Source organism: Winogradskyella sediminis, assembly GCF_003387355.1.
In the GTDB taxonomy this organism is placed as follows: domain Bacteria; phylum Bacteroidota; class Bacteroidia; order Flavobacteriales; family Flavobacteriaceae; genus Winogradskyella; species Winogradskyella sediminis.
This window is the reverse complement of record NZ_QUNH01000002.1, coordinates 560,648-675,990: the sequence shown is the minus strand read 5'-3', so window position 1 is coordinate 675,990 and position 115,343 is coordinate 560,648. Positions and strand designations below refer to the sequence as shown.

Genomic DNA, 115,343 nt, shown 5'->3' with positions numbered 1-115,343 from the left:
TTAAACGTACCAAACACCGTAATACGTATGTCTTCTCCAATTTCTATAGTGATATCTTCACTTATATTAAACGTATCGCTCGCAGAAATAGTGAGATCTTCCACTAAGGTATAGGTCGTTCCACTCACGGAAATGGTTGTTGGGCTTGCCGCTACTAAATCATCTAGTGTAAATGTACTATTGGTATCTGGCGTGGTATAACCTTGTGCAGTTACAATACCAATCATACCTATTGTTACAAAAAAATTGAGTAAAAGTTGTTTCATAAATTATATATTTTGAGTTTCTATAAAATTAAATAATAATGTGAGAATTTACTGTTAAAACGGTAATTTATGATTAAATAATACCGCAATTAATTTAAAACATCTGATCATAAACCCTTTACCACTCTTTATTTCTCATTCGATTTAAACCGCTAATTTTATTTACAATTTTATCCATAATATAGTGTACGCATCTCTATAAATGTTAACTCAAAAACCGTAGCAGTGCGTTAATTTTTTTAACTATTTGTTCTGATTTTAACAGGTAAAGTGCATCCTTTAACATCTGGTATTAAATTGAAGTTAAGCACTCTAAAAAAATCGTCAAAAGGTGCTTATTTCTTTAATTTAGTAGGGAAATAAATTATTAACAACACAAAATAAAATATCACAAATGGAAAATTTAAATAGAAAGACGGTTGCAATTTTAGCGACTAATGGTTTTGAAGAAAGTGAATTAAAAGAACCTATGAATGCTTTAAAAGAAGCTGGTGCAGATGTACATATTGTATCTGAAAAATCAGGAACAATTAAAGCTTGGAACGATGGGAGTTGGAGCAATGACTATGATGTAGATAAGACTTTAAGTGAAGTTTCTGAGTCTGATTACAATGCTTTAGTATTGCCTGGTGGAGTAATGAATCCGGATACATTAAGACAAAATAGTGATGCCATAGATTTTATTAAATCATTCTTCAAAAATCACAAACCCGTTGGTGCCATTTGTCATGCTCCATGGCTATTAGCAGAAGCTGACGTACTAAAAGATAGAAAGGTAACCTCCTATGCATCTATTAAAAAAGATATAATTAATGCTGGTGCTAATTGGGAAGATAGTGAAGTCGTGGTTGACCAAGGCTTAGTCACTAGTCGAAATCCAAACGATTTACCAGCCTTCAACTCTAAATTAGTTGAAGAAGTATATGAAGGTAAACACGAAATGCAAACAGCATAGTCGTGATTTATAGCATCAGAAAAAAAGTGGACGTACTAATGTCCACTTTTTTTTTACAAATTATTCTAAATTTTCAAACTTAGAAGCATTTTCAGAAACATAGGTTTGAGCGTTTCTGTTCTCCTTATTAATGCTTAATGTCTTTTTATAATTATAATAGGCTTGTAAACTATCTCCTCGTTGTAAATAGGCCTCTGCTAAACTATCGTAAACATTAGCACTATTAGGATGTAATTTAGAATTCATTTCTAAAATACCAATCGCTTTATCATACTCCTTTTTTCGAAGATGTTTATATCCCAAGCTATTAAAATCCCATTCCTCTATGAATACACTAGTAGAGTCTTGTTGCTTTATTTTTAAATACCCTTCTAGTGCTTTATCATATTCACCATCTTCTAAATATGTACTCGGTGTTTTATACCCTTTTGGCACCTTAATATAATCGTAAGTCAGTTTTGCAGAATCCGCTTCTGGTAGCACAGACATATACCTTTCTTTTGTTTCTGGGTGTTGCACAAATTTAAATTTCTTATACATTTCGGCGACAAAAAAGACATTTTCTTCTAAAGCTACAGGTTTAATTTTACCACCTCTCCAATTTAAAAAAAGCGTATTATCTTCATAATACACGGTAATCATATCGTCTAAATTGTACAAATAATTTCCACTGGTATTCGCTTTAAAAGTTTCTGAATAGTTAACGGAATTAGAACAACTCCATCCTAGCATTACAATACATATTAATAATAGTTTAGTTTTCATCTTAGTTGGTTTAATCTTAATAAAATAAAGAGCAAAAAAAAGTCTCACTATAAGTGAGACGATTCTTTATCAATATTGTTACTAAAAATATAGGATCTGCTTATTTTATATCCATAAGCTCAACATCAAATATTAAAGTAGCATTAGGTGGAATAACTCCTCCTGCACCAGCAGCACCATAACCCAAATCACTAGGAATGACCAGGCGCGCTTTATCTCCAACATTTAATAGACAAATACCTTCATCCCATCCTGGAATCACCTGTCCAACGCCTACTTGAAAATCTAATGGAGAATTTCGTTTGTAAGAGGAATCGAAAACCGTTCCGTCTGCCAATTGCCCTTTATAATGTACAGAAACCATGTTTCCTTTTTCTGCTTTCTTACCGTTACCTTTCTGAATAATTTGGTAACGTAATCCAGATGCGGTCTCATCAAAACCTTCTGCTAATTTGTCTAGTTCTGCTCTTGCCGCTTCGCGCTCTGCAGCAATACGTTTTTCTCTAGAACCTTCAAAAGTTCTAAAGGCTTCAATTGCATTAAAGTTTTCTGCTGCTTCTCCTTGTCTAACAATTTCTAAACTTTCAATTGTATCACCCTGTGCAATAGCATTAACAACATCTTGTCCTTCTACTACATTTCCAAAAACAGTGTGCTTACCATCTAACCAGTCTGTGGCCACATGTGTAATATAAAACTGGCTACCGTTTGTACCAGGACCAGCATTAGCCATAGCTAAAACACCAGGACCACTATGTTTTAAATCTGGATGAAACTCATCATCAAATTTATAACCAGGATTTCCTGTACCTGTGCCTTGAGGACAACCACCTTGTATCATAAAATCAGGAATTACTCTATGAAATTTTAAACCATCATAATAAGGAGTACCTTGTGGCTTCGCAGAATTTTCTAAATTACCTTCCGCTAAAGCAACAAAATTACCTACCGTTCCTGAAGCTTTTTCAAACTCTAAATTCACTAATATTTCACCTTTTGAAGTATTGAATTTTGCGTATATACCGTCTTGCATTATGTTATATTTTGTTTATAGCTGCAAAGATAAGAAAGTTAACTTGAAATCGAATCTGAAATTGAAATCGAAATAAATCAGCTTCAAATTCAATTTCGGGTTCTAATTCTTTTTTATAGTTTTGAAAAAAATATAGCTCATGGCATTTTCTTTATCTAAATTATTTGGTTCTAAATCTACCGATACGCAAACTGGCGATACTATTGAAGCTATTATTAATGATGTAGAAAATAGACCTTTTGGTATTTCTGAAAATAATGTTCTTTTTGCAGGCTTAAATGAATTAGGTGGCTATTTCTTTTTCCAAACTGTTATTGTAGGACAACTGAATGTAAAATCAAAAAACGGAGCACAATTAACGTTTATTGGTGATGATTTTAATTTAAAATTAGAAGCCGATATGCTAGAGTTTGAATCTGATAATTCGGATATAAAAGGGAGATATATCACTAAAATTGATTTTCAGATTGAAGAAAGTGATGTAAAAAGGTTAGAAAATACCACATTGAGAAGTATTCTAATAAACGTGAAAAAGCAAGACATTCTATTTAGTAAATATGTTGTGATTGAAACTACTAATGAGGAAGAATAAAAATGTTCATCAGTTCGCGTGGAATTAAAATTGAAACGTAGCGAAGGTTTTAATTTTGTATCGAGAATATTTAAAACGATATTCTCGATACAAAATCATTGTTTTAAGATACTGTATACTAAAGAGATGTCTTAATTTGCCACTTCGCTCATAAATTTTATACGATACAAGCGCAATTCTTCATCATCATAATCTCCATCAAACTCCTCTATAGCATCATCTATTTTATCACTTTCAGATTCCATAAAATATTCATGGATTTCTTCCTGTTGATCTTCGTCTAAAATCTCATCAATCCAATAATCAATATTCAATTTGGTACCAGAAAATACAATAGCCTCCATTTCCTTTATAAACTTAGGCATATCCATACCTTTAGAAGAGGCAATATCATCTAGTGGCAATTTCCTGTCTACATTCTGAATAATATATAATTTAATAGCAGAATTAGTACCCGTTGATTTTACAACCATATCTTCAGGCCGCAGAATATCATTATCGGCTACATAATCGGCTATTAACCCTACAAAATCTTTACCGTATTTTTTAGCTTTACTTTCACCTACTCCATGGACATTAGTGAGTTCTTCTATAGTAATTGGGTACTTTAAAGACATATCTTCTAATGATGGGTCTTGAAAAATCACAAAAGGAGGCACGCCCAATTTCTTGGCATTACGTTTACGTAAATCTTTAAGCATTCCCATTAATTTTTCGTCGGCAACAGCTCCTCCTCCTTTGGCATTAGTTACAATACCATCGTTAGAGTCCTCATCAAACACATGGTCTTCAGCCATCATAAACGAGGTTGGATTGGCTATAAAATCTTCTCCATCTTTACTTAATCGTAACACACCGTAAGTTTCGATATCTTTCTTTAAATAACGCGCCACCAAAACTTGGCGTACCAATGCCATCCAATATCTGGCATCTTTATGCTTACCAATACCAAAAAAGTCTTGTAAATCTGTTTTATGAGAAGAAATCAAGGCATTAGAGTTTCCTACAAGTACTTGTACTAAATCCTTTGCTTTATATTTTTCATTGGTTTTTTTAACCGTTTCTAAAAGGATTTTCACATCATCTTGAGCCTCAACTTGCTTTTTAGGGAACCTCACATTATCATCCATATCGCCACCTTCACCGGTTTCGTTGTCAAATTCTTCACCAAAATAATGGAGAATAAATTTTCGTCTCGATATAGAAGTTTCAGAAAAAGCCACGACTTCTTGTAATAAGGCATGCCCTATTTCTTGTTCGGCCACAGGTTTTCCTGCCATAAATTTTTCAAGTTTTTCTATATCCTTGTAGGCATAATATGCTAAACAATGACCTTCACCTCCATCTCGACCAGCACGCCCCGTTTCTTGGTAGTAACTTTCAATACTTTTAGGAATATCATGGTGAATAACGAAACGCACATCGGGTTTATCAATTCCCATCCCGAAAGCAATAGTAGCGACCACCACATCGGTATCTTCCATTAAGAACATATCCTGATGTTTTACTCTGGTTTTAGCATCTAAACCGGCATGATATGGCACTGCTTTTATACCATTAACCTGAAGTACTTGTGCCAAACCTTCCACACGCTTTCTACTTAAACAATATATAATACCCGATTTTCCTTCATTTTGCTTTACAAAACGAATAATATCTGCATCTACATTTTTAGTTTTAGGACGCACTTCATAATATAAGTTAGGTCTATTAAACGAGGCTTTAAATGTTACCGCATTTGGCATCCCTAAACTCTTCAAAATATCTTCTTGAACCTTTGGAGTGGCCGTTGCGGTAAGTCCAATAATTGGAATATCGTCGCCAATTCGCTTAATTATGGTCTTAAGATTTCTATATTCTGGTCTAAAATCGTGTCCCCATTCACTAATACAATGGGCTTCATCAACAGCCATAAAAGAAATTTTGACAGTTCTTAAAAAGTCTACATATTCTTCTTTTGTTAATGATTCTGGAGCGACATATAGCAATTTTGTAATGCCGTTAGTGATGTCATCTTTAACACGTTTTACTTCAGTTTTATTTAAAGACGAATTTAGAACGTGTGCCACACCTTCATGCTCAGACACGGCCCTTATGGCATCTACTTGGTTCTTCATCAACGCAATAAGTGGAGATACTACAATAGCAGTACCTTCAGCTATAAGCGCTGGTAGTTGATAACATAAAGATTTTCCACCACCAGTTGGCATAATAACAAAAGTGTTATTGCCAGCTACGACGTTCTTTATTACTTCTTCTTGAAGGCCTTTGAATTCTGAAAATCCAAAGTACTTTTTTAATGCGGAGTGTAAGTCAATTTCTGCAATACTCATTAATCCCTATTGGTATTTTATATACATTTGCAACAAGTTTAAAGATAACAAAATCTTTAAATCTAGAAAACTCAATAAAAAATAAGTTTTGAACACTAAGCAAACCATTTTAAAAACTGCAATATCCACTATAAAATTAGAGAGCAAAGCCATAGAAAATCTGTCGGAATTACTGACCGATGATTTTGCCGATGCGGTAGAATTAATATACAATTCTAAGGGTCGTGTAATCATCACCGGAATTGGCAAAAGTGCCATTATTGCTAACAAAATCGTAGCAACTTTAAATTCTACTGGCACACCAGCCGTTTTTATGCACGCTGCAGATGCCATCCATGGAGACCTTGGTTTAATACTTGAAGACGACGTTGTAATTTGTATTTCTAAAAGTGGAAATACGCCTGAAATAAAAGTTTTAGTCCCACTTATTAAGAATGCAAATAATAAAATGATTGCTATTACAGGCAATATTGAGTCGTTTTTAGGGCAACAAGCCGATTATATTTTAAATGCTTACGTCGCACAAGAAGCGTGTCCTAATAATTTAGCTCCTACAACGAGCACGACGGCACAATTAGTGATGGGAGATGCTTTGGCAGTTTGTTTATTAGAATTGAAAGGATTTTCGAGTAAAGATTTTGCTAAATACCATCCTGGTGGAGCACTAGGAAAACGCCTCTACTTAAGAGTTAACGACTTGTCCTCTCAAAACCAGAAACCACAAGTAGGATTAGAGACTTCTCTAAAGGAAGTTATTGTAGAAATTTCTGAAAAAATGTTGGGTGTCACTGCGGTTTTAGAAAATGAACAAATAGTAGGTATTATTACAGATGGAGACTTAAGACGTATGTTGAGCAAAAGTGATGATATTACAGGCCTTAAAGCTAAAGATATTATGAGTCTAAATCCGAGACGAATTTCTGAAGAGGCCATGGCTGTTGATGCCAAGGAAGTCATGGAAGCATATGGCATATCGCAATTACTCGTAGAACATGATGGTAAATACTCTGGTGTTGTTCATCTTCACGATTTAATAAAAGAAGGCATTATATAATGGCGAAAAAGAATGTAGATGAGATGTCTTTTTTAGACCATCTCGAAGAATTAAGATGGCATTTAGTTAGAGCTGTAGTAAGCATTTTTGTCGCTGCTGTTTTAGCTTTTATCTTTAAAGATTTTATAGTTGGAATTATTATGGCGCCAAAGCATATGGATTTTCCAACTTATGTAGTGCTCTGTGAAATGTCTAAATTTTTTGGCATGGACATGTCATTCTGCGCTAACGAATTACCTTTTGTAATTGAGGTAAGATCGGTTGGTGGTCAGTTCTCTGCTCATATCTGGACGTCTATTTATGCAGGTATGGTCATCGCATTCCCCTATGTTTTATATCAATTATGGAGTTTTATTAGTCCTGGATTACAAACGCACGAACGTCGAAGCTCTAGAGGATTTATTATCATTGCTTCGTTTCTGTTCTTTTTAGGTGTAGCTTTCGGATATTATGTTATTACTCCACTATCCTTAAACTTCTTAACCAACTATACCTTTGCGGATGAAGTCTCCAATGCCTTTGATTTAAGTTCTTATAATTCTATTGTAAGATCATCATCTCTAGCCGCTGGTTTTGTTTTTGAGTTACCAATACTCATTTACTTTTTAACTAAAATCGGGTTAGTAACTCCACAATTTTTAAGAAAATATAGAAAATATGCTTTAGTCATAGTACTTATTTTATCTGCTGTAATCACACCACCAGATATTGCAAGCCAGGTGATTGTAGCCATACCTATATTATTGTTATACCAAATAAGCATTTATATTTCGGCTTTAGTTATTAGAAGACAAAAGCGAAGAGCTGCAAAAGCAAATAAAAAATCAATAAGTTAAGTCCTAAATTATGTCTGATATTGTAAAGGAATTCAATGACTATCGTGCTAAAATGAATACTAAAATCTTAGCCGATAATAATAAAGTTGTAAAACGTATTTTTAATCTTGATACTAATGCCTTTAAAGAAGGAGCGTTAGATAAAAAGACTAAAGAACTTTTAGGATTAGTTGCATCTACCGTTTTGCGTTGCGACGATTGTGTAAAATACCATTTAGAAGCCTCTTATAATGAAGGTTTAACCAAAGAAGAAATTAGTGAAGCCCTTGGCATAGCTACCTTAGTTGGTGGTACTATTGTTATTCCGCATTTGCGTCGTGCACACGAGTATTGGGAAGAAATAGAAGCACACCACTCACAAGGTTAAACTTTTAATAAATGATCGCTAAAGCGAATAGAATCTATATGATTTTATTAAATTTAACGTTCTTAAAATATATATGAAGTTACGAGCAGAACATTTAATGAAGTCCTACAACGGACGAAAAGTAGTAAAAGATATCTCATTGGAAGTCAACCAAGGAGAAATCGTTGGATTATTGGGTCCTAATGGAGCCGGTAAAACAACCTCTTTTTACATGATTGTTGGTATTATAAAACCTAATGGAGGTAATATCTATTTAGATGACACCAACATTACCAAATACCCAATGTATAAACGCGCTCAAAATGGTATTGGTTACTTAGCTCAAGAAGCCTCTGTTTTTAGAAAACTAAGTATAGAAGATAATATTTTAAGTGTTTTACAACTTACAAAACTAAGTAAGAAAGAACAACATCATAAAATGGAATCGCTTATTGAAGAATTTGGTTTAGGCCATATTAGAACCAATAGAGGTGATTTACTTTCTGGTGGTGAACGACGTAGAACCGAAATTGCTAGAGCATTAGCAACCGATCCTAACTTTATATTACTAGATGAACCCTTTGCAGGAGTTGACCCTGTGGCCGTAGAAGACATTCAACGAATCATCGCTAAATTGACCAAAAAAAATATTGGAATTCTTATTACCGACCATAATGTACAAGAAACCCTTGCTATTACGGACAGAACTTATTTAATGTTTGAAGGTGGTATTCTAAAAGCTGGTAAACCTGAAGAGTTGGCTGATGATAAAATGGTTCGTAAGGTTTATTTAGGTCAGAATTTTGAGTTGCGTAAAAAGAAGCTAGAATTTTAAAACGTTTATCTTCTTATTTCTCTTTATTCTTTCTATAGCATAATAAATTGAGTAGTGAATTTTAAGTAAGGTATGCTATTATCGAGTTTCAAACATTAGACATTATATATCTTTGGATGCTTCTTTACCCATTGAAGAGAAGAGTTCCGTTTAAAACAAATAATTCTTTTATGAATTAAGTGGTCTTTCCTGTATAAATAAAAATCAACTTACATATAACTCATTTAGTGTTTACTTTTTTTCTGAGGCAATAAAAATTTCACTCCATTAACTAAAAGTAAACAAACAGCACCAGCAGCCAATCCTACTATAAAGTCTCTTAAAATAGAAGGAATTTGCTCTAAGAAATGATGCATAAACTCTATATTATGAACAAAAATTCCGCCTGCTACCAACAGCAAAGCGATAGTACCAATTACCGATAAACTTTTAATAAGCTTTGGCAATGCCCAAACTAAAAACGTCCCAATTGAAAATAAAACACCTTTATTCCCTTTGCTTTTACCAATGAGTTTTAGACCAAGATCATCCATACGTACAATCATAGCCACTATACCATAAACACCGACTGTAGCAATTAAAGCCACAATAGAAACCACTATAATTTGAGTAATCAATGGTTCTTCAACAACTGACCCCAAAGCTATAATAACAATTTCTACAGATAAAATAAAATCCGTAACAATCGCAGATTTAATCTTTGTTTTCTCTAAGTCAACTAATTCTTCATCAGAATAATCTTTTTTAAGGGCAACAGTAGCTTCTTTTTCATGAGGCACAAAAAATTCGTAAATCTTCTCAGCGCCCTCGTATGCTAAATATAAACCTCCTAATACTAATATTACAATGACTGCCCAAGGTACAAAGGCACTTAACAAAAACGCTAAAGGCAGTATAATAAGCTTATTTAGCATAGAGCCTTTGGTAATAGCCCACAACACAGGGATTTCTCTAGAAGATACAAATCCAGATGCTTTTTCTGCATTAACGGCTAAATCATCTCCTAAAATACCAGCTGTTTTCTTAGTTGTAATTTTAGTCATAGCAGCAACATCGTCCATTATGGTTGCTATATCATCGAGTAATGCAAAAAATCCTGAAGCCATTAATTGTTGTTGTTTGTATTAAATTTTAGACTGTGTTACTAAAGAAAGTAGAATATATAAAATTATAACTAATGGAATTGCTGCAAAGTGAAGCACAATTAAAAGTACCATACTAAGTAAGATAAAAATATAACGCACGGCATTATCTTTAAATCCCCAATTTTTAAATTTTAAAGCAAATAATTTAATGTTAGAATTTAACAGATAACAACTTAAAAGCGTTAACCCAATTAAAAACCATTTATTATAAATCATAGCATTTATTATGTCATTATTCTGAAATTCTATAATCAGTGGTAATGATAATATTACTAAAGTATTGGCTGGGACTGGCAAGCCTTTAAAATAACTTTGCTGATCTTCGTCTATATTAAATTTAGCTAAACGATATGCAGAGGCTAAAGTGATAAACAGCCCAATTAAAGGTAAAATTGGCAATTTAAATGCTTCCCAATGAAAAACAGAATTCCAACTATCAGAATTCATACCAAGCTTTGGAGAATTAGTCGCTTCAGAAATTAGCTGAAACATAACAATACCTGGCACAACTCCACTCGTTACCAAATCTGCAAGAGAATCTAATTGAATTCCCAAAGGACTTTGAACATTTAGTTTCCGAGCTAAAAGGCCATCAAAAAAATCAAAAAACACTCCTAAAAACACAAAAAGAGCCGCTATGATAAAATTACCATTAACAGCAAATATCACAGCAATACTGCCCGATAATAAATTGAGAAGGGTTATAATATTTGGAATGTGTCTTTTAAAACTCATGAATGTATTTTTTGTAAAAATATAAAAGTATTTGGGTCTAATCTCATAATATTTTCAAATTACACGAAAAGAAAACAATAAGAACCGACTTATAGAGTTAAATAGATAGAAAAATATTATGCATCTTTGTAAAAAAATTTTGCTATTGAAACGTTTCTTTGTAATTGTTTTAACACTTGCTACACTTACCATTTCTGCACAAACGACACGTAAGTATTCAAATGAATTTATGAATATTGGCGTTGATGCTGCGGCATTAGGTATGAGCAATGCTGTGGTATCACAAACTGCTGATGTAAACTCTGGCTATTGGAATCCTGCAGGTTTAGTGCACTTAGAAGATAATGAGCTGGCGTTAATGCATTCTAGTTATTTTGCGAATATTGCAAACTACAATTATATTGCCTACGCTATGCCTTTAGACAATACTAGTGCTATTGGTTTGTCGCTTATAAGATTTGGTGTAGATGATATTTTAGATACAACGCAGTTAATTGATGACCAAGGCAATATTAATTACGATAGAATAAGTACATTCTCTACAGCAGATTACGGTTTAACATTCTCTTACGCTAGAAAGTTACCTTTAGATGGTTTAAATTTTGGAGTGAATGCCAAAATTATACGACGAATTATAGGTGATTTTGCTTCTTCTTGGGGTTTTGGTTTCGATGCAGGAATCCAATTTGAAAGCAAAAACAATTGGAAGTTTGGAATAATGGCCAGAGATATTACAACCACATATAATGCCTGGTCAATTGATGAAGAAAAATTTGAAGACATTAGCGGAGCCGTTGATGGTGAAAATCAAGAATTACCAGAAACCACAGAAATTACAATCCCGAAATTACAAATTGGAATGTCTAAAAAGTGGATTTTCAATTATGATTATGCATTATTAGCTGCTGCAAATCTCAATATGCGTTTTGCCGAAAATAATGATATTATATCTACCTCTTTTGCGAGTATAAACCCAGCATTAGGTTTTGAGTTTGGGTATACAGACTTAGTGTTTCTGAGAGCTGGAGTTGGTAATTTTCAAAATGAAACTCAAATTGACAACTCAGAACAATTGACGTTTCAACCTAATTTTGGTGTCGGTTTTAAATATAGAGGCATTTATATTGATTATGCATTTACGGATATTGGAGACCAAAGTGCTGCCCTCTACTCCAATGTATTTTCATTAAAAATAGACTTTAGCGTCTTTAGATAGTACAACATATGAAATTAAGGTTACTTTCATTTATTTTCCTAATTACGTTTACTTCGACATTTGCTCAGCAATTTCAACTTTCTGAAAATGCAAAAATATCAGTGCTTACCATAGGACCTGGTGCATATTTAAATGATGCGTTTGGACATAATGCTTTTAGGATAAAAGACGCAAACCGAGGTATAGATGTAGTGTATGGTTACGGGGAATACGATTTTGATGCTCCTAATTTCTATTTAAAATTCGCACAAGGAAAGCTAAACTACCTTATTAGCAGACATAATTTCGATCGTTTTTATTATGCTTACACTAGCGCTAACCGCACAATACAAGAGCAGGTTCTAAATCTTTCAAATAAAGAAAAGCAAGACTTATTTAACTATTTAGAAAATAACTATAAACCAGAAAACCGACGCTATTTATACGATTTTTTCTATGATAATTGTGCAACTAGAATTAGAGATGTAACGCAATTAAATACAACGAAAAAGATAACTTTTATTCAACCAGATGTCATAGAGCCTAAAACATTTAGGGATCTTATACATGAGCATGTAGGCCTAAATACTTGGGGTAGTTTTGGTATTGACATAGCGCTTGGTGCTGTTATTGACAAACAAGCATCTTCTTCTGAATATATGTTTTTACCCAAATACATTCATGATTTTTTTGAGACGGCACAAAAAAATGCTTCGGAAAAATTAGTAACTAAATCGACTGTTTTATATCAGAAAAAGGAAAATAATTCAGATGCACTTATTTTATTTAGTCCGTTGATTATCGTTGGACTGTTAAGCATTATTATAATGTATATAACTTATAAGGATTATAAAAACAACACACGAAGTAAATGGTTAGACCTTTTTCTATTCGGTATTACAGGATTCATCGGTGTGCTCATCTTGTTTTTATGGTTTGGAACAGACCATTCGGCAACCGCTCATAATTACAACTTATTGTGGGCTTTTCCATTAAATAGTATTGTATTTATATTGCTATTAAAACCAATGTTTAAAAATAGGATAATACGTTTCCTCAAATTTTTAGTTATTATGCTCGCACTCCTAGTATTTCACTGGATTGGTGGTATTCAAGTGTTCACAATAGCATTGATACCGTTACTCATAGCACTGGTCATAAGATACCTTTTCTTAATAAAATGGTTTAATAAAGATTCAAGCCATTAAACCTCTGACTTTAGCATTAAGAGAAAAGTAGACATGTTTTCGCTAATGGATCTCATTTACAAAAACACTTTTTAAACCCAACCTAATACCTCATACCTAACACCTAACCCTACTGCCCTCTGTAATAAAGTATTGTACTCAAGGTCTTAATAAAAATGTTAAAATCTAAAAACACACTGCGGTGTTTGATATAAAACAAGTCGTACTGAAGTTTAGTTAAGCTATCATCTACAGAAGAACCGTAGCGTGTTTTAACTTGAGCCCAACCAGTTAAGCCAGGATTTATCATATGTCTAGTTTCGTAAAACGGAATAATTCGAGCTAACTCGTTTACAAAGAAAGGACGTTCAGGACGCGGTCCTATAACACTCATTTCACCTTTTAAAACATTATAAAATTGTGGAATTTCATCGAGGCGAGAACGTCTAAGAAACATACCAAAAGCAGTAATCCTTGAGTCATTTTTTTTCGCCCATTTAACACCTTCAGCTTCGGCATTAACCACCATGCTTCTTAGTTTTAAAATATTAAAAGGCACTCCATTTTTACCCACGCGCTCTTGTGTATAAAATAAAGGGCCTTTATTTCCAATTGAGTTACCAATGAGTATAAACGGCAATAATAGTATTCCGAATAATAAACCGATAATAGCAAAAATAATATCGAAGGCACGCTGTATAAATATGTACAACTTATTCTCATTACTGCGACTGAAAGGAAAATACTTATAGAAATCTTTTCCTACAAATTGAATGGGCACTTTATGTAGTAATTCTTCATAAACCTGAGTATAATCCCTTATTTTAAAACCACGCTCTAATAATGTAATTAAATCGTGATAAACTTCGGACATTATCGCTTCCGAATTAAAACTAGCCACTAAGATTTCAGAAATTTTTTCCTTTTTAATGGTCTCTAAAAAGTCGTTAGCCTCAAACTCTGGAAGCCCTTTATATTTTATGGCCTCAACTGAAGAAGCTTCACTATTAATAAAACCTACAATTTTATAATTAGGATCTGAGGTATTTAAAGCTTTTACTAAACCTTCAATATTAGATATTTCACCAACTAAGAGAACGCGTTTATAAAATCTCGGAGACTCTATTAAATTAACATAAATCAGTCTCCATAATAAAATAGACAGAATGATTGCTAAATATAGGTACAGTATCTGCATGCGCTCATTGGGCAGTACTGGTGATAAAATGGGAGTCAATAAATAAAATAGCACCACTGTGGAAGCGGTTAAAATGACATTTTTAAAGGTACTATCAAAACGACTCGCTTTTTGAAGATCATAGAGTTCAAAAATAGTTCCAAATAGCATCACGTAAATGCCTAACAGCAGTATAGCTACACTATTTTCAATACGCATTTCGATATATTCAAAATGAAAAAATAGACTTAAAATATAGACGCCTAAGAATACCATTAGTAAATCTAGAACCCTAAGAAGAATCTTACGTTCTGAAATTTCGAAATGAATGCCTTTTTTTTTCGTCATTTTAAGAGTAAATAGTGCCGTAAATATAAGAAGTTCAAACGATTTTTGTGATTTAATTATACAAAAGACATAATAAGTTATAGAGACCTAGGCTTGATGTATTAAAAATAATATTCTAGCTTACTTCCACGTCACTTAATACATTGTGCCATCGCTCTTTTAAAAGCATCCAATCAAATTGTTCTACTTTCTTACGTGCATTAACTACCATTTTTTCAGTGGCTTTCGGGTGAGAATATATTTTTTTAATAGCATCTACAAACGCTTTTGAATTATTTGGAGGTACCAAAATACCATCAACGCCATCTTCAATAAGAAATGGCATTCCTCCAACATTCGTAGACACTATAGGCAAGCCTATAGCCATGGCTTCAATGACACTAACTGGCATATTATCAAAATTTGTAGTATTTATGAAAACATTATAACTTTTGGCAAGATGAATCCATTCCGGTTTTTTTAATTTCCCGGGTATATTAACTGCAACATCTAATGATTTAGCACGTTCCATAACTTTAGCTAGTGAACCGTCACTATCAGGACCTACCATGCATAAACTAGTGTTATAACCTTGTTGTTGCAGTTCATACAGTATATCTATAGCCAAGCATGGGTTATAAATTTTATTAAAGGAACGTAGCCAAAACAAATTAATGTCTGTGATTGGTCGGATCTTAAAGTTATAATTACCTAAATTCAAGGCATTTGGTATATATATAACATCTGCATATCCATAATTACAAAAAGCCTCCTTCAAATATAATGAAGGTGAAATTAATGCCTGAGCTTGCTTAAAAGTTCTCTTACATAACTTAGGATTTTTCTGTAATCGTGAAGGTAAATTTCCACCATTAAGATTTAAAATATAAGGTATACGTAAAATTTGACATAATTGCGCTACTAGTACTGCATAGTAAAAGTTACTAGTGCTATAAGTATCAATGATAACTTTATCAACGCTTTTTCTATATTTTAAACATGTATATAACATATTTAACAATCTTAAAACTTTATAATTCTGGCTAGAGCTATACAACATGTCATACCCTTCACCCTCTAACTGTTTACCTACCACTTGAATAGACGAAGGATTAGTTTTATTATTGTGTAAGTTGTTTCCTATGTATAGTATTTTTTTTCTTAACATTTGTAATATCTAATAAGGCTAATGCATAAAACAGTGAAGGAGCAGCTATCCGCATAGCGGAATGGTTAATGGTCGCAAACCAGAAACACAAAAAGGCATAAAAAAAGTAACTTCTAGAGTTGGTTGCGCGGTACACCAGAGGTTTTATAATTAATATCAGTAATATCATAATCCCAAACATGCCATGTTCTCCTAACAAACGACCTACCTCATTATGCGTCGGCAAATGTTCACCCGTTTCTTTAACACGAATATCTTTAGTTCTACTGGCCCCAATACCAAATATAGGATCTTGTAAAAACCCATCCATTTCCTGCATAAACAGCTCCCCTCTTCCTGTGCTAACATCTCCTTTTTCTCGGCCTAAAGAATCCTCATTCGCATAACGTTTATCTAACATACCACTAGTTTGAACTGAGGCTAACATCCATGTAAAACCTATAGCTAATAAAAACACAATGGTAGAACCAATAATTTGATTTTTAACCTTATAATTAGATTTCAAAAATAAAATCCCTAAAAATGCTAAGACACAAATAATCGCGGCAAACACTCCTCCACGACTAAACGTAACAATCGCGCGAAAACTAATAGCTGCAAAAATCCCAATATTTAAAATTCTTAAAAAGAAACTTGGTGATTGCATATAAATACGCACCACCATCACTAACATGCCCATCCCTAAAGCCGTAGATACTTGGTTGGGTCCAAACCCACCTGACGTAGCTGAATTAGACGCCGTATTCGATATCGTTTCTCTTATTGAGGGGTTGTACAAAAACAAATATACCGTCATAGAGATAATCGGTAAAACTAAATATTGCAACACCTTTAAGATTTGCTGTTGAGTTAATTTTTTATCATAGCAAAATAATGCAGCTATACCCAGGGTTACAGGACCTGCAAGTACAAACGTTACATTTGTTCTAAAATTAGCATCATAAGTCAAGGTTATAGAAGCAACTATAACTGCAGGAACTAATAATATAAGGTATAAAAAATACGGATAAGCTTTACCTGAAACGCCTTTATAAAATATCCCCATGAGCATCAATAATAATACAAAGTACTTGCCTGTTTCATAAAAAAAATAGCCTTTCGTCATCCGTAAAAAGACTTCGCCTCCTGCAATGTAGGCACATCCTAACAACACATACATCGTTTTATCTTTATTGGCTCTGGTAATAATGTGCCACAAAAAATAAAATAATACTCCTAAAAAATAAACACGTGCTATAACTTCAAAGAAATAAATAGCCACACCTAATAATACATGTCCAATCAGAAGTGGTATAAAGTTATCATCATATCGTTTATGTTTTATAGCTACGCCCATGTTCTTAATTTAAAATAGCCTGTTCGATATGATCATTATAGTATGTAAACGTAAATCGCTTTACAACCTCCTGCCCATTAGATACTAACCGTAAATAATCAGGTTTAGACAGATTTACTAAATCAATAATACAGGCGCTAAGCGTATCTGTATTCATATCTAACAATTCAAAACCAGTCTCATTAGTTTTAATATATTGTCCAATAGAAGATATGTTTGAAACGATTGGGATACACCCAAAATTCATCGCCTCTGCCAATACTTTCGGAAAGCCTTCTGATGCCGTAGTTGGCATTAAAAAGCCATGACACTTTTTATAAATTTCAAAAACAGAGGGACGTGCCAAGAACCCATGAAACTTAAAGTGTACTCCACTTAATGCTGCTAGTGACTCAAAATCTTGTCGTTCAAGTCCATCCCCAACAAGATGAATAGTACCTAGCTTTGCTTTATCTTCAAGTTGTAATGCGGTTACTGCCTCGATAATACGTCTAACTCCTTTTGGGGTTTCTAATCTCCCAACATAACAGAGGTTAATTGGTTGTACTAATCGTTTTTCGGTCATAATGGCTTTGCCTAAGTCCAAATCCGCTTTAGTTAAACAAGGATTTTCAAAAGTTTCGCAATGTTGTGGTTGGTCGTCCCAAGATCCATTAATGGTAACGGTTCGCGATTGTCTCTTCAAAAACCAACGCTGAAAAGCATAGCCTAAGGGAGCTGATGATTGTTGCCAATTCCCTGCATATTTAAACCAGCCAGGTGTTTTTATAAACCAAGTTAAATAAGGTATTAAATAGACCCCAATTCCCGTTGGCGTTCGCAATTGAAAATAATCCGAAGTGTTAACAAAATGCCGAACTAATTGTATGGTTTTTGGAGCCGATGTTATTATTTTTAATTTATTCCTTAAACCAGCACCACCAACAGTCGGAATATTAACAAATCTTATCTTTGAACTCGTATAGGGTAATGCACTTGCAGGTGGTTCACCAGGGTATAGCATGCCTAAATGAACGACCTCTTCAAAAACACCTGTAAGATGATTAATTTCAGTAACCGTAGGCCCCCAACCAACTATAGTACCATCACTCTTTTGATAGTGCTCGGTGTGAGAAATGATTACTAATTTCATAAGTGTTCTTTAGTGTTTTAAATAAAAAAATATACCGTTCTACTTTTTATGATTTTAGTATTTCAAATATGTATAACGGTTGATACTATAAAATTGGCTTCAAAAATAAGAAGTTATCACTGATAACCAAGGTGTCAGATACATTTTAAAATCGCTAAATATTTAAATAACATCTTTATACAGTTTAATCTATTTAGAATTTATAATGGAGTGTTCAATTTCTATAATATATTTTTTAATTATAACATCCCATTCGTGTTGATTTGCCCATATTTTCGACATTTCGGAGTACTTAGATTTTGAGCATAATAAACGGTTTAAGGCGGCTTCAACAGCAACTTCATCCCCTAAGGTAACCAAAAATCCAGATTCACCTTCTTTTATGGCATCTTCAATACCACAACCTTTTGCTCCTATAGTCGGAATCCCCAAAGCATTCGCTTCCAACAAGGCAATGCCAAATCCTTCAACATCTCCCGTGGTGGTTACTGTACTTAACATCACAAAAACGTCACTAGCCTCTAACGCCGATTTTAAAACAGCATTATTGACGCGACCATGAAAAACAACATGATTTGCAACTCCTAACTGTTCCGCTAACAAAACACATGCTTTTTGCTCTGTTGGCAAACCGATACAGTGGTAGGCTATATCGGGATAACGCTTTACTAATTTTGGTAAAAGTTTAATCACTTCGTGTTGTCCTTTTCGTTCACTGACATGGCCTACTGTAATCAATTTTGGAGTCCCTTTTAACGCTTTGCCCATAGTCGTTTCAATGTTCCACTTATTCGGATTAAAACCATTAGGAATAACCACCGTTTTTTTCTGAATTGATGTAGGAATTAATGATTTTGTAAATTGTGAAACAGCTATAATCTTATCAAATTGTTGCAAAGACTTGTTAATACTATATTTTAATAATGAATTAGAAAAGTTAACTTCAGACCCATGTATTACTGCCAAACTTGTGCACGATGCTCCTCGACTTAAAAGAGCAACACTCCACAACGAAAATTTTCCTGAAGCAATAACCAAGTCTGCTGAAGTAATTGCCTTTCTTAAAAATCTCAGCCTCCTATTATACATCTTAAAGCGAGGAGTACTTATAGTAACACGTAACATCTTAAAAGGTAAAGACGCATCAAAATCAGCTTCTTCCTTCCCATCTAAAGAGCGTTGATCCGCAATGACAGTAACATCATAACTCTCCCTACTTAAATGAAGTGCCATATTATAAGCATGATCTCCAATACCACCAGGTTGGGGCGGAAACTCCGAAGTAACTATTAAAATCTTTTTAGTCAATCTATTTTATTTATATACTATTATACGTTTACAAAATGCTACAAACCTCCAAACCCTCATCCCTAATCCCTACTACCTACTCCTCTAACTTAGCAATCAAAGCCCCTTTTCTTAATTTCTTATTAGCCAAACGCCAAGATTTTAGCACCTGAAAGACCACCATAGGCAAAATAAATATGGAGACCATACCTCCTAAAAGCATCATCGGTTTAGAGCCCTTAAACCGGTACGGCATTATCGATAATGGCACTGTTCGCAACATAGACCAGCGCGCTGCAGAATTCCCCCAATACCGTCTAAAGTAGTACAATACACTAGGTACTGGACGTGGTTCAAATAACGAATTTGTTCTAAAAGCATCCCAACTGCCCATATCTCGTAAACCTCCACTTCCCACTTTTAAATGTAAGCGTTTGGCATAGGGATGCGAAATATTTAAGTAGCCTGCTAAATACGACCGTAAACCAAATTCACCATCACCCATGCGTTGTTTTTCAAATTGCCTATCGAAGAGACCAATTGCTTCAAAAACATCCTTTTTTAACAAAACATTTCCCGTATCTAATTGATCACTAATTTTAAAATAAGCATAATGTGCTGGTGTAGGAGCTCCTACTTCAGAAATAGAAACTCCCGAAGACAAATCTGCCTTAAAAAAATCTAAGCCTTTTAAGTGTTCACTAATCCAATTTTTATCGACACGGCTATCGTCATCAAACAATAGGATATACTCGCCTTTTGCCATTTTTACGGCCCGATTTCTAGCTAACCATAAGGCTTTTTCTTCTTGATGCACAACCTGAAGCTCTAATTGAAAATCAGTATAAAACTCAGCTCGAAATGGCAGGGATTGATCAATAATAATAACCTCAAAATGCGTGTAAGCTTGGTGCTCCAAATCATGTAATACGTCCTTTAAATACGGATAACGATTTAAAGTAGGGATAATCACACTCACTAAGGGCTTCTTTTTTATCAATTCGGATTCAAAAGTAGCATACACTTCATTTACTAGTGGCATTTTCAAATAAGTACTTCGTGAAACCTTACGAGTCTTCCACCATCCGAGAACCTCTGTTATAGGGTTATAAAAACTTAAAAGTCTAATAACTAAAACATAAAAGACCCAAAATGAACTAAAATATTTTCGAGCAAATCTATAATTATCTATTACGGGTAAATCCTCAAATTGAGTATAAGTTTCACACAGCCCAATATAACCACACTGCACCGCTTGCCATGACAAATCGTAAGACCGAGCCAATACACTAAAATAACCTGTATCTACATCCAACTGAGACACTACAGAATCCGGTAATTCATCTCCTTTTGGAAACATTGAGCGGCCATCGGTTCGAAATAACTGAAAATAATGCGTGGGCTGTAAATATTTAAGAAAGATAAATAACACGTATCGTTGTTTATTAAGGTTCTAAAAATAATAACATTATTTATCTTATAGGCTTATATAAGCTATAATGTACAAAATTATACTATCACTTATTAAGCAAGTCTAAAAATCGCTGTACAATCTCATTCATCGAGAAATTATTAGCATACAGACTTTGATAATATTTCGCTGTTTTTTTGTCTCTTAAAGCTGTTTCTAATTTGTACTTTAAATCAGTAACATCATAGGGATTAAAAACTAAAGAGGACACATCCTCTTTTATATAATGTAAAGCACCAAAACGTGAAGATACTAATGTAGTACTCCCCATTGCTAATGCTTCAATAAAAACCAAACCAAAAGCTTCATTAAAGCTAGGTAAAATAATAACGTCCATTTTATTATAAAAATCAACCATTTCTGATTTTGACAAAGTCCCTAATAACATTATTTGTCTCTCATAAGTAGCATAAAGCTCATGAGTTTCTATTATACGTTCAGTAGAAGAACCTGCAAATACCAATACTATATTTTTAGCTTTCAATACAGAAAGTAATTCTATAAGTAAGCCTTGATTTTTATCAGGATGGATGCGTCCAGGGCAACCTAAATAAAGTTTCCCTTTCTCCTTTACTAATTCTATAGACTTTACATCAACTATATTAACGGTCGTAGTAAAAGGTAAGTTATACACCTTATTTTTAGTCTGTTTATAGCTGTTGGTAACCTCATCTTTTAATTCTTTTGAATTAGTAATAATACAAGATGCCAAATCCATAAACTTAGACTTAATATAAATATTAGAAGCTTTAAAATTCATTTGACTTTTAAGCGTATGAAACCATATTATATTATGAGAAACACTTAACAACTTTGAAGCCAACACAGCAGGGTTCACATAACTAAAATTAGAAATCACAACATCTGGCTTTTCTTTTTTAAGCACTTTATAGATAGTAATATAATTAGAAAACTTGTTCCTTTTCTTAAAAATTTTAATTTCAAAACGACTATTTATAGCACGGGAAGCAGTAACACCTTTCAACGAAACAATAACAACCTCGTGCCCACTACTTGAAAGTTGTTTTCCAAACTCCACAAAGAAATCAGATAAATAACTTTTATTATAAGTATTTAAAATTATTATTTTCACAAGTTATAATCTTTTAAGGCTTCGTTTTAATGAGTTGATTTATTTTTAAATAATTAGAACGAACCCGTAAATAATGTCTTATTTTTTTTACATATGCTGTTAATAAATTATCGTCATAGGAGGTTCCAAAACCTCCACTTACACCACTTATACTTAGAGGAATTCTAAACTGTTTATACACTCCACTTTCTCCAAGATAGGCTAGACATGAATCCCATACTGCTTCTTCAAATGAATATTTTAAATCAATTGATATTCCTGCTTGTTTTAAATACAACCAAAAATCTTTAGTAAAAATAAAACAACGTGAATCCATCCGTTTCGTCTTATAAATATTACAATTAAGTAGTTTTTTTTGACGTCTATTAATTAGCAAAAAATTATTAGTCAATTTATTAATATTTAAAACTTTTAACCGACCCGTTACTTTAATAATAGCACTTGTTTTTTTTATAAATATTGAATTATCAAATGCATAATTAATAATCTCTAATTCTTTTGCCCCTTTACCTTTATCAGGTATATCTGGCAAAGCCGTAAAAGTTAAAAATTCTACTCTTTTTTTATAAGTTTCAAACTTTTTAGCCAATGAAACACCTGAATTTTCAACAAAAATAATTTTTAAATCAGTTTCTTTCAAATAATAAGAAATTGCTTCAACATATTGGTTTTTACGCTCTTCTGGTTGTTTTAAAACTAAAGTTTCAAAACTATTCGGATAAATAGTACCTGTCATCAGTATTACTATATCTTTTGCTTTACATGTCATTATTTTAAATTTCTTCTTAATATTAAATAACCATATACAAAATTCAACGGTATTATAAAGAATAGCATTTCCAATCGTTTTATTCTACAATATCCATAAACACCTTAGAAAATGCTTCACTAGCAACTTGTCTTCCTTTACCATTAACATGAATATCATCATAAAATAAATCACTATTTTTAATAAGATTACTATGATTAATAAACAAATAATCTTTAGAATAGACGTCTATAGGTTGACTTTCTGTTGGTGAAAGATAACATATCAATTTAATTTGATATGCATCACATAATAACTTTATCTTTTTTAAATAATCTGATTCAAAACTTACAACAATGGCCTCCTTTTTTTTAACTTTAGTCATTCTGTTTTTATGTGTTGGATAACTATAATTTCCGAGGTCATCAAAACGATTCCTTTTATGAGGTTTTATAGCGCTTATTAACGAAGGATAAAAAAGCTCCGTATTATAATACGAAAGGCCTAGAAATGGAAACCATTTTGAATAATAAAGCCGCTTAGCAGTGTCACTTTTAAAATGACTATAATGATCCAAAACATAGTCTCGGTTAATGTACATTAAAAACCGATAGTCATTATTACTTAGAGGCGTCTGGCTTACATTATAACTCATATTACTCGGCGCTATAATACAATATTTTAAGGTTTTGCCTTCTGCTATAAAATGCTTTAACATAAGATAATGACTTGCTAAGTTTGTATCGTCCATTGAAAGATTTACCCCTTGTAAATTCGTAATTGAATCGATTAACTTTGAATCTAAAGTCGTTAACCCTGTACTCGCACCTAAAATAACATAGTCATAATTATCACGCTTTAAGCCATTGACCAAAAAATTAGGTTTATAAAAAGTTGATTGCCTTAGAATATACAAACTAAAGAAAGAAACTAATTGAGTAACAACCAATAACAAAACCAAAAGCACACTCGTTTTTTTAATAAACTTTTTCATAGTTAAAATTGAAAGTATATAAAATCCTGAGGGTTTTTAAAAGTGCCCATAAACACTATAATTATCATAACCCCTAAAGCTGTTGTAAAAGATAACCTTACCTCTTCATGACCTTTTTTGGCATTAAGAAATTCCATGATTAATAGAATTAATATGCCTGTAAAACTGATAACACTAAACAATAAAGACTTGGAGCTGTTATAAAATAAATCCAACGAAAACACATCTAAATTATAAAACAAAGACCCCAAATATGCGTTGGCTATGTCAACCGTATCAGACCTAAAATAAATCCATGCTATAGTTACCATTATAAAAGTTAGTAGCATAAAAGGAATTTGAGCACTTGTCATCTTTGTTTTCACCAAATATTTTTTATGTGCATTAAATAATATTAATGGCAAGAATAATATGGCGTGTATACCACCCCAAATAACATAGGTCCAATTTGCCCCATGCCACAAACCACTAACTAAAAAAATAATAAAAACATTCCGTATTTGTTCACCCTTAGAACCTCTAGACCCTCCGAATGGAATATACAAATAATCCCGAAACCAATTTGATAATGAAATATGCCAACGTCGCCAAAACTCAGCTATATCTCTTGAAAAATAGGGAAACCTAAAATTAGTAAGTAATTTAAGACCAAATAATCGAGAAGTCCCTATAGCAATATCTGAATAACCAGAAAAATCACCATAAATTTGAAACCCAAATAACACTGCTCCCAAAAACAACTCTAAAGATGAAAATTGCCCTGGCGTATTAAAAATTTGGTTGACAAAAAACGCACAATTATCTGCAATAACCACTTTTTTAAACAAGCCCCAAATTACAAGATATACACCATCCATAGCTTCTGCATACTTAAACACTCTTTTTTGTCTAAACTGTGGCAACAAATTGGTAGCACGCTCTATAGGTCCTGCCACCAATTGAGGAAAAAAGCTTACAAAAGCTGCAAACTCAATAAAATTCGAGGTCGGCTCTAATTTTTTCCGATAAACATCAATGGTATAACTAAGCGTTTGAAATGTATAAAAACTGATACCTACAGGTAAAATAATATCTAATGTATTAGCTTGAATTGTCTGACCAAAAAACCTAAAAACATCAACAAAACTATCTGCAAAAAAATTATAATACTTAAAAAAGCCTAGCAAACCTAAATTTATTGAAATACTAATCCCCAATAGTAATTTCCTTTTTTTTTGAACATCAGTCCTCAATAGCAGTCGGCCTATACCAAAATCTACTATAGTACTAAATAATATCAATGCTAAAAACCGATAATCCCACCAGCCATAAAACACATAACTAGCAACGACAACCAAAACATTTTGTCTAGCAACGGTTTTATTACAAACAAACCAATATAAAAAAAAGACGATGGGTAAGAAGATTGCAAAATCTAATGAGTTAAAAATCACGCTAATCTATTATTTTGTAGAATCATTAATTCACGTTTTAATATTAATATTTAGTCTTATAGAACTCCACAAATTTAGCCCGTTGTTGTTCTAATGTAAATTGGTGTTGAACACGTGCCTTTGCTTGTTTAGAAAATTGACTTTTAACAGTAGCATCTAGCGCTATAACAGATTCTAGAGTTTTTGCTAATAATTTGGGCTGTCGCTTTGGCACCACCCAACCTGTTTCGCCATCAATAATATTTTCTGGCAAGCCTCCTCCATCTGACACAACACATAATTTCCCTAAAGCCTGAGCTTCTAATACCGCATTACAAAAGCCTTCTGAATGACTATATTGTAAATACACCTCGGCTTGCTCAATATATTTAAATACTGAATCATGTGATTGCTGTCCAAGTAACGTTACATGATTTTGCAGCCCTAATTGGTGTATCGTAAACTTTATAGCTTCTTCTTCAGGTCCTATGCCTATAATTTGATAATGGAAATTATCACTTGTAGTTTTCAAAAGGGATAACGCCTCCAAAATATCCAAGTACCCTTTCATCCAATGCAAACGACCTACAGTTATAATTTTGGTAGTCTTAGATGCATTCCTTTGTTCTGTATTAACCCACTTAACAGCGGGAGTAATAATCGTTGAAGCAACAGTCTCGGGTAGTCCATGATAATACCCTTGATTCAACGTGTATTTAGAAATCGCATGCACTTTATCTACGTTTTGCCACAATGTCGCATAACAATTAGGATGTTTCATGGGGTAAACATCAATATCAAACCCTCTTAAACTCACTGCCATTTTTGCACCTATGGCTTTAGCCACATGCTCGCGCTGTAATACCAAAGTCGCAAATCCAAAATGCAGCCAGTCCACGTTTGACTTCAATAAATTGGCATTGATATAGATATTCTTTAGAATTTGGGTGTTTTCACGTTGATGTTCCTGTTCTAAGCGCACAAACCGTATCACTCGCCTGGCATAAGGCATTAATCTTAATAACACCCAAAATAAAGCAAATAATTGAAACAATGTATTTTTATACACTTTAGGTAACTTATATACTTTACAAGTTTTAAATGTCGAGTCAGTTTTCTGAACATATAAGCTCACCCGATACCCTGAGGCTTGCAAACCTTTAATTTTTGACTTAAAAAAGGTCTCGGAATAGCCTGGTGGTTGCGATAATATAAGGCCTATATGCATACTATTTTTTATATTTTTCTAAAGCCAATTGATAAAATTCAATTTCATCTTTTAGTTTGCTTAACGCATGGTGCTTTTCTTCTTCTGAGATATGTATAGCAATCTTCCCAAAATTTCGCTCATTTTTAACTTGTAATGGTAATCCTAAACTGGCCTCCAAATCACTAATCGCATAACTAAAATTATCTTGAAAATAAACACGATCCACTTTGGAGATATTAGATAAAGCATCATTAACATCTAATGTTTTACTAAAAGTATACAATTGATTAGTAAGATATTTATCGCTGAGTACGTCTACGAAGTCTTTAAATGATTTTCCTAACAAATGGCTTTGAGCTTTTAAAACATAATATGAGGTATCTAAATTATACCCTGTTTGTTCATCAACTTGTTCTACCCAAGTGTAATATTTATATAATGACACTAATCGACTATAAGGCTCTCGTAGTACGGTAAAGGTAAAGGTATTTGGTTTTAAATTTAATTCCCATTGCGCAAAATGTGCACTAGCATATAAGTAATGTCCGGCTTCAATAAGCTCTTTATTAAAGCATACAAATGAATATTTTTTTGATAATACTAATGGCTCTCTTCCTATTTTTTTTAAAGTTAAATCACCTAAATTCCAAAAGGCGCTATTCACAGAGGTACCTGCAGATTTACGAATATGAATATGATAAACACGATCAATGCCTTCAGGTAAATACTTTGAATTATTATAATACCTGCTCGCTAAAAAATATTTAATTTTCCGATGATACTTTTTATAAGTATAGCTATTGATTATTTTAGAAATCATTTTAATATCGATTTATAAAATTGCTCTCTATCATTAATAAATTTAGACAAATTATATTTTTCATGAATTAACGCTACTAATTTGTTCTTATATATAGGGCGATTCGCCATAAAGTATTCGATCTTTTGTTTTAGGTCTTCAGTATGAGAAGGCTTAAATAAAAGCTCGGGAAAATCTTGAAGAATATCTTTTATCCCAGAAATATTGGCGCCGATTACCGGTATTCCCATGGCCATAGCCTCTAACGGAGCCACTGGCATACCTTCTCGTCTGCCTTCATCTTTAGTTGGGATAACAAAAACATCTGCTAAAGCAATATAGGGTTTAACATCTAACTGTTTACCGACAAAAACAAAACGATGACTTCCATATTTTTGCATTAATCCTTTGGCATAATCACTCTCATTATGTCCTACTATCAATACTTTGATAGAAGAGCTTGAGCTTATTTGATTTACGGCTTCAAGTAATAATTCTATGCCTTTAACTGGCACCATGTTCACCACACTGACAATAACAAAATCCAGCTCTTGAATTCCCAATTGCTTTTTTAAACTAACATCTGCTTTTAAAGGCTTATAAATTTCAGTATCAACCCCTAAAGGCAATTGAACAACCTTTGTTTTCATATTATAGAAAAACTCAGTCATCATATCTGTATTAATCGCTATGACCTTTGTACTGAGATACGTCCGTATTTTCCACGCTTTATTTCCCCATCCCATCGCTTTTTTTGTGTATACGTAAGGTATACCTGCTAGTCTCGCGGCTAAAGGCTCAGAAAAATCAGAGGTATAATGCCAAGAATGTATCAAATCAAACTGCTGTGTTTTAAAAAAGCGTGCGATCTTAAAAACTCTAAAAACAAAGGTAGTTATAGGTTTATACGTTGCTTCAAATTTGAAAACATGAATAGGAACACCTAAGGCTTCGACTTCTGAATAGAAAGCACCTCTGGTATGAAATACACAAATTTCAGGAGCAAACTTTGTCTTATCCAACCCCTTTACCAAATCATAAACAACCTTACCACTTCCAGCTCTATCAAAATTGGGTATAGTATATAAAATTTTTATTTTCTTACTCATACAATCACCTAAATCCTATAAAGTCTTTATTATTTTTGCAGGATTACCTGCTATGACACAATTTGAAGGAAAAGATTTTACAACAACCGATCCTGCTCCAATAACAACATTATCGCCTATTTCTATATCTCCTATGATAACAACTTGTGCACCTACCGTAACGTTATTACCTATAACAGGTAAGTATGAATTATCATTAGACTTATTGCCTATTGTTAGGCCATTTCTAAATTCAAAATTTCGACCAATAGATTTGGCATTAATTACCGAAGCGTACGGGTGAAAGCAAAATAAACCTCCCTTAATATTAGTGCTTTTAAATATTTTAAAGTTATAATCTTTAGAAAACATTTTTAACCACTTCGTTTTTGAAACACCTATTCTCCAAAAGAAAATAACAGCAAACTCAGGGTAATATAACATTAAGTGATTAAACTTTGTTTTTATTGAAGTGTCCTTAGCGGTGCATCCTCGTTTTAAAAAACTGGTCTCAATATCTTCATGTATTAATCTATTATGCTCTACATACTTGTTATACATATGACGCAACTGTATTTTTTTATAGAGGATGAAAAAGAATCGTTTTGAAAAAATAAGTCTCAATTTATGCATGCCTCTTGTTTAAGTGTTGATGTACGGCAAAAACTAAAAACATATTCATGGCATGAGATTTCTCGACAGTATAACCACTTTTAAAAGCGTTGTAACACTGATCTACTATAGACTTAGAAATCCAAGAATTAAATTCAGTGTTATATACATACGCTTCTAATTTCTTTTGATTATCATCTCCTAAAAATTGCAATTCCCAATTGCGTTCTATATACTTCTTTCCTAAAACTTCCTGAAAAACTCTTTCCAATTTATTAATCGTACGATAAGGCAAATTATAAGGTGTTTTATTTTTTGGATAGGTATAAAGATTAAATGGCCTTTGCTCTTGCCAAGTAATTTTTGCAAGCTTAGGAGCGCGCTTTTTTATATACCCAATTTGCAACTGACGTTTGGCCAAAAAGCTTTCAGGAACCGTACATATAAATTCGCACATACGTTTATCGTAATATGGTAAAGTTACAGGATGTTTACTAGCAAACACGGCTAAATTTACAGAGGTCCAACGTGGTGCCCAATACATACTTTTAAAAGCACGAATACGTGCATTAGCATTATTAGGAATTTTTATAGCAGAAAGTAGTGAAGTAATGCGCGTTTCAAAATAAGCGTCAAAATCTCCTGCTAAATTCCAATAACTCCAAAGTTGGTTCGCTAATGCTCTACCTCCTTTTTTAATCAGTTTTTTTTGAAGCACCTTAACCTGATCTTTCAATGGCAAATCGTCTCTAACTCCCATATCATCAAACAACACATCTCCCCAATGCCCTAATGAAAACACCTCACCCATAGTCTCAAACTCGTCAACTATGGCCATTTGTCGTGGTGCCGTAAAATCAGATTCACAACGATTCAATGTCGCTAAATCCTCTAACACATCCCATAAATAACCTTTAGGAATGGTATAGGCTGTAAAGTCGAAATCACAAACTTCAGCAATAGATTTTGCAATTTCAGTTTCTTTATAGCCTCCTTGAAAATCGTAACTATAACTAGTCACCGATGCTTTTAAATGTTGTAACGCTGCGGCTTGTGTTCTGCTATCTAAACCACCAGACAAAGGTAAAATCACTTTTTTTCCAACCGTTTGTTCTTCTATAATAGATTCGAACAGTGTTGTAAAGTCTTGTAAAGTCGCGTCGAAATCACGGGTTTTATCGGGTGTATAATGCCATTCGAACCAAGGAATACTTTCCAAGAGATAACCATCATCTGAAATGGTATGTTGACATCCAGGTCGCAACACAACCTCATCTTTCCAATAGGTATCTGTATCTAAAAAAAAACCAATCGCTGCAAAAACACAAATAGCCTCTAAATGCAATTCATGTGGTGCGTTTACCTTAGCATATGTGGGTACAATAGGAATTATTGGTGTGGTGATTGTTTTCATAGTCTAATAGCACGACGAATATAATAATTTCAAAGGAAGGGTAATTTGATTTCATCAAAAAAATAAAAAGCAGGAAGGTTTTTATTCAATTTCGAGTTCAACTTCAACTTCGAGTTCAGTTTCAACCACCAACAACCCCTTCATACATTCTCATAAATTTAGAAATGCTATCCTCAGCATTAAACTCCCGCTTTACAAACTGGTGGGCACGTTTTGTTATCGTATGCAATTCTAATTTGGAAGTTATACTTAAATCTATCACAGCGTCAGCCATCGCTTCTGCATCTCTAACGGGCACCAACCAACCCGTCTCTTTAGGAATTACCACTTCTGCCATCCCACCGCAATCTGTAGACACAACAGGTAAGCCAATCGCCATAGCTTCTAATACAACATTAGCAATACCTTCTTCTACACTTGGTAGCAACATGCCGTGAAATTGCTGTAAAAACGGAATTAATTCCGATTGGGACATCGATCCAACCAAAGTAACGTCTTCAACTAAATTGAGCTGATGGCATTGAAATAATAGCGCTTCTGTAAACTCGTCTGGTCCTATAATAGTATAGTGAATACGATAGCCTTTATGCTTTAAAATGGCTATGGTATGTAACGCGGATTCATAATTTTTCTTCCAATGAAAACGCCCAACAGAAACCAATCGTATAGTTTTGTCTTGTACCGTTATGCAGGGCTTATAATGCTCAAAAAAGAAAGACGGAATAGGAGAATGAATAATTTGAATTGCACCAGCTGAAGCACCATATCGCTTAGCCTCTTCTCCAATAGCCTTAGAAACGGCGTGGAAGGCTATTATTTTGGGGAATTCCTGTTTATAAATTGTTGCAATTTGCAAATCGACTATAGGCGTATAATTAATATGAGCACCACGCAAACTCACGACAATCGGAACTCCAAATAAATCTTGTAACACCTTGTAGAACGCGATATCTTTAGCCCACTGAACATGCAATACATCAGGCTTATATAAGACCATTGGCAACAGTTTTGTAAACCGAATCCAGCGATCATAGCGTTTATTAAATTGAGAGGTATGTCGATATAATTTCACCGCATCTTTTGGCGATTTAATAACCAATTGCATTAGTCTATAACTACTGACAACGGCATTCTTTATATGAGATTTTGGAGTGTTATAGACTGCAATACGATCAGATTCATACGCCACAGGATTAGTTTGAACCCCAAATAAGTACACCTCATGAGTTTGAGACACGCCTTTAATTAAATGCTCTATAAAGGTGGTACTCGGTATGGTTCCTGAAAAAACAGCTATTTTAAGTCGGTTACCCATAGTTTAGTAATTGGTTCAAATAACACTAACGCGGACAAAGGTAAGTTATAAACATTAGAACTCAGAAACCAATCCCCAAACACCCAACACCTAATCCCTATTACCTAATCCCCAATCCCTAATACCTATTACCTAATTCCTCATAAAGCCGCAACATCTGGGCTATACTATGCTTTTCATGATAACGATTGTTTACAAAATCGAAAGCTTGCTGTACCATAAGACGCTTATCTTCCTCGGTAACTTCCATGCAATTAATCACAGCATCAGCTAAGGCTTTAGCATCTCTAACAGGGACCAACCAACCCGTTTTATCAGGAATCACCACTTCTGCCATACCTCCACAATTTGTAGAAATTACAGGGACACCAATAGCCATGGCTTCCAGGACCACATTGGCAATACCTTCACTTAAACTTGGCAATAACAAAGCATCATACGTTTGCAAGTGCTCAAATAATGTGGTTTGAGGTAAACCGGGTTTGAAAGTTATATAATCTTGTAATCCTAATTGGTTGACCTGAAATAAGAGAGCTTCGGGTATGCTTCCTGAAGCAATAATAGTGTAATGAACGTTTATACCAGACTGAACAAGCTGCTGTACCGCTTGTATACCATAACGATACCCTTTTACCCAATGGTGCCGCCCTACAGACACCAACTGAAACGGTTGAGCATCTCGTTCTTCAAAAGGTTTATAATAAGAGAAAGCTACTTCTGGTATATTGGTCGGAATCACATGAACACGCTCAGAACGAACATTAAAATTTGTAGCCTGACTCCCTAAATGTTCAGATATAGCATGTATAGCATCTACTTTAGGAAGGCAACGTTGGTACCTGCTAAATACCTCGGGATTAATATAAGGTAAAATAGCTGCTTGAGAGCCTAACAAACTCACTATAATATGACAAGGATAAGCCGATTTTAAAAACAACCAACGATCTACACGGCTCGTCCATTGCAAATGAAAGATATCTGGCGCACACAATAATACAGGAACAAATCGTGAAAACCGAAGCCATTTGATATACGTTGTAGGATAGGTTTTCGCTTCTTTTACAGCTAATGATAACCGCTTTGGGTGCTTTATTCCTAATTTTAGAGCGCGCCAAAGTGTTAAAGGTATGTTTCTGTATAACGACGTGGGCGTATCTATAATTGTAATACGCTTAGAAGCATAACGTGTCTTTTTTTTAACCGTACCAAAAAGTAAGACGTTATGCTCTTTAGCCACTCCAGCAATGAGCGTTTCTATAAAGGTCGTATTCGGAATAAGACCTGTGTAAATGGCTATTTTATGTGGTGGTTTCAATATAATCTTAATTCTATTTAGAGTTATTTATAAAAATCCAATTAAACTTTGATTCAATTTAAGAGACAACAATAAACACTTTTATAAAAAAAAACAATTAACTCAATTAACTACACGAACCTAAACTGATGTAAGTCAGAACTTAAAAAACGTCTTCTAAGCTTATAAACTAATTGAAACACTTTTCTTTTATTCTTTATTGGAGATATCACTATACAATAAAGAACAAAGCACTCCATTTTTTTTATTTTAGAGAATGATATTTTATAAGTCATTTTAATTAATTTTAGACTATTCTTCTTATCCCCATATATTGACGTCTTCATTGCAGCATGATAAAATCGTTCAGCCAATGGTTCCGCTATCAATTTTTCTTTAATTAATTTTTTTTCTTTTAAAATATTGTACATTGAAAAATTAAGACTTAATCCATTTTCAATTAGTCTTTTCCTTTTCGTAATATCTGCACCAGCATTTGATAATCTATTAGCTTCGTTTTCAATGTTAATATTTAAAACAATATCTGGTACAAAAACTACATCCTGATTTTCTTGTAATGCTATAGTAAAATCATGCAAAACATCTTCACCATTAAAAAGGTTACTCCAACAAGATTTATGTTTATCATATCTCCACAAACAAGAAGAAGTATGCCACTTACGCACTTCAAGTACACTAATCATTAAATTATCATTTTCTTTTTTTTTATTTTTAGCTCTATGAATGTGATTTTCATTATGATTAACCATCGTTAAACCATATACCATTACTACTTCTTTTCTTTTTTCTAAAATTTTTACTTGATTTTCAATTTTATGAGAAAGCAACTCATCATCTGAATCAAGATATTGAAAAAAGACACCAGATGCACGATTTAAACCAAACTGTCTAGCCAAGCCTGGCCCCTCATTTTCTTTTTTAAAATAGTAAAGAGGAAAAGCTGTAATCGTTTCTAATTCTGCTATTACTGAAGAATAATCTACAGAAGAACCGTCATCAATAATAATAATCTCTAACTTTTTATATTTTTGATTAAATACAGACATTACAGCTCTTTTTAGCTGTTTAGGATTATTATAAGTTGGTATGATTACTGATACCAAATGCTTCTCCATTTTCTGCATTGATTTTTCTGATTACATGTTGCAATATTAATATTTTAGTGTATTAATTCAACAAAATAGCTGTCTATTTTAAATTTCTGTATAATGATTTTAGTCTTTCTACTTCAAGGTCTGGTGCAAAACAATCATTCGCATATTTTATCGCATCTCTAGAAAACTCATAATACATTTTTTTGTCTTCCCAAATATTCAAAATACCTTCTACGATTTCCTCTTCTTTTTGAACAGATACGCAATATCCTGTTTTACCGCTCTTAATTACTTCCTGCAAACCTCCACTATTAGAAACCACTGCAGGTACACCTAAAGACTGAGCTTCTATAACAGACATACCTAAAGACTCAGACAAACTTAATTGTAAAATTACATCTGCCTTTTTCATCACTTTCATCAAATCTTTGTGTTGTAATTCCCCTTTATAAAACACACAATCACTTAAATCCATGGCATCGATTAAATATAATAATTTTCCTCGCTCAGGACCGTCCCCATAAATATTATATCTGACTTTAAAACCTCTATCTTTTAATTTTTTTATAATTCGCAAATGCCCATCAATATTTTTTTCCCAACATAAACGAAATACAGAAATCAATTCTAATGAATCAAGGTTAGAATGTTTTGGAATACTTCTTGTTTTTAATCGTAATGAAATAGGTATTACATGAATCTTATCTTGTGGTACGTCCCATTTTGTTAAATAACTCTTTTGATGTTGACTCATTACAATAAATGCATCAATTTTATCTGCATATCGGCTATAAAACTCTTGCCACTTTTTATAAACCCAAGGCTTAACGTAAGACTCTCCACCTCTCAGCGTTATAACTATTTTAGGACGTTCAGATTGTGGTAATCGCAATAGATTAATAATCTTAGGAAACAAAAAAGAATGTTGTAAATGAACAATATCTACTTTTTTTTTTAGTGAAAGATTTTCTAAATAATTGAAAGATTTAGATCTAAATAAGTTAGAAAAAAATTCTTTTTTAGATCTCCACTTATGTTTTGGTATTACTACGTCTGCTTTGTCTCCTTTTAATTGCTTAAAAGCAACTATTTTCGAATCTATATTTTTGTCTGTTTTAAGAGCATCCAAAATTGGCGGAATGTATGGCTGGTAAAACACTGGGTATTCATCTAAAACCTGAAATATTTTAATCATGTACTCTTTTTTTAAAAATGAGATAAGGCTTATGATATTTATTAAAAAATTTATTAGAAATAATCGCTAAAAATAAAAAGAAACTATTATAACCAAATACTTTTACAATTTCGGTATAAAAATGTCGAGGTAATTTTATTTTATTTTTAGACATCAAAAATGCACTTGAACAAGTTTGGAGCGCAAATTTATCAAAGCAACTCATCTTAGCCAAATCTTTTATATCTAAGTAATTAGACCAATATGCATAAAACCTCATATTCAAATTATGAAATTTATTTAAATTCCTCTCACCTTGAATTGACTCGTTGTGATATCTCCTTAAAGTTAGAAATTCATTAATAAAAAATGATTTTTCTGAAATTAACAACAACTTACAAATAAAATTATATTCTTGACCAGCTTTTAATGATTCGTTAAATTTAATTTTTTTGACAACCCTTTTACTAACAATAAAATCATTTGTTATCCAACTTACATTACCTATAGAAAAACTTAAAAAAGAAATTTCTGAATTTTTAAACGAATAACTTTTATTATCATTTCTATAATTAAAAAATTTACTCTTACTAATTACAAAATCTACATTGTTTTTATTAAATGCTTCTATGTAACTATTAATCCTATTAGAAACCATCAAATCATCACTATCAAACCACTGAACATACTCCCCTTTACTCACCTCAAACCCATAATTACGAGCCGCATTCCCTCCCGGCAAGCGATCGTCTGGTCTATGATGATAATGAAACCGTGAATCTTTCGCACAATAACTAGCCATAAGTTGATCTGTGCCATCCGTACTCCCATCATCCACCACAATACACTCCCAGTTCTGGTAGGTCTGTGCCAACACAGAATCTAAAGTCTCACTAATTAAATGGGCACGATTATAGGTAGGAATAATGATAGATACCAAAGGTGATTTGGTCATAAAAACAAAGGTTTTAATAGCTATGGGCTAAGATAGTAATTTTGTTGGTAGTTGGAAGTTGAAAACTATAGGTTTTAGTTTCAAGACAATTAAAATTGTTATTTTCGCTACTCGATGTTAACCATGTATTTTTAAGACACTATTTTTTTTAATGAAGGCCATTAAACATTTTGCAAAAAAAATTATAAATCACTATAAGTTCATCACTTTAAAAAAAGGAAAATCCCTACAACCCGTGTTTTTAATTGGGTGTGGTCGTTCTGGAACCACTATTTTAGGAACAACTATAGGCAAGCATCAATCTATAACCTACTTAAATGAACGACGAGATTTATGGCACAAAGCATATCCTGAGTTTAATATTTGGTCTAATAAAACAGTTTCCCCTAAATTAATTACAACAAAAACAGATATAAAACCAAAGCAAACTAAACGACTCAAACATTTGTTTTTTAAGGAACAAGTTATAAATAAAGGTGACATTCTTTTAGAAAAACTACCAATCAATAATTTTAGATTAGAATTCATTAATAATGCGTTTCCCGATGCTAAATATATTTACTTGCAAAGGAACGGCATAGAGGTTGCAAAGTCTATTGAAAAAAAAGCAGATTACGGTTCTTGGTTTGGTAAAAACAGTGTAAAATGGAATTTAATTAATCAATTAGCGGCTCCATTAGAAATTGACACCAGTTCTTTATCTAATTATGAGAAAGGTTTATTAGAATGGAGGTATTCTCTTGAGTATTCAGAAACCTTTTTTAAACATCTATCAAAGGATAAATATTATAGCTTATCTTATCAATCCTTCTTAGAAAATCCTAAGATAGAAATTGAAAGTATCTTTTCCTTCTTAAACCTCGAGCACTCAGAAGAAGTTACAAATAATCTAACCGAAGGCATACAAAGAAAAAGCAAAAAAAGACAAACGGTAACAGAAAGAGACATGGCACTAGCTGGTCCTTATTTACAACAATCTATTGAAAATACATTATAATAAAAATATAAGAAACTCTAATAAAACACACTGTTGTCATTCTGACAGAACTAGCACAAGGAATCCCTTAATACCATTACCAAAATAACAACAAAATTTCCATAAACAAACGTCACTTCGAGTGACTTTGTGTAGCCTAGAGAAACAAAGTTGTATCGAGAAGCACGTCACTTCGAGTGACTTTGTGTAACCCAGGAAAACAAAGTTCTATCAAAAAGCCCCCTTTTGTCATTCCGACAGAGCATAGCGACGAGGAATCTTATAACTATACAAATACTATGAAACTTCTCACAGTTTTCAAAATGATAAAAACCTATCCTCTAAAAACTATCTAAAAAACCAATACCCTCTTCCAAAGCATTTATAAGACCACATACCCAAAAACGTTTTAATAACACCTATATAATCTCTACGCACTTTCTGACTATCAACTAAGTCCTTTGCCAATACAAACCTAGAGTCATCCTGTCGCATGTAGGCTAATTTCACAAAATGTTTACGGCGCTCTAAAATAAACTGTTTTAAAACAGGCACACCCTCTGGGTAATGCTGTGCCAACAAGTCTAAATGCTTAAATCTTGTTTTAAAATCTTCAGCAATTAACATCAAATCTAACTTAGATAATTGCTTTTGTAACGACTGATTATGAACGCGATAGTTTATTTGAGCTTTTTTTAGAAACGTAATATTTGGATTTTGATATAACATACGCAAATTAAAATCCCAATCCTGTATTATGGGTAAACCTTCATCAAATAATAAGTCTTGCTGCGCTAAAAAACGACGTTTCCAGGTAGGACCATCAGTATAAAAAGCAACCTCTCCTACTAAGTAAGCAGGAATTAAAGGTGCTTTCTCTATCGTATTCACTCCTAAATAGTGCTTGGTCTCTCCGTCAAATCGAGCCATCGGACTTATAACAACATCGGTGCCAGTTTCAAAAGCAGAGCTAATGGTTTTAAGTGCATCAGGCAGATATAAATCATCACTATCAAACCAATTTATTAATTCCCCTTTACTTAATTCATATCCATAATTCCGACAGGTATTCCCTCCTTTTAGTCGATTTTTAGGTCTATGGTGGTATTGAATTCTAGAATCTTGCTTGCAATAGTTAGCCAATAGTTGGTCGGTATGGTCCGTACTTCCATCATCTACAACAATACATTCCCAATTTGGGTAGGTTTGCTCTATTATGGAATCTAATGTTTCTCCGATTATATGAGCCCGATTGAATGTGGGTATGATAATAGAAATAAGTGGTTGTTTTGGCATAGTAAAAAAATTACGCCACTAAGATACAAAGTCAGTTGAAAACCAAGTCTAAAAAAGTAAAAGAGAGAGGTTAATAGACGTTATTTTAAAAAAAAGTCAAATACATTAGACCTTGTTAATAAGGATAAGAAAATCAATTGCTCAGTTATCAATCATATGGAAGAGAAGTGGTCAGCATAACCACAAAGAACTTAAGCACTTTCTTGTCTAAAGTCGTTACTAGATAGTAACGAAGCTTGCCGATCTTCCTGTGTTTTTATATTATTAATCATATTAAAAACATCTTCAAAGGGTATACCCATATAATCACAAAACTCACGTATAGTTAAAACCTGATGCTTCTCTTTCTCAAGCGCATCTTTTATAGTGCGTACCAATGTCTGTGCAGTAGTTTGGGACTTGCCTGTAATGGTTGCGACTTCCTTAGGATATATACATAGTTGTTTCATTTGTTGTTAAACTATTAATTCGTCTCTTTCGTAACTTCTTAATGTTAGTTTCCATATTTTTTCATTTTTAATATTTTGATAATCAGTTCTCTGATTGCAAATTAATTGAAATTCTTAACTTTTTAAAACAAACTTATTAACATAAATAGTGATTCAAAAATTTGTAAATCCCCCTATAAAGCGCCGAAAAATCCCATAACAACGCAACGAAAATATCGGTAAAATGTTTACAAATAAACCTCACGCCTTACAGTTTAGTGCTGCTCAATATTACAAAATGGTAGTGTAAAGCAAATAACGATATTAAAAATCCAAATTCAACAAGCTAAAGTCTATCCTCTATCCTCAACACTCTTTTCCCACTTATCTAACCTCAAAGATACTTCGTACTAACTCCGTACATACTCCGTACTAACTCCCTACCTAACTTCGACATCTAAAACACATTAAAATATACAATAAGGGCAAATAACCACTAAATACATAAAAAAACACGACAACTACAAAATAGCATCAATAAAACACAAAAAACTGATTAACAACATTTAATAAAAATTATAACTTAATTTATATAAGAATACCCTAAATCAACCGAAACAAAAACGGCACTCTAAAATCCATTTTAATTTAGCCATATAAATGTAACCACAGTTAATTCAATTAGAAATTTTTAAGCAGGAGCTCATGCTTAAGTGCACCTTTTAGAAAAGCTGTTGTACATAAAATTTAAGTCTAACAAGTAGACCTTAAAACTGTAAATGGTCTACATAAATTTTAAGATTATGGCAAAATATAAAAGCCTATTCAAAGTAAGAGGATCCATTGATGATGTGAACTTTTACAAAACAGAAGACGGATACGGAATCAGATCCAAATCGAGCTTAGATAAAGCACGACTAAAATCCGATCCGGCATTTGAGAGAACGCGAGAAAACAACAGCGAATTTGGGTCTTGTGCAACGAGTGGTAAAATACTGAGACGCGCAATAATAGACCTCGTCGCTAATGCTAAAGACAATAAACTAGCCTCGCGAGTGACACAGGTAATGACCCAAGTTAAAAATTTCGACCTAACCTCAGCAAGAGGCCAACGAAATGTAGCAACAGGCATACTAACTCCAGAAGGAAAAATACCACTTAAAGGATTTAATTTCAATAGAAAAGCTCCCCTTTCCGAAGTATTACGTTCTGAATATAGTTTAGATACAGCTACAGGCGAAGTCATTATTAACAACTTTATGCCAATCCAGCAATTAGCGGTACCTGAGGGTGCCACACACGTGGAATTTACGGCTGGTTTTCTTAATTTAGATTTTGCAATGCAAGAAGCAGATATGCAAATCAGTAATATAGAAAACTTAGCTATAAATGGTACGACTGCCACAGTAACTTTGACTCCTGCAACTCCTGCAACAGGAACAGGTCAAAACTTTTACTTGCTAAAAGTAGCCTTCTTCCAAGAGATCAACAATTTGCAATATCCGCTTAAAAACGGAACATTCAATGCCTTGCAAATCTTGGAAGTTTTATAACAGTGTAATCTGTGAATTAAAAAAGCGGACGCTTCTGGCGTCCGTTTTAGTTTTACTTAAAAATTCAATGAAGTGTTACTCTTCTTGTATTTCATATATATAGTGAAGTCCTTGCGTTTTATTAACCCTTCTACTCTCTTCAATTTTAGGGGCTAAATGTTGTAAAATACTCAACTCCTTTTTAAAGGCTACAGATCTTGTAAATTTCAATTGTAATTGAAGTTTTAAAACTCGACGTTTAAGTTTTCTTAAATGACTGTTTATAACGTTATCATGGTTAATGTCACCTAACTTAACCTTATATGACTTTTCTTTATTTTTATAATAGGCATCACTAAACACTTCTGGTTTTTCTATTTTCCTATTCCCGCGGTCATGGATAATATAAGGTTTAGGAAGTACCCCTATTTTAAAACCATGATATAGCACACGTTGACAATAATTATCATCTTCTCCATAATGAAAAAACAAAGGATCAAAACCTCCTACGGTTTCTAAACATTTTCTAGAAATTAACCACGCTGCTGCGTTTACAAAAGGCACAGCGTATACTTCCGCTAAAGTATTGCCAAGTACAAAATCAGAATAAAACTGACCTGTATATTCTTTGAGCATAAAGTTAGAAAAGTTTTTATCTAGTTTTTTCTGATCTCCTGTAATATGTATAGGACTTAATACGCCATATTCAGGTAACTCTTTTTGAAAATCTACCAAATCATCCAAAACAGAATCCATCAAATAAGCATCTTGATTTAGTAAAAACACATGCTCCGCTCCTTGGTCTAAAGCATAACGAATACCTAAATTATTTGCTTGACCAAAGCCTAAGTTTTTAGTTTGTTTAAATAAGACCACATTAGGAAAATTCGTTTCAATAAAAGAAACGGTACCATCTGTTGAGGCATTATCTATTACAATTACAGGATAGTTAGTGCAACTTTTTAAACACTTTTCTAGCCATTGCATGCCGTTGTAGGTTACAATTACAATATAAATCAAGGTTTTTTAATTTTTAAGCCATTAATTTTTTAATCTATTTATCTCTGTATAGAAATGGTTTATATAATCAGAATTATATAATTTACTCACATATTCCTTTGGCAGCTTTATGTTATTTTTAAAATCTACATATACTTTATTAATAGTTTTTGAACTAGCCTCATTAGCTCTACTCAACTCTATTTTTTGTCCAAAAAGATAAACTATTGCTACACTGAAACTTTTAGAAATTCGCTCCATTTTAATCACTAAAAGCCTTTGATTCATAAATTTATCAAAAATATAAAATGATTAAAAAAAACAAGTAATCGAAGCTTAATTCTGTATTTTAATTTCATTTAAAATCTAACTTTATTCATTTTTTTTAATAGAAACTTAAAACTAGACTTTATTGAGCTTATTTTGTTTCGAAAACCGTTCTTCATCATAAAATTATAATAAACTAAATAACTAGAAGCCCTCAAAAAATCAATGAGATATATTTTATGAGAATAGTCTACTACCGTTTTAGAAATAAAACTTTTTAATCTATAAATGTTAAAATCTGTATTATACGTTTTAATATATTTAGCAATATTATAGTCTAATATCATTTGCTCAGACGTAACCTGTCGAGAAATACCACCGTCATTTTTTCTATACACGGCAGTAACATCATCTAATAACTTAATAGAACCAAAACAAGACACTAATAAAAACAAGGTTCTATCTGCTGATAATACTTGCTTTGGGAAATCATTTCTAAACGCTGTTTTTCTAAATAGAAACGTTGCAGTATGAAAATGTCTTGATTCTAGCAAGTCATTCGTTTGTAGATTAGACTTAAGTTTTTTCCTAAACAAATGCTCTTTGGTGGAACCTTCATACTTTACTAGCGAATTAGTAGCCACTCCTGAAAAATTGTTATTTTGTTCTAAAAAATCTACTTGCTTTTGTAATTTTAAAGGATCTGTCCAATAATCATCGCCTTCACAAATTGCTATGTATTTAGCTTTGCATTTCTGAAGCGCAAAAACAAAATTGGGTGTAATACCTAAATTTTGCTTATGACTAAAATATTTAATCTTATTTGATAGATTTTCTTCTTTGATAAAATCGAAAACTATTGAATCGGTGTTATCTGGCGAACAATCATTTGAAAGTATTATTTCAAATTCAAAATTACATTTTTGGTTTAATATACTTGTTATTGCTTGTAAAATATATCTTTCATGACCATAAGTAATCATGCATATCGAAACCATCATATTTTATTCTCTTTTGAAATAATTCTACCTGGCACACCTACTGTCGTACTATTATTTGGGACATCGTTAAGAACAACAGTACCAGCACCAACTATTACATTATTACCAATGGTAATATCTGGTAAAATTACAGAAGATGCACCTAAAGATGAATTATCCCCAATATTACTTCTACCAAGTATGTTTACATTAGGCGATATTTCTACAAAGTCTCCGATAATACAATCATGTGTAATAATTGAATTATAGTAAATTAAGCAACCTATACCTATATTCACAGAATTAGATATTTTTACACCTGACAGAATAGTAGCCCCAACTTTTATATTAACCTCAAAATTACCAATTTCGGCATTTTTCGAAATAATTGAAATTGGTTGTGCTCCTAATTGCATAAATTGTTTAAATAATTTTTTCCTTAATAATGGATTTCCCAACCCCAAAACAAAAGATTTATCTTCTGATTTTAACAAATAGATTTCGACCTCTTTAAAAGAAGTTAATATCCGAAATCTATTATATAGTTTTGAAGGCAAATCACTACTTATATTATCAAAAAATACAATATCATCATCTAGCAAGCCCATATCTATAGATACAATTTGCAATAGCTCTTTAGCAAAACCTTTAGCTCCGACTATGATCATAGTAACTTTTCTTTCACGATATTAATAATTTGGTTTAAATTCTCAGTTGCTAAACCAGCAAATAAAGGCAAGCATAAAACTGTAGAAGCTATAGATTCCGAAACAGCTAAGCTACATGGCTTAATATATGGAAGTGTATTCAAAGAGGGATAAAAATAACGTCTTGGATAAATAGAATGAGATTCTAATGCTTCTTTTACATGTAACAACTGACTCTCATTTTCAAAAATCACAGGATAGTAGCTATAGTTCCAATTGGTTTGGACTCTAATTTTTAGCGATTTCAACCTTGTTGTCCCAAAGGCTTGATTATAAGCATGAACTATTTGCTTGCGTTCTTTTATAATTTTTGTCATATAGGGCAATATTGCCAAACCCATAGCCGCCTGTGGCTCACTCATTTTAGCATTAATCCCTAAACTTTGAAAAGCTTCTGGCCCATCATGACCAAAATTATGATGAGAATACATGGCTTCAAAATACTGTGGTTTACAAAACAGAGCACCTCCTTCTCCAGTATGAAACAACTTAGTAGCATGAAAACTACAGGTGCTGACATCCCCATAATTAAAAAGAGATTGTCCTTTATAAGTGACCCCAAAACAATGGGCAGCGTCATATATAACTTTTAAATTATAGTGTTCTGCTATTTTTGCTATAGCTTCAACATTACAAGGATTACCAAAAACATGAGTTGCTAAAATGGCTGTCGTTTTAGATGTAATTGCCGCTTCAATCTTAGTTTCATCAATAGTTAAATACTTTGGATTTATATCTATAAATACAGGAGTGCAACCTTCCCAAACGATACTACTAGTTGTCGCGACATAACTAAAAGGTGTCGTTATAATTTCACCGTGTAGCCCTAATGCCTTTATTGCTATTTGTAAAGGCAAAGTCCCATTAGTCATAGCAATAATATTTGGAGTGTCTAAATAGGATTGTAATTTTGTTTCCAACTCCTTTACCAAAACCCCTCTATTAGTCATCCAACCCGTACCCCATGCTTTTTTTAAAATGGCTTGGTACTCGTCTTGTGCCGGTAAAAATGTTTTGGTGACGTTTATCATTAATTCTTTTATATTTCAGCTGTTTTGTTTTCCCAAGGAAAATCATCATATAAAGGTTCCTTTTTCAAAAAGTTACACAATCTAAAATAGTCTTTTTTCTTTGATGCATTAATAACAATAAGCTTATCTGATTTTACCCTAAAATAATCTATAGCAAAATCATTATGAGCCGTGTACTTTTTAATAAGTAATGTTTTATTATACATATCATCATCAGGTGTATTAAAAACGTGTTTAATATAGTCGTAAGCTAAGCCTTTATAGCGATATGTGGCATTTTTAAGTTCATGAACCGTTGGCGGATTATCACCAACCGACCATAGCTTAGTATGAAATTTAACGATTGAATTATACCATTGATCATCGTTATCTCTAACAGTAAGTATAAATTTTGCATTTGGAAAATTTTGATCCAATGCTATAAATGTATAAGGTAACGAAAAAGGAATATCTTGAAAAGCAGTTGCACTTTTTGCGTAATTTACAATAGAATTAAAGTCACGTTCACACCATTGTGGCATTAACCTTTCTGCCTCAGCTTGATCCCCTAACTTCATATTAAAATCTCTAAGAACTTTTTCAATTGTTGTCGTTCCAGTTTTATTGAAGCCTATACAAAATATTTTCTCTCTATTCTTTCTAAACATTTCTACTCACTTTATTGCGCATCCATTCAAATTTAAGATTTACCAATTCTTCTAACCCTTTATTTTTGTTTTGAAAATGCAGTAACAACTCATCGTATATCTTAACATTCAACGGCTCCGAATACACTCTTTGATGCTTCATCTCTAAATCTAAATCTAAACTTTTAAAGTTTGAAATATTTAAAAATGTAGCTATTGTATTCAACACTTCCAAGGTATCATTTTTTAAACTTGAAGAATCAATAAACAAAAAATTTTCAAGATTAAAGTACTCTAAATATGTGTCTATTTGCTTTTTGTAATAACCTCTTCTTATAATAGAAGGCTCAATAAAATCAATGTTTAATTCATTATCTAACTCATAATTAGCCATTTCTAAAAAACTCGGAAATGTCTCTTTTCTGTATAATAATGAGAAAAATATTTCTTTTGGAGACTTTTTTTCATTTTTTTTGAAAAAATTTATCATTCTTTCACTCTCGCCCATTTGCTTATACATATTCCAAGCAGAATATGCTCTTTTCACAGGATCTCTCAATACTACAATAAATTTCATATTAGGATTGTAGTCATAAATTTTTTTTGCTACGTTAGGATAATATATATAACGCGGTGTTGATTCAAAAGTAATTTTATTAGTAACTAATTTAAACGGAAAGTTTTTATGATAATCGTCTATATTTAAAGGCTGAAAAGAATCAAAAAAATGCAACTCCTTCTTTTTAGGACCTAATATACATGGATGCTGTATTAGATATTCATGTAAAGATGTTGTACCACCTTTCTGAACACCCAAAATCATAAATTTAGGTTTTAGCCTGCCAAATGTTAACATTTTTCCCAATTTAACTTTAATTTGAAAACACCTTTAGATTTACCCATATAACTTCCAAGTTCCTTATTCTCAGGGTAAATAACAAATGAAAGTATATTTTCTTCAATAAAGTGAAAAGATTTACCGATGACACATCCAAAATCCAATAAAAACTCTCCTTGATTAAGTATATGTTTAGGTATTTCTATTAAATAAGATAACTCTCCAATATCTTTACTATTATCTATATCATTTAAACTACCATGAGTAAAAAGAAAATTTTCTGAGTCATCTTTTATTCTAATATTTAAACCAATATTATCATTGCTTTTTTTAAAAAAATCTACCTTAACTATAACATCATCATCCATGTAAATTGGTTGACCCACACTCTTGCTTTTTGCAAAAACATTAATAGACTTAATTTCTATATTTGAAGAAGATAATCTACTGTAATCAATTTTGTCTGAGATTTTTCTTTCCTTTAAATAAAAATCGACAGCTTCATCAGTTTCTCCTTCAAAAACAGTAGTGCCATGTTCCAAGACAATGGCCCGTGTACACAAGCTCTTTACAGCTGCCATATTATGGCTCACAAACAAAACTGTTCTGCCATCTCCTTTAGAAATATCCTGCATCTTACCTATGGCCTTTTTCTGAAACTCTGCATCACCAACCGCTAGAACCTCGTCAATCACCAAAATATCAGGCTCTAAAAAAGCGGCTACAGCAAAAGCCAAACGGACTCGCATACCAGAAGAATAGCGTTTTACTGGGGTATCTACATAACGTTCACAACCAGAAAATTCTATAATCTCGGTTTCTTTGGCTTTGATTTCGGCTTTGGTCATACCCAAAATAGCCCCATTCAAATAAATATTTTCTTTACCAGTTAACTCAGGATGAAACCCTGTACCCACTTCTAACAAAGACGCAATACGACCCTTAGTTTTTATCTCACCAGTTGTAGGTATGGTAACACGAGATAATATTTTTAATAGTGTGCTTTTCCCAGCACCATTTTTACCAATAATACCAAGGACTTCTCCTTGTTGTACTTCAAAATTTATATCCTGTAAAGCCCAAACATAATCACTATCAGCTTTAGTACTACGATCATTGACAGCACCAACTTTTAAATATGGATCTTCTTTCCCTCTAATACCAGCCCACCAACGGTTTAGATCGTGACTGATAGTCCCAGTACCCACTAATCCTAGACGGTATTGTTTACTAATATTTTCGGCTTTTAATATTACCATGAATGTTCTATATTCTCTTTTCTTTAGTCTTTAATTCTATACCTAACCTAGTATCTAATCTTTAAACCGTATCAATAAACGTCTTCTCCGTTCTATTAAAAATAACAATTCCCAACATTAATATCACCAATGTTACTATAACCGTATACAAAATACCAAACCAGCTAAAATCACCTGTACCTAACAACATATACCGTGCAGTTTCAATAACATATGCCAGGGGGTTATACTCAACCACCCAAGCAATAGCTGGTAATTTCTCTCGCATTAAAGCTAACGGATACATGACTGCAGACACATACATTAATAACTGTATACCAAAACTAACTAGGAATTTTAAGTCACGATATTTAGTCACTAAACTAGAAATAATCATGCCCAGGCCTAAGCCTAATAAGCCCATTAATAGTACTATGAAAGGAAAAAACAGAATACTACTTTTAATGTTAATTTCAGCACCGTTAAGATAATAATAAATACAAAAAGCAATGAATATCAATAGCTGAATCCCGAATTTCATCAAATTAGACAGTATAATAGATAAAGGAACAATAATGCGTGGAAAGTAGACTTTTCCGAAAATGGCAGCATTGCTCTTAAAGGTGTCACTGGTTGAACTCAAACAAGTACTAAAATAATTCCAAATAGTAACGCCTGCTAAATTAAATAAAAAGGGAGGTACAGTACCTGTTTCAATATTAGCAACCTTATTAAAAATAAGTGTAAAAGTAAGTGCAGTAAATAAGGGCTGTATAAGATACCATAGTGGCCCTAAAACGGTTTGCTTATATACGGTAACAACATCTCGTTTTACAAACAATATTAGTAAATCCCGATATCTCCAAATTTCTTTGAAATTAAAATCTATTAATTTACGTTTAGAAGATATGGTATATAACCATATATCATCATCCTTTTTACTCAATGTCCCTTGTATTTTTAAACGGCTAATATACTAATAACAATAACAAACTGAAAGACGCTCAAAAGAATAATAACATTAACTTTTGATGTAAAATGAAATTAAATTAGTGAACCTTAATTACACGTAATTAAAGTCACTTTTCTTTTAAGATTATTGCTAAATGAAGGCAATTCATTATATAAGAATTCAGGGGATAAAAACTGTATAAACATGCACTTAGAAGTTATCCCAGGTAATTTTCAATCCCTCGCGTACCGTATATTGTGGTTTGTAACCCAACAAGTTTTCTGCTTTAGAAATATTAGCTAAGGAGTCTCTTACATCACCTTGCCTCGTTGGACCGTATGCTGCTTTTAATTCAGAATCAGCAGCAATGCGCAAGGATTCCCATAAATAATTTATAGTGATACGTTCTCCACAGGCCACATTGAAAACTTCATTTTTAGCCTCCTTAGATGCAAAAAAACCTTTAACATTGGCTTGCACTACATTATCTATAAACGTAAAATCTCGAGTTTGCTCACCATCACCATTAATTTTGGGCGATTTTTGATCCTTCAATGCTTGCATAAATAAAGGAATCACAGCGGCATAAGCACCATCTGGACTTTGCTTAGGCCCAAAAACATTAAAATATCTCAAACCAATAACATCGGTATCATAAGTAGTTCCAAAAACATCAGCATATAATTCATTGACGTATTTAGTAACAGCATAAGGCGATAAAGGTTTTCCTATGGTATCTTCTACTTTTGGTAAGGCTTTGCTATCTCCATACGTAGAACTTGAAGCAGCGTATACCATACGTTTTACGGTTGAACTATCTTTCAAGGCAATCATCATATTTAAAAACCCAGAAATATTAACTTCGTTTGTCGTTGCTGGATCGTTAATGGAACGCGGTACTGAGCCCAAAGCCGCTTGGTGAGAGACATAATCCATACCTTCCATCGCTTGCTTACAAGTGTCTAAATCACGAATATCACCTTCTATTAATTCAAAGGCAGGATGATTCATAAATTCCGTTAAGTTTTCACGATGTCCATTAGAAAAATTATCTAAGACTCTAACTTTTTTTGCGTTGTACTTTAACAAATACTCCACGAGGTTAGAACCTATAAAGCCTCCTCCTCCTGTGATTAAAAAACTTAATGACGATAAATCGGTGGTATGGTGTGGGTTTGAATACATTATAATCTCGCGTCTACGGTATCTATTGGAAGTAACGACTTAACATCGAATACAACACCTGTTTGTGATTTTAATTGACTAATATCTAACTTTAAGAACTCTTGGTGTGATACCGCTAAAATAACAGCATCATAATCAGCATCTAAATCATCAAAATTTGTGATTAAATCGAAGCCATATTCATGTTTAACTTCTTCTTTTGAAGCCCAAGGATCATAAACATCTACATTAACATGATAGGTCTCTAATTCCTCAATAATATCAATAACCCTAGAGTTTCTAATATCTGGACAGTTTTCTTTGAAAGTAATTCCTAAAACAAGGGCTTTAGAACCTTTTATTGTAGCACCTTTTCTAATCATCATCTTCACAGTTTCGGTAGCAACATAACTCCCCATACTGTCATTCATTTTACGACCTGCTAATATAATTTCTGGATCGTAACCAGATTCAATAGCTTTTTGAGCTAAATAATAAGGGTCAACTCCTATACAGTGCCCTCCTACTAAACCTGGAGAAAACTTTAAGAAATTCCATTTGGTTCCTGCGGCTTCTAATACAGCCTTGGTATCGATATCTAAAAGCCTGAATATCTTTGACAACTCGTTGACAAAAGCAATATTGATATCGCGTTGAGAATTTTCAATAACTTTAGCTGCTTCCGCTACCTTTATCGACGGAGCCATATGGGTCCCTGCCGTAATTACTTTTTTATAAAGTTCATCTACTTTAACGGCTATTTCTGGTGTAGAACCAGAAGTAACTTTTAATATTTTTGTCACCGTATGTAGCTTATCACCTGGGTTGATGCGTTCTGGAGAATAGCCTGCAAAAAAATCGGTATTATAAACCAATCCTGACGTTTGTTCTAATACTGGAATGCATATATCCTCTGTAGCACCTGGGTAAACAGTAGATTCATAAACAACGATATCGTTTTTAGACAATACTTTACCTACAGTTTCACTAGCCTTTATCAACGGTGTAAATACAGGCTTATTTAACGCATCGGTAGGTGTTGGTACCGTTATAATATAATAATTGGTCACAGCCAAAGCCTCTAAATCATCTGTAATATATAAACCTTTACTAGCATTCAAATCTGTAGTTAAAACAGATTGCAAATGATCATTTTCAACCTCTAAGGTTCTATCATCACCTTTATTTAATTCACTGATGCGCTGCTTGTTGATATCAAAACCAACAACAAAATATTGTTTTGCAAATTCCACGGCGAGAGGCAAACCAACATATCCTAAGCCAATAATGGCGATTTTATCTTCTGAATGATTCATTTATGTATTAAGGATTTTAAAATCAGTGTCAAATCTAAGTAAAAACTGTAATTTTCAACATACTTTTTATTGATTTTTACTTTATCTACCCAAATAATCGCTCTATTATAATGCTCAGGATCTTTTTGTTGTGCCAAAAGCGCTTCTTCATCCCTATATTTTATGGAGGCTGGTCCTGTAATCCCTGGCTTAACCATTAAAATTATACGATTCTTTCCATTTAATGTATCTGCAAAACCAGGCAGATCAGGCCTCGGACCTACAAGACTCATATCACCAATAAAGACATTATATAATTGCGGTAACTCATTTAACTTACTACGTCTTAAAAAACGACCAATGCAAGTGGCATGATTAATCAGTCCTCCTAATTGGTGTTCACCATCAGCTAAAGTTCTAATTTTATATATCTTAAAAAGTTTTCCATATTGTCCAACCCGAAGTTGAGAATAGATGCCCCAGGTTTTGGTATCTATTGTAGCAATAAGGACTAATAATAAAATAGGAATAAAGAGTAAAGGTAAGCATAGCACAACCAGAACAACATCAAATATACGTTTAAAACGAAGCTGACTTTTACTTATCATTCATATGTAGTTAAAAAACACCTTAAATCTAATGGCGCAATCCATGACTGAAAAAAGAAATTGATTACGTTTTTAGTATTATAATTTAAGTTAAAACACTCACAACCAAGCCCACCCACTTAACAGCTAATAAGCAAAGTCTAATAGCTAAAATTAAAACCTTCTTAAAAAAGCTTTAATTTTCTTAAATATAGACTGATTATCTTTTTCGTGATAAGCATTACCATAGACGCCATAGCCGTAGCCATAACCGTAACCATAACCGTAGCCATACCCATAATTACTATTGTTTTTATGCCTGTAAAAATTAAGGACATAATTAACATTTTTCAGCTCACCCGTACGTTGCTTAGCGTTTACCAATTGAAGCATACCTTTCTTGGTATAATCTAAGCGAACCATAAAAATAGTAGCATCCGCATACTGTGTAAGCTCTAATGCATCCGTTACTAAACCTAAAGGAGGAGTATCTAAAATAATGATATCGTATTCTAGCTTTAGCTTATTAATTAATGCTTTTAAATTACCACTCATTAATAATTCAGAAGGGTTAGGAGGAATAGGTCCTGAAGGGATAATATCTAAATTCTCAATATGGGTATGAGTAACGATATCCTCAAATTCATCATCCCCTATTAAATAATTAACTACACCTTTCTCATTAGTAATATTAAAATCATCAAAGATTTTTGGCTTACGTAAATCTAATCCTAATAATATGGTCTTTTTACCTGAAAGTGCATAAACAGTCGCAATATTAATAGATGTAAATGTCTTTCCTTCACCACTTACAGAAGAGGTAATCATTAAAGTATCTGCACCACCCGCTTCCGTTTTCTTATTTTTAAATATAAATTGCAAACTTGACCGTATAGCTCTAAACGATTCTGCAACGGCAGATTTAGGCTTTTCAAACGCCACTAAATTATTTTTATAACGGTATTTACCAACTAATCCTAATATCGGAATTTTAGACAATCGAGCAATCTCATCAGACCCATGAATAGTATTGTCTAATAGATAAACGATAAAAATTAATAGCATAGGTATAAAGAAGCCTAACATTAAAGCCATCATATAATTAAGACTTTTATTAGGTCCTATTAGTCCGCCTCCAATATCCTTCGCTTCATCTATAATAGTGATATCTGAAATGTTCGCTGCTTTGACAATTGCAGCCTCACTACGTTTCGCTAAGTAAATATCATAAGCTTCCTGACTGAGATCTAATTTTCGCTGAATCCTTAAAAACTGTTGTTCATCTTCAGGCAATCCGCTCAATTTAGATTCTAAAGTCGCAATATTATTATTCAAAGTTCTTATTCTTACTCCAATAGTCTCTCTAGTAGCGTCTATAGTTTCTAGCAATACATTTTTCTCAGAATCAATACGGCGATCCAACTCTTTAAAAAGATCCGATCCCTCTTTCGTGGTGTACTCTAAATTTTGACGTTCTGCCGCCAATGCAACAATCTTTGAAACTCCGCTGAGCACATTTCCTTCTTCGATACCCACACTTGTAGGTGCAGCTATATTAGTGTAATTTGTCTTCGTATTTAGATAAAGTTCAAGATTATTTAAATATTCTAGCTTAGTGTCTTCATTCCTCTTCTCTAGCTCAAATTGACGTAACTCTTCTGATATTTGAGAAATTTCAGAACTCACATCAAACACTTTGTTGTCTCTTCTAAAGGAATTCATTTCATCCGTATAATCATCGAGATTTACGTTTACAGCAGCTAAACTACTATCAATAAATTTTATAGTATTAGTAGCATATAAGTTTTTCCGTTTCAACTCGGTTTTACTCAAAATTTCAGAAGTCGCATTTAGAAAATCGACAATTTTAGCTTTATTATGACCAATCAACTGTAAATTCAAAATTGAACCTGCGGAAGTCCCTACTGGAGTAATCTCTACTTTAGATTTAAATCCATTTACAACCCCATCGAAATCACTAAACTGAAGAAAATATTCTGCTCCAGATTTAATCTTATGAGAAGGTTTAACAACTATTTGCCCATTCAAAAAAGGCAAACTAATAGTATCTTTATTTTTAAACCGTTGAGAAAAAACACCGCTCGGCATTTCAACCTTAGTTTTAGATTTATCTCCAAACCTTTGTGCAGAAGCTATTGAGCCTTCAAACTCTGTAAAGATCTCAAACTCATCAGCACTTAAAAACCGAATACCAACCGGGTAATTAAGAACCTGAGGTTTAGATTTATCAATAATAAATTCAAAAGGTGCACTTTTATATATATCTATTTTCCTGTACTTACCTTCTTCCAGGTAATTCATATAATATTGAAGTGAATCTACTACGATTTCATTATGAGTACGCGTTTTAATAGCGGTCATAATTTTGCCTACTTTTCCAGATGTTCCTCCCCAATTAAAAGAGATACTTGTATTCGCTGTAAAAAAAGGGTTCTGATCGTTTTCGATGGAAATTAAAGATTCTAAACGATAAACATTTTGCTTTCTAACATTAATAAAGTAAGCGATTAACATCGCAGCACCAATGCTAATCAACACAAATTTCCATAGGTTTAAAACCTTAAAAAGATAACCTCTAAAATCAAAACTGATACTTTGAGAATCTTGATCTTCTATTTCGTCGTAATCTGTCATAAGTAATTATAGTCTAGTAGATAGCAAAACTGCAGTAGAAATAAGAGAAACAATAGATGCAATCGCAGTAATACTAGAAAGTGCAGTCTCTCCTGTACCTATAGACTTCTGTTTTAATGGCTCTACGTAGATAATATCATTAGGCTGAATATAATAATAAGGTGATTGCATGACCTTTATATCTGTTAAATCTAAACTATGTATTTTTTGCCCTTGCGGATATTGCCTAATAATTTTCACGTCTTTTTTGTTACCGGTTAAAGGAATTTCACCAGCATTAGCAATAGCTTCAAAGACATTAACACGTTCAGTAAATAAGACTTGGCTTCCAGGACTACCGATCTCACCACTAGCTGTATATCTTAATCCTGCTAGTTTCACAGTCACAAAAATATTAGCCGTTTCCTTAAATTGTTCTTCTAAAAGCTGTGCTTCTATTTTTTTCTCAATCTCTTCAGTTGTGAAACCTAAAACATTAATATAACCTAGTGTTGGTATTCGAACATTACCATGCACATCTACAGTAAAACCATCAAAAAAAGCGCGCTCTGCACTACTAGCATTTAAGTTGCCTTCACCTGTAGGATTCAGAATAGATACGGTTTCTTGGTCGAGTGCTTTTACACGAATATTCAGAATATCATTTACCTGAACACGATAAGGCTTCTGAATTTCAACAAGATTATTAGGAATAGTATCGTTTAAAGCGCCATCCTTAATCTGAAGGTAAACAGTGTCTTTATGAGGGATGCAAGACGATACAATAATACAACTTAATACAAAAATTAAAAGCTTTATACGCTTCATAAATTCAATAGATCTTTGAACACAAATATAATGTATCAACACTAATATCAAAACTAATACGATTCTTTTTGGTTTATTTCCGTTCTTTGTAAAAAAACACAGTTTGAATTATCTCAACGTAGAAAATATCTCAAAATCTTTTGGAGAGCTTGTACTCTTTAAAGATTTGTCGTTCAGCATCCATAAAGATCAAAAAATTGCTTTTGTAGCCAAAAATGGAAGTGGAAAAACCTCAATTTTAAAAATTTTAGCAGGAAAAGAAGCACCTGATGATGGCCAAATCGTCATTAGAAAAGGACTGCGCTTAGCCTTCTTAGACCAAGAACCAGATTTAGATCCTAAACGTTCGCTTGAAGAAACTATTCTAGCCTCCGATATTCCTGTTTTAAAAATTATTGAAGCTTATGAAGCGGCATTAAAAAACCCAGAAGATGTCGATGCTTACCAAAATGCTTTTGAAGCTATGGATCGTCATAATGCTTGGGAGTTTGAAACACAATACCAACAAACACTATCGCAACTAAAACTCGATGACCTAACTTTAAAAGTAGGCACATTGTCAGGTGGACAAAAAAAACGTTTAGCGTTAGCTCAAGCACTTCTAAGTCAACCAGATATTTTAATTCTTGATGAACCAACTAACCACCTCGACTTAGAAATGATAGAATGGTTAGAAGACTATTTCGCAAAAACACAACAAACCTTGTTTATGGTTACACACGACCGCTACTTTTTAGAACGTGTTTGTAACGAAATTATAGAATTAGATCATGGCGAACTGTTTACCTATAAAGGTAATTACTCTTACTATTTAGAAAAGAAAGAAGCGCGAATAGAAAATCAAGCGACAGAAGTTGGCAAAGCAAAACAGCTGTATAAAAAAGAACTCAATTGGATGCGTCGCCAACCTAAAGCACGTACCACAAAATCCAAAAGTAGAATTGATGACTTTTCGGAAATAAAATCTAAAGCTCACCAACGTCGTAACGACCACACCATTGAATTAGACATTAATATGGAACGGTTGGGAAGCAAAATCATAGAATTTCATAACGTCTCTAAAGCGTTTAAAGATAAAACAATATTAGACGGTTTTGAATACACCTTTAAAAAAGGCGAACGTATTGGTATTATTGGAAAAAACGGAACAGGCAAGTCTACATTCTTAAACCTACTCACCCAAACCACACAACCAGATAACGGAAAAGTTGTAATAGGCGAAACTGTTAAAATTGGCTATTACACTCAAGGTGGTATTAAAGCCAAGCCTAACCAAAAAGTGATCGACGTTATTAAAGAGTTTGGCGAGTATATTCCATTAGCCAAAGGAAGACAAATTAGCGCACAACAACTGCTAGAGAAGTTTTTATTCGATAAAAAAAAACAATGGGATTTTGTTGAAAAACTCAGTGGTGGCGAACAAAAACGATTGTATTTATGCACCGTTTTAATTCAAAACCCTAACGTATTAATCTTAGATGAACCAACAAACGATTTAGATATTGTTACCCTAAATGTTCTTGAAGATTTCTTAATGGATTTTCCTGGTGTACTATTGGTGGTCTCTCACGACCGTTATTTTATGGATAAAATAGTCGATCATTTATTTGTATTTAGAGGTCAAGGTGTTGTCGATGATTTCCCTGGTAATTATTCAGATTTCAGAGCTTATGACAGTAGTCAACCTAAGCAAATAGAGATCGTAGAAAAAACGGATAACACAAAAGCCGAAAAACAAAACGAGGTTAATAAACTCAACTACAACGAACAAAAAGAGTATAAAAATTTAACTTCAAAAATAAGAGCTTTAGAACTCGATAAAATGGCATTAGAAGAAAAGTTTTTGAATCCTGATTTAAGTCAAGATGAAATCAACAAACTTTCAGAACAACTGCAAGTTATTATTGATAACATTGAAGAAAAAGAAATGCGTTGGTTTGAGTTAGCTGAAAAATTAGAAGGGTAAACTTACAAGATGAAATCGTTATAAACTGTAAAACATTCTAATTTCGAAAGTTTGTAATTTTGAAACTAAAACGTGTACCAAATTAAAGCATATATAAAATTTCTCTTACGTGCCACCAACCAACATGGTGTGCACTCTCCTTTTGTTTATCACTTTGTCACCAAATGTCTTTATGATAAAACAACACATGAGGCCTATGCAAAACTTAAACGGTATAAAAGCGAGTTAAGCAACTCAAAAACAATATTACAAATTACAGACCTAGGCGAAGGCTCTAAAACTTTAGATGCCCAACAGAGAGCGGTTAGTAAGATGGCAAAAGTATCTAGTAGTTCTATTAAAGATGCTAAGTTACTATACCGCGTTTCAACATATTTTACGATTAAAAAGGGACTGGAACTCGGCACCTCTTTAGGTATGGGAACTTATGCATTAGCCTTAGCTGATCGTAATGCTAAAATCACCACTATTGAAGGTTGCTCAAATACTGCTGCTTTTTCAAAATCGAAACTTAAACAACACCATATTGAAAATATCAAATTTTTAGTGGGTGATTTTTCTAAATCGATTCCTGAATTAAAAGAAGACCGCTATGATCTTGTTTTTTTTGATGGTCACCATAACAAAGAAGCCACTATTACATATTTCGAAACCCTTTTACCCAAAGCACATAATGATTCTGTTTTTGTTTTTGACGACATTTATTGGTCTAAAGAAATGACTGAAGCTTGGACATATATTAAAAACCATCATTCTGTGACGGTTACGGTAGATACTTTTCATTTAGGATTTGTGTTTTTTAGAAGAGAACAAGCAAAAGAACATTTTAAAATTAGAATGTAACAAAGGGACAACTTTAACGTCTTATTTGAGAATCGTTTTTTAATTCTTATATCTTGCAAAAGATTTAAGCCACAACATCATTTATTTATGAGTGCCAACGTCATTGAAATTAGAAATATTATTAGAGATTTTAAACTCGGACAAGAAATCGTTCATGTGCTCAAAGGCATCGATTTAGATATTAAGCGTGGCGAATATGTTGCTATTATGGGACCATCGGGTTCAGGAAAATCAACATTAATGAATTTATTAGGCTGCCTAGATACACCTACAGCAGGCTCTTACAATTTAAATGGAAATGATGTTAGCCAAATGTCTGACGATGAACTCGCCGACATCAGAAACACAGAAATTGGTTTTGTATTTCAAACATTTAACTTACTTCCTAGAACCACAGCCTTAGACAATGTTGCATTGCCAATGGTATACGCAGGTGCTTCTAAAAAAGAACGTATTTCACGTGCCACAGAAGTACTTACCGATGTGGGTTTAGCAGACCGTATGGACCACAAACCCAATCAACTTTCTGGTGGTCAACGGCAACGTGTTGCGGTAGGAAGAGCCTTAGTTAATAAACCTTCCATCATCTTAGCCGATGAACCTACTGGTAATTTAGATTCAAAAACAGGTACCGAAATCATGGCACTATTCGATCAAATTCACGCTTCAGGAAACACGGTAATTATGGTCACTCACGAAGAAGATATCGCAGCACATGCAAAACGTGTAATTCGATTACGTGATGGTATTATTGAGAGTGATACGTTTAATCAGTAGTTAGTTGTTAGTTGTTAGTTGTTAGTTGTTAGTTGTTAGTTGTTAGTTGTTAGTTAACATAGTTATTCCGCAATTAAAACTTTTATCTTATACTATTAATCAATCTTTTATTCTCTTGTATCTTAGCTCTTGATTCCTACATCCTGTCTATTTCCTAAGACCAAAAACTATCAACCACCAACCATCAATTCTTGTCTCTTAACTCAACATAATCAATCCTCAACTAAATCCTCTAAACGCTTTTCTCTATTTTCTTTATTCTTGACTCTTGACTCTTGACTCTTGACTCTTGACTCTCAAAATTTCCAAATTTCCCGCATCACTTTTATCTCATAACACTTAACTTTGTGAACATGAAAGTATATACCAAAACAGGAGATAAAGGAACCACAGCACTTTTCGGTGGTACACGTGTTCCTAAGCACCATATAAGAATTGAAAGCTACGGAACCATAGACGAGCTTAACTCGCATATTGGCTTAATTAGAGATCAAGACATTAATCAATTGTACAAAAACACCTTAATGCATATTCAAGATCGGTTATTTACTGTTGGTGCTATTTTAGCTACAGATCCTGAAAAGGCTCTATTGAAAAATGGTAAAGCCCGATTAAATATTCCGAAGATTTCTAACGAAGATATAGAGAAACTTGAAAAAGAAATGGACCTTATGGAAGACAGCTTACCTCCTATGACGCATTTTGTGTTGCCTGGCGGACATCAAACGGTGTCATTCTGTCACATTGCACGTACCGTGTGCCGTAGAGCCGAGCGTTTAGCCTCGCACCTTAATGACTTAGAACCGTTTCAACCCGAAACTTTAATGTACATTAATAGACTATCTGACTACCTTTTTGTGTTGGCACGGAAGTTGTCACATGACTTACATGCTGAAGAAATAAAATGGATTCCGAATAAAGATTCTTAATTAAAACGTCAGTTCAAATATTTCGACTTTTTTTGTCGGCATGTATAGAGAACAGCGTTTCAAGTACAAATTCGATTTTCGATACAAATTTTATGTTTAATAAATCATAATATTCATTCGAATGGACACACAGATTATTTTGAAAGTAAGGATTAAAAATTGCAAAAATTAATCCGAAACAAACCTTAAAGATTATACGTTCTTTATATTAATGATTAAACATTTATTGATGTCCTTTGAGTAACTCAAAACACATTAAAATAAATGTTAAGCGAGACCGATTAATTAATTTATTATAGCTAAAAGCTATTTAATTTAATTTTTTCTTGGATTGTTCAACTAAAAAATTATTTTTGCAAAAATTAAATTACACACGCAATTATGTATTGGACATTAGAATTAGCATCTTATTTAAGTGATGCACCTTGGCCAGCAACCAAAGACGAGCTTATTGACTACGCGATTAGAACAGGAGCACCTTTGGAAGTTGTTGAAAATTTACAAGCGATAGAAGATGAAGGAGATTCTTATGACTCTATTGAAGAAATTTGGCCAGATTATCCAACTGATGAAGATTACCTCTGGAATGAGGATGAATATTAACATATAAAATTATCACAAAAAAGTCTCTTGCGTTATACTTAACTAAGAGACTTTTTTTATTTTCGGATGCTTTTTTGAGCTGAAATCAACGTTTAATAAACACGTTGCTGTCACTCAGAACTAAAACATAAGAATTTAATCATCTAATAGTGATGAATTAAAACCGTTTATATTATCCCTAAGGAGCAAGTATCTTCCATAAAAGCGCAAGCTTTTGTTAAAGATACTGAGCGTAGCTCATTAGCGGTGTTTTTCTTAAATTAGAAACACCAAAACTAACTGAAATTAACAAATAAAAGATTGATAAAAATCAATCTGTTACAAACATTATACTATGACTTTTTTAGATAAAGTACTTAAAGTTTTTGTTGGAGATAAATCCAAACAAGACGTTAGTGCCATTAAACCTATTGTTGAGAAAATAAAAACGTTTGAAAAAGCTTTAGAAGCTTTATCTCATGACGAATTAAGGGCAAAAACAGCTGAATTTAAAGCTAAAATTGCCGAAGCAAGATTACCGCTTCAAACTAAAAAAGACGATATTTTAGCTAAAGCCCAAGTGACCGAAGATATTGATGAACGTGAAGATATGTATCTTGAAGTCGATAAAATCGATGACGAAATCTATGAGGTTACCGAAGGTGTTTTAAACGACATTCTACCTGAGGCTTTTGCTGTGGTTAAAGAAACCGCAAAACGTTTTGTGCACAACACACAAATTCCGGTAACTGCAAATGCTTTTGACCGTGAAATTTCTGGTGAGCACGATTATGTAACTTTAGAAGGAGACCAAGCCATTTGGGCTAACTCATGGGATGCTGCTGGTAAACCTATTACTTGGGACATGATTCACTACGACGTTCAGCTTATTGGTGGTATCGCCATGCACCAAGGTAAAATTGCCGAGATGCAAACTGGTGAAGGTAAAACCTTAGTGGCAACACTTCCTGTGTATTTAAATGCTTTAGCAGGCAAAGGTGTGCACCTCGTAACGGTCAATGATTACTTAGCCAAACGAGATAGTGCTTGGATGGCACCAATCTTTCAGTTTCATGGTATGAGTATCGACTGTATCGATTACCACCAACCAAATTCTGATGCACGTCGTAAAGCGTATAACGCAGACATTACTTACGGTACTAACAACGAATTTGGCTTTGATTACTTACGTGATAATATGGCACATTCGCCAGACGATTTAGTGCAGCGTCCGCATCATTATGCTATTGTAGATGAGGTCGATTCTGTATTAGTAGATGATGCACGTACTCCTTTAATTATTTCTGGTCCTGTGCCAAGAGGTGATGAACACGAGTTCGATGCGCTGAAACCTAAGGTACAACAAATTGAAGAAGTACAACGCAAATATTTAATTGGAGTATTAGCCGAAGCAAAAAAATTAATTGCAGCAGGCGACACTAAAGAAGGTGGTTTCCAATTATTAAGAGCTTACAGAGGTATTCCTAAAAACAAGGCTTTAATTAAATTTTTATCTGAAGAAGGTATTAAGCAGTTATTGCAAAAAACCGAAAACTTCTACATGCAAGACAATAATAGAGAAATGCCTAAAGTAGATGCAGAACTCTATTATGTTATTGATGAAAAAAATAATCAAGTTGAATTATCTGACAAAGGTGTAGAGTTTCTTTCTGGTAAAGATGATCCTAACTTTTTCGTGATGCCAGAAATGGGAACGGAAATCGCTAAAATTGAAGCGATGGGCTTATCGTCTGAAGAAGAAGCCAATCTTAAAGAAGAATTATTTAGAGATTTCGGAATTAAGTCAGAACGTATTCATACCTTAAATCAATTACTTAAAGCCTACGCTTTATTTGAAAAAGACAATCAATATGTTGTTATGGACAACAAAGTTATGATTGTCGATGAGCAAACTGGTCGTATTATGGATGGTCGTCGTTATTCAGATGGCTTACACCAAGCGATTGAAGCTAAAGAAAATGTGAAAATTGAAGCAGCGACACAAACCTTTGCAACCGTAACCCTTCAAAATTACTTTAGAATGTATCGTAAACTGTCTGGTATGACAGGTACTGCGGTAACGGAAGCAGGGGAATTCTGGGAAATTTATAAATTAGATGTTGTAGAAATTCCTACTAACAGACCAATCGCTAGAGATGATAGGGATGATTTAGTTTACAAAACAAAACGTGAAAAATACAACGCTGTTATTGATGAAGTGGTAAGCTTATCTAATGCAGGTAGACCTGTACTTATTGGTACAACTAATGTAGAGATTTCAGAGCTTTTAGGCAAAATGTTAAGCATTCGTAAAATAAATCATAATGTTTTAAATGCCAAGCAACATAAAAAAGAAGCCGATATTGTAGCACAAGCAGGTAATGCTGGGCAAGTCACCATCGCTACCAACATGGCTGGTCGTGGTACCGATATTAAGTTAAGTGACGAAGTAAAAGCAGCTGGTGGATTAGCCATTGTAGGTACTGAGCGTCACGATTCGCGCCGTGTAGACAGACAGTTACGAGGTAGAGCTGGTCGTCAGGGAGATCCAGGAAGTTCGCAATTCTACGTGTCTTTAGAAGATAATTTAATGCGTTTATTTGGTTCGGAACGTATTGCTAAGATGATGGACAGAATGGGCTTAAAAGAAGGAGAAGTGATACAACACGGTATGATTTCAAAATCTATTGAGCGTGCACAGAAAAAAGTTGAAGAAAATAACTTCGGAGTTCGTAAGCGTTTATTAGAATATGATGATGTTATGAATGCGCAACGTGAAGTCATCTACAAACGTCGTCGTAATGCTTTACATGGAGAACGTTTAAGAGTTGATTTAGCAAACATGATTTTTGATACTTCTGAAGGTATTGCTGAAACAAATAAACTAGCTAACGATTATAAAAACTTCGAGTTTGAATTGATCCGTTATTTCTCAATGGAATCGCCTATTACCGAAGCTGAATTTGGTAAAAAGAATGCTTCAGAAATTGCAGGTATCATTTATAAAGCCGCTTTTCAACATTATAGAGAAAAAATGCAACGTGCTGCAGATTTAGCTTTTCCTGTAATTGAAAATGTTTATGATACCCAACGCGACAAGTTTAAGCGTATTGTAGTGCCATTTACAGATGGAGTAAAAAATCTACAAGTTGTTACCGACTTAGAGAAAGCTTACCAAACCAAAGGTACACAACTCATTAATGATTTTGAAAAGAACATTACCTTGGCCATTGTAGATGATGCTTGGAAAGTACATTTACGTAAAATGGATGAATTAAAACAGTCTGTACAATTAGCCGTACACGAGCAAAAGGATCCGTTATTAATTTATAAATTTGAGTCTTTTGAGCTGTTTAAAGCAATGATTGACCAAGTGAATAAAGATGTGATTTCATTCTTATTTAAAGGTGAAATTCCACAAGAAACCGCACATAACATTCAAGAAGCTAGAGCTCGTAAGCAAGAAAAATTGGAAACTCAAAAAGATGAGATTCAAAATTTAGATGAACGTGCGTCTCAAAGCAGACAAGCTGGTGAAGGTGCATCGCGCCAACAACAGCAAGTGGTAGAAACGATTGTAAGAGACCAACCAAAAATTGGACGAAACGATAAAGTGACGATTAAGAATGTAATGAGTGGTGAAACCAAAGATGTAAAATACAAACAAGCCATTCCTTTAATCGATAAAGGTGAATGGGTTTTAGTAAATGACTAAATTGATTCCTTTAAATGTAGGAATGATATAGAAAGACCTAAAATATAATTTCAAAAAATCCTGATGTACGCATCAGGATTTTTTTTGATTCGTCCCAACGTCACTTGGAGTGTGCCAACCTTTTCATTGGCATCTATCGAGAAGTAATTACAGTAACCAAGGTGCTCTATACAATTTGCACTTACGTTGCAAACCACTCGAACTGACGGTATATTTTAAAAGCATAAGAACCCAAAATATCTTGCGTACATAAATTCCTAATTCTCAATAGATTTTAGTAACTTTAAAAACCACCATTCAACTCAACCATCTAATATGAAACACATTATCACCACCTTTATTTTTGCAGCACTGTTACTTTCTTGTAACACTTCAGACAAAACCAAAACAACCACTAAAACTTCTGATGCCGCGCAAACCACATCAGCACAGCAACCAACCGAAACAGATAAAGCTTTACAGCTTATTAACTCTGACGAAGCCTTAATCGCTACCGCATTATTGGCAGCTCCCGAAGCCAGCAGAGGAGAATGCAAAGTTATAGGCTATAACATGAAAGGAGAATTTGTAACCTTTAAAGAAGGTAGCAACGAATTTATTGTACTTGTAGACAACCCAAATAAAGAAGGCTTTAGTGCCGCATGCTATCAAAAAGACCTCGATCCATTTATGGCAAGAGGACGCGCTTTAAAAGCCGAAGGTAAAACGCACCAAGAGATTTTTGACATTCGTGAAGCAGAAGTGAAAGCCGAACAGCTCCACATTCCCACAGGTGCGACATTGCATATTTATTCCGGACCAAAAACACTGTACAATCCTGAAACCGCAAACGTAGCAGATGCCAAACTGAGATATGTAGTGTATTTACCTTGGGCTACAGCCGAATCTACAGGCTTGCCAGAAGCACCAGCCGCTTCTAACCATCCTTGGATTATGAATCCTGGGACACATAGAGCCCATATTATGATTTCGCCTATAGCAGCCGATTAAAATTTAAACGTTTGTGTACCTAACATTAGCCTTTTTTTTTAAGGACTTTACGGCAAACCGTATATACCATAGCCATAACGCACTTATATTTAAGCCATATACGTAAAGTTACGTACAAAACTTAGTGTAAAATTACTTAGTTTTATGCATTGCGTATATGCCAAAACATCACAGTAGTTATCAGGATAACTAAAAGGGTTAATAACGATAATATTGGTGGTATATAGACGTTGGCAGTAATTAAACTCAATATTAACCATAAAATAAAAATGAAAATGAAAATGAAAATAAAAAAAATACTTTTAGTAATTTTATTAGTCTTACCAATGACAATTGTCGCTCAATCAAAATTTAATGCTGAAATTCACGGAACGTCACTATTAATTAAAAACGACGCAGAATTAGCATATGGTGTTGGAATTGGATACCAAGCAACAAATAAAATAAATTTAATACTAGGATTTTTAAATGGAACAATTGACAGTGATTTGATTAATGACGATTACAATGTCGGTAAATATTATTTTAACGTTGATTATAGATTTAATTCAGAAGATTCAAAATTTGGAATAGCCTCAATAATGGGTTTTTCTTATATGGACTTCGATGATAAATTAAATTTAGATGATGGCAGTGGATTTGGTATGGATTTAGGAGTTAGAGCATTTATTTCTCAAACTGATGATTATGAATATGGATTTAGGATTATTTCAACTTTCAATAGCGAATCACCTGGTGCGATATTAGAAACAGGATTGTATTTTAAATATAAATTTTAAGTTTTTAAATATTAACAACTTAAAAAATGGCTAAAATTTTTAGAACATTCCGCAAAAAAATAATAAAAGAAAATAGATTTCGTAAATATTTTATATATGCAATTGGAGAGATTGTTCTTGTAGTAATTGGTATTTTAATTGCACTATGGATTAATAAAATTAATAATTCATACCAAAACTCTAAAAAAGAAATAATTTTACTATCTGAAATTAGAGAGAATTTAGTAGCTGACTCAATTCAAATTAATGAAATTTCAAAATTTCATAAAGCCAAGAAAATAGAAATTTATAATATTTTACAAATTATCTCTGAAAATAAACCTTCAAAAGAAAATAGGAATAAACTTTTAAAATATTTTACAACGGGTATCATTTTTGAAATTAGAGAGTTTATTTCTAAAAGTGCTGGTTATAATAATTTGATTTATTCTGGAAACATAGAACTGATAAAAAAAAGAGAGTTAAAAAATCTCTTAACCCAATATTATTTAAGCACCTCTAAAAATTTAGGCGCAATGGAGGTGGCTAAAAATAAAACGAGACAATTTAAAGAATATATTATTCCAAAACAATAAGTAATTGGTCTCTTAAAAATCTTACAGGACTAGATTTTGAGTTACAGAACCAAGAATATGTAGTTGGTCTTAATAATGACGAAAAAACAATTAGTAGTTTAATCCAAATGTCTATGCAAATTGATTTTTCTAGAAGTGTATTGTTAGAGTTGCAAAAAAATATAAAGGATTTAATAAATGAGATTGATTTAAAAATAAATACAAAGAATAAATAACTACTGCCAACACAGTGTATAATTCATTGCTAGTTCTAGCCGATTTACAAAAGTCCTCGAAGACTTTCTATCCGTAATTTATTTGCTAACTTTAATGTTTTAACACGCATCGAAATCTTACACAAGACCATTACATGCGACTAAAACCTTTTATTATGCAAAAGAAAAATTACACCACTTTTATACTCATGTTAACCTGTTCTGCAATTTCAATGTATATTATCATGTACTTTAACACCTATGAGTTTAGTCATGTATTTTTTAGCTGGACAAGAATGTATATGACGTTAATCGGAGTTGGTGGCATGGCCTTAGTTATGTTTTTCTTTATGAAAAATATGTACAAGGATAAAAAAAAGAATCTAGCGATAGTTTGCTGTAGTTTAGCCATCATTGGTGTGTCTACATTTTTAGTAAGGCAACAAATCCCTATTAATGATGTAAAATGGATGCGCGCCATGATTCCACATCATTCCATTGCCATCCTTACCAGTAAAAATGCCGATTTAAAAGATCCGGAAGTTAAAAAGCTAGCCGATGAAATTATTAAAGCCCAGGAAAAAGAAATAAAAGAAATGAAAGCTATGATTACGCGTTTAGAAGCTGAGTAAAAACAATAAAAAAACAGGAAAACCTTAAGATTTTATTCTGGTTCAATTTCTTTTACTACATTAGTTTTTATCAACACAATACCAAGCATAGCAACAAGGCCAAGTATCCCAATTAATAGCCATTGGTTGTATATTAACCTAAATAAAATCTCAGTATAACTATGGACAGAACTAAAAACTTTAACTTATTGAGAAAAATTAATATTGTTAAAGGCCTCTTGCTCGCTTCAAAATTACAACCAGATGTTATAATTAAACTATTAAACGAATTCTATATCGCTTCCGCATCTAAAGACAAAGAAATTGCCGACTTTAAGAGCCAATTAGAAAATGGCAATAATATTGATTTACTCAATCTACTCAACAATTATAAGGAGAGTATTTCAAAATTAATTTTTAAAAATCCATGCTCTAAAAATTGGAATCATTTGGTGGATACAGACTATGATAATGCCAAATACTGTATGGATTGCAAAAAGAACGTTTATCTAGTAACTACAGAAGCGGAATTTATTAGAAGAAGAAATTTAGAACAATGTGTAGCCATAAATACGCACGAAACTAAAATACCTCAAGAACATAACAAACATTATAAAGCCTGTCATCTAAAATTTAGTGAGGTCGAAGAATTTTTAGGGTTACCTTTTTAATCACAACAATGGATCAAATCAATAATTTAATTGCTCTAAAATCAATGTTAGAATTGAATATGATTAATTCAAATTTAAACATTTTACTTGCCCAAATTTCCAATAAGATTTTAGCTAGAAAAATCATTAATGAGCTAAAAAGAAGAAATTATGGCCATATAATAACTTTAATTGATGAGCATTTATATCAAACGAATCAAAATCCGCTTTGTTATCATAAAAACGATATCAAACAATTCGATTTTGAAACGATTGAGAATAGTAATATTAAGGACTTAAAATGTGTTTTAGGCATTTCGATACTTAATTTTAATACCGCAAAGGACATTAGCGGCGAAGACACAGACTTCTTAATACATTGGGATAACCTTAACCGATTTGCGGTATATTGCAGAAAACATTTAGTTGAGATTATTAAAGAGCATCCTGAGTATCCATTGTATATTGAAAAGGAAATTAAAGAAGCCAAACTAGGAACTTATACCAAATTCACTATCAGTTGCCAGAAAGTTATTGAACGCTTATATGAGGATCGCGTCAATGATAGATCTCATTTAGGCGAATACAAAGATTGGTATATGGATGCTTACGATAATGATGCCTCTAATTTATGGAACAATGATTAGCAACTTATATACTATATAGAAACAAAACTTAACAGCCCTTTAAACATAATAAATTGATACATCTTATAGTTGGAAATACAGGTTCTGGAAAAACCACATACGCTAGGGCATTAAAAGAAAAAACGAATGGTATTATTTTTTCGATTGACCAGTGGAATAAGACGCTATTTCTTGCCGACAAGAAGCCGGAAGACGGCTTAGAATGGTTTTTAGAAAGAATAGACAGAGCGGAACATATGATAATGACCTTAGTGCACCAATTAGAAAGTGTAAACACAGATGCCATTCTAGATTTGGGATTATCAAAATATGAGCATAGAGAAAAATTTAGAACATTTGCCAAAACACATTCCTACGCGTTTAAAATTCATTTTTTAGACATTTCTAAAGCTACCAGATACAAAAGAGTAATGCAAAGGAACGACGAAAAAGGTCCTACTTTTGAATTTGAAGTTACCAAGGAAAATTTCGATTTCATGGAACACTGGTTTGAAAAACCTACGGAAAAAGAAATGAAAAATGGCATTTATATTACCGCATAAAAAAAGACGACAACTATTTAGTTCTCGTCTTCTGGTTTAATAAATTCTGACTGATATTTTTCTAAAAATGCTTTTTGTCTAGCCATCATTTGTTGCCGTATTCTATCGATATCCATAAAATCGGATCCAAAATCACTTCCAAAAAAATCATCATTAAAGAAACGGTGACTAAACAATGAATCTTGAGAAAATATGGCATCAAATCCTTCATCTTCAAACTGCGAAAAGTGTGTAAAGAATCGAGATTTATAGGACTGCATTACACTATCGCGCTCTGACATAGATAAATCGTTGTACTGATTATCGGACGACCAAGAGTAAATACTATCGTATCTAATTAAATTGCCGTTCTCGTCAAACGTTTTATCTACTTGCCACGTACCTTTTGGCACTTCTACAACGCTATCTTTAGCAGATGTTGCTTCCGATGTATTTGTTTCATTTTTTTGTCCGTGACAACTCACACTCAAAAGGCTTGTTATCAACATTAATAAATAAGTTTTCATAATTTTTAATTTAAGTTTACACCAAATTTAGGAGGAGTTAAAAATGTTTTAAACAAACCACCAGTATCTATTGTTTTTATTAACTTATTTTGGTGAAATACTTCAGTTTTACGTTCACCATTTTTATACCAAACACATTCTACGTAAGTATTGTTATCTACCCAACCCATAAGCGGATTTTTTTTAGAAACATATTTAAGCACTTGCATTTTTGGAGTGGTAAGTTTCCCTCTAACTTTCACCCAATCTCCAGATTTAAATTTTCTTGGCATCATACTAAATTTAAAGAGTGAAACACTTTTAGTAATATAAAGGAGACCGATTACTCGGTCCCCAAATCAAAAAAATTAATCTATATATTAAGAAATCTTAATACTTCTAGCAGGCTTTTGTTTGGCCTCTTCTTTTTTAGGTAAGTGAATGTTTAAAATGCCTTCTTTATAAGTTGCATTAATATCTTCGTCATTTACACTCTCTGGCAGCGTAAAGGTTCTTTTAAAGGACGAATATCCAAATTCTCTACGCGTATAGTGGTCACCTTTATCCTCATGCTCTTCCTTCGTTTCTGTAGAAATAGATAACATTTGATTATCTATATCAATATGAAAATCTGATTTCTTCAGACCAGGAACAGCCATTTCTACAACAAAAGCATCAGGCGTTTCTTTAATATTTACTTTTGGTAAAGTAATTCCGGTATTAAAGTTTGAAGTAAATACAGAGGGTAAATCTCTATTAAAAATATCATCTAACCATGTAGATAATGTTGGGAAGCTTTGATTTGAATTACTGTTCGCTAACCTTCCGTTTTTAGGAACACTGACTAAATTGCTCATAATAACAAAAATTTAAATTAAACATTATTTCAAATATGAAATCTCAATTGATTTCGCCTTAAAATGAACAAAAAAAATACCAAAATTAAAATCGGGTAAATCCGCTGACCTATTTTAATAAAATTTAATATTTGGCTGTCAATTTTTCAGAAAAATTAAGATTTTTTTCACGGTACAAAATGTCAAACTGACAATTTTAAGAGCTCTAAAAATGACACTTAAATAAGAGAAAAAATCTTCATAACTTTACACGTCTGCATTCTCGTGGTGCGTTGCCACAACTAGAATCATTTTTATAACTTATATCCTTAGTAAAAAGATTATTTTAAACCTTCCATATGAAACGTATCTACTTAATTTTTAGTTTAATCCTAACCAACAATTTAATGATAGCACAACAAACTATGACACCCGAAAATTTATGGCAAGTAAAGCGACTAAGTGTTATAGGATTAGATCAAGAAGGCTCAACCCTATTCTTTAAAGTAAAGACTCCAAATATTTCGGAAAATGATTACGACACTAAATACTTTAAAATGCCTGCAAAAGGTGGTGCTATTGTAGAAATTGAAGAGGATGATATTACCGCTACAGACAAAAACATATCGCCAGACGGCACATTAGCTTTATTTCACAAATCGGTTGCTGTAGAGGCTATAAAAGGAGAAGATGTCTATAAGGATTTAGACAAATCTGAGGTGTATATTTTTTCAGATTTAGACATCCGCCATTGGGATACATGGAGTAACGGAAGTTTTAATCACGTATTTTATAAAAAGGTTGAGGCTGATAAGGACACAGGTATTGATATTATGCCAAATGAACCCTATCATACACCACAACAACCGTTTGGTGGTGATGAAGATTATATATGGTCGCCAGACAGTAAAGCTATTTATTACGTGAGTAAAAAATTAAAAGGTAAAGCTTATGCAACCAGTACTAATACTGATATTTATAAATACGATTTAGCGTCTAAAACCACTGAAAATATTACAAAAGACAACCATGGGTATGATACTAGTCCGGCGTTTTCTGCTAACGGAGCATTGGCTTGGTTACAAATGAAAACCGATGGTTACGAAAGTGATAAAAACGATATTATAGTTCTAAACAATGGTATTAAACAAAATTTAACCCAACAATGGGATGGTACCGTTTTCAGTTTTAAATGGAGTAACGATGGTCATACGATTTACTTTACCGCTCCTGTTGATGGTACTATTCAGATTTTTAAAGTGAATTATCCTGGCAAAAAACGCATAGCTCCTGTTGTTGAGCAACTGTCTGAAGGTCAATTTGACGTTACAAGTATAGTCGCTCAGAGTGATAACATTTTGGTAATTACCAGAACCGACATGAATCATGCTGCGGATATTTACAGTTTTAATCTCAAGACTAAAGCCTTTACCCAACGCACTGAAATTAATAAAGCGTTATACGATAGTGTAGATTTACCAAAAGTGGAAAAACGTTACGTCACCACAACCGATGGCCAACAAATGTTAGTTTGGATTATTCTCCCTCCAAACTTTGATGACTCTAAGAAGTATCCTACTTTATTATATGCTCAAGGCGGACCTCAGTCTCCTTTATCTCAGTTTTATTCTTACCGATGGAATTTTCAGCTTATGGCTTCACAAGGTTATATTGTGGTAGCCCCTAACCGACGAGGTATGCCAGGACATGGAGTAAAATGGAATGAAGATATTAGTAAAGATTGGGGAGGCCAAGTAATGGACGATTACCTATCTGCTATTGATGATATCGCAAAAGAACCTTATGTAGATAACGACCGCTTGGGTGCTATTGGTGCCAGTTTTGGTGGCTATTCTGTGTTTTATTTAGCAGGTATTCACAATAACCGATTTAAGACTTTTATTTCACACGATGGTGTTTTTGATACCAGATCTATGTATGGCACCACTGAAGAGTTATTCTTTGTAAATCATGATTTTGGTGGTAGTTATTGGGATATTACCAATGAGGCGGCTCAAAAATCTTATCACGATTTTAATCCGATAACGAAAGTAGCCGATTGGAATACTCCTATATTAATTATTCAAGGTGGAAAAGATTACAGAGTACCTATTGAACAAGGTTTAAGTGCCTACCAAGCGGCTCAAATGCTAGGTTTAAAAAGTAAGTTGCTCTATTTTCCTGAAGAAAATCACTGGGTTTTAAATCCTCAAAATGCGTTGGTTTGGCAACACGAATTTTTTAAGTGGTTAAAAGATACCTTATAGTTTCATTATATACATCGGAATATCTAATTACCTTAACATACTAAATACTACATTACATGAGACATTTTTTAGCAACCATCGTCGGATTAATTATAGCATCACTAACGGTTTATATTTTTGAAAGCCTTATCGGTCATAACCTCTTTCCATTGCCCGATGGTGCAGACCCATTAAATATGGATTGGCTACACAATAACATGAATCTCATTCCTATAGGCATGAAGGTTAGTGTGGTCATCGCTCACTTTGCAGGCATCGTAGTAGGCATGTTTGTAGCCGCCAAAATTTCTAAACAAAGTAAAATACCAAGCTATATTGTAGGTGTTTTGATGCTTTTGGCCACCTTTTTTAATATTATAATGCTGCCTAAAGAATTGTGGTTTACAATTTCCGATGGTCTGTTTACTATTGTAGGTTTCGGTTTGGGACTGGCCTTAACTTCAAATATAATTGCTAAAGCAAACACGACGGATGCATTGTAATAGCAACCTGTAGTTTTTATATTTTTTTCACTACATTGTAACAGATGGCAGATAAAATTAGTTTAAAAGATACAATTTCCATAGGTATTGGTGGTATGGTCGGTGGAGGCATTTTTGCTGTGCTTGGTTTAGCCGTTAGCATTGCACAAGGAGGTACACCTCTTGCCTTTTTGTTTGCAGGCCTTTTAGCTGTAATCACTTCCTATAGTTATGCTAAATTATCACAGAAATATCCCGACCGTGGAGGTACCGTAAAATTTATAAATCAAGGGTTTGGAGTGTCTATTTTTAGCGGAGCTATCAATAATTTACTTTGGGTGAGTTATATTATTATGCTATCGTTATATGCCTCTGCTTTTGGTGCATACGCTCCTAACCTATTAGCTATTAGTTCAAATACCACAATCGATTTTCATATCTACGCTAGTGGCATAATCGTCCTAGCTACAGCGATAAATTATTATAGTATTGCGGTTGTTGGGAAAATAGAATCTTACGCTGTTATTATTAAACTAATTATTTTAATTGGGTTTATTGGCGTTGGTGCTTACGGACTTATTGGTAATCCCAATCTATCACAATTAGCCATCTCTAACTGGGAATCTCCTGTGCAATTATTTGCAGCAGGTATGGTGATTTTTGTAGCTTACGAAGGTTTTGAGCTGATTGCCAATGCTGCACCAGATATTGTTAATCCTGAAAAGAACATTCCTAAAGCATATTATTACTCTGTCATTTTTGTTATTGTTCTTTATATCATTATTGCCATTGTCACTGTAGGTTCACTTCCGTTTAATACCATTGCCACTGCCGAAGATTATGTTTTGGCAGAAGCCGCTAAACCTATGCTTGGTAAAATCGGTTTCACCATTATAACTATCGCAGCCTTAATCTCTACATTCTCTGCGATAAATGCCTCGTTATATGGCGGTAGTCGTGTCAATTTTGAAATTGCAGAAGATGATGAATTGCCGCATCACTTCACCTCTAAACTCTGGAATCAGCCGATCGGTTTATTAATTACCGCTATAGCGACATTAGTGCTTGTCAACATTCTGGACTTAGAAAGTATTTCAACAGCAGGAAGCGTTGGGTTCATTCTCATCTTTGGAATTGTAAATTGGGTAGGTTTTAAGTGCACCAAAGACACAGGTAGCAATAAAATAATTCCGATATGTGGCTGTGTCCTTTGCCTGATGGCCTTAGTAATTTTAATTAATCAACAATACCAATCGAATCTTACTGGAGTTCTTGTATCTCTTGGTGTTATTGTATTATGCTTTATTACCGAATGGATTTATAAAACTTCTGAAAAGAAAAAGAAAACTTAATACAGTTTTAATAGCAAATTAGGATCAGGACAGTTGTTTTTATAAAAGGCTAAATCGAGTTGATTACTAACTCCAGGATAATCTCCTTCACATTCTTGGATATCTTTTATAATTTGAAAGTGTAAATGCGGAGGATAATCTCCATTAACCTTAGTAGTACCTAGTGTTGCGATTTGCACACCTTGGGTCACTTCTACTCCAACTTCTAAATCCTCAATAGATTCTAAACTAAGATGACCATAGAGTGTATAAAATTCAAATTCTTCAATGTGATGTTTCAAAACAATAGTTGGTCCGTAATCACCATAATTCGTATTGTTTTTAAAACTATGAATCGTTCCTGATAAAGGCGCAAAAATTGGAGTTTCAGCTTCTATCCAAAGATCTAATCCTAAATGAATGTTACGTTCGGTTTCAGGATGTGTTTGATTAAAATACGCACTCCGTTGGTAAATTCCTCGTTTTTCAAGATAACCACCATAAGCTATTCTGGCCTTGTTAGTTTTTATAGACGTCCAGATATAACGTTCTAAATCTTCCACATCAGAAACATTAACAGCCTTTAATTCTGTATTATTAATGGATAAATCTAAAGGTATATAGGATGCTTTTGGTATTGAAGGATCCACTAAAGAATGGACATCAAGGGACTGCAAGAAACTTTCAAAAGAAGAAAATAGCATAAAAACAAAATTTCCATAAAAATAGGAAATCTATCTCATGGAAAACAGGAAGAATAAACAGGTTCTAAAAATGTTAGTTTTAGAATTGGTTGCTGAGCAAAGCCAATGTATTAATTAATAATCACGTCACTAAATTTGGCATTGACCATAATATTCCGATCAGAATTCTGGCCATCTGGATAATTGTGAAGTGTTTTTTGTGTCGTTACTTTATTATTATACTTAGAACGGTTGCCTTTAAAATAAAGGGTATAATCTACATCTTTTGGTAAATTAATAAGCGCATCGCTATTTTCTAATACCAAATTGAGACTCTTAAAGGTTGAGCTTAAATTAGAAATCGTTAAGTCACCGAAACTCCCATCAATAATAGCGGTATCATTTAAATTCCCAACTGTTACATTTGAGGATTTAGAATTGAGCACTAAATTTTGAGCTGTTTTAATTTGTGCTTTATCCACAAAATTAAGATTTAGAGTACCTAGACTCCATGTATTTACCATCACAGGTGAATAAGATACATTGATGGAAGTCCTGCTTCCATCAATGTGTTCCGCTACTAAAAATGAATGTGAAATATCACCTTTCATATTATGAATTACAGAGGTTATTTTTAATTCACCATGTCTAATATTGGTTTTTAGTTTGGCTTTTTTAGGGATTTTAATTTTAATCACTTTTTTAACATTACTCTTTTCACCAGATTCTAATCGTTTGGTTAAAATAGACATTCTTCTATCTGCTAAATGTTCATTTCGTTTTGCAATAGCTTCTTCTCGTTTCTCTAAGCTTTCGTTTCGTTTCTCCATAAATTCAGCACGCGCATCCATTTGTTTTTCTAAGTTTGCTCCCCAAGCTTCCATTTTTTCTTCCCACTCTTTTCCAAACCTTTCTCCAAATTCTTCTCCCCATTTTTCTAAATCCTTACCGTATTTTTCCCCAAATTTTTCACCCCATTTCTCCATGTCTTTTGCCCATTTACCTTCAAAACGCTCACTGTATTCTTCTCCCCATTTTTCTAATTTTTTTTGGTAACCTGAGTCTCCAAATTCTCGTGCCCAGTTTTCCATTTTTTTCTGAAATTCTTTACCACCTTTTTTTTCATACTTTTTACTCCATTCGGCTAAATAAGCTTCTCCTTCTTTTTGGTATTTTTCGTAGTCAAATTCTATAGTCGTAATACCTTTAGGTAGCTCAGGTAGTCTTGGCATTATAGGCATTTCTGGCATTTCTGGTAACATGGGCAATTCTGCTAATTCTGGCATCATGGGCATAACAGGCATTTCTGGCATTTCTGGTAACTCAATTAACTGGTACTCTAATTCTTTTAATACATCAACGTATTCTGCATCCGGAAACACACCCAAACGCATACCTCCAATAGATGAAATACTCACTTTATTTGAAGAGCCTTCTACCTTAAGATTCCATGCTTCTAAGGCTTTTTTTAATTCTGCCTCCGAAAGTTTATCTCCTTCGATATAAGCTTCCACCTCAACGACATCTTTGTTCCAGGTGTCTATTTCTATTTCCACATAGCTGGTGTTCAAATCCACTACGACCTCTTTATTCACTTTTATGGATTGCGATGTTTTATTTATTTTTTTCTGTGCATAACCTAGTGTGGTTAGCAGACACATAACTAAAATTCTAATGGTGTTCATGATTTTTGATTTTTTTAGACTTACCTTTACCAAGGCTAAAATCTGTTCGTTTTTTGATTGATTGATTGATTGATTGATTGATTGATTGATATAATTTAAGTGTGTTTTTATGTCACATCTATTTAAGCATTAGTTTCTATAAAACTATCGTCGCTAAACTCTTTTAATTTTTCTTTAAGACGCATAACTAAATTGAGCCTAAATTTTAAATTGTTAATTAAGGCATCTAATGTGGCTTCATTAGGTCCGTTAGCATGTAACTCTTTGGTTAACTTTTTATATTCGTCATTGAGTTCTTTAAGTCGCTCAACATAACCATCAAATAACTCCTTATTTTCTGGTGTAAGTTGCACTTTAGATAATTCTAAATTAATACTAGCTAAATAATAATCTTCTACTTTTTTTAGACTAGGTGATACATCTCCAAGTGTTTTTATTTCGGTATCGACAACCTCAACCGGATCACTTATGGCTATAGGCTTATAAAGATACTGATATGCACCGAAGCTTAAACCTAGCAGTAAAACAACACTTGCCGCCATATTAAAAATGCGAAACCTATTTGTAGATCTCTGTTGCTGCGGAAATTCTTTTTCTAATTTTTGAAGAAAACGCGTCTCATGACCTTTAGACATTTTGGTCTGCTGACTTTTCTGGTCTTCTTTGAATAGATTTCTAAGATCTTGTCCCATTTCTTTTCAATTTTAATACTTCTTTTAATTTTTGTTTCCCTCTCGATAATTGTGTCCGGGAAGCAATCTCTGTAATTTTTAAAATTTCAGAAATTTCTTTATGATCGTAACCCTCCATTAAATACAGCAGTACAACATATTTGTATTTTTCTGGTAAGGCTTCAATTGCTAATTTCACATCAGCTATAGATATACCTACATCGATAGTCCAATCATCGTCATTATTATCTTCAATAACGTTTAGATGATACGCTTCTAATTCTACCACACGTTGTCTTTTCGACTTTAAAACATCAATACATTTATTAATAACAATGCGTTTTAACCAAGCGCCAAAACTGACCTCCGCCTTATATTGTTCTAATTTTGAAAATGCCTTTATAAAGGCTTCTTGCACCACATCTTCGGCTTCCATAGTGTCCTTTACAAATCTAAGAGCCACAACGAGCATGCCGTTACAGTATTGATTATACAATTGCATTTGCGCTTGCCGATCATTCTGCTTGCATTTTTCAACAATATGAATTTGAAACGTGCTGATTTTGGTTTTGTTTTTTGATTGGTTACATCCTAAAGACGAAGTAAAAATTGAAGTGTTGCAAGAATCTTCAAATTATTTTCAATTTTATAAGATTTCCATAAAATTCAACGTTTGACTTCTATAAAGTTATGGATTTCAATTATCTTTAAATCTTGAATGCATAAGTTTGCATTATAAATTTTAACCTATATCATTTTAAGATTAACGACTATGTTAAAACGCCTACTTATTATCTTGTCTATTTTAGCTTTAGGTTTGCTATTATATTCTGTATTTGTTGAAGATATTTTTTCGCCTCCATTAAGTCCCAAAGATACTGCTGAAATATCATTAAACGATTTAACCCTTAAAGTAGAATACAATAGACCTTCTAAACGAGACCGAGAAATTTTCGGAGCCTTGGTGCCTTTTGACAAAGTATGGAGAACAGGTGCAAATGAAGCCACGACTTTTGAAACCAACCAAAAATTAATAATTGATGGCATACCTTTAAACAAAGGAAAATATACCATCTGGACGGTTCCTATGCAAGAAAACTGGAAAGTCATGTTTAACTCAAAACAATATGATTGGGGTGTTAATGAAAAAATGGAACCGATGTGGGATCCTAATTACGATGCTCTAGAAATTGAAGTGCCAACGCAAGAATTAGAAGAAACTGTAGAGAAATTCACTATTGCTTTTGATAATAAAACAGGCCGTTTAAAACTAACTATGGCGTGGGATAATACCTTAATCGAAGTGCCTATTGAAGTGAAAGCGCAACAATAAATGGACAGAAAGGTGGCCAATAAAAAGAAAATATCTAAATCTGCTTTGCAAGAAAAAAAGGGCATTCCATCTCCTAAAAGCCTAAGTTCTAATGTCGCAAAAACAATTAGAGCGCAACGAAAGAAAAGACTATCGGTTGATGATTTAGTCTCTGGTATTTTGGCTGGAAACATCACAGCCTTAAGTAGAGCGATTACATTAATTGAAAGTACAAACCCAGCCCATTCTAAACAGGCCAACGCCATTATAACCAAGTGTTTGCCACATAGCAACAGCGCAACAAGAATCGGTATAACAGGTGTGCCTGGTGTTGGTAAAAGTACATTTATCGAAGCCTTTGGGCTGCACCTCACCTCACTAGATAAAAAAGTTGCTGTTTTAGCTGTAGATCCTAGCAGTAGTCTTAGTCAGGGAAGTATTCTTGGTGATAAAACCAGAATGAACGATCTGGTAAAGAATGACCATGCTTTTATAAGACCCTCTCCATCTGGTAATTCTTTAGGAGGTGTGGCTAGAAAAACGCGTGAAACAATTATTTTATGTGAAGCAGCCGGATTTGATACCATTATTATTGAAACCGTAGGAGTTGGACAAAGTGAAACCGCTGTACATAGTATGGTCGATTTCTTTTTACTCTTAAAACTCGCTGGAGCTGGAGATGAGCTTCAAGGAATAAAACGTGGCATTATTGAAATGGCAGATGCCATAGTTATTAATAAAGCTGATGGAGATAATATTAAGGCTGCAAAAATGGCTAAAGTTGAGTTTAATAGAGCGCTGCATCTATATCCTTCTAAAGCATCTCAATGGTCTCCCAAAGTATCGTTATGTAGTGCGCTTAAACACGAAGGTATTGCTGATGTATGGCATATGATTGAAGATTATTTAAAAACGACAAGCGCAAATCAATACTTTGAAACTAACAGACATAATCAAAATAAGTTTTGGTTACTTCAAACTATTGAAGAACGTTTAAAATCTAATTTCTATAATGCTCCAGAAATTAAATTGGCATTACCAATACAAATGAAACGCGTTGAAGCCGGAGAAATTACCCCTTTTGCTGCTGCTGAATATTTGTTATCTCTTTAACGAGTGTATAAAACGACCTCATAAAAAATGAAACAGACCGAAATAAGTATTGGCGTTGGTATTTTAGTAGTAATGTTATTACGGCTATTTATAACATTTCCTTATGCATCTTTATTGATTACCATGCTTACATTGGCATTGTCAATGCTCTACTTTGTGTTTAGTTTTGGATTATTAAATCGAATTCGGTTGAGACATTTATTTAACAAAGAATCTTATAAAGGCATTAGCTTAATACGAATTATCGGCACTATTGGAACAGGATTTGTATTGTCTTTACTTTCAATTAGTATTTTATTTAAATACCAATTATGGCCTTACGGTAGTATCCTTTTATTAATAGGTCTCATGAGCCTATTCCCCATAATTGTAGTGACTGTTTTTAAATTCATAAGTCATAAAAATAGGTTTCATAGCACACTATTAATGCGTCTTTCTATAATTTCTATGGTTGGTTTGCTCTTTTTTATCACAAAATCCGAAACCTTATTAGAAATGAGGTTTAGAAATTTCCCAGACTATATAGAGGCAGAAAAGAAGGCTATGAAAAATCCAGAGAACTTAGAGTTACAACGCATATCAAATGAAGAAAGATTAAAAATGGAATCTCATTAATAATGCCGTTTCCTTTAAAACTTTCTATATTATACACATTACTTTACAAGTGCTTGCTGACGTATAAAAAAACGATACTTTTGTAGCGATAAAGCCATCTATTGCATGACGTACCAATTCACCATCATAGTTCCTGTATACAATGAAGCAGACAATTTACTTCGTGTAGAATCAGAACTATTAAACTATCTAAAAATAGCTACGGTTACTACAACAGTACTCTTTGTTAATGATGGTTCAAGTGATAACAGTCAAAGTTTAATAGAAACCATTTGTAAGCGAAACGGGGCATTTGAATATATTTCCTTTAAAGAAAACAAGGGTTTAAGTGCAGCTATTAAAGCCGGGTTTGACCATGTGGATACGAATCTGGTTGGCTATATTGATTCAGATTTACAGACCACTCCCGAAGATTTTAATATCCTTTTAGAACATATAGAGGCTTACGAATTAGTAACTGGTGTACGATCTAACCGAAAAGATGCTTTTATTAAAAGTATGTCTTCTAAGATAGCCAATGGTATTAGGCGCACCTTTACTCACGATGGTATGATTGACACCGGTTGTCCACTAAAAGTTATGAAAACCGATTATGCAAAACGTATTCCTATGTTTAGAGGATTACATCGTTTTTTGCCTGCTATGATTATGCTACAACATGGCCGAGTAAAACAAGTTTCGGTAAGACATTTTCCAAGAATTGCTGGGACGGGAAAATTTGGGTTCTGGAACCGTTTATTTGGTCCTTTAGTAGATTGTTTTGCTTATTTATGGATGAAAAAGAAGTATATTAATTACGACATTTCTAAATCGAGTACTAGAAAATGAGTAACATCATAAACACATTGTACTAAATTAAAGACATATATATTATAAACCTTACCTATAAACTTTGAAAGACTGGATTATTTACAGCATTGGATTCTTAGCTCAGATATTATTTTCGTCTCGGTTAATTATTCAATGGATAACTTCAGAAAAGCAACGTAAAGTTAGCTCACCAAAAGCATTTTGGGTACTTAGTTTAATCGCGTCTTTTCTACTGTTTATTTACGGTTACCTCCGTTTAGATTTTGCCATTATGTTAGGTCAGAGTTTAACTTACTTTATTTATATCCGAAACTTACAATTACAAGGGCAATGGCAAAAACTTCCTAAAATTATACAGTACTTGCTTTTTATTGTTCCGATATTAATCGTTGTATTTTATTATAACAACAATAAGATTGATATAGAATTGCTCTTTCAAAATGAAGCCATTCCTAATTGGCTATTAGCTTTAGGTATTGTGGCTCAAGTTATTTTTACTTTGCGTTTTGTGTATCAATGGATTTACTCTGAACGTCAAAAAACCTCTCTTCTACCCTTAGGTTTTTGGATTTTGAGTTTGATTGGTGCCAGTTTAATTTTAACGTATGCCATTATAAGGAAAGATCCTGTGTTGTTTATTGGACATATTTTTGGCATGGTAATTTATGCTAGAAACACATACTTAATTCAAAAAGCGAAAGATTGATCGTTAAAATTTTGATGCGTTTAGGCTATTGCTTGATAACAATAGATAAATTCAAAACTCTATTGTATAAAATACTTTTTAAGAAAAAAGTGATACAGCTTATAAAACATCAAACCCGATAGTGCGCCAAATGTCATTCCACATATCAAATCTAATGGGTAATGCACACCGACATAAATACGACTATAAGCTACAACTACACTCCAAACTAATAATAAGTAAATAAGGTTCTTAAAATATGGTCGTAATAATAAGCCTGCAAAAATTGCAGTAGACATTGAATTAGATGCGTGACCAGAGAAAAAACCATACGACCCACAACGTGGTGCGATAAAACGTGCTAAATCCATAACACCTTCTGCTCTACATGGTCTTGGTCGTTGAAAAGTATGTTTAAAAAGATTTGTCATTTGGTCTGTAAATGCAATCATTCCTGCGACCACAAAAACGGCAAGCACTAAAGCTTTCCATCCCAGTTTTTTATAAATAAATAACAATAACAATACGTACAAGGGAATGGACGAAAGTTTATTGGTAATTACCAACCATAAACCATCCCAAGTTTCGGTTCCTAAATTATTGAGAAAAAGAAAAAGATCTTTATCGTACTCTATAAGTTGTTCTAACATTAATCGTCGTATCTCGCAATTTCTCTATCGTAAAAATCGGTAGCTTGTTGAATGTAGTTTTCAGTCTCAGTCTCTAGCTCTTTTTCGTCGTGCTGATCAAATTCTTCAAACCATTCTACCTCATCATTTTCAAGATTAATGATAAAACGAGGAAATTCAGTATGAATTATAAATATAGCATTAGGGTAATCTGTGTTATCTCCTAATATAAATTTTGGTAATTCCATGTATAAAATATGAGTGCTTAGCGTTTTGCCAAATGTTATAGCAAAAATACAAATTTAGTTACGAGTTAAAAGTACTTCTGCTGCTAATTATACTTTAGAATGAGTTTTTTAGTCAGGAGATGAAATCGAATAAATAATAGAACTGCTGCCACAGTTAAACCTGCAATGAGTCCAATCCAAATCCCTAAACTGCCGTAAGCATCTGCTTTACCTAAGTAATAACTAATAGGAAAACCAACCACCCAATACGATATAAAGGTTATTAATGTAGGCATCTTAACATCTTGAAGTCCACGTAGAGCTCCCAATGCAATAACTTGAAGACTATCACTAATTTGAAAAACAGCCGCTGCTAACAATAAAGTTGCTGCAATACTAACCACCTCTGCAGTATCAACAGCATTCTCAGGATCATCTAAATCCACGTATAGATCTGGGAGCATTTGGTGAAATACCACAAATAACAAAGCAAATATAACAGCAAAAATAAACCCGACTAAAAATATAGATTCCGCAATACGCTTTAAGGCTTTAAAATCCTTTAATCCTTTTTGGTTACCCACTCTTACCATTGCCGCAACACTTAAACCTGTGGCGACCATAAAGGTCATTGACGATAAGTTAAGTGCAATTTGATTTGCCGCTTGGGCATTGGCACCTAAAGTTCCGCTTAACCAAATGGCAGCTGTAAAAATACCTACTTCAAAGAACATCTGCATAGCGCTTGGCAATCCTAAATTACTGATTTTTCTAATCGGTTGTTTACTCAGCTGAAAGAATTTAATCTGAGTGACATAAGCCTTTGATTTTTGACGTTTGGCTAATAACCACCACAGATATGCGACCATGACAAAACGCGATACTAAAGTTCCTACTGCAGCACCTACAATTCCCATTTCGGGAAAACCAAACTTTCCAAAAATTAACACATAGTTGATCGCTACATTCAGCAAATTGGCAACAATTGTAGCATACATTGGATATTTAGTTAACGACAAACCATCGCTAAATTGTTTAAATGCTTGAAAAACAATTAAAGGAACTAATGAAAATGCCACTAAATCTAAATACGGAATCGCCAAATCTACAACTTCTTTCGGCTGGTCCATAATATACATAAGTGGCTTGGCGAATAGCAAAATACCAAACAACACCAATCCTAAAACAGTACAGAGAAATAGGCCGTGTTTAAATACGGATTTGCCTTTTTCAAAATTTCCTTCGGTATCCGCTTCAGCCACTAAAGGAGTAATAGCGGTAGAAAACCCGATACCTATAGACATCGCGATAAAAATAAAACTATTACCTAAAGATACAGCAGCTAATTCTGCGGCACCCAATTGGCCAACCATTATATTATCTATAAAACTAACAAAGGTATGACCAAGCATACCCAGCATCACAGGAGATGCAAGTTTTAGATTGTATCTAAATTCTTTCGTATAATTACTTAAAACCATGCCGCAAAAGTAATACTTCCTTTTAGTTTAAAAAGGGTATTATTTGGTAATTTAATAGAAGAAAAAAATATTATTAATATGCGATTAGAGTTCAGTTTCAAGCGACTTTTAGTCAATTCTTTTCGCCTGAGTTAAAAAAGATAATCCTTGTTGTCCAGATGTCGATGTCATAACACCTTCAAAGATTGGTTCCGGACATTTTTTAGGAATCTGCCAATCAAAAATAAAATTACCTCCAGTACCACCTGTATCATCCACCTCATCGATAATAATATCCAAAGTTTCCATTGGTTTTAAATACACAGGTTTGGTTATATATGTTTTTAGTAACGCTCCATGCGTATCAAAATAGTCGACTTTACTTAAGTAAATACTATCCGTTACACTTGTATTTCTGATGCTAATCATAGCCGTAAGGCTGTACATTTTATGTTGCGAATAACTGTAAATTTGTGAATATACAGATAGGTAAGATTTCCCTGACTCTAAGGAATCTTTAGGTGAAATAGAGGCTTCTCTAGCTGTCCAATTAATTTTTTCATATTCCTCCTTACTTAATACTTCATCACAAGAATACAAACTCAAAAATACTATAATTACAACTATTATTCTTCTCATGATATGATCATTTAATTCAATACAAAACTAAGCGATTAGCAATATATTATACACTTAATATTAGTGATAATTTTTAGAACTTCAAACAAAAGTTAAATAATAAAAATATTTTGAAACACATAATTACGTGAATTTAGTCTATAAGCATTGTATTGAGTATGGCATTGACTTCCTGCAAGCTATCTTCATTATCTAATAAAACAACCAAAGTATCGTTAGCTTCAATAATTGTTGAGCCTCCTGGGCGCACAAATTTATCATTTCGTTTAATCATTACTATAAATGCAGAGGTTGGAAAATGTAAATCGATAATGCGCTTGCCTACAGCAAAACTCTGAGAAGGTATAACTATTTCTTCCATTGCAGATTTAGGTAAATTAAGAATATAGCGATCATTCTCAGCAATAGGTTTTACCTTCTCTGGCAATGCTACATTTAACCATTTAGCAAAAAGCGATAATGTTGTTCCTTGTATTAACACTGACGTTACAGAAATAAAAAAAACAATATTAAATATCATATTCGCCTTATCAATACCAGCTAAAAGTGGGTATGTGGCAAATACAATAGGCACCGCACCTCGCAAACCAACCCATGAAATATAGAAACGCCGTTTTAATTTCATTTTAAAAAACATGAGACTTATAAAAACAGCCGCAGGACGAGCCACAAGTATTAAGAATATAGAAATTAACAACCCAATACCCATGTAAGGAACAATCTGAGAAGGAAAAACAAGTAATCCTAAAGTAAGGAACAGTACGATTTGCATTAACCACGCAATTCCATCGAACATTTTGAGAATGGTAGATTTATGTATTAAATCTTGATTTCCTAAATAAACGGCACAAATATAAATGGCGAGAAATCCATTACCACCAACAAAATCTGTTGCAGAAAATGTAATAAACATTAACGCAATAACTAAAACAGGATAAAGCCCTTCAAATCCTAATTTAATTCTATTAATTATAATCTTACTTAACCTACCGAACGCAAAACCAGCAACTCCACCTAAGATCATCTGTTGAAAAAACATAAGCAGCATGTTAAAAACGCTCTGATCTTGATTAATAACCAAACTTAAACATGCAAGCGTCAGTACATAAGCCATAGGATCATTACTTCCACTCTCTAACTCTAAGGTCGGTCTTAAATTGGTTTTTAAGGCTAAGTTTTTTGAACGTAATATAGAAAATACAGCTGCAGCATCTGTAGAAGAGACTATTGAACCTAATAAAAGACTTTCATAAATCGTAAAATCCGTAACAACATATACAAAAACACCAAGACCAGCAGCAGTAAGAAAAACACCTAAGGTAGACAATACCAAACCTTCTCTAAGAATGGGTTTTATAGCTTTAAAATTAGTGTCTAAACCACCAGAAAATAAGATAAAGTTAAGTGAGACAATACCTATAAATTGAGCTAACTTAGGATCATCAAAGCGAATACCACCAAGTCCATCTGAACCCGCTAACATCCCAATAGCTAAAAAAAGTAGTAGTGTTGGAACTCCAAATTTATATGAAGTTTTTCCCACTATAATACTTATAAAAAGTAATAGAGAACCTATTAACAGGATGTTTTCGGTGGTTAAATTCATACAAGACTAATCAAAATTAGTAAGCACAAATTTAAGTTTTTTATTAAAAAAAAGGGAGTAAACGGGTGTTTTAAAACTAAGTGGTTCACTATATTATAAACTATAAAAAATATTATTATTTTAAAACGCTCAGCTCGATTTATTTATTGAATGTTTATTACCTTATAATCCATGTAGAGCATGCTTAGCTTCGGTAAACTCATTCACCATATTTTCTACAATTTCAGCAACAGGTTTCACATCGTGAATTAAACCTGCTATTTGGCCTATTTCAAGCTCACCATCCTCTAAGTCACCTTCAAACATACCACGTTTAGCTCTAGCTCTGCCTAATAATTCTTTAAGTTGTTCTGGTGTTGGACTTGTTTTATATAGGTCTTGGATATCATTAAAAAATTTGTTTTTCACCAATCGTACTGGTGCTAATTCTTTTAACGTTAATTGGGTATCTCCTTCTTTGGAATTGACAACCACCTGCTTAAACGCTTGGTGTGCTGAAGATTCTTCACTGGCTACAAATCGGCTTCCCACTTGTACTCCATCGGCTCCAAGAACCATACACGCTAACATCGCTTTTCCTGTCGCGATACCTCCTGCTGCGATTAATGGAATCTTAAGTTGCTCTTTAACCATCGGAATTAAAGTTAAAGTCGTAGTTTCATCTCTACCGTTGTGTCCACCAGCTTCAAAACCTTCGGCAACGATAGCATCCACTCCAGCATCTTGCGCCTTTAAAGCAAACTTTACGCTACTAACCACATGTACCACTGTAATTCCACGCTCTTGCAGCCACTTGGTCCATGTTTTCGGATTTCCGGCAGATGTAAACACGATTTTCACACCTTCTTCTACAATGATATCCATAATCTCTTCAATGTTGGGATATAACATCGGTACATTTACACCAAAGGGGTGATCGGTAGCTGCTTTACATTTCTGTATATGCGCTCGTAAAACATCGGGATACATAGAACCTGCACCAATTAAACCTAATATACCTGAGTTACTCGCAGCCGAAGCTAATTTCCATCCACTGTTCCAAATCATTCCGGCTTGAATAATTGGATATTTAATGTTGAAAAGTGATGTGATTCTATTTGCCATTATTGCTTTATAAATTTGAATGTTTTTGAAATACGTGTTGAGGAAAGTTCTATTACATATACTCCCGAAGCTAAACCTGAAACATCAAGATGGTTTGAATTTTCAAATATAGACTGACTTAAAATACGTTGTCCTATTTGATTATAAACAGACACTTCCATTTGATTTATTCCTATAGGTGCTTCAATATTTAAGTTTGTTGTCACAGGATTGGGATAAATTTTAAACGCCTTAAGTTCTTGATTATGACCTATTACAGCCAAACTCTGAGCGACATTTAAATCAGGAATTCCGTATCCTAAAAAATTATCTGGATTCATATATTGTGAAGCTGATTGTCTAACATAATTCATCACTTCTGTAGGTGAGGCTTCTGGGATTGCTTCCCATAATGCGGCTATACCTCCACACAAAATAGGAGCACTAAAAGAGGTGCCATTATTCTGAACAATTGCATTATTATCATCGATAACAAAAGTTAATCCTGCACGCGCTACCACATCTGGTTTTTGATAACCTATTTGTGCAGCAGAGCCTTGTGAGCTAAACGACACATAATCTCCATCAGCATTTACACCTCCAATAGATAAAACATGTGGTGAATCTGCAGGTGCTCCAACAGTTTGCCAATCGGTAGCTCCCGAATTACCTGCACTCACAACTACTAAAATGCCTTTTTCTGCCGCAATAGAGGCACCTTTAGTAATATAAGTGGTTTGCCCATTCATATCGGCTGGTGCATAGTTGTAATTAGGATTATCATATGTTTGATATCCTAAGGAGGTATTAATCATATCTACTCCAAGACTATCTGCACGCTCTGCAGCTTCTACCCAATAACTTTCTTCTACAGGATTTTCACTTCCGGAATCTTCTGTTCTAAACACATAGTAAGACGCATCTGGTGCAGTACCAACAAATTCATTTGCAATAAACCCAGCCATAGTACTGAGTACTTTTGTACCATGGTTATTGTCCGCAAAATCATAAACTGCAGTAGTTCTATCTACAAAATCATAACCTCCTTTTAAGCCACCATTTTCTCTTAAACGTTGAAAGGCATCCATGGTATTAACATTAGGAAAACCAGCATCCATTACTGCAATGGTCATACCTTCGCCTGTAAAATCTGATAGATGCAATTCATCGGCATTAATCATTTCTACTTGGTTTTGGGTATCTCCATAAGTAAAAGCAACGGTTGATTCTTCAATTTCTGTTTTGTTGAATACCGAAGCACTTCTTAAGGATGTGTTTAAGTTCTGATTTGCAAAATCTATACGGTCTACAAACGTTAAATTACCTAGTGCATTTATAGCGTCTTCCGTTCCTCTGATATGCACTGCGTTAAACCATTTCGATTTAGCCATTACCACGATTCCTGTTTGACTCTTTATATCTGTAACATAAGCCTCGTTAACAGGCACATCGCGTTCATCTATTGCAATGTTGTGATTCTGTTTTCTATCGATAGCTTTTTGGGTTAAGATACTTAAAGGGTTGGCTATTGCCTCTTCTACATTTGGTTTGTCTGTAAAGTAAATCCAAGCATCTTCTTGCGCAAAACTCGTTGTTAAGACAAGTAGAAATAGTATCGTAGTAAAAATGTTTTTCATAGGATTAGGTATCTCACTTATACTCACCATATTTTATGAACGAGCAAAGGCTCATTATAGCACTTTCTGAATACATATTAACATCTATCAGACGAATTATAAGTTAGGCAAGTTAAGAAATAACTCCCGATCCTAACAATTCATCCTCTAAATACCACGCTACAAATTGACCTTCTGTTATGGCTGATTGTTTATTTTCAAATTCTACATACATCCCTGAAGCAACTTTATGTAAAGTCGCTTTCTCTAAGGTCTGTCTATATCTTATTCTAGCTAATACAGCCATGGTGTCTCCGTCTTGTAAAGCTAAATCTTCTCGTACCCAATGCACCTCATCATTAGAAACAAATAATACATTTCGGTAAAGACCAGGATGTTGTTTACCTTGACCTGTGTAAATGATATTTTCATTAACATCAGTATCAATTACAAATAACGGCTCTACAGTGCCACCAACACCCAAACCTTTTCTTTGACCTTTGGTAAAGTAATGCGCACCTTGATGTTTACCAACCACTTTACCATCTGTAAGATGATAGGTTGGTTTCTTTGACAAAGCTTCTAATTCTTGAGTTTTAGTATCAAAAACAGGACGTGGTTTATTGTAAATTTCAAACGTTTCATCTACCTCAACAATAACTCCTTCTTTTGGCTTTAATTGTTGTTGTAAAAACTCTGGTAATCTCACTTTGCCTATAAAGCAAAGTCCCTGAGAATCTTTCTTTTCTGCAGTGATTAAACCTTGTGCTTTTGCTATTTCTCTTACTTCAGGTTTTAGCAATTCTCCTACCGGAAATAATGCTTTTTCAAGTTGTGACTGCGACAACTGACATAAAAAATAAGACTGATCTTTATTAGGATCAGCACCTGCCAATAATTGATGAATTTGTTCTCCATCTTTTTCAATGGTTGCTTTTCTGCAATAGTGACCAGTAGCCACATAATCTGCACCCAGTTCTAAAGCGATATCCATAAACACATCGAACTTTATTTCTCGGTTACAAAGCACATCTGGGTTTGGAGTTCTCCCTTTTTCATATTCGTTAAACATATAATCTACAATACGCTCTTTGTATTGCACACTTAAATCTACAGTCTGAAAAGGAATTCCTAATTTATCCGCAACCAACATTGCATCGTTACTATCCTCTAACCATGGACACTCATCTGAAATAGTCACTGAATCATCGTGCCAATTTTTCATAAAAAGCCCAATAACCTCATAGCCTTGCTCTTTTAAAAGATAGGCTGCAACACTAGAATCTACTCCACCCGAAAGTCCAACAATGACTCTTTTCATATTATATTATTCCTTTTTATCTGAATGTCAGTTCGAGTGATTTCGATTTTTTTTTTTTAATCGGAATTGCCTTGAGAACATTCTTAATATAAATTACTTCTCTTTACAAAATTCATCATAGAAAATGAATTCCATTCAAAGTGACACAACGCAACTAATAAGTGCGTCATTCTTAGTTCGAAAAACTTCGGCAAAATTACAAAATAAAAAAGGCAATCCTATTAAGATTGCCATTCTGAAATTCTATGGATTGTATAGCTTAAAACTATTCCTTATGAGATATCACTTCTTGGGTTGTATGATTTATTTCCTTTATCAGTTTTCCATCTTTATAATACATCCAAATACCTTTTTTTTGACTATTATTATATTGACCCTCTGAAGTTTTATTGCCAAGCGCATCGTAATTAATAGTTTTACCTTCTAGTTCACCTTCTTTATAATGGTTTTGTCGCAGTAAAATTCCATCTTCAGAAAACCATTTGGATTCTCCGTCTAGCTTTCCATTTTTATAATGCGCTTGCTCTGCCACCAAACCATTTTTAAAATACACAAAACGTTCTCCGTGAAGTAAACCTGCTTCGTTATAATGTTCTTCAATCATTTTTTTTGAAGAATTTTTGTGGTAAAAGATCCAAGGACCAATAAATCGTTTGCCATTCATTTTCCCTTCACTAATCACTTTTTTAGTAGATGCTAAAAATGTAACATCTGCAATACTATCGCTTTCATTAAACACTTTTATAGCACTTAACACACTTTTTCCGCCAGATAAAGTATAGAATTTAAACGAATCGATTTCCTTACCATGTTTAAAAACTCCTTCGTAACGTTTCTCTTTGGTATTATGGTAGTTTTTGGTCCATAATCCATGGCGAAGTCCATCTTTATCGTATTGATTTACTGTTTTTTGCGCATAGCCAGATGTTAAAAATACTGTTAAAGTAAAAAGCAAACAAATATTTTGTTTAATCATTTTGTAATTTTATTAAACAAACCGATCAAGGTTTGAATGTTGAACACTATAAAAACTCAAAACAATGAAAATTATTTTAAAAAACTTCAAATTACTTACAGTATTTCTATTAGTGATCGGTATGACCTCTTGTAGTGATGATGATGACAACAGTACCACTGTAACATCGACGACAGTTGTTGATGTTGCTTTAGAAAACAATTTAACGTCTTTAGCAGCTGCGCTACAAGCTACTGATTTAATGACCACTTTACAAGGTGATGGTCCATTTACGATTTTTGCTCCAAGCAATGCTGCATTTGCACAACTTTTATCGGATACTGGTTTAGATTTAGATAATTTATCTACAGAGGAAGAAGCTCTAGTTAGAAATATTTTATTGAATCATGTTATTATCGGTTCAACAATCACTTCTAGCAACCTAATAGATGCAGGTTCTGGTTATACCAACACAGCAGCTACAGGACCGAACGATGCCAATCTCAGTTTATATTATACGACTTCTAACGGAGTCATGCTAAATGGAAGTTCTACAGTAACAAGTGCTGATAACGTCGCAACCAACGGTATTGTTCATATTGTAAATGAAGTTATTGGTCTACCAACTATTGCGACTTTTGCTACGACAAATACAGCATTATCTAATTTAGTTGCAGCATTGCAATTAGCTGACACTGAAACACCAACTGTACCATACATTTCTACCGTTTCTGATACTTCAGCAGGACCATTTACAGTATTTGCACCAACAAATGATGCTTTTGCAAGTTTATTACTAGAATTAGACCCGTCAGGAAATACAGCACTTGCTGACTTAGATCCAGCTACTGTTGATGCGGTACTTACCTATCATATTGTGAGTGGCAATATTCAATCTAGTGGCTTACCAAATGGCTCTATTGCGACTATTGGAGGAGATATCACTGCAGATAATTCAGCATTTACACTTACAGATCCTAATGGAAGGGTAAGTAATATTGTAACAAGTTTAGTAGATATTCAGTCCATGAATGGTGTAGTGCATGTCATTGATACCGTTTTACTTCCTATGCAAGAAAATTAAAAATAGAGGGTGATAACCTCATTCATTAAGTTAGGTTGATTAATTAGTTAGGTTAAGGCTCAAACAGTAAAACGTTTGGGTCTTTTCTTTTTCATAATATATTATACAACCGTATTATATGTATTTAATTACAGACTTTAACACAAGCTATGCATAAAAAAACGTTTAGCGTAAATTACAATAGAACAGTTTATAGTCTATTAGATTAGCTTATGAAGGGCTAAACAGAATAAAAAAATAGCCTCAACAAAATTGCTGAGGCTATAATTTTTATAAGTAGAGAAGTAATTATTTCTTTCTCCCTTTCTGTTGTGCTTGTTTTTGTTGTTCAGCTTGCTCCATCATCTCAGCCATTTTCTTCTGAAACTTACTTTGTTTCTTAGGCTTCGTTTTACTCACTTCAATTTTAGCTAATACCTTATCTTCATCTATGATATAGTTTTTAATAACTAACATGATACCGATACTAATTAAGTTAGATATAAAGTAATATAAACTTAAACCAGAAGCATAATTATTGAAGAATATTAACATTAAGATTGGAGAAAAGTATATCATATACTTCATCATTTTTGCCATATCTGGCATACCTTCTTGGGTTGGCTGATTTGCCATTTGCTGACCAGTGGTCATTCTCATATAAAAGAAAATTGCAATGGCAGCTAAGATTGGAAATAAAGCGACGTGATCTCCATATAATGGAATATGAAACGGTAAATCTAAAATAGAATCATAAGAACTTAAATCGTCTGCCCAAAGGAAGCCTTTTTGTCTTAATTCAAAAGCTGTAGGGAAAAACATAAATAAGGCATAGAACACAGGAATTTGCATTAAACCAGGCAAACATCCACTCAATGGACTTGCACCAGCACGACTTTGGATAGCCATAGTTTCTTGCTGTGCTTTTAACTTATTGTCTTTGTACTTTTCTCTAACAGCATCTAGTTCTGGCTTTAAGATTTTCATCTTAGCTTGCGATAAGAACTGCTTATACTGTACAAATGATAATACAATTTTCACTAAAATGGTCATTACAATAATCGCGATACCATAAGGTAAAAATCCACTAAGGAAACCAAATAAAGGAATGAATAATACTTTATTTATCCATCCAAAAATTCCCCAACCAAATGGAATACTTTCTTCTAAACCTTTATCGTATTGTTTTAAAGTCGTATTATCTGTAGGTCCATAATACAATCCTAAATTTCGATTTACTTCACCTCCACTGTAAGCCAAAGGAATTTTAGACGTATATAATTTAGTATATAAAGTATCAATTTCTTCATCTTCTACTAAATCTAAAGATGTTAATGCTGCTTTTTTAAATGGAATATCATTAGCCACTAAAATAGAACTAAAAAAGTGCTGTCTGTAAGACAACCATTCTACATCTTCAGCCGTTTCATCATCATCACTCGCTTGTGATAATTTATCTACTTTACCATCATCGTACATATATGTTAACCTTGTATAACGGTTTTCGTAGCTTATACTTTTTGAATGACGGATATTTTTTTGTTTCCAATCTAACTCAATAGGCTGAGAGGTATTGAAAACACCATTAAGACCTTGAGATTTAATTGAAAAGTCAATCATATAATCCTTAGGCTTCAATTCGTAGCGGTATTCTAAATATGCTGTTTCAGAGACTTTAAGCTTCATAGAAACCACAGTGTTCTCACCACTTTTGCTAACCGAAGGTTCAAAAGGAAAATCTTGTGTATTTAAAGTTCTATTATCTGATGTTCCAAATTGAATATTAAAGGCACTATTATTATCCTTTACCATATAGACTGGCACCGAATCATAATCTACAAAGTTCTTCAGTTTTACCTCTGCTAAATGACCACCTTTATTATTAAACTTCAATTCAAATACCTCCGTTTCAACAGTCGTTTGTTTATTTGCTGCTGACGGCAATGTTAATGCATATGCAAAATCACCTACTTTGTTTTGAAGTGCTGCTTTTTGGGTAGAATCTAAAACTTGCGTTTGCGTTGTATAATCTGCCGAAGTAGTAATTAACGATTCATTTTGTTTGCTTTGCATTGTCTCAGCTTCCACCTGCTCTTGCTCAGCTTTTTTCTGTGCTTCAAGCTCTTCTGGAGTAGGTTGATTTTGGTACATAATGTATAATAGTATACCAAATATGAGAACAAATCCTATTATGGATTTAACGTCGAATTTCTTTTCTTCCATGTTTAATTTTCAGTTTTAGACCTGTCATGTGAAATACACCTAACAGGTCTTGTGTAGCTATCCTTGGTTAACTCAAATTGTTATCCAAAGTATTCGTGTACGTCAAAGTGACATACGTTTTTCTTACTTCTTCTTTTTCTTATTATACTTTAAGGCGGCAGCAACAAATGCCACAAATAATGGATGCGGATTTTTTACTGTACTTTTATATTCTGGGTGATATTGTACACCAACAAACCAATCATTTTTTGGGATTTCTACAATTTCTACTAAACCTGTATCCGGATTAAATCCTGTTGCTTTCATACCAGACGCTTCAAATTGCGCTTTGTAATCATTATTAAATTCAAAACGGTGTCTGTGTCTTTCGGTAATCGTCTCAGCGTTATAGACTTTATAGGCTGTACTATCTTTTTCCAAGTTACAATCCCATGTTCCTAACCGCATGGTTCCACCTTTATTTACAATACCTTTTTGAGATTCCATTAAATTAATTACCGGATCTGGAGTCTGCTCATCCATCTCAACAGAATTCGCTTCTTTAAGATTTAGTACATTTCTTGCATATTCTATTACAGCCATCTGCATGCCTAAACAAATTCCTAAAAATGGAATATTTTGTTCTCTCACAAAGCGTACAGCATCAATTTTACCTTCAATACCACGTTCTCCAAAACCTGGTGCCACTAAAACACCATCTAAATGACCGAGTTTAAATTCTATATTACTTTCCGATAAATATTCAGAATGAATAGGCTCTACATTAACTTTAACTTCATTTTCTGCACCTGCGTGAATAAACGATTCTAAAATAGATTTATACGAATCTTGAAGCTCTACATATTTTCCAATTAAGCCTATAGTAACTTCACTCTTAGGATTTTTATGACGCTTTAAAAAGGCATTCCAACGTTTTAAATCTGGAACATCATTTTTTAGTTGTAACTGATTTAAAACCACTTTATCCAAACCTTCTTCTAACATTAAGTTAGGTACATCGTATATGGTAGAAGCATCAATAGATTCTATAACCGCTTCTTTCTTTACATTACAAAAACGCGCTAACTTGGTTTTTATACCATCGCTAAGTGGATGCTCTGTTCTACACACCAAAATATCAGCTTGTACTCCACTCTCCATTAAAGTTTTTACGCTATGTTGGGTAGGCTTTGTTTTTAATTCTCCGGCTGCAGATAAAAAAGGAACTAGCGTTAAATGAATTACACATGTATTGTGTTCTCCTAAATCCCATTCCAACTGACGTACCGCTTCAATATAAGGTAAGGATTCTATATCTCCTACTGTACCACCAATTTCAGTAATAACAATATCATAATCTCCAGAATTCCCTAATATTTGAATTCTACGCTTAATTTCGTCGGTAATATGCGGAATAACTTGAACTGTTTTTCCTAAAAATTCACCTCGTCTTTCTTTATCTATAACACTTTGATAGATTCTACCAGTGGTAACGTTATTGGCTTGAGATGTTGGTACATTTAAAAAGCGTTCGTAATGTCCTAAATCTAAATCCGTTTCGGCACCATCATCCGTAACGTAGCATTCACCATGCTCATAAGGATTTAGTGTACCTGGATCAATATTGATGTATGGATCTAATTTTTGGATGGTTGCTCTGTAACCTTGTGCTTGAAGGAGTTTTGCCAAAGATGCAGCAATAATGCCTTTTCCGAGAGAAGAGGACACGCCTCCAGTGACAAAAATGTATTTAGGGTTTGTGGTCATGATACGTTTTTAAACGCAGGCAAAATTACAAAATTTAATGAGTTATTCCTTATTTGTTTATCGTTTGTTAATATGTTATTATTTCTAAACGTCATCTAAGAAAGATAACATCCTTAGTTATTGATTTACAACTCCATATAGACAAACACAACTAATCTTAAACTATCTTAGAATACAACGTTTCCTCATTTAATACACTATGGTGTTTTCAAAGCGCATCATTTTGCAAAATTTGTAGCAAGATTGAAGAACTTTTTGTGTAAAATTATCGTGGTTGAATCTTTAAAATATTTCAGCTACCTTCGTTAAAGATGAATTAGAAGTCCTTTTCTGTTCATGTTGATCTGTAGATATTTTTTCGAGCTAATGAAAACCAAATTACATATTTTTAAAACTGTAGCTAAACATTTAAGTTTCACAAAAGCTGCTGAACAACTCTATCTTTCGCAGCCTGCAGTATCTAAAGCCATTAAAAATTTAGAACAAGACTATAAGACCACTCTTTTTATACGTAAAAGAAACTCTATAGAACTGACGACAGAGGGAAAATCTTTCCTATTTTATACCAATAAGGTTTTAGCTATATATGCCGAAATGAATGAAAAATTTCTTCATAAAAAAGGTGATTTTCCAGATGATATTAATTTTGGGGTGAGCACTACGTTATCTAATTACATTATTCCAAAAATTATTGCAAAATTTAGAGTTCAGCATCCCGAAACCACCTTTACTATTGAAAGTAATAATTCTGAAAACATCGAAAGTTCTATTCTAAATGAAGATATTGACTTCGGAATTACGGAAGGGAGTTCTACAAACCCAAAATTACAATTTGAAAAATTTATTAAGGATGAAATCGTCCTTGTCACCAATATTAAAAATACGGCATTTCCTAAGGGTAGTATTGATATAAACCTATTACAATCTATGCCAATGGTGGTACGCGAAAAAGGCTCTGGCACCAAAATTATCATCGACAACTTTTTAACCGATCATAAGGTAACAAAACTCAATGCTGTAGTTTCTTTTAATAGCACTGAAGCTATTAAAAATTACTTATACCACTCCGACCACTATGCTCTTCTGTCCATTCACTCTATAGCTGATGATTTAGCTAACAATAAACTTAAAATTATAGATATTAAAAACTTAAATATTGAAAGGTGGTTTTACTTTGTAAAAAGAACAGGCTACATCTCTAAGACTTTTGAACAGTTTAAAAACTTCACACGCTTGAATTATAACTTTTAGTTATCCTTAAGAACAAATTACTTTGCTTAAAAGTTATTAAAGGCCATTACTTTTGTATCAAATACCACAACGATATGAAAGTTATAGTTTCAAAATTAATGTATGTTTTGATAATCACAGTAGTGCTTTTCGGATTTGTAAATAGTCCAACAGCATTAATTATAGGATTTATATACACTCTTATTTTTAGAAATCCTTTTCAAAGATATAACCATAAAGCTATTCATTACTTTCTTAAAATTTCGGTTGTAGGGTTGGGGTTTGGAATGTTAATTAAGGAGACCATAGAAACCAGTAAGGACGGCTTTAACTTAACGGTCTTATCAATAGTTTTAACTCTCACTCTAGGATTATTACTCACAAGATTTTTAAAATTAGATTTAAGATTGGGTCATTTAGTTACCTCAGGCACAGCGATATGCGGAGGAAGTGCTATTGCCGCAATTTCCCCTGTAATTAAGGCAAAAGGAAAAACAATAAGTATCGCTTTAGGTATTGTGTTTTTATTAAATTCTATAGCGTTATTTGTGTTTCCTGCAATTGGTCATTTTTTAAACTTAACACAACAACAATTTGGTTTATGGTGTGCCGTTGCCATTCACGATACTAGTTCTGTAGTTGGCGCGTCTTTGGGTTATGGAGAAGAAGCATTACGTATTGCTACGACAGTAAAACTCTCTAGAACACTTTGGATAATTCCGCTATCTTTTGGCTCTATGTTTTTATTTAAAACTAAAGGAGAAAAGATTAAAATCCCATACTTTATACTGCTATTTATTTTGGCAATACTGATTAACAGCTTTCATATTTTACCAGAATCAACAACACATTTCATTGTTGATTTATCTAAGAGATTACTGATAATTACACTATTTCTTGTAGGGACTTCCATATCTGTAAAGGACTTAAAATCAACAGGATTTAAGCCTCTACTGTTAGCACTGACATTATGGCTATTTATTTCCATATTTTCATTGTTTTATATCTTAAACTAGATATATCGGATACCCTTGCAGCACTAACTAAAAATATGGCTATTTCTTAAAATCTCTACGTATTGTATAAATTAAATCTTCTAAACCGTTGATTTTAATATCGCACATTTGTGCCATCATACGGCCAAGTTTACCCTGAGGAAAACCTTTTTGCTGATACCAGATATAGTAATACTCTGGAATATCTATTAAATACTGATTTTTATATTTTCCGAATGGCATCTTGTAATGTGCCAATTCAATTAGAACTGTACCGTCTAATTCCATTTAATTAAATTTAAGAGGCAATGAAGTATCAATGGTGATGACTGAAAAAATTACAGCTATTTGTAATTTTTAAATTTTTGTAATTCCTTTTGAATCTCCACCTCCCATTTTAGCTGCATTTCCCTATTCATAGAATGATTAGTTTCCTCATCATAACGTTGTTGCGTTTCATTAACAGCCTTGTTAATTGTAGTGTGCAACCGTTTCATCTGCTCTTTAACGTTTTGATTGACAACCAATTTTTCTATTTGTGCTCTAAATTTACGTGCATAAAGTTCAGTAATATCAAAATGCAATTGCTCATGCGCTAAAATATAAGCATCTCCTTTATCTTTTATATACCACGATTTATTTGGATAAAAATGCGCTTCAACCGTAGTTGTAAAGTCAATAATTCTATCTCCAGATGTTTTTACTGAATAGCCAAACGTAATACCAGAGGCTGTCAAGGCTACAGCATCAGACTTAGAATTGGGTGTTCCTTTAAAATCTGCCCAAGTAAGTTTAGCCGATTCATTCCATGTGACAGACACGTCATTAGACGTACTTCCAAAAAAATAAAGGGCTAATATTATTAATAAATTTTTCAAACGTAATGATTTCGTTTTAAAAGTAAAACCTTTTTGTTAAGGTGACAGATAAATTACGATATAAGACTAAGAAATGGCTATTAATTGTAGTTAGCAATAACTATTCAGCTTTTACAACTCTTAGATTATCGTACTTTACAATATATACAGCTTCATTGACGTAACCACCAGATGGCGATTTATTATATCTGAATTTATTCTCAATATATTCAGTAGCTATAGAATTAATAGAAGCATCATATAAGTTTTCAGCTGAAGCTAAACGCATTAAAAGGTCTAAAGTAATATCAAAGCCACGTGCCACATATTTACTTGGAGTTACTCCGTAGTTTTTACGGTAAGCTTCCACAAAACCATTTACTTTAGATTCATCATAATCTTTATGAACTGAAGGAAAGTGAAACTGAAGATTTGATAAATTATTATTATCAATATCCTTACTTTCAAAGGCTTTACCTTTATTTAATGTCGCTAAAATAATTTCAGTATCATCAACTGCTAAAGCGTTTAACATACTAACAACACTAGAAGCCAAGGACGAATTATCGGTCTCTAAGAAAACAAATGTTCTACCTGCGGAAAACACATTTTGCAAATTAGCATGGTAAATATAATACGCGTCTTTTGTTTTATTTTTTTTATCCTTTTCTGTTAAAATAAGTTGAGAATTTGGAAATTGCTTTTGTAACGCTTCACTACTCGCTCTATGTGCATGATCTGAAATAACAACCACTTTAGTCTTTAAACTATCTGCTTTTACAAAATCTATCATTGTTTTGCTTAACAACTCGCTTTCGGGTAAGGTCTGAAAAACATTGCTGTATACTTGATCTGGTTTGTTTAATGCTGCAATAACAGGGATATGGTCAGCACTTAACGTTCTAGCAACACGATTGAAGCTATTTTCTTCCATTGGGCCAATAACGGCATCATAATCACTAAAATTATTTTCAGCTAAGATTTCTGCAGTTTTAGACACGTGATAACGCGTATCAAACACCTTTAGGTCTGTAGAAATTCCTAATTGTTTTGCAGAATCTAAAGCCATCATTACACCAACATGAAAATCTAATACTACAGACAAACGTCTATCTTCTTTTATTTTCTCTTTCGTTTCATCAACTGCATCTATATCAATTCTATCTAAACGGTACGGCAACATTAAAGCAATCTTCTTGGTTTTAAAATTATTTAAAGTCCCTTTTAAATCTGTAGTTTCCACGTCTTCTAAACTACGTGAAGTATCCACGTCTGCAGGCACTTTTAATACCATACCTGCTTTTAAACCTGTTTCTTTTAACTCTGGGTTTAAGGCTTCGAGTTCTTCTTTTGTAAGATTTAATTTTATTTTTAATCTAAAAAAACCTTCTTTAGGTAAAACTTCGTAATAGCCATAAGCGGACTCTACTTCTTTTTCTTCCTTATCGTCAATATTAGGCACATTTAACTCATCACCTGGTTGAATCGTTTCATTCATAAAAGGGTTTAAGGCTTCTAAATCTGCCACTGAAATTCCGAACTTATAAGCAATTCTCCATTTTCCTTCTTGAGGTTGTACTATATATTTCTTAACCGTATTGTTTAACGTTTGTTTAGACACTACAGTTTTATAACGTGGAATTCTAATTTTATCACCTTTCTTAAGATTTTCTGAGTATAAAAAACGATTCGCTTTTTTAATTTCTTCTTCAGAAACGCCATATTGTTGCGACAATCCATAGAGCGTTTCCTTACGTTTTACTTTATGGTTTTTGTAATCTATAAGCTCTCTAGTATCTTCTACAATAGCCTCATTCTTTACTTTAGAATTTGGAATAATTAAAATTGTATTTGGCTGAAATTTACGTTTAGCATCAGGATTTAATGCATAGATATCAAATGGAGTTACTAAATAACTTTTGGCTATACTTTCAATCGTCTCTCCTGGTTTTACCGTATGCTCAATATAATCTTGAGCACTAAGTCCTATTGAAAATGCAATTAATATGACGGCTAAAATATGTTTCATGTATTCTATTTTACTACAAACTGTATATGATTACAATTTGCTATCAGTTGATTGTTTTATTCCCACTCAATCGTAGCTGGTGGTTTAGAGCTAATATCATATACAACTCTATTGACACCTTTCACTTTATTTATAATTTCGTTTGATGTTTTTTGTAAAAACTCATAGGGTAAATTTACCCAATCTGCAGTCATACCATCTGTACTTTCCACAGCTCTTAAAGCGACACATTTTTCATAGGTACGCTCATCTCCCATTACTCCAACACTATTTACAGGCAATAACATAGCTCCGGCTTGCCATACCTTATCGTATAGATTCCAAGAGCGGAGGTTATTAATAAAAATAGCATCTACTTCTTGTAATATACGTACTTTTTCTGCCGTTAGATCTCCAAGAATCCGAATTGCTAATCCTGGTCCAGGAAAAGGGTGACGACCTAACAATTGCTTATCCATATTCATAGAAGCACCTACACGTCTCACTTCATCCTTAAATAATGCTCTAAGTGGCTCTACCACTTTTAGTTTCATATAATCTGGCAATCCACCAACATTATGATGACTCTTTATCGTTGCACTTGGCCCGCCTGTTGCCGAAACACTTTCTATCACATCCGGATAAATTGTTCCTTGAGCTAACCACTTTACATCTTGAATTAAATTAGCTTCCTCATCAAAGACATCAATAAATGCAGATCCGATGGCTTTTCTTTTAAGCTCTGGATCGCTCAATCCTTTTAGTGCATCCAAAAAGCGTGCCGAAGCATCTACACCTTTTACATTTAATCCCATTCCTTCGTATTGATGCAATACATCTTCGAATTCATTTTTTCGCAATAAGCCATTATTAACAAAGATACAATAGAGGTTTTTTCCTATAGCTTTATGTAATAGCATTGCCGCAACAGAAGAGTCTACTCCACCAGATAATCCAAGAACCACTTTATCGTTTCCTAATTGCTCCTTTAAGTTATCAACGGTTTCTTCTACAAAAGATTGTGGTGTCCAATCTTGCTCAACCTTTGCTATTTTAATTAAAAAATTACTTAAAAGCTGATGACCGTCTGTAGAATGGTATACTTCGGGATGAAATTGAATGGCGTAAGTTTCCTCCCCTTCAATTTTATAAGCTGCGTTTTCTACATCGCTAGTACTTGCTAAAAGCACTCCTTTAGTTGGTAATTGTTTAATGGTATCGCTATGGCTCATCCAAACCTGACTACCTTCGTGGATGTTTTCAAAGAAATCTTCATCTTGTTTTACAAAACTCAAATTTGCTCTTCCATACTCTCTGGTATTGGATTCGGCAACCTCACCACCAGAAAAATGGGCAAGATATTGCGCACCATAACAAACAGCTAGCATAGGCTTTTTTCCTCTAAATCCTTCTAAGTTTGGATGAAGAACATCTTCGCCTCTCACTGAGTTTGGACTTCCTGAAAGTATTACAGCTTTAAAGCTGTCTGAATCTGAAGGAATTTTGTTAAACGGATGAATTTCACAGTAAATGTTCAATTCTCTAACTCTTCGGGCAATAAGCTGTGTGTATTGCGATCCGAAATCTAATATTAGGACTTTGTTGTGTTGCATGCGCAAAAATAGTAAGGATTTGCGAAATACGATTTATGATTTATGATTTTTTGAATTAAATTTTTAACAAGATTAGGGTTTTAAAATAATCAAATTAAAAATGGAGTTTAATCAAGAGCTAACCATGAGTAAACGGATAATTACGGAACGCAACTTAATATTATCTTCAATATGTTGGGCTGCATATTAATATCATATGGACACATATCTCTATACTATTATAAGGTGGCATTCTAAAAACAACTAAACCATACTTTCTAAAATCATCTCAATATCGCGTTCTGTAGTATCAGGATTTATAAAACAAAAACGAGAACAGGTCTCATAAGTATCTCCGTTTTTCCATTTGGTTGGAGTCACTAAAGCAAATCCTTTTTCGTGATTTTCATACGTCCAGTGTGTATAATCTTCAGGTTTCCATCCTTTTCTTCGGTAAAGCACACAAGATAAGCTTGGCTCTCTTACCAATTCTAAATCTGGATGTTCTTCAATTAGCTTCGCTGCAATTTGCGCTAATTCTAACCCACGTTCTACAGCTTCTTTATAACGATCCGTGCCATGTGTAGCTAACGAAAACCAAAGAGGCAAACCTCTAACTCTTCGTGTAAGTTGAATTTGATAATCTGTTGGATTAAAGCCATGTGCTCCTTCATCTTTAAAAATCTCGAGATAAGACCCTTGTTGCGAATGGGCATTTTTTGCCAATGCCATATTTTTATAAATTACAGCACCGCAATCGTATGGAGAAAACATCCATTTATGAGGATCAATTGTAATACTATCTGCTTTATCAATACCATTAAATAAATGACGTACCGAATCTGCCACTAACGCTCCTCCTCCATAGGCAGCATCGACGTGAAACCACAATTTCTCTTCTTCGCAAACTTGGGCTATGCTTTCTAAATCATCAATAATACCTGCGTTGGTAGTACCACCTGTGGCCACAACAGCAAACAAACATTTACGTTGATGTTCTGTTAACGTGTCAATAGTTTCCTTAAGCGCATCTCCTGTAAGATGTTCTTCAGAATCGACCATAATAATATCGACATCAGCTACTTTAGCCATAGCTTTTATAGAAGAATGCGCTCCTATAGAAGTTATAATTAATCCTTTTTCACGTTTATATTCTGGATTTTCTCTCCAATGCTCTCTAGCTGTAACAATCGCAGATAAATTAGCTGCAGTGCCTCCACTTGTAAATACACCAAATGCTCCTTCTGGTAATCCTGTTAAAGACACGATCCATCGCATGGCTTCATTTTCGCAAAAAATACCACCAGCTCCTTCCATCCAATACGCACCATGAATACTTGAGGCAGATGTAATTAAATCGAACATAATAGCAGCTTTCGTAGGTGACGCTGGTACAAAAGCTAAGTTTCTTGGATGATCTACTGGGACATTGGTAGTGGCTAAATGTTTTTTCCACAAATCAAATGCATACTCACCACCAACACCTTTAGCGGTTACGGTTTCTCCTACCGCTGCTTTTAATTCTTCTGCTTTTTTTGGTTTTCCTATTTGGTGTTCTGTTGCTGAAACTCGTCCAATGACATATTTCATGACGTCCAAGGTCATTTCAATAAGGTCAATATCAATATGATGCATTAATTATTTTAAATTTAATATTAAAAATTCGCCTTTAAGCGGTTGCAAAACTTTAGTAAGTTCTAAAATTAACTGATCTCCATATTCTAAGTATAATTCTGAAAAATTTGTGTTTCGTTCTTGTAAACTTTCACCAGGAAACAATTGTTCTTGTAGTACAGTACAGCGCTCTATTTGATCTGCTAATTTTCGTTTTTGTGCTACCAACAAGCGTTTTTCAAGATGTTTTAATCCTTTAATTTGTTTTACCTCTTGAGCTTCTACAGCACCTATAAACGATTTATCCGTTTGTTCTGCTAAATCAAAAAGTGCTTTAAACTGTTTTTTTAAATGTTGAATTTGCTCAGAAAAATCAATATCTATATTTGAAATATTTCGAACTTTCTTATTAATAAAAGAATGTCTATCTAAAAATAAATCGCGATTTGAAATTTGTAAACTTTCAAGTTTTGAAGCTTGTTTTTGAGATTTAATTAAAGCCGAATTACGAAGTAATAAAATAGGAAAAACCACTTTTTGCGCTTCAAAATTAGATTTTAATTGCAGCCAATAAATCATTTCTCCACCTCCACCAATGTAACAAAGGTTTGGTAAAATAACCTCTTGGTATAAAGGTCGCATAATGACGTTAGGCGAAAATCGTTCTGGAAATTCGTTAAGATGTTCTATTAACTCGGTCGCATTCCACTGTATTTTGGTCTCTAAAACCGAATAAACACCATCGTGTTCTACAATGCGCTCTCGCATACCATCATTGATGTAAAACAGATTAATTTCTCTTGGGTTCACTTGAATCTTTAAACCTAAGTCTTCTAATTTCAAATTTGTTTCCGAAACAGTTTTAAAAGCTGTTTGATCGCGCAATTCGGTTGTCATTTGTGGAATAAACTCGTTTTTTAGAGCTTTAGCGTCTGCATCTAAAATTACCAAGCCTTGCGATCCAAATAATGCATTTGCTAAATAACGAGTCGCATCTGCCAAATTAGTATGGCCTAAGTAGGCTTCTTTAAACCATTTTTTTAATTGTTCGGCATGTTTTCCGGCACCAAACTCAGATGAAACCACATTAAAAACAGCTTCTAATCCATCAGTGCTAAAATGCCCAACAGCTCCGGTTTGTTCAGAATTCCATTGTATTTTTTTTCCTTTAAAATTGAAATAATTTATTTCCTCAAAATCGTGATCTTCTGAAGCCATCCAATAAATAGGAACGAAATGGTAATTTGGATACGTTGCTTTTAATTGTTTTGCTAAATTTATTGTTGAAATAATTTTATACAGAAAATACAATGGACCCGTAAACAAATTTAACTGATGACCTGTTGTAATTGTAAAGGTGTTATCATCCGCTAAGCTTTCAATATGGCTAGCTGTTAATTCTGAAGTTTCAATATGTTTATATTGATTTTTTAAGCTATCTACTAAAACAGTTCTAGACTGCGCGTTAAAAGACGCTTTCTTTTCTTTTATCTGTGCTTCAAAATTTTCCAACTTTGGAAAACGATGATAAAATTCCTTAAGCTCATCTTTTTCAGCAAGATAATCACATATTAAATCCGAAAAATAATTGGTTTCCTTAAACGGAATATGGTCAGTTGACATACAAATCTTAAATTATGGCATAAATATAAGGCACTTCAATATTTTAATTACTAATTTTTAGTTAATTCAATTTCACTAACTATCTTTACTCGCCGTACACATTTAAATATTTTGAATTAGTTAAAAAAGTTGCGCTTTAACTTCCAATTTTCGACTTTTTATGTTGCTTAGCATTGCTATGTTTCTCAAAAAAAAATTCAATTGGCCACAAAAGATCTAATTTTCAACACAATACAAATTATTTAAACGTGTTCGTTTTCAATCAAAACAAATATTAAATGCAAAAATTAGTTTTAATTCTTATTGTTGTTTTAGGTAGCTTTTTCCAAACAACTGCTCAAACCGTTTCGTCACCAAGCGAATTTTTAGGTTACGATTTAGGGACACAATTTAGTAGAAACCACCAGGTCGTCGCTTATTTTAAAACTTTAGAAAGTCAAGCGTCAAACCAAGTAAAACTTAAGACCTACGGAAAAACAAACGAGCGTAGAGATTTGTATTTAGCTTTTATATCTAGTGAAAATAATATTAAGAATCTCGAAACTATTCGGGAAAATAATTTAAAAAACACAGGACTTTTACAAGGAGCACCTACAAACAACGACATTGCTATAGTTTGGTTAAGTTACAATGTACATGGTAATGAGGCGTCTAGCTCAGAAGCAGCTATGCTCACTGCTTTTAAACTGCTTACCGAAAAGAAAGAATTTCTTAAAAACACAATTGTAATTATAGATCCTTCTATGAATCCTGATGGTCGTGATCGCTACATTAATTGGTATAATGAAACCGCAAGTTTCCCTTACGATATAGACCGACAAGCCAGTGAACATAATGAGCCATGGCCAGGAGGGCGACCAAACCATTACCTTTTTGATTTAAATAGGGACTGGGTTTGGGCGTCGCAAGTAGAAACACAACAACGTTTAGAAGTTTACAACAAATGGATGCCACATGTTCATGTGGATTTTCATGAGCAAGGTATTAATGAACCTTATTATTTTGCTCCAGCGGCAGAACCGTTTCATGAAGTGATTACGGATTGGCAACGTGATTTTCAAACCGAGATTGGAAAAAATCACGCTTCCTATTTTGATGCTGAAGGGTGGTTGTTTTTTACTAGAGAACGATTCGATTTGTTTTACCCAAGTTATGGTGACACTTACCCAACATTTATGGGAGCCATGGGAATGACCTATGAGCAAGGAGGACATGGTATGGCTGGATTAGGGATCCTAAATGATGAAGGCATCGTTTTAACTCTGATAGACCGATTAACACACCATACCACAACTGGACTTTCAACAGTAGAAATGGCTTCTAAAAACGCTAAAAAATTAAATTCTGAGTTTGCAAAGTTCTTTGATAACAACAGTCTAAAATACAAAAGTTACGTTTTAAAAGGTAACGAAGACAAAATAGAAAAATTAAAAACACTTTTAGACACCCATCAAATAGCGTATCAAAACCCAACAACTTCTAAGGTTTCTGGTATAAATTATACAACAGGAAAACAAGGTACTTTAAACGTTGACAGCAATGCTATTGTAGTGCACTCCAACCAGCCTAAAGGCAAAATGGTGAAAGCACTTTTTGAACCAAACGCTAAACTTTCGGATTCTTTAACTTACGATATTACAGCATGGTCACTACCATATGCGTATGGATTAGAAGCCATAGCGAGCACCAGTGCAATTCCCAGTGAAACACTGTTACGTAAAAAAGCGCTTCAGACCTTAACAGAGGCTTACGGTTATGTAAGCAAATGGAATGCTATGGACGACGCACAGTTTTTAGCTGAATTGTTAAAGAACGACTTTAAAGTGAGGTTCACAGAAAAACCCTTCACGTCTAATAGCCATAAATTTGAACGCGGTTCATTGATTATCACAAAAGGCGACAACAAACACATTACCAACTTCTTAGCAACATTAAATTCTATTACTCAAAAACATGCACAGACTTTAGTACAAATCACTTCAGGATTTTCAGAAAGAACACCAGACATTGGGTCGCCAGATATTAAACTCGTAAACAAACAAAAAATAGCCGTTCTATCTGGTGAAGGCACTTCTTCTTTAAGTTATGGCGAAGTGTGGCATTTCTTTGAACAACAACTACATTATCCTATAACCTCCATTGACACAGATGATTTCGGAAGCATTAATTTAAACCGATACAATGTTCTTATTCTACCTAGTGGCAATTATAGAAAAGTCTTATCGGATGATAATATGAATAAACTTAAAGATTGGGTTCGTGTAGGTGGTAAAGTGATCGCTATTGATGGTGCATTGCGAAGCTTTGCAGGAAAAGATGGGTTTAGCTTAAAATATAAAACATTTGAAGATCTTTCTGAAACAAAGGACAACCTCACTCCCTATGCGGATCGCGAACGCGAATACAGCAACAAATTAATTACTGGTGCCATTTTTAAGACTAATGTAGATAACACACATCCCATGGCTTTTGGTTACGATGACCATTATTTCACCCTAAAATTAGGCAGTACTACGTATGATTTATTAGAAAGTGGCTACAATGTTGCCTACTTAAAAGACACTAAAGTCTATTCTGGTTTTGCAGGTCAAACAGCATTAAAAGGATTAAATGAAACATTAGTATTTGGTGAAGAACGCTTTGGTAATGGTAGTTTTATCTATATGGTAGACAATACTTTATTTAGAAGTTTCTGGGAAAATGGAAAACTATTTCTTGTAAATTCTATTTTTATGGTCAATAATAATACGTATGAATTATAGAAACCAATGACATTACAACGTGTGAATAGGCTTTATCAAATTCCTCACTAGGACTGAAGTAACAACCGTACTAAATCAATTATAACCTCAACCATCATCATTCAAAAACATAATTATGAAAAACATTAAATCATCACTTTTAATCTTGCTGGTACTTTTTACAATACTATCTTGTAATGATAGCGCCACAAAAGAAACAACTCCAGAATTTAAAGTTGCGTACGAAAAATTTACTTTAGATAATGGTTTACAAGTGATACTCCACGTTGATAAATCAGATCCTGTAGCTGCTGTAGCCTTAACAGCACACGTAGGATCGGCACGAGAAAAAACAGGCAGAACAGGTTTTGCACATTTATTTGAGCACCTTTTATTTTTAGAATCTGAAAATTTAGGAAAAGGTGGTTTAGATCAAATGAGTGCTCGTATTGGAGGTTCTGGTGCAAATGGTTCTACAAGTCGCGATCGCACTAATTATTTTCAAACCGTACCTATCGATGCATTAGAAAAAATGATTTGGGCAGAAGCAGATAAACTCGGTTATTTTATAAATACAGTAACAGAACCAGTTTTAGCAAAAGAAAAACAAGTGGTTAAAAATGAAAAACGTCAGCGTGTAGACAATCAACCCTATGGTTTTAATTCTAGTGTTATAAATAGTAATTTATATCCTGAAGGTCATCCGTACAGCTGGGAAGTCATTGGATCTTTAGAAGATTTACAAAATGCTACATTAGACGATGTTAAAGAGTTTTACAGACGTTGGTATGTACCCAATAATGTTACTTTAACTATTGCTGGAGACATAGATGTAGAACAGACCAAGATTTGGGTTAAAAAATATTTTGATGAGATTCCAAGGGGTGAAGAGGTTCCTAAAATGAAAAAACAACCCGTAACGCTTAAATCTTCTAAACGCTTATTTTATGAAGATAATTTTGCACGTGCACCTCGTTTAACCTACACTTGGCCAACCGTATATGAATATCACCCAGACACCTATGCGCTAACCGTATTATCTCAATATTTATCAGAAGGAAAAAAAGCGCCTTTGTATAAAGTTTTAGTAAAAGACCAACAGTTAACAAGCAACGTCAGCATGTATCAGAACTCTTCTGAAATTGCAGGACAGTTAATGTTAAGTGTTACCGCTTTCGATAAAACGAATTTAAACACGGTTGCTAAAGCAATACACGAAAGTTTCAGAGATTTTGAAATGAATGGCATTTCAAAAACCGATTTAGATCGTATTAAAGCCGGGCAAGAAACATCATTTTACAGAGGATTATCTAGTGTGTTAGGTAAAGGGTTTCAATTGGCGCAATATGAAATTTTTGCGGGAGATCCTGGTTTTATAAATCAAGATGTAAAGCATATTTTAGCCGTAACTCCAGAAGATGTTATGCGTGTTTACAAGACTTACATCAAGGATAAAAAATTCATTGCTACGAGTTTTGTTCCGAAAGGACAAATGGATTTAATTTTAGACAATTCACAACCTGCAACGGTTACAGAAGAAAAAATAATTGAAGGTGCTGAGGACACTTTTGATGCGAGCCTCGTAGCAGAATACGAAAAAACACCTAGCAGTTTTGATAGATCTGTAGAACCTAAATATGGCAAAAGTCCTGATTTAATTATTCCTAAAGTATGGAAACGCACCTTAGATTCTGGCATTAACGTATTAGGTATTGAAAATACGGAAGTTCCATTAGTAGAATTTGAACTTGAAATAAAAGGTGGTTTACTGCTAGAAAATATTAATAAAGTTGGTGTTTCAAACCTTATGGCTAATTTGATGACTAAAGGCACAAAAAATAAAACACCAGAGGCTTTAGAAAATGCTATTGAAAGTTTAGGAGCTCAAATTTACAGTTATGCCACAAATAATAGTGTGGTCATTTCTGGTACCACTTTAGCAAAACATTTTGATGCGACCATGGACTTAGTTACGGAAATCCTTTTAGAACCACGTTGGGACGAAGAAGAATTTAATTTATTAAAACAAAGCACCGTAAGCCGTATTCAACGTCAGCAAGCAAACCCAAATAGCATCGCAGCTAATGAATTTGCAAAGCAAGTCTACGGTAAAAATAACATTTTAGCTTACAACAATAGCGGTACAGAAACATCTGTTAAAGCTATTAGCCTAGCAGATTTGCAAAATTTCTACACCGAAAAACTAACGCCTAAGCTTACAAATCTACATGTGGTTGGTGCTATTTCAGAACAAGAAGTTATAGACGCTTTAACAACTATAAATACCAAATGGGATTCCAAAGATGTTACGATTCCAAACTTACCAGTTGTTAAAACACCAAAAGCTTCTAAAGTCTATTTTTATGATGTACCTGGAGCTAAACAATCGGTAATTACTTTTGGATATCCGTCATTGAAAGCTACCGATAAAGATTACTATGCAGCCTCTATAATGAATTACCGTTTAGGTGGTGGTAGTTTTGCTTCACAATTAACACAGCAATTACGTGAAGCTAAAGGTTATACATATGGTATTCGTTCTCGATTTGATGGTGACGCTAATACAGGTGAATTCTTAATTACCAGTTCTGTACGTACCAATGTTACTTTCGAATCTGTGGCATTAATAAAAGACATTTTAGAAAATTATGGCCCAAATTATAACGAAACCGATTTAGAGATTACAAAAGGGTTTACATTAAAAAGTGGAGCACGTGCGTTTGAAACTTTAGGCTCTAAATTAAATATGCTTAGTAGCATTAGCAATTATGGATATCCAAATGATTATGCTAAACAACGTCAATCAGTTGTAAAGGATTTAACGGTAGAGGACATCCAAGCACTTGCTGATCAATATATAAGACCTAACCAAATGATTTATATTATTGTTGGTGATGCCGAAACGCAATTAAAAAAATTAAACACGTTAGGGTTTGGTGAGGTTATACCTTTAAATTAGAGGTGCTATAAAATGGAGCTCTTGCTATTTTTTTTATAAAGAACTAGTTAATAAGAGCTTCATATTTTACACCGTACTTTATAAAACTAGTGTATATTAAACTAACAACCATATTAGTAAAATAAAATTTCAGAAATAACTCAACTAGGAAGATAACGTAGATAAATAAGTCTGAATACGTCGTTATTTCGCTTTATGGATTAAGGATTCATGCATAAAAACCTTGTAAGGCATCATTAATGTATAGATGAAGCCAATACTTTGTTTTACCTAAAACTTTGAGGGATGTCTCCAACTCTATATCAATTTGGATGGCATCCGAAACGTTTTGCATTTGTTTACATAAGGCAACTATTAAGAGTGATAAAAGTAGATTCGTTTTAATTTCATGCTTAATGACAAGCATCAATCATACCAAAAAATGTTATAAAAGTTTAAAACATTCGATATACAGTTTTCATATTAAATTTCAACTTTAAAAACAGACTACAAACTATTAATCAACCACTTAAACACGATTTTAACCCTGTATTAAATATGTGTTTGAGTCTATATGCGTTTCAAATGAGTTAAACAAAAACAGTACGTGCTTTAATTTTGAAACAATAGAAAAATCACAAATTATGAAACTACAAAAACACGTACTACTTACACTCTGTATGTTGACTATATTATCTTGTAAATCGGAGAGAAAGAAAAATATGACCGTTTCTGAAAATGAAAAAGAAATGATAGCTGAAAAACCTGCAGATACGGTTCAGACAGCTTTGGGAACATTAGTACTTCCTAAACCTTACGCTACAGAATCTGTGACCAAAGAAAATAATTTAGTCGATTGGCCAGAAGGAAAAATGCCTGTTGCACCTCATGGTTTTACGGTAACCAAGTTTGCAGATGGCTTTCAGAATCCACGTTGGACGTACATTGGACCCAATGGAGATTATTTTGTGTGTGAGGCTAACACGGAAGATAGTGCTGGTTTAATTACACTTTTAAGAGATAAAGATAACGATGGAGAAATAGAGTTGCGAAACACCTTTCTTAAAGATTTAAAACAGCCTTTAGGAATGCTAATTATTGACAACTATTTTTATGTCGCAAATACAGATGGACTTTATAAATATCCTTATAAGATAGGCCAAACTGCTTTAGAGCATTCAAAAGGCGAAAAGATTGTAGATCTTCCGGCTGGAGGATACAACCATCACTGGACTAGAAACATAATCACCAACAAAACTAAAGATAAGATTTATATTTCTGTAGGTTCTGCTAGTAATGTAGGCGAATATGGCATGGATGAAGAAGTGCGCCGAGCTAACATATTAGAAGTAGACCTCAACGGCAATAATGAAAAAATATATGCAAGCGGACTTAGAAATCCTGTTGGTATGGACTGGAACCCTGTTAATGGAGAATTATGGACCGCAGTAAATGAACGCGATGAACTTGGGGATAATCTTGTGCCAGATTATGTAACTAGTGTTAAAGAAGGTGGTTTTTACGGCTGGCCTTACTCCTATTTTGGCTCAATAGAAGACCCAAGATTAAAAGGAGAAGCCCCAGAACTGGTAGCAAGAGCGATTGTTCCAGATGTATCTGTAGGACCACACACCGCGTCTTTAGGGCTTACGTTTTATGACCAAGGAAATTTTCCTGCTAAATATAAAAATGGAATATTTGTTGGACAACATGGGTCATGGAATCGTTCAGTGCTTTCAGGATATCGTGTGGTTTTCATTCCTTTTAAAAACGGTGAACCCGCGGGACAACCAGAAGATTTTTTAACCGGTTTTATTGCTAAAAATAATGACACTGATGTGTACGGAAGACCTGTCTGTGTTACAGTAACACCTGCTGGTGATTTATTAGTTAATGACGATTCTGGTAATACCATTTGGAAAGTGAGTTATAATAATTAGTTTAAAAAGATCTAGTAATCCATTATTTCAATCTATGGTATGAAAATAACTCCTTCAAAAACATGGACAGTTATCGTTTTAACTGCCATTATAAATTTATTACAGTCTCAAAATATTAGTGGTCGCGTAATTGATTCATTTCATACTTCAATATCTGAAGTTGAGATAATATTTAATAATGTGGTAATTTCTAAAACCAACAATCAAGGAGTTTTTACGTTGTCTGAAGGCTTTCAACTTCCGATACAAATTACATTGAAGCATCCACACTATGATATAGAAACAGTCACTCTATCTAAAAACCTTAGTGTTTTTCAACTCTCTGTTTTAAAAGAAACATTGGATTTAGATGAAGTTACTATTGCTTCCACCTATCAGAAAGAAAGTCGGGTGATTGTGCCTACTGTAAAAATTTCATCTGAAAAATTTGAAATATATAGTCCTGTAGATTTGGTATCAGCCATCAATGAAACTCCAGGTGTTTATATACAAAGTGGTGCCATAAACACCAACAGAATTGTGATTAGAGGTGTAGGATCTCGGACACTTTATGGGACTAATAAAATACGTGCTTATTTTAATGGCATACCCATTACTAACGGTATCGGAGAAACGGCTATTGATGCTTTTGACCCAGAAGACATCAGTAATATAGAAATCGTAAAAGGTCCTAAAGCCACACAATACGGCACCAATTTGGGTGGTACTTTATTACTTAACTCACAACAAGCTTCTGACGGTGAAACACATTTTAAAAGCAACCTTACCCTTGGCAGTTTTGGACTGATAAAAAATAATATCTCCTTAGCTACCAAAGCTAATAAATTAGCCTTAAACCTTAATTATGATCATATTAGGTTAGACGGATTTCGTGACAATAATATGTATAATCGCAAAGCCGTGTTATTGACTTCCAACTATAAATTTAATCCTAAAAATGATATTGGAATTTTAATTAACTACACCGATTATTTTGCAGAAATACCGAGTTCTATAGGATACACTGCATTTAATGAAGATCCATCACAAGCTGCATTTACTTGGAATGCTGCTCAAGGTTTTGAAGATAATAAGCAAGTTTTAGTCGGACTTAATTATACACATCGTTTTTCTAATAATTTTAGTAATACCACGTCTGTTTTTTATAACTACCTCGATCATTATGAACCTCGTCCATTTAATATTTTAGATGAATACACTAATGGTTATGGAGTAAGAACATTATTTGCAAAAGATTTTAAATTCTTGTCTCAAACAGCTCACCTTAGTTTTGGTGGCGAACTCTACAGTGATCAATACCACTGGAAAACGATTGAAAATCGCTATGAAAACAATAATAATCATGGAAGTTTAGAAGGAGAACTACTTAGTGATAACCAAGAACAAAGAAATAACCTCAATGGCTTTGCCACCATAACATTACCATTTACAAAAAAACTAAAAGCCCAATTAGGCATTAATGTCAACACCACCAATTATAAGTTTAAAGACGAGTTTAACGTTGGCGAAAACAATAAAAATGCGGATCGTGACTTTAATCCCATAATTGCGCCTAATTTAAACGTCTTATACCAATTTACATCAAACATAAACGCTTACGCAAATATCAGTAGAGGTTTTAATTATCCCTCAATTGAGGAAACACTAACACCAGACGGCATAATTAATCCAGACTTAGGTCCGGAAACTGGCTTGAATTATGAAATT

Annotated in this window: 104 protein-coding genes (2 of these 104 running past the window's edge); 38 read left to right on the top strand and 66 right to left on the bottom strand. The window is 33.4% G+C overall.

The genetic code is table 11. The annotated features are described in order from the left end of the window. Window positions 1-266, bottom strand: partial view of a T9SS type A sorting domain-containing protein gene (locus tag C8N41_RS10335; protein WP_115839203.1) — the 5' end (the start) only. The gene continues 1,210 nt to the left of window position 1, outside the view; 266 of the gene's 1,476 nt are visible here — the first part of the coding sequence; it begins with the start codon at window positions 264-266; its stop codon lies beyond the left edge, outside the window. Window positions 267-660: 394 nt separating this feature from the next. Between C8N41_RS10335 and C8N41_RS10330 the strand changes: the two genes are divergently transcribed. Beyond that, window positions 661-1,221 carry a type 1 glutamine amidotransferase domain-containing protein gene (locus C8N41_RS10330; protein ID WP_115839202.1) on the top strand — a complete coding sequence of 187 codons (561 nt, stop codon included), beginning with the start codon at window positions 661-663 and terminating at the stop codon, window positions 1,219-1,221. A gap of 60 nt (window positions 1,222-1,281) precedes the next feature. On the opposite strand, the gene C8N41_RS10325 is transcribed toward C8N41_RS10330, so the two are convergent. Both C8N41_RS10325 and C8N41_RS10320 read right to left on the bottom strand, forming a co-directional pair. Then, a complete protein-coding gene (locus C8N41_RS10325; RefSeq protein ID WP_092447082.1) occupies window positions 1,282-1,986 on the bottom strand; it encodes a tetratricopeptide repeat protein in 705 nt (234 codons plus the stop codon). Between the two features lie 100 nt (window positions 1,987-2,086). Continuing rightward, window positions 2,087-3,019: a peptidylprolyl isomerase gene (locus tag C8N41_RS10320; RefSeq protein WP_115839201.1), complete on the bottom strand. Its 933-nt coding sequence runs from the start codon at window positions 3,017-3,019 to the stop codon at window positions 2,087-2,089. 139 nt (window positions 3,020-3,158) lie between these two features. On the opposite strand from C8N41_RS10320, the gene C8N41_RS10315 reads away from it, so the two are divergent. After that, the gene (locus tag C8N41_RS10315) at window positions 3,159-3,611 is read left to right on the top strand and encodes a hypothetical protein (RefSeq protein WP_115839200.1); all 453 of its coding nucleotides are present in this window, start codon (window positions 3,159-3,161) and stop codon (window positions 3,609-3,611) included. 131 nt (window positions 3,612-3,742) lie between these two features. Here C8N41_RS10315 and C8N41_RS10310 read toward each other — a convergent pair whose 3' ends face one another. Beyond that, on the bottom strand, window positions 3,743-5,944 hold the full coding sequence (locus tag C8N41_RS10310; protein ID WP_115839199.1) for a RecQ family ATP-dependent DNA helicase: 2,202 nt from the start codon (window positions 5,942-5,944) through the stop codon (window positions 3,743-3,745). Between the two features lie 88 nt (window positions 5,945-6,032). On the opposite strand from C8N41_RS10310, the gene C8N41_RS10305 reads away from it, so the two are divergent. From C8N41_RS10305 to lptB, 4 genes are all read left to right on the top strand, one after another. Then, window positions 6,033-6,998, top strand: coding sequence for a KpsF/GutQ family sugar-phosphate isomerase (locus C8N41_RS10305; protein WP_115839198.1), 966 nt, complete (start codon window positions 6,033-6,035; stop codon window positions 6,996-6,998). Beyond that, a complete protein-coding gene (gene tatC, locus C8N41_RS10300; protein ID WP_115839197.1) occupies window positions 6,998-7,834 on the top strand; it encodes a twin-arginine translocase subunit TatC in 837 nt (278 codons plus the stop codon). Before C8N41_RS10305 ends, tatC begins: the two co-directional genes overlap by 1 nt. 10 nt (window positions 7,835-7,844) lie before the next feature. Further along, window positions 7,845-8,201, top strand: a complete 357-nt coding sequence (locus tag C8N41_RS10295) for a carboxymuconolactone decarboxylase family protein (RefSeq protein ID WP_092447076.1) — start codon at window positions 7,845-7,847, stop codon at window positions 8,199-8,201. A 73-nt stretch (window positions 8,202-8,274) separates the two neighbouring features. Continuing rightward, window positions 8,275-9,015: an LPS export ABC transporter ATP-binding protein gene (lptB, locus tag C8N41_RS10290; protein ID WP_092447075.1), complete on the top strand. Its 741-nt coding sequence runs from the start codon at window positions 8,275-8,277 to the stop codon at window positions 9,013-9,015. 224 nt (window positions 9,016-9,239) lie between these two features. On the opposite strand, the gene C8N41_RS10285 is transcribed toward lptB, so the two are convergent. After that, entirely contained in the window at window positions 9,240-10,121 is an 882-nt protein-coding gene (locus C8N41_RS10285) for a DUF808 domain-containing protein (protein ID WP_115839196.1), read from the bottom strand. An 18-nt stretch (window positions 10,122-10,139) separates the two neighbouring features. Then, on the bottom strand, window positions 10,140-10,895 hold the full coding sequence (locus C8N41_RS10280) for a CDP-alcohol phosphatidyltransferase family protein (RefSeq protein WP_115839195.1): 756 nt from the start codon (window positions 10,893-10,895) through the stop codon (window positions 10,140-10,142). 145 nt (window positions 10,896-11,040) lie between these two features. Here C8N41_RS10280 and C8N41_RS10275 point away from each other — a divergent pair, with 145 nt between their 5' ends. Then, entirely contained in the window at window positions 11,041-12,111 is a 1,071-nt protein-coding gene (locus C8N41_RS10275) for a putative type IX sorting system protein PorV2 (protein WP_092447072.1), read from the top strand. 8 nt (window positions 12,112-12,119) lie between these two features. After that, window positions 12,120-13,298 carry a lipoprotein N-acyltransferase Lnb domain-containing protein gene (locus tag C8N41_RS10270; RefSeq protein WP_115839194.1) on the top strand — a complete coding sequence of 393 codons (1,179 nt, stop codon included), beginning with the start codon at window positions 12,120-12,122 and terminating at the stop codon, window positions 13,296-13,298. 109 nt (window positions 13,299-13,407) lie between these two features. On the opposite strand, the gene C8N41_RS10265 is transcribed toward C8N41_RS10270, so the two are convergent. The 20 genes from C8N41_RS10265 to C8N41_RS10170 all read right to left on the bottom strand — a co-directional run bounded on the left by C8N41_RS10265 (window position 13,408) and on the right by C8N41_RS10170 (window position 36,398). Further along, window positions 13,408-14,802, bottom strand: a complete 1,395-nt coding sequence (locus C8N41_RS10265; RefSeq protein WP_115839193.1) for an exopolysaccharide biosynthesis polyprenyl glycosylphosphotransferase — start codon at window positions 14,800-14,802, stop codon at window positions 13,408-13,410. A gap of 115 nt (window positions 14,803-14,917) precedes the next feature. Continuing rightward, window positions 14,918-15,793: a glycosyltransferase family 4 protein gene (locus tag C8N41_RS10260; RefSeq protein WP_115839536.1), complete on the bottom strand. Its 876-nt coding sequence runs from the start codon at window positions 15,791-15,793 to the stop codon at window positions 14,918-14,920. A 109-nt stretch (window positions 15,794-15,902) separates the two neighbouring features. After that, window positions 15,903-17,285, bottom strand: coding sequence for an O-antigen ligase family protein (locus tag C8N41_RS10255; protein WP_115839192.1), 1,383 nt, complete (start codon window positions 17,283-17,285; stop codon window positions 15,903-15,905). Window positions 17,286-17,289: 4 nt separating this feature from the next. Then, on the bottom strand, window positions 17,290-18,417 hold the full coding sequence (locus C8N41_RS10250) for a glycosyltransferase (RefSeq protein WP_115839191.1): 1,128 nt from the start codon (window positions 18,415-18,417) through the stop codon (window positions 17,290-17,292). A gap of 189 nt (window positions 18,418-18,606) precedes the next feature. Further along, window positions 18,607-19,725 carry a glycosyltransferase family 4 protein gene (locus tag C8N41_RS10245; RefSeq protein WP_115839190.1) on the bottom strand — a complete coding sequence of 373 codons (1,119 nt, stop codon included), beginning with the start codon at window positions 19,723-19,725 and terminating at the stop codon, window positions 18,607-18,609. A gap of 76 nt (window positions 19,726-19,801) precedes the next feature. Next, window positions 19,802-21,064, bottom strand: coding sequence for a glycosyltransferase family 2 protein (locus C8N41_RS10240; RefSeq protein ID WP_249033266.1), 1,263 nt, complete (start codon window positions 21,062-21,064; stop codon window positions 19,802-19,804). Window positions 21,065-21,221: 157 nt separating this feature from the next. Next, on the bottom strand, window positions 21,222-22,268 hold the full coding sequence (locus C8N41_RS10235; RefSeq protein ID WP_115839188.1) for a glycosyltransferase family 4 protein: 1,047 nt from the start codon (window positions 22,266-22,268) through the stop codon (window positions 21,222-21,224). 13 nt (window positions 22,269-22,281) lie between these two features. Continuing rightward, on the bottom strand, window positions 22,282-23,037 hold the full coding sequence (locus C8N41_RS10230; protein ID WP_115839187.1) for a hypothetical protein: 756 nt from the start codon (window positions 23,035-23,037) through the stop codon (window positions 22,282-22,284). A 79-nt stretch (window positions 23,038-23,116) separates the two neighbouring features. Then, complete coding sequence (locus C8N41_RS10225) at window positions 23,117-24,010, bottom strand: hypothetical protein (protein ID WP_115839186.1); 894 nt, start codon at window positions 24,008-24,010, stop codon at window positions 23,117-23,119. A 2-nt stretch (window positions 24,011-24,012) separates the two neighbouring features. Further along, complete coding sequence (locus C8N41_RS10220; protein ID WP_115839185.1) at window positions 24,013-25,443, bottom strand: MBOAT family O-acyltransferase; 1,431 nt, start codon at window positions 25,441-25,443, stop codon at window positions 24,013-24,015. A 43-nt stretch (window positions 25,444-25,486) separates the two neighbouring features. Continuing rightward, window positions 25,487-26,650, bottom strand: coding sequence for a glycosyltransferase family 4 protein (locus C8N41_RS10215; RefSeq protein WP_115839184.1), 1,164 nt, complete (start codon window positions 26,648-26,650; stop codon window positions 25,487-25,489). A 1-nt stretch (window position 26,651) separates the two neighbouring features. Next, on the bottom strand, window positions 26,652-27,452 hold the full coding sequence (locus C8N41_RS10210) for a sulfotransferase family 2 domain-containing protein (RefSeq protein WP_115839183.1): 801 nt from the start codon (window positions 27,450-27,452) through the stop codon (window positions 26,652-26,654). Further along, window positions 27,449-28,540, bottom strand: a complete 1,092-nt coding sequence (locus tag C8N41_RS10205) for a glycosyltransferase (RefSeq protein ID WP_115839182.1) — start codon at window positions 28,538-28,540, stop codon at window positions 27,449-27,451. Before C8N41_RS10205 ends, C8N41_RS10210 begins: the two co-directional genes overlap by 4 nt. Window positions 28,541-28,555: 15 nt before the next feature. Further along, a complete protein-coding gene (locus C8N41_RS17230) occupies window positions 28,556-29,080 on the bottom strand; it encodes a serine acetyltransferase (RefSeq protein ID WP_115839181.1) in 525 nt (174 codons plus the stop codon). Between the two features lie 64 nt (window positions 29,081-29,144). Further along, the gene (locus C8N41_RS10195) at window positions 29,145-30,545 is read right to left on the bottom strand and encodes an asparagine synthase-related protein (protein WP_115839180.1); all 1,401 of its coding nucleotides are present in this window, start codon (window positions 30,543-30,545) and stop codon (window positions 29,145-29,147) included. Window positions 30,546-30,666: 121 nt separating this feature from the next. Further along, complete coding sequence (locus tag C8N41_RS10190; protein ID WP_115839179.1) at window positions 30,667-31,860, bottom strand: glycosyltransferase family 4 protein; 1,194 nt, start codon at window positions 31,858-31,860, stop codon at window positions 30,667-30,669. 118 nt (window positions 31,861-31,978) lie between these two features. Next, window positions 31,979-33,175: a glycosyltransferase family 4 protein gene (locus C8N41_RS10185; protein WP_170137113.1), complete on the bottom strand. Its 1,197-nt coding sequence runs from the start codon at window positions 33,173-33,175 to the stop codon at window positions 31,979-31,981. Window positions 33,176-33,285: 110 nt separating this feature from the next. Next, a complete protein-coding gene (locus tag C8N41_RS10180) occupies window positions 33,286-34,290 on the bottom strand; it encodes a glycosyltransferase family A protein (RefSeq protein WP_170137112.1) in 1,005 nt (334 codons plus the stop codon). Between the two features lie 73 nt (window positions 34,291-34,363). Then, window positions 34,364-35,464: a glycosyltransferase family 4 protein gene (locus C8N41_RS10175; protein WP_115839176.1), complete on the bottom strand. Its 1,101-nt coding sequence runs from the start codon at window positions 35,462-35,464 to the stop codon at window positions 34,364-34,366. Next, window positions 35,457-36,398: a glycosyltransferase family 2 protein gene (locus C8N41_RS10170; protein WP_115839175.1), complete on the bottom strand. Its 942-nt coding sequence runs from the start codon at window positions 36,396-36,398 to the stop codon at window positions 35,457-35,459. Before C8N41_RS10170 ends, C8N41_RS10175 begins: the two co-directional genes overlap by 8 nt. A 151-nt stretch (window positions 36,399-36,549) precedes the next feature. On the opposite strand from C8N41_RS10170, the gene C8N41_RS10165 reads away from it, so the two are divergent. Beyond that, on the top strand, window positions 36,550-37,395 hold the full coding sequence (locus tag C8N41_RS10165) for a sulfotransferase family protein (protein WP_115839174.1): 846 nt from the start codon (window positions 36,550-36,552) through the stop codon (window positions 37,393-37,395). Window positions 37,396-37,722: 327 nt separating this feature from the next. On the opposite strand, the gene C8N41_RS10160 is transcribed toward C8N41_RS10165, so the two are convergent. Both C8N41_RS10160 and C8N41_RS10155 read right to left on the bottom strand, forming a co-directional pair. Next, window positions 37,723-38,670, bottom strand: a complete 948-nt coding sequence (locus C8N41_RS10160; RefSeq protein WP_115839173.1) for a glycosyltransferase family 2 protein — start codon at window positions 38,668-38,670, stop codon at window positions 37,723-37,725. 191 nt (window positions 38,671-38,861) lie between these two features. Next, entirely contained in the window at window positions 38,862-39,119 is a 258-nt protein-coding gene (locus tag C8N41_RS10155) for a hypothetical protein (RefSeq protein ID WP_115839172.1), read from the bottom strand. Between the two features lie 782 nt (window positions 39,120-39,901). Here C8N41_RS10155 and C8N41_RS10150 point away from each other — a divergent pair. Continuing rightward, a complete protein-coding gene (locus C8N41_RS10150) occupies window positions 39,902-40,651 on the top strand; it encodes a hypothetical protein (protein ID WP_115839535.1) in 750 nt (249 codons plus the stop codon). A 75-nt stretch (window positions 40,652-40,726) separates the two neighbouring features. Here C8N41_RS10150 and C8N41_RS10145 read toward each other — a convergent pair whose 3' ends face one another. The 14 genes from C8N41_RS10145 to C8N41_RS10080 all read right to left on the bottom strand — a co-directional run bounded on the left by C8N41_RS10145 (window position 40,727) and on the right by C8N41_RS10080 (window position 54,776). After that, complete coding sequence (locus tag C8N41_RS10145) at window positions 40,727-41,650, bottom strand: glycosyltransferase family 2 protein (RefSeq protein WP_249033265.1); 924 nt, start codon at window positions 41,648-41,650, stop codon at window positions 40,727-40,729. A gap of 21 nt (window positions 41,651-41,671) precedes the next feature. After that, entirely contained in the window at window positions 41,672-41,932 is a 261-nt protein-coding gene (locus C8N41_RS10140; protein ID WP_317124579.1) for a putative capsular polysaccharide synthesis family protein, read from the bottom strand. 56 nt (window positions 41,933-41,988) lie between these two features. Beyond that, complete coding sequence (locus tag C8N41_RS10135; protein ID WP_115839169.1) at window positions 41,989-42,897, bottom strand: glycosyltransferase; 909 nt, start codon at window positions 42,895-42,897, stop codon at window positions 41,989-41,991. Then, window positions 42,894-43,544: an acetyltransferase gene (locus C8N41_RS10130; protein ID WP_092447046.1), complete on the bottom strand. Its 651-nt coding sequence runs from the start codon at window positions 43,542-43,544 to the stop codon at window positions 42,894-42,896. Before C8N41_RS10130 ends, C8N41_RS10135 begins: the two co-directional genes overlap by 4 nt. Continuing rightward, window positions 43,541-44,614 (bottom strand): DegT/DnrJ/EryC1/StrS family aminotransferase, encoded by a 1,074-nt coding sequence (locus C8N41_RS10125; protein WP_092447045.1) that lies wholly within the window; start codon window positions 44,612-44,614, stop codon window positions 43,541-43,543. Before C8N41_RS10125 ends, C8N41_RS10130 begins: the two co-directional genes overlap by 4 nt. Window positions 44,615-44,622: 8 nt before the next feature. Next, window positions 44,623-45,261: a sulfotransferase gene (locus tag C8N41_RS10120; protein ID WP_115839168.1), complete on the bottom strand. Its 639-nt coding sequence runs from the start codon at window positions 45,259-45,261 to the stop codon at window positions 44,623-44,625. Further along, window positions 45,254-46,096: a sulfotransferase domain-containing protein gene (locus C8N41_RS10115; RefSeq protein WP_115839167.1), complete on the bottom strand. Its 843-nt coding sequence runs from the start codon at window positions 46,094-46,096 to the stop codon at window positions 45,254-45,256. Before C8N41_RS10115 ends, C8N41_RS10120 begins: the two co-directional genes overlap by 8 nt. After that, a complete protein-coding gene (locus tag C8N41_RS10110; RefSeq protein WP_092447042.1) occupies window positions 46,090-47,337 on the bottom strand; it encodes an ABC transporter ATP-binding protein in 1,248 nt (415 codons plus the stop codon). The genes C8N41_RS10115 and C8N41_RS10110 overlap by 7 nt, the downstream gene beginning before the upstream one ends. A gap of 61 nt (window positions 47,338-47,398) precedes the next feature. Next, the gene (locus C8N41_RS10105) at window positions 47,399-48,262 is read right to left on the bottom strand and encodes an ABC transporter permease (RefSeq protein ID WP_115839166.1); all 864 of its coding nucleotides are present in this window, start codon (window positions 48,260-48,262) and stop codon (window positions 47,399-47,401) included. Between the two features lie 216 nt (window positions 48,263-48,478). After that, window positions 48,479-49,453: an SDR family oxidoreductase gene (locus C8N41_RS10100; RefSeq protein WP_115839165.1), complete on the bottom strand. Its 975-nt coding sequence runs from the start codon at window positions 49,451-49,453 to the stop codon at window positions 48,479-48,481. Then, window positions 49,453-50,748 carry a nucleotide sugar dehydrogenase gene (locus C8N41_RS10095; RefSeq protein ID WP_115839164.1) on the bottom strand — a complete coding sequence of 432 codons (1,296 nt, stop codon included), beginning with the start codon at window positions 50,746-50,748 and terminating at the stop codon, window positions 49,453-49,455. The genes C8N41_RS10100 and C8N41_RS10095 overlap by 1 nt, the downstream gene beginning before the upstream one ends. Then, a complete protein-coding gene (locus C8N41_RS10090) occupies window positions 50,745-51,335 on the bottom strand; it encodes a sugar transferase (RefSeq protein ID WP_115839163.1) in 591 nt (196 codons plus the stop codon). The genes C8N41_RS10095 and C8N41_RS10090 overlap by 4 nt, the downstream gene beginning before the upstream one ends. A 153-nt stretch (window positions 51,336-51,488) precedes the next feature. Next, window positions 51,489-53,969, bottom strand: a complete 2,481-nt coding sequence (locus C8N41_RS10085) for a polysaccharide biosynthesis tyrosine autokinase (RefSeq protein ID WP_115839162.1) — start codon at window positions 53,967-53,969, stop codon at window positions 51,489-51,491. A gap of 6 nt (window positions 53,970-53,975) precedes the next feature. Then, window positions 53,976-54,776: a polysaccharide biosynthesis/export family protein gene (locus C8N41_RS10080; RefSeq protein ID WP_115839161.1), complete on the bottom strand. Its 801-nt coding sequence runs from the start codon at window positions 54,774-54,776 to the stop codon at window positions 53,976-53,978. Window positions 54,777-54,879: 103 nt separating this feature from the next. Between C8N41_RS10080 and C8N41_RS10075 the strand changes: the two genes are divergently transcribed. The 13 genes from C8N41_RS10075 to C8N41_RS10015 all read left to right on the top strand — a co-directional run bounded on the left by C8N41_RS10075 (window position 54,880) and on the right by C8N41_RS10015 (window position 68,576). Then, the gene (locus C8N41_RS10075) at window positions 54,880-56,742 is read left to right on the top strand and encodes an ABC-F family ATP-binding cassette domain-containing protein (protein ID WP_115839160.1); all 1,863 of its coding nucleotides are present in this window, start codon (window positions 54,880-54,882) and stop codon (window positions 56,740-56,742) included. A 72-nt stretch (window positions 56,743-56,814) separates the two neighbouring features. After that, window positions 56,815-57,585 (top strand): O-methyltransferase, encoded by a 771-nt coding sequence (locus C8N41_RS10070; protein ID WP_115839159.1) that lies wholly within the window; start codon window positions 56,815-56,817, stop codon window positions 57,583-57,585. Window positions 57,586-57,672: 87 nt separating this feature from the next. Further along, entirely contained in the window at window positions 57,673-58,362 is a 690-nt protein-coding gene (locus C8N41_RS10065) for an ABC transporter ATP-binding protein (protein WP_092447813.1), read from the top strand. Between the two features lie 353 nt (window positions 58,363-58,715). Further along, window positions 58,716-59,291 (top strand): cob(I)yrinic acid a,c-diamide adenosyltransferase, encoded by a 576-nt coding sequence (locus C8N41_RS10060; RefSeq protein WP_115839158.1) that lies wholly within the window; start codon window positions 58,716-58,718, stop codon window positions 59,289-59,291. Between the two features lie 381 nt (window positions 59,292-59,672). Next, window positions 59,673-59,894, top strand: a complete 222-nt coding sequence (locus tag C8N41_RS10055) for a DUF2795 domain-containing protein (RefSeq protein ID WP_008272287.1) — start codon at window positions 59,673-59,675, stop codon at window positions 59,892-59,894. Between the two features lie 334 nt (window positions 59,895-60,228). Beyond that, window positions 60,229-63,588 (top strand): preprotein translocase subunit SecA, encoded by a 3,360-nt coding sequence (gene secA / locus C8N41_RS10050; protein WP_115839157.1) that lies wholly within the window; start codon window positions 60,229-60,231, stop codon window positions 63,586-63,588. Between the two features lie 315 nt (window positions 63,589-63,903). Next, entirely contained in the window at window positions 63,904-64,578 is a 675-nt protein-coding gene (locus tag C8N41_RS10045) for a hypothetical protein (protein ID WP_115839156.1), read from the top strand. Between the two features lie 281 nt (window positions 64,579-64,859). Then, window positions 64,860-65,357 carry a hypothetical protein gene (locus C8N41_RS10040; protein WP_170137111.1) on the top strand — a complete coding sequence of 166 codons (498 nt, stop codon included), beginning with the start codon at window positions 64,860-64,862 and terminating at the stop codon, window positions 65,355-65,357. A 26-nt stretch (window positions 65,358-65,383) separates the two neighbouring features. After that, window positions 65,384-65,932, top strand: a complete 549-nt coding sequence (locus C8N41_RS10035) for a DUF6090 family protein (RefSeq protein WP_115839154.1) — start codon at window positions 65,384-65,386, stop codon at window positions 65,930-65,932. 370 nt (window positions 65,933-66,302) lie between these two features. Next, window positions 66,303-66,758 carry a DUF305 domain-containing protein gene (locus C8N41_RS10030; RefSeq protein WP_249033264.1) on the top strand — a complete coding sequence of 152 codons (456 nt, stop codon included), beginning with the start codon at window positions 66,303-66,305 and terminating at the stop codon, window positions 66,756-66,758. 161 nt (window positions 66,759-66,919) lie between these two features. Next, on the top strand, window positions 66,920-67,408 hold the full coding sequence (locus tag C8N41_RS10025) for a hypothetical protein (protein ID WP_115839153.1): 489 nt from the start codon (window positions 66,920-66,922) through the stop codon (window positions 67,406-67,408). A gap of 8 nt (window positions 67,409-67,416) precedes the next feature. Continuing rightward, a complete protein-coding gene (locus C8N41_RS10020; protein ID WP_115839152.1) occupies window positions 67,417-68,034 on the top strand; it encodes an HMG-box domain-containing protein in 618 nt (205 codons plus the stop codon). A 53-nt stretch (window positions 68,035-68,087) separates the two neighbouring features. Further along, window positions 68,088-68,576, top strand: a complete 489-nt coding sequence (locus C8N41_RS10015) for an AAA family ATPase (protein ID WP_092447022.1) — start codon at window positions 68,088-68,090, stop codon at window positions 68,574-68,576. Between the two features lie 17 nt (window positions 68,577-68,593). Here C8N41_RS10015 and C8N41_RS10010 read toward each other — a convergent pair whose 3' ends face one another. The 3 genes from C8N41_RS10010 to C8N41_RS10000 form a co-directional block, all read right to left on the bottom strand. Further along, the gene (locus C8N41_RS10010; protein ID WP_115839151.1) at window positions 68,594-69,082 is read right to left on the bottom strand and encodes a hypothetical protein; all 489 of its coding nucleotides are present in this window, start codon (window positions 69,080-69,082) and stop codon (window positions 68,594-68,596) included. A gap of 5 nt (window positions 69,083-69,087) precedes the next feature. Next, window positions 69,088-69,357 carry a hypothetical protein gene (locus C8N41_RS10005; protein WP_249033263.1) on the bottom strand — a complete coding sequence of 90 codons (270 nt, stop codon included), beginning with the start codon at window positions 69,355-69,357 and terminating at the stop codon, window positions 69,088-69,090. 84 nt (window positions 69,358-69,441) lie between these two features. After that, window positions 69,442-69,918 (bottom strand): Hsp20/alpha crystallin family protein, encoded by a 477-nt coding sequence (locus tag C8N41_RS10000; RefSeq protein ID WP_092447020.1) that lies wholly within the window; start codon window positions 69,916-69,918, stop codon window positions 69,442-69,444. A gap of 338 nt (window positions 69,919-70,256) precedes the next feature. Between C8N41_RS10000 and C8N41_RS09995 the strand changes: the two genes are divergently transcribed. The 3 genes from C8N41_RS09995 to C8N41_RS09985 are packed head-to-tail and all read left to right on the top strand — an operon-like array spanning window position 70,257 to window position 73,977. Then, window positions 70,257-72,164, top strand: coding sequence for a S9 family peptidase (locus tag C8N41_RS09995; RefSeq protein ID WP_115839150.1), 1,908 nt, complete (start codon window positions 70,257-70,259; stop codon window positions 72,162-72,164). Window positions 72,165-72,220: 56 nt separating this feature from the next. Next, the gene (locus tag C8N41_RS09990) at window positions 72,221-72,646 is read left to right on the top strand and encodes a hypothetical protein (RefSeq protein ID WP_115839149.1); all 426 of its coding nucleotides are present in this window, start codon (window positions 72,221-72,223) and stop codon (window positions 72,644-72,646) included. A 44-nt stretch (window positions 72,647-72,690) separates the two neighbouring features. Then, on the top strand, window positions 72,691-73,977 hold the full coding sequence (locus C8N41_RS09985; protein WP_115839148.1) for an APC family permease: 1,287 nt from the start codon (window positions 72,691-72,693) through the stop codon (window positions 73,975-73,977). Here C8N41_RS09985 and C8N41_RS09980 read toward each other — a convergent pair. From C8N41_RS09980 to C8N41_RS09965, 4 genes are all read right to left on the bottom strand, one after another. After that, on the bottom strand, window positions 73,974-74,660 hold the full coding sequence (locus tag C8N41_RS09980) for a peptidoglycan DD-metalloendopeptidase family protein (protein WP_115839147.1): 687 nt from the start codon (window positions 74,658-74,660) through the stop codon (window positions 73,974-73,976). The two genes, C8N41_RS09985 and C8N41_RS09980, sit on opposite strands and share 4 nt — an antisense overlap. Before the next feature lie 110 nt (window positions 74,661-74,770). Further along, window positions 74,771-76,324: a hypothetical protein gene (locus tag C8N41_RS09975; protein WP_115839146.1), complete on the bottom strand. Its 1,554-nt coding sequence runs from the start codon at window positions 76,322-76,324 to the stop codon at window positions 74,771-74,773. A gap of 122 nt (window positions 76,325-76,446) precedes the next feature. Next, window positions 76,447-77,016 carry a hypothetical protein gene (locus C8N41_RS09970; protein WP_115839145.1) on the bottom strand — a complete coding sequence of 190 codons (570 nt, stop codon included), beginning with the start codon at window positions 77,014-77,016 and terminating at the stop codon, window positions 76,447-76,449. Further along, window positions 77,000-77,497: an RNA polymerase sigma factor gene (locus C8N41_RS09965; RefSeq protein WP_115839144.1), complete on the bottom strand. Its 498-nt coding sequence runs from the start codon at window positions 77,495-77,497 to the stop codon at window positions 77,000-77,002. Before C8N41_RS09965 ends, C8N41_RS09970 begins: the two co-directional genes overlap by 17 nt. Before the next feature lie 270 nt (window positions 77,498-77,767). Between C8N41_RS09965 and C8N41_RS09960 the strand changes: the two genes are divergently transcribed. The 5 genes from C8N41_RS09960 (at window position 77,768) to C8N41_RS09940 (ending at window position 81,551) form a co-directional block, all read left to right on the top strand. After that, window positions 77,768-78,328: a DUF2911 domain-containing protein gene (locus tag C8N41_RS09960; protein ID WP_092447013.1), complete on the top strand. Its 561-nt coding sequence runs from the start codon at window positions 77,768-77,770 to the stop codon at window positions 78,326-78,328. Then, window positions 78,329-79,420: a methylmalonyl Co-A mutase-associated GTPase MeaB gene (gene meaB / locus C8N41_RS09955; RefSeq protein WP_115839143.1), complete on the top strand. Its 1,092-nt coding sequence runs from the start codon at window positions 78,329-78,331 to the stop codon at window positions 79,418-79,420. A gap of 27 nt (window positions 79,421-79,447) precedes the next feature. Then, complete coding sequence (locus C8N41_RS09950; protein ID WP_115839142.1) at window positions 79,448-80,035, top strand: hypothetical protein; 588 nt, start codon at window positions 79,448-79,450, stop codon at window positions 80,033-80,035. Between the two features lie 105 nt (window positions 80,036-80,140). Then, window positions 80,141-80,863, top strand: coding sequence for a glycosyltransferase (locus C8N41_RS09945; RefSeq protein WP_092447010.1), 723 nt, complete (start codon window positions 80,141-80,143; stop codon window positions 80,861-80,863). 64 nt (window positions 80,864-80,927) lie between these two features. Beyond that, a complete protein-coding gene (locus tag C8N41_RS09940; RefSeq protein WP_092447009.1) occupies window positions 80,928-81,551 on the top strand; it encodes a lipid-A-disaccharide synthase N-terminal domain-containing protein in 624 nt (207 codons plus the stop codon). A 59-nt stretch (window positions 81,552-81,610) separates the two neighbouring features. Here the strand turns inward: C8N41_RS09940 and C8N41_RS09935 are convergent, their stop codons facing one another. From C8N41_RS09935 to C8N41_RS09895, 9 genes are all read right to left on the bottom strand, one after another. Beyond that, entirely contained in the window at window positions 81,611-82,180 is a 570-nt protein-coding gene (locus C8N41_RS09935) for a phosphatase PAP2 family protein (RefSeq protein ID WP_115839141.1), read from the bottom strand. Next, on the bottom strand, window positions 82,180-82,407 hold the full coding sequence (locus tag C8N41_RS09930; RefSeq protein WP_092447007.1) for a hypothetical protein: 228 nt from the start codon (window positions 82,405-82,407) through the stop codon (window positions 82,180-82,182). Before C8N41_RS09930 ends, C8N41_RS09935 begins: the two co-directional genes overlap by 1 nt. A gap of 83 nt (window positions 82,408-82,490) precedes the next feature. Next, the gene (locus C8N41_RS09925) at window positions 82,491-83,867 is read right to left on the bottom strand and encodes an MATE family efflux transporter (RefSeq protein WP_092447006.1); all 1,377 of its coding nucleotides are present in this window, start codon (window positions 83,865-83,867) and stop codon (window positions 82,491-82,493) included. A 108-nt stretch (window positions 83,868-83,975) separates the two neighbouring features. After that, window positions 83,976-84,485: a DUF3124 domain-containing protein gene (locus tag C8N41_RS09920; protein WP_115839140.1), complete on the bottom strand. Its 510-nt coding sequence runs from the start codon at window positions 84,483-84,485 to the stop codon at window positions 83,976-83,978. A 133-nt stretch (window positions 84,486-84,618) separates the two neighbouring features. Continuing rightward, window positions 84,619-86,091: a potassium/proton antiporter gene (locus C8N41_RS09915; protein ID WP_115839139.1), complete on the bottom strand. Its 1,473-nt coding sequence runs from the start codon at window positions 86,089-86,091 to the stop codon at window positions 84,619-84,621. 162 nt (window positions 86,092-86,253) lie between these two features. After that, complete coding sequence (locus C8N41_RS09910; RefSeq protein ID WP_092447003.1) at window positions 86,254-87,195, bottom strand: NAD(P)H-dependent flavin oxidoreductase; 942 nt, start codon at window positions 87,193-87,195, stop codon at window positions 86,254-86,256. Continuing rightward, the gene (locus C8N41_RS09905) at window positions 87,195-88,811 is read right to left on the bottom strand and encodes a S8 family serine peptidase (protein WP_115839533.1); all 1,617 of its coding nucleotides are present in this window, start codon (window positions 88,809-88,811) and stop codon (window positions 87,195-87,197) included. Before C8N41_RS09905 ends, C8N41_RS09910 begins: the two co-directional genes overlap by 1 nt. 112 nt (window positions 88,812-88,923) lie before the next feature. Further along, window positions 88,924-90,111: a tRNA 2-thiouridine(34) synthase MnmA gene (gene mnmA / locus C8N41_RS09900; protein WP_115839138.1), complete on the bottom strand. Its 1,188-nt coding sequence runs from the start codon at window positions 90,109-90,111 to the stop codon at window positions 88,924-88,926. A gap of 265 nt (window positions 90,112-90,376) precedes the next feature. Beyond that, a complete protein-coding gene (locus tag C8N41_RS09895) occupies window positions 90,377-91,087 on the bottom strand; it encodes a toxin-antitoxin system YwqK family antitoxin (protein ID WP_115839137.1) in 711 nt (236 codons plus the stop codon). A 64-nt stretch (window positions 91,088-91,151) separates the two neighbouring features. Between C8N41_RS09895 and C8N41_RS09890 the strand changes: the two genes are divergently transcribed. Continuing rightward, window positions 91,152-92,150, top strand: coding sequence for a fasciclin domain-containing protein (locus C8N41_RS09890; RefSeq protein WP_115839136.1), 999 nt, complete (start codon window positions 91,152-91,154; stop codon window positions 92,148-92,150). Window positions 92,151-92,438: 288 nt separating this feature from the next. Here C8N41_RS09890 and yidC read toward each other — a convergent pair whose 3' ends face one another. After that, on the bottom strand, window positions 92,439-94,352 hold the full coding sequence (gene yidC / locus C8N41_RS09885) for a membrane protein insertase YidC (protein ID WP_092446999.1): 1,914 nt from the start codon (window positions 94,350-94,352) through the stop codon (window positions 92,439-92,441). A 123-nt stretch (window positions 94,353-94,475) separates the two neighbouring features. Further along, window positions 94,476-96,098, bottom strand: a complete 1,623-nt coding sequence (locus tag C8N41_RS09880; protein WP_092446998.1) for a CTP synthase — start codon at window positions 96,096-96,098, stop codon at window positions 94,476-94,478. Window positions 96,099-96,464: 366 nt separating this feature from the next. On the opposite strand from C8N41_RS09880, the gene C8N41_RS09875 reads away from it, so the two are divergent. Beyond that, window positions 96,465-97,349 carry a LysR family transcriptional regulator gene (locus tag C8N41_RS09875; protein ID WP_115839135.1) on the top strand — a complete coding sequence of 295 codons (885 nt, stop codon included), beginning with the start codon at window positions 96,465-96,467 and terminating at the stop codon, window positions 97,347-97,349. Window positions 97,350-97,423: 74 nt separating this feature from the next. Further along, window positions 97,424-98,344 carry a YeiH family protein gene (locus C8N41_RS09870; RefSeq protein WP_115839134.1) on the top strand — a complete coding sequence of 307 codons (921 nt, stop codon included), beginning with the start codon at window positions 97,424-97,426 and terminating at the stop codon, window positions 98,342-98,344. A 39-nt stretch (window positions 98,345-98,383) separates the two neighbouring features. Here the strand turns inward: C8N41_RS09870 and C8N41_RS09865 are convergent, their stop codons facing one another. The 6 genes from C8N41_RS09865 to bshC all read right to left on the bottom strand — a co-directional run bounded on the left by C8N41_RS09865 (window position 98,384) and on the right by bshC (window position 106,017). Beyond that, window positions 98,384-98,611: a DUF3820 family protein gene (locus C8N41_RS09865; RefSeq protein ID WP_092446995.1), complete on the bottom strand. Its 228-nt coding sequence runs from the start codon at window positions 98,609-98,611 to the stop codon at window positions 98,384-98,386. Between the two features lie 56 nt (window positions 98,612-98,667). Continuing rightward, complete coding sequence (locus C8N41_RS09860; RefSeq protein ID WP_115839133.1) at window positions 98,668-99,201, bottom strand: DUF922 domain-containing protein; 534 nt, start codon at window positions 99,199-99,201, stop codon at window positions 98,668-98,670. A gap of 100 nt (window positions 99,202-99,301) precedes the next feature. Continuing rightward, a complete protein-coding gene (locus C8N41_RS09855; protein ID WP_115839132.1) occupies window positions 99,302-101,209 on the bottom strand; it encodes a LysM peptidoglycan-binding domain-containing protein in 1,908 nt (635 codons plus the stop codon). A 56-nt stretch (window positions 101,210-101,265) separates the two neighbouring features. After that, a complete protein-coding gene (gene guaA / locus C8N41_RS09850; protein ID WP_092446993.1) occupies window positions 101,266-102,801 on the bottom strand; it encodes a glutamine-hydrolyzing GMP synthase in 1,536 nt (511 codons plus the stop codon). A 243-nt stretch (window positions 102,802-103,044) separates the two neighbouring features. Continuing rightward, window positions 103,045-104,415: a pyridoxal phosphate-dependent decarboxylase family protein gene (locus C8N41_RS09845; RefSeq protein WP_115839131.1), complete on the bottom strand. Its 1,371-nt coding sequence runs from the start codon at window positions 104,413-104,415 to the stop codon at window positions 103,045-103,047. A 3-nt stretch (window positions 104,416-104,418) separates the two neighbouring features. After that, window positions 104,419-106,017, bottom strand: coding sequence for a bacillithiol biosynthesis cysteine-adding enzyme BshC (gene bshC / locus C8N41_RS09840; protein ID WP_115839130.1), 1,599 nt, complete (start codon window positions 106,015-106,017; stop codon window positions 104,419-104,421). A 278-nt stretch (window positions 106,018-106,295) separates the two neighbouring features. Between bshC and C8N41_RS09835 the strand changes: the two genes are divergently transcribed. The 4 genes from C8N41_RS09835 to C8N41_RS09815 all read left to right on the top strand — a co-directional run. Next, complete coding sequence (locus tag C8N41_RS09835; protein ID WP_115839129.1) at window positions 106,296-108,779, top strand: M14 metallopeptidase family protein; 2,484 nt, start codon at window positions 106,296-106,298, stop codon at window positions 108,777-108,779. 115 nt (window positions 108,780-108,894) lie between these two features. Beyond that, window positions 108,895-111,717, top strand: coding sequence for a M16 family metallopeptidase (locus tag C8N41_RS09830; protein WP_115839128.1), 2,823 nt, complete (start codon window positions 108,895-108,897; stop codon window positions 111,715-111,717). A gap of 623 nt (window positions 111,718-112,340) precedes the next feature. Next, entirely contained in the window at window positions 112,341-113,636 is a 1,296-nt protein-coding gene (locus C8N41_RS09820; protein WP_115839126.1) for a PQQ-dependent sugar dehydrogenase, read from the top strand. 39 nt (window positions 113,637-113,675) lie between these two features. Beyond that, window positions 113,676-115,343, top strand: partial view of a TonB-dependent receptor family protein gene (locus tag C8N41_RS09815; RefSeq protein WP_115839125.1) — the 5' portion only. The gene runs 624 nt beyond the window's last position; the window shows 1,668 of its 2,292 coding nt (coding positions 1-1,668); its start codon is at window positions 113,676-113,678; its stop codon lies beyond the right edge, outside the window.

Bases quoted from the DNA above. Each gene is read 5' to 3' on its own strand.
- C8N41_RS10150 (WP_115839535.1), top strand. From the start codon at position 39,902: ATGGCAAAATATAAAAGCCTATTCAAAGTAAGAGGATCCATTGATGAT.
- C8N41_RS10255 (WP_115839192.1), bottom strand. From the start codon at position 17,285: ATGGGCGTAGCTATAAAACATAAACGATATGATGATAACTTTATACCA.
- C8N41_RS17230 (WP_115839181.1), bottom strand. From the start codon at position 29,080: ATGTATAACAAGTATGTAGAGCATAATAGATTAATACATGAAGATATT.
- C8N41_RS10240 (WP_249033266.1), bottom strand. From the start codon at position 21,064: ATGTTTCCAAAAGGAGATGAATTACCGGATTCTGTAGTGTCTCAGTTG.
- C8N41_RS10035 (WP_115839154.1), top strand. From the start codon at position 65,384: ATGGCTAAAATTTTTAGAACATTCCGCAAAAAAATAATAAAAGAAAAT.
- C8N41_RS10055 (WP_008272287.1), top strand. From the start codon at position 59,673: ATGTATTGGACATTAGAATTAGCATCTTATTTAAGTGATGCACCTTGG.
- C8N41_RS09980 (WP_115839147.1), bottom strand. From the start codon at position 74,660: ATGCTATTTTCTTCTTTTGAAAGTTTCTTGCAGTCCCTTGATGTCCAT.
- yidC (WP_092446999.1), bottom strand. From the start codon at position 94,352: ATGGAAGAAAAGAAATTCGACGTTAAATCCATAATAGGATTTGTTCTC.
- C8N41_RS10160 (WP_115839173.1), bottom strand. From the start codon at position 38,670: ATGCCAAAACAACCACTTATTTCTATTATCATACCCACATTCAATCGG.
- C8N41_RS09845 (WP_115839131.1), bottom strand. From the start codon at position 104,415: ATGCATCATATTGATATTGACCTTATTGAAATGACCTTGGACGTCATG.
- C8N41_RS09820 (WP_115839126.1), top strand. From the start codon at position 112,341: ATGAAACTACAAAAACACGTACTACTTACACTCTGTATGTTGACTATA.
- C8N41_RS10270 (WP_115839194.1), top strand. From the start codon at position 12,120: ATGAAATTAAGGTTACTTTCATTTATTTTCCTAATTACGTTTACTTCG.
- C8N41_RS09880 (WP_092446998.1), bottom strand. From the start codon at position 96,098: ATGACCACAAACCCTAAATACATTTTTGTCACTGGAGGCGTGTCCTCT.
- C8N41_RS10180 (WP_170137112.1), bottom strand. From the start codon at position 34,290: ATGGAGAAGCATTTGGTATCAGTAATCATACCAACTTATAATAATCCT.
- C8N41_RS09950 (WP_115839142.1), top strand. From the start codon at position 79,448: ATGAAACAGACCGAAATAAGTATTGGCGTTGGTATTTTAGTAGTAATG.
- C8N41_RS10040 (WP_170137111.1), top strand. From the start codon at position 64,860: ATGAAAATAAAAAAAATACTTTTAGTAATTTTATTAGTCTTACCAATG.
- tatC (WP_115839197.1), top strand. From the start codon at position 6,998: ATGGCGAAAAAGAATGTAGATGAGATGTCTTTTTTAGACCATCTCGAA.
- C8N41_RS09930 (WP_092447007.1), bottom strand. From the start codon at position 82,407: ATGGAATTACCAAAATTTATATTAGGAGATAACACAGATTACCCTAAT.
- C8N41_RS10195 (WP_115839180.1), bottom strand. From the start codon at position 30,545: ATGAAAACAATCACCACACCAATAATTCCTATTGTACCCACATATGCT.
- C8N41_RS10060 (WP_115839158.1), top strand. From the start codon at position 58,716: ATGAAAGTATATACCAAAACAGGAGATAAAGGAACCACAGCACTTTTC.
- C8N41_RS10175 (WP_115839176.1), bottom strand. From the start codon at position 35,464: ATGATTAAAATATTTCAGGTTTTAGATGAATACCCAGTGTTTTACCAG.
- C8N41_RS09830 (WP_115839128.1), top strand. From the start codon at position 108,895: ATGAAAAACATTAAATCATCACTTTTAATCTTGCTGGTACTTTTTACA.
- C8N41_RS09870 (WP_115839134.1), top strand. From the start codon at position 97,424: ATGAAAGTTATAGTTTCAAAATTAATGTATGTTTTGATAATCACAGTA.
- C8N41_RS10115 (WP_115839167.1), bottom strand. From the start codon at position 46,096: ATGTTAACATTTGGCAGGCTAAAACCTAAATTTATGATTTTGGGTGTT.
- C8N41_RS09945 (WP_092447010.1), top strand. From the start codon at position 80,141: ATGACGTACCAATTCACCATCATAGTTCCTGTATACAATGAAGCAGAC.
- C8N41_RS10230 (WP_115839187.1), bottom strand. From the start codon at position 23,037: ATGACATGTAAAGCAAAAGATATAGTAATACTGATGACAGGTACTATT.
- C8N41_RS09985 (WP_115839148.1), top strand. From the start codon at position 72,691: ATGGCAGATAAAATTAGTTTAAAAGATACAATTTCCATAGGTATTGGT.
- meaB (WP_115839143.1), top strand. From the start codon at position 78,329: ATGGACAGAAAGGTGGCCAATAAAAAGAAAATATCTAAATCTGCTTTG.
- C8N41_RS09835 (WP_115839129.1), top strand. From the start codon at position 106,296: ATGCAAAAATTAGTTTTAATTCTTATTGTTGTTTTAGGTAGCTTTTTC.
- C8N41_RS10110 (WP_092447042.1), bottom strand. From the start codon at position 47,337: ATGGTAATATTAAAAGCCGAAAATATTAGTAAACAATACCGTCTAGGA.
- C8N41_RS09975 (WP_115839146.1), bottom strand. From the start codon at position 76,324: ATGAACACCATTAGAATTTTAGTTATGTGTCTGCTAACCACACTAGGT.
- C8N41_RS10000 (WP_092447020.1), bottom strand. From the start codon at position 69,918: ATGAGCAATTTAGTCAGTGTTCCTAAAAACGGAAGGTTAGCGAACAGT.
- C8N41_RS09895 (WP_115839137.1), bottom strand. From the start codon at position 91,087: ATGATTAAACAAAATATTTGTTTGCTTTTTACTTTAACAGTATTTTTA.
- C8N41_RS10205 (WP_115839182.1), bottom strand. From the start codon at position 28,540: ATGAGTAAGAAAATAAAAATTTTATATACTATACCCAATTTTGATAGA.
- secA (WP_115839157.1), top strand. From the start codon at position 60,229: ATGACTTTTTTAGATAAAGTACTTAAAGTTTTTGTTGGAGATAAATCC.
- C8N41_RS10260 (WP_115839536.1), bottom strand. From the start codon at position 15,793: ATGTTATATACATGTTTAAAATATAGAAAAAGCGTTGATAAAGTTATC.
- C8N41_RS10005 (WP_249033263.1), bottom strand. From the start codon at position 69,357: ATGATGCCAAGAAAATTTAAATCTGGAGATTGGGTGAAAGTTAGAGGG.
- C8N41_RS09915 (WP_115839139.1), bottom strand. From the start codon at position 86,091: ATGAATTTAACCACCGAAAACATCCTGTTAATAGGTTCTCTATTACTT.
- C8N41_RS09960 (WP_092447013.1), top strand. From the start codon at position 77,768: ATGTTAAAACGCCTACTTATTATCTTGTCTATTTTAGCTTTAGGTTTG.
- C8N41_RS09865 (WP_092446995.1), bottom strand. From the start codon at position 98,611: ATGGAATTAGACGGTACAGTTCTAATTGAATTGGCACATTACAAGATG.
- C8N41_RS10280 (WP_115839195.1), bottom strand. From the start codon at position 10,895: ATGAGTTTTAAAAGACACATTCCAAATATTATAACCCTTCTCAATTTA.
- lptB (WP_092447075.1), top strand. From the start codon at position 8,275: ATGAAGTTACGAGCAGAACATTTAATGAAGTCCTACAACGGACGAAAA.
- mnmA (WP_115839138.1), bottom strand. From the start codon at position 90,111: ATGAAAAGAGTCATTGTTGGACTTTCGGGTGGAGTAGATTCTAGTGTT.
- C8N41_RS10155 (WP_115839172.1), bottom strand. From the start codon at position 39,119: ATGAAACAACTATGTATATATCCTAAGGAAGTCGCAACCATTACAGGC.
- C8N41_RS10210 (WP_115839183.1), bottom strand. From the start codon at position 27,452: ATGATTTCTAAAATAATCAATAGCTATACTTATAAAAAGTATCATCGG.
- C8N41_RS09970 (WP_115839145.1), bottom strand. From the start codon at position 77,016: ATGGGACAAGATCTTAGAAATCTATTCAAAGAAGACCAGAAAAGTCAG.
- C8N41_RS10025 (WP_115839153.1), top strand. From the start codon at position 66,920: ATGGACAGAACTAAAAACTTTAACTTATTGAGAAAAATTAATATTGTT.
- C8N41_RS09855 (WP_115839132.1), bottom strand. From the start codon at position 101,209: ATGAAACATATTTTAGCCGTCATATTAATTGCATTTTCAATAGGACTT.
- bshC (WP_115839130.1), bottom strand. From the start codon at position 106,017: ATGTCAACTGACCATATTCCGTTTAAGGAAACCAATTATTTTTCGGAT.
- C8N41_RS10010 (WP_115839151.1), bottom strand. From the start codon at position 69,082: ATGAAAACTTATTTATTAATGTTGATAACAAGCCTTTTGAGTGTGAGT.
- C8N41_RS10130 (WP_092447046.1), bottom strand. From the start codon at position 43,544: ATGATCATAGTCGGAGCTAAAGGTTTTGCTAAAGAGCTATTGCAAATT.
- C8N41_RS09875 (WP_115839135.1), top strand. From the start codon at position 96,465: ATGAAAACCAAATTACATATTTTTAAAACTGTAGCTAAACATTTAAGT.
- C8N41_RS10125 (WP_092447045.1), bottom strand. From the start codon at position 44,614: ATGATAAACGTCACCAAAACATTTTTACCGGCACAAGACGAGTACCAA.
- C8N41_RS10135 (WP_115839169.1), bottom strand. From the start codon at position 42,897: ATGATGGTTTCGATATGCATGATTACTTATGGTCATGAAAGATATATT.
- C8N41_RS10120 (WP_115839168.1), bottom strand. From the start codon at position 45,261: ATGTTTAGAAAGAATAGAGAGAAAATATTTTGTATAGGCTTCAATAAA.
- C8N41_RS10065 (WP_092447813.1), top strand. From the start codon at position 57,673: ATGAGTGCCAACGTCATTGAAATTAGAAATATTATTAGAGATTTTAAA.
- C8N41_RS10190 (WP_115839179.1), bottom strand. From the start codon at position 31,860: ATGGGTAACCGACTTAAAATAGCTGTTTTTTCAGGAACCATACCGAGT.
- C8N41_RS10315 (WP_115839200.1), top strand. From the start codon at position 3,159: ATGGCATTTTCTTTATCTAAATTATTTGGTTCTAAATCTACCGATACG.
- C8N41_RS09920 (WP_115839140.1), bottom strand. From the start codon at position 84,485: ATGAGAAGAATAATAGTTGTAATTATAGTATTTTTGAGTTTGTATTCT.
- C8N41_RS10225 (WP_115839186.1), bottom strand. From the start codon at position 24,010: ATGAAAAAGTTTATTAAAAAAACGAGTGTGCTTTTGGTTTTGTTATTG.
- C8N41_RS10030 (WP_249033264.1), top strand. From the start codon at position 66,303: ATGCAAAAGAAAAATTACACCACTTTTATACTCATGTTAACCTGTTCT.
- C8N41_RS10170 (WP_115839175.1), bottom strand. From the start codon at position 36,398: ATGACCAAATCACCTTTGGTATCTATCATTATTCCTACCTATAATCGT.
- C8N41_RS10325 (WP_092447082.1), bottom strand. From the start codon at position 1,986: ATGAAAACTAAACTATTATTAATATGTATTGTAATGCTAGGATGGAGT.
- C8N41_RS09965 (WP_115839144.1), bottom strand. From the start codon at position 77,497: ATGCAATTGTATAATCAATACTGTAACGGCATGCTCGTTGTGGCTCTT.
- C8N41_RS10250 (WP_115839191.1), bottom strand. From the start codon at position 18,417: ATGAAATTAGTAATCATTTCTCACACCGAGCACTATCAAAAGAGTGAT.
- C8N41_RS09925 (WP_092447006.1), bottom strand. From the start codon at position 83,867: ATGGTTTTAAGTAATTATACGAAAGAATTTAGATACAATCTAAAACTT.
- C8N41_RS10080 (WP_115839161.1), bottom strand. From the start codon at position 54,776: ATGAAGCGTATAAAGCTTTTAATTTTTGTATTAAGTTGTATTATTGTA.
- C8N41_RS10330 (WP_115839202.1), top strand. From the start codon at position 661: ATGGAAAATTTAAATAGAAAGACGGTTGCAATTTTAGCGACTAATGGT.
- C8N41_RS10310 (WP_115839199.1), bottom strand. From the start codon at position 5,944: ATGAGTATTGCAGAAATTGACTTACACTCCGCATTAAAAAAGTACTTT.
- C8N41_RS09990 (WP_115839149.1), top strand. From the start codon at position 72,221: ATGAGACATTTTTTAGCAACCATCGTCGGATTAATTATAGCATCACTA.
- C8N41_RS10215 (WP_115839184.1), bottom strand. From the start codon at position 26,650: ATGCATATAGGCCTTATATTATCGCAACCACCAGGCTATTCCGAGACC.
- C8N41_RS09890 (WP_115839136.1), top strand. From the start codon at position 91,152: ATGAAAATTATTTTAAAAAACTTCAAATTACTTACAGTATTTCTATTA.
- C8N41_RS10100 (WP_115839165.1), bottom strand. From the start codon at position 49,453: ATGTATTCAAACCCACACCATACCACCGATTTATCGTCATTAAGTTTT.
- C8N41_RS10265 (WP_115839193.1), bottom strand. From the start codon at position 14,802: ATGACGAAAAAAAAAGGCATTCATTTCGAAATTTCAGAACGTAAGATT.
- C8N41_RS10095 (WP_115839164.1), bottom strand. From the start codon at position 50,748: ATGAATCATTCAGAAGATAAAATCGCCATTATTGGCTTAGGATATGTT.
- guaA (WP_092446993.1), bottom strand. From the start codon at position 102,801: ATGCAACACAACAAAGTCCTAATATTAGATTTCGGATCGCAATACACA.
- C8N41_RS09935 (WP_115839141.1), bottom strand. From the start codon at position 82,180: ATGTTAGAACAACTTATAGAGTACGATAAAGATCTTTTTCTTTTTCTC.
- C8N41_RS10165 (WP_115839174.1), top strand. From the start codon at position 36,550: ATGAAGGCCATTAAACATTTTGCAAAAAAAATTATAAATCACTATAAG.
- C8N41_RS09905 (WP_115839533.1), bottom strand. From the start codon at position 88,811: ATGAAAAACATTTTTACTACGATACTATTTCTACTTGTCTTAACAACG.
- C8N41_RS10045 (WP_115839156.1), top strand. From the start codon at position 63,904: ATGAAACACATTATCACCACCTTTATTTTTGCAGCACTGTTACTTTCT.
- C8N41_RS09910 (WP_092447003.1), bottom strand. From the start codon at position 87,195: ATGGCAAATAGAATCACATCACTTTTCAACATTAAATATCCAATTATT.
- C8N41_RS10085 (WP_115839162.1), bottom strand. From the start codon at position 53,969: ATGACAGATTACGACGAAATAGAAGATCAAGATTCTCAAAGTATCAGT.
- C8N41_RS10285 (WP_115839196.1), bottom strand. From the start codon at position 10,121: ATGGCTTCAGGATTTTTTGCATTACTCGATGATATAGCAACCATAATG.
- C8N41_RS10020 (WP_115839152.1), top strand. From the start codon at position 67,417: ATGGATCAAATCAATAATTTAATTGCTCTAAAATCAATGTTAGAATTG.
- C8N41_RS10320 (WP_115839201.1), bottom strand. From the start codon at position 3,019: ATGCAAGACGGTATATACGCAAAATTCAATACTTCAAAAGGTGAAATA.
- C8N41_RS09995 (WP_115839150.1), top strand. From the start codon at position 70,257: ATGAAACGTATCTACTTAATTTTTAGTTTAATCCTAACCAACAATTTA.
- C8N41_RS10090 (WP_115839163.1), bottom strand. From the start codon at position 51,335: ATGATAAGTAAAAGTCAGCTTCGTTTTAAACGTATATTTGATGTTGTT.
- C8N41_RS10295 (WP_092447076.1), top strand. From the start codon at position 7,845: ATGTCTGATATTGTAAAGGAATTCAATGACTATCGTGCTAAAATGAAT.